At 67.6% G+C, this 82,600-nt stretch carries 65 protein-coding genes and 1 tRNA gene (1 of these 66 running past the window's edge); 35 read left to right on the forward strand and 31 right to left on the reverse strand.

The window, feature by feature from the left end; translation table 11 throughout:
* Positions 1 to 349, forward strand: partial view of a DUF6445 family protein gene (locus tag GGQ80_RS07280; RefSeq protein ID WP_183983231.1) — the 3' portion only. 329 nt of this gene lie to the left of the window's left edge; only the last 349 of its 678 coding nucleotides appear in the window; its start codon lies off the left edge, out of view; the stop codon is at positions 347 to 349.
* Positions 350 to 351: 2 nt separating this feature from the next.
* Positions 352 to 2,160 carry a family 43 glycosylhydrolase gene (locus GGQ80_RS07285; protein WP_221364234.1) on the forward strand — a complete coding sequence of 603 codons (1,809 nt, stop codon included), beginning with the start codon at positions 352 to 354 and terminating at the stop codon, positions 2,158 to 2,160.
* A 2-nt stretch (positions 2,161 to 2,162) separates the two neighbouring features.
* Here the strand turns inward: GGQ80_RS07285 and GGQ80_RS07290 are convergent, their stop codons facing one another.
* Entirely contained in the window at positions 2,163 to 3,017 is an 855-nt protein-coding gene (locus tag GGQ80_RS07290; RefSeq protein ID WP_183983233.1) for a MipA/OmpV family protein, read from the reverse strand.
* Positions 3,018 to 3,114: 97 nt separating this feature from the next.
* Between GGQ80_RS07290 and GGQ80_RS07295 the strand changes: the two genes are divergently transcribed.
* Positions 3,115 to 3,897 (forward strand): hypothetical protein, encoded by a 783-nt coding sequence (locus tag GGQ80_RS07295; protein ID WP_183983234.1) that lies wholly within the window; start codon positions 3,115 to 3,117, stop codon positions 3,895 to 3,897.
* Positions 3,898 to 3,900: 3 nt separating this feature from the next.
* Here GGQ80_RS07295 and GGQ80_RS07300 read toward each other — a convergent pair whose 3' ends face one another.
* A complete protein-coding gene (locus tag GGQ80_RS07300) occupies positions 3,901 to 4,917 on the reverse strand; it encodes an LLM class flavin-dependent oxidoreductase (protein WP_183983399.1) in 1,017 nt (338 codons plus the stop codon).
* A gap of 173 nt (positions 4,918 to 5,090) precedes the next feature.
* On the opposite strand from GGQ80_RS07300, the gene GGQ80_RS07305 reads away from it, so the two are divergent.
* The 8 genes from GGQ80_RS07305 (at position 5,091) to GGQ80_RS07340 (ending at position 11,541) form a co-directional block, all read left to right on the forward strand.
* Positions 5,091 to 6,038, forward strand: coding sequence for a UDP-2,3-diacylglucosamine diphosphatase (locus tag GGQ80_RS07305; protein ID WP_425506024.1), 948 nt, complete (start codon positions 5,091 to 5,093; stop codon positions 6,036 to 6,038).
* Positions 6,035 to 7,057 (forward strand): glycosyltransferase, encoded by a 1,023-nt coding sequence (locus GGQ80_RS07310; protein ID WP_183983235.1) that lies wholly within the window; start codon positions 6,035 to 6,037, stop codon positions 7,055 to 7,057. The genes GGQ80_RS07305 and GGQ80_RS07310 overlap by 4 nt, the downstream gene beginning before the upstream one ends.
* Before the next feature lie 43 nt (positions 7,058 to 7,100).
* Complete coding sequence (locus tag GGQ80_RS07315; protein ID WP_183983236.1) at positions 7,101 to 8,465, forward strand: aldehyde dehydrogenase family protein; 1,365 nt, start codon at positions 7,101 to 7,103, stop codon at positions 8,463 to 8,465.
* Between the two features lie 41 nt (positions 8,466 to 8,506).
* Complete coding sequence (locus tag GGQ80_RS07320) at positions 8,507 to 9,241, forward strand: TlyA family RNA methyltransferase (protein ID WP_183983237.1); 735 nt, start codon at positions 8,507 to 8,509, stop codon at positions 9,239 to 9,241.
* Between the two features lie 94 nt (positions 9,242 to 9,335).
* Positions 9,336 to 9,887 (forward strand): TspO/MBR family protein, encoded by a 552-nt coding sequence (locus GGQ80_RS07325; RefSeq protein ID WP_246346930.1) that lies wholly within the window; start codon positions 9,336 to 9,338, stop codon positions 9,885 to 9,887.
* Between the two features lies 1 nt (position 9,888).
* Entirely contained in the window at positions 9,889 to 10,131 is a 243-nt protein-coding gene (locus GGQ80_RS07330; protein WP_183983238.1) for an accessory factor UbiK family protein, read from the forward strand.
* Positions 10,132 to 10,225: 94 nt separating this feature from the next.
* The gene (locus GGQ80_RS07335) at positions 10,226 to 10,732 is read left to right on the forward strand and encodes a type III secretion system chaperone family protein (protein WP_246346931.1); all 507 of its coding nucleotides are present in this window, start codon (positions 10,226 to 10,228) and stop codon (positions 10,730 to 10,732) included.
* The gene (locus GGQ80_RS07340) at positions 10,729 to 11,541 is read left to right on the forward strand and encodes a pyrroline-5-carboxylate reductase dimerization domain-containing protein (protein ID WP_183983240.1); all 813 of its coding nucleotides are present in this window, start codon (positions 10,729 to 10,731) and stop codon (positions 11,539 to 11,541) included. The genes GGQ80_RS07335 and GGQ80_RS07340 overlap by 4 nt, the downstream gene beginning before the upstream one ends.
* Positions 11,542 to 11,587: 46 nt before the next feature.
* On the opposite strand, the gene GGQ80_RS07345 is transcribed toward GGQ80_RS07340, so the two are convergent.
* Positions 11,588 to 12,025, reverse strand: coding sequence for a PEGA domain-containing protein (locus tag GGQ80_RS07345; protein ID WP_183983242.1), 438 nt, complete (start codon positions 12,023 to 12,025; stop codon positions 11,588 to 11,590).
* Positions 12,026 to 12,200: 175 nt separating this feature from the next.
* Entirely contained in the window at positions 12,201 to 12,689 is a 489-nt protein-coding gene (locus GGQ80_RS07350; protein ID WP_183983407.1) for a MarR family transcriptional regulator, read from the reverse strand.
* Positions 12,690 to 12,747: 58 nt separating this feature from the next.
* Here GGQ80_RS07350 and GGQ80_RS07355 point away from each other — a divergent pair, with 58 nt between their 5' ends.
* The 3 genes from GGQ80_RS07355 to GGQ80_RS07365 all read left to right on the forward strand — a co-directional run bounded on the left by GGQ80_RS07355 (position 12,748) and on the right by GGQ80_RS07365 (position 16,057).
* On the forward strand, positions 12,748 to 13,866 hold the full coding sequence (locus tag GGQ80_RS07355) for a branched-chain amino acid aminotransferase (RefSeq protein ID WP_183983244.1): 1,119 nt from the start codon (positions 12,748 to 12,750) through the stop codon (positions 13,864 to 13,866).
* 52 nt (positions 13,867 to 13,918) lie between these two features.
* A tRNA-Gln gene (locus tag GGQ80_RS07360) sits at positions 13,919 to 13,993 on the forward strand.
* Between the two features lie 264 nt (positions 13,994 to 14,257).
* Complete coding sequence (locus GGQ80_RS07365) at positions 14,258 to 16,057, forward strand: tyrosine-type recombinase/integrase (RefSeq protein ID WP_183983245.1); 1,800 nt, start codon at positions 14,258 to 14,260, stop codon at positions 16,055 to 16,057.
* A gap of 90 nt (positions 16,058 to 16,147) precedes the next feature.
* Here GGQ80_RS07365 and GGQ80_RS07370 read toward each other — a convergent pair whose 3' ends face one another.
* A complete protein-coding gene (locus tag GGQ80_RS07370; protein ID WP_183983247.1) occupies positions 16,148 to 22,243 on the reverse strand; it encodes an HTH domain-containing protein in 6,096 nt (2,031 codons plus the stop codon).
* A gap of 515 nt (positions 22,244 to 22,758) precedes the next feature.
* Between GGQ80_RS07370 and GGQ80_RS07375 the strand changes: the two genes are divergently transcribed.
* Both GGQ80_RS07375 and GGQ80_RS07380 read left to right on the forward strand, forming a co-directional pair.
* Positions 22,759 to 23,451, forward strand: a complete 693-nt coding sequence (locus GGQ80_RS07375) for a hypothetical protein (RefSeq protein WP_221364235.1) — start codon at positions 22,759 to 22,761, stop codon at positions 23,449 to 23,451.
* A gap of 34 nt (positions 23,452 to 23,485) precedes the next feature.
* Entirely contained in the window at positions 23,486 to 24,685 is a 1,200-nt protein-coding gene (locus tag GGQ80_RS07380) for a helix-turn-helix domain-containing protein (protein ID WP_183983251.1), read from the forward strand.
* Positions 24,686 to 24,801: 116 nt separating this feature from the next.
* Here the strand turns inward: GGQ80_RS07380 and GGQ80_RS07385 are convergent, their stop codons facing one another.
* The 6 genes from GGQ80_RS07385 to GGQ80_RS07410 form a co-directional block, all read right to left on the reverse strand.
* Entirely contained in the window at positions 24,802 to 25,236 is a 435-nt protein-coding gene (locus GGQ80_RS07385) for a hypothetical protein (protein ID WP_246346932.1), read from the reverse strand.
* Entirely contained in the window at positions 25,233 to 26,822 is a 1,590-nt protein-coding gene (locus GGQ80_RS07390; RefSeq protein WP_183983253.1) for an NERD domain-containing protein, read from the reverse strand. Before GGQ80_RS07390 ends, GGQ80_RS07385 begins: the two co-directional genes overlap by 4 nt.
* Positions 26,823 to 27,166: 344 nt before the next feature.
* Positions 27,167 to 27,418 carry a hypothetical protein gene (locus GGQ80_RS07395; protein ID WP_183983255.1) on the reverse strand — a complete coding sequence of 84 codons (252 nt, stop codon included), beginning with the start codon at positions 27,416 to 27,418 and terminating at the stop codon, positions 27,167 to 27,169.
* Positions 27,419 to 27,436: 18 nt separating this feature from the next.
* Positions 27,437 to 30,700, reverse strand: coding sequence for an error-prone DNA polymerase (locus GGQ80_RS07400; RefSeq protein WP_183983257.1), 3,264 nt, complete (start codon positions 30,698 to 30,700; stop codon positions 27,437 to 27,439).
* Positions 30,700 to 32,487, reverse strand: coding sequence for a Y-family DNA polymerase (locus GGQ80_RS07405; protein WP_183983258.1), 1,788 nt, complete (start codon positions 32,485 to 32,487; stop codon positions 30,700 to 30,702). Before GGQ80_RS07405 ends, GGQ80_RS07400 begins: the two co-directional genes overlap by 1 nt.
* Positions 32,405 to 33,100: an ImuA family protein gene (locus GGQ80_RS07410; protein WP_343050928.1), complete on the reverse strand. Its 696-nt coding sequence runs from the start codon at positions 33,098 to 33,100 to the stop codon at positions 32,405 to 32,407. Before GGQ80_RS07410 ends, GGQ80_RS07405 begins: the two co-directional genes overlap by 83 nt.
* 142 nt (positions 33,101 to 33,242) lie before the next feature.
* On the opposite strand from GGQ80_RS07410, the gene GGQ80_RS07415 reads away from it, so the two are divergent.
* Both GGQ80_RS07415 and GGQ80_RS07420 read left to right on the forward strand, forming a co-directional pair.
* A complete protein-coding gene (locus tag GGQ80_RS07415) occupies positions 33,243 to 33,623 on the forward strand; it encodes a hypothetical protein (RefSeq protein WP_183983260.1) in 381 nt (126 codons plus the stop codon).
* A gap of 12 nt (positions 33,624 to 33,635) precedes the next feature.
* On the forward strand, positions 33,636 to 34,262 hold the full coding sequence (locus GGQ80_RS07420; RefSeq protein WP_183983262.1) for an SOS response-associated peptidase: 627 nt from the start codon (positions 33,636 to 33,638) through the stop codon (positions 34,260 to 34,262).
* Here the strand turns inward: GGQ80_RS07420 and GGQ80_RS07425 are convergent.
* Positions 34,255 to 34,536 carry a DUF427 domain-containing protein gene (locus tag GGQ80_RS07425; RefSeq protein ID WP_183983264.1) on the reverse strand — a complete coding sequence of 94 codons (282 nt, stop codon included), beginning with the start codon at positions 34,534 to 34,536 and terminating at the stop codon, positions 34,255 to 34,257. The genes GGQ80_RS07420 and GGQ80_RS07425 overlap by 8 nt on opposite strands.
* A gap of 134 nt (positions 34,537 to 34,670) precedes the next feature.
* On the opposite strand from GGQ80_RS07425, the gene dinB reads away from it, so the two are divergent.
* The 3 genes from dinB to GGQ80_RS07440 are packed head-to-tail and all read left to right on the forward strand — an operon-like array spanning position 34,671 to position 37,200.
* Positions 34,671 to 35,753 carry a DNA polymerase IV gene (dinB, locus tag GGQ80_RS07430; protein WP_183983266.1) on the forward strand — a complete coding sequence of 361 codons (1,083 nt, stop codon included), beginning with the start codon at positions 34,671 to 34,673 and terminating at the stop codon, positions 35,751 to 35,753.
* On the forward strand, positions 35,750 to 36,313 hold the full coding sequence (locus GGQ80_RS07435) for an alpha-ketoglutarate-dependent dioxygenase AlkB (protein ID WP_183983268.1): 564 nt from the start codon (positions 35,750 to 35,752) through the stop codon (positions 36,311 to 36,313). Before dinB ends, GGQ80_RS07435 begins: the two co-directional genes overlap by 4 nt.
* Before the next feature lie 20 nt (positions 36,314 to 36,333).
* Entirely contained in the window at positions 36,334 to 37,200 is an 867-nt protein-coding gene (locus tag GGQ80_RS07440) for a 3'-5' exonuclease (protein ID WP_343050929.1), read from the forward strand.
* Between the two features lies 1 nt (position 37,201).
* Here the strand turns inward: GGQ80_RS07440 and GGQ80_RS07445 are convergent, their stop codons facing one another.
* The 4 genes from GGQ80_RS07445 to GGQ80_RS07460 form a co-directional block, all read right to left on the reverse strand.
* A complete protein-coding gene (locus GGQ80_RS07445) occupies positions 37,202 to 37,741 on the reverse strand; it encodes a hypothetical protein (RefSeq protein WP_183983272.1) in 540 nt (179 codons plus the stop codon).
* A 69-nt stretch (positions 37,742 to 37,810) separates the two neighbouring features.
* Complete coding sequence (locus GGQ80_RS07450) at positions 37,811 to 38,674, reverse strand: 3'-5' exonuclease family protein (protein WP_183983274.1); 864 nt, start codon at positions 38,672 to 38,674, stop codon at positions 37,811 to 37,813.
* Positions 38,675 to 38,725: 51 nt separating this feature from the next.
* Positions 38,726 to 39,379: a hypothetical protein gene (locus GGQ80_RS07455; protein WP_183983276.1), complete on the reverse strand. Its 654-nt coding sequence runs from the start codon at positions 39,377 to 39,379 to the stop codon at positions 38,726 to 38,728.
* A 40-nt stretch (positions 39,380 to 39,419) separates the two neighbouring features.
* Positions 39,420 to 40,073, reverse strand: coding sequence for a hypothetical protein (locus GGQ80_RS07460; RefSeq protein ID WP_183983278.1), 654 nt, complete (start codon positions 40,071 to 40,073; stop codon positions 39,420 to 39,422).
* A 503-nt stretch (positions 40,074 to 40,576) separates the two neighbouring features.
* Here GGQ80_RS07460 and GGQ80_RS07465 point away from each other — a divergent pair.
* The 5 genes from GGQ80_RS07465 (at position 40,577) to GGQ80_RS07485 (ending at position 47,967) form a co-directional block, all read left to right on the forward strand.
* Entirely contained in the window at positions 40,577 to 41,248 is a 672-nt protein-coding gene (locus GGQ80_RS07465; protein WP_183983280.1) for a hypothetical protein, read from the forward strand.
* Positions 41,249 to 41,673: 425 nt separating this feature from the next.
* A complete protein-coding gene (locus GGQ80_RS07470; RefSeq protein WP_183983282.1) occupies positions 41,674 to 42,858 on the forward strand; it encodes a hypothetical protein in 1,185 nt (394 codons plus the stop codon).
* 486 nt (positions 42,859 to 43,344) lie between these two features.
* Entirely contained in the window at positions 43,345 to 44,628 is a 1,284-nt protein-coding gene (locus GGQ80_RS07475; RefSeq protein WP_246346933.1) for an MFS transporter, read from the forward strand.
* Between the two features lie 35 nt (positions 44,629 to 44,663).
* Positions 44,664 to 45,782 carry a glycoside hydrolase family 68 protein gene (locus GGQ80_RS07480; RefSeq protein ID WP_183983286.1) on the forward strand — a complete coding sequence of 373 codons (1,119 nt, stop codon included), beginning with the start codon at positions 44,664 to 44,666 and terminating at the stop codon, positions 45,780 to 45,782.
* A 4-nt stretch (positions 45,783 to 45,786) separates the two neighbouring features.
* On the forward strand, positions 45,787 to 47,967 hold the full coding sequence (locus GGQ80_RS07485) for an alpha-galactosidase (RefSeq protein ID WP_343050930.1): 2,181 nt from the start codon (positions 45,787 to 45,789) through the stop codon (positions 47,965 to 47,967).
* Between the two features lie 15 nt (positions 47,968 to 47,982).
* Here the strand turns inward: GGQ80_RS07485 and GGQ80_RS07490 are convergent, their stop codons facing one another.
* From GGQ80_RS07490 to GGQ80_RS07500, 3 genes are all read right to left on the reverse strand, one after another.
* Positions 47,983 to 48,996: a LacI family DNA-binding transcriptional regulator gene (locus tag GGQ80_RS07490; protein ID WP_183983288.1), complete on the reverse strand. Its 1,014-nt coding sequence runs from the start codon at positions 48,994 to 48,996 to the stop codon at positions 47,983 to 47,985.
* A gap of 83 nt (positions 48,997 to 49,079) precedes the next feature.
* Positions 49,080 to 51,617: a TonB-dependent receptor domain-containing protein gene (locus GGQ80_RS07495; protein WP_183983290.1), complete on the reverse strand. Its 2,538-nt coding sequence runs from the start codon at positions 51,615 to 51,617 to the stop codon at positions 49,080 to 49,082.
* A 115-nt stretch (positions 51,618 to 51,732) separates the two neighbouring features.
* Complete coding sequence (locus GGQ80_RS07500) at positions 51,733 to 53,238, reverse strand: tryptophan halogenase family protein (protein ID WP_183983292.1); 1,506 nt, start codon at positions 53,236 to 53,238, stop codon at positions 51,733 to 51,735.
* 167 nt (positions 53,239 to 53,405) lie between these two features.
* Here GGQ80_RS07500 and GGQ80_RS07505 point away from each other — a divergent pair, with 167 nt between their 5' ends.
* From GGQ80_RS07505 to GGQ80_RS07515, 3 genes are all read left to right on the forward strand, one after another.
* On the forward strand, positions 53,406 to 55,049 hold the full coding sequence (locus GGQ80_RS07505) for a DUF885 family protein (RefSeq protein WP_183983294.1): 1,644 nt from the start codon (positions 53,406 to 53,408) through the stop codon (positions 55,047 to 55,049).
* Positions 55,046 to 56,632 (forward strand): DUF5597 domain-containing protein, encoded by a 1,587-nt coding sequence (locus GGQ80_RS07510; RefSeq protein WP_183983296.1) that lies wholly within the window; start codon positions 55,046 to 55,048, stop codon positions 56,630 to 56,632. The genes GGQ80_RS07505 and GGQ80_RS07510 overlap by 4 nt, the downstream gene beginning before the upstream one ends.
* Before the next feature lie 94 nt (positions 56,633 to 56,726).
* Positions 56,727 to 59,609 carry a TonB-dependent receptor domain-containing protein gene (locus tag GGQ80_RS07515; RefSeq protein ID WP_246346934.1) on the forward strand — a complete coding sequence of 961 codons (2,883 nt, stop codon included), beginning with the start codon at positions 56,727 to 56,729 and terminating at the stop codon, positions 59,607 to 59,609.
* A gap of 62 nt (positions 59,610 to 59,671) precedes the next feature.
* On the opposite strand, the gene GGQ80_RS07520 is transcribed toward GGQ80_RS07515, so the two are convergent.
* The 3 genes from GGQ80_RS07520 to GGQ80_RS07530 are packed head-to-tail and all read right to left on the reverse strand — an operon-like array spanning position 59,672 to position 66,306.
* Positions 59,672 to 61,135: an amidohydrolase gene (locus tag GGQ80_RS07520; RefSeq protein WP_183983298.1), complete on the reverse strand. Its 1,464-nt coding sequence runs from the start codon at positions 61,133 to 61,135 to the stop codon at positions 59,672 to 59,674.
* Between the two features lie 36 nt (positions 61,136 to 61,171).
* Complete coding sequence (gene ggt, locus GGQ80_RS07525) at positions 61,172 to 62,908, reverse strand: gamma-glutamyltransferase (protein WP_183983300.1); 1,737 nt, start codon at positions 62,906 to 62,908, stop codon at positions 61,172 to 61,174.
* Complete coding sequence (locus tag GGQ80_RS07530) at positions 62,908 to 66,306, reverse strand: TonB-dependent receptor (protein ID WP_183983302.1); 3,399 nt, start codon at positions 66,304 to 66,306, stop codon at positions 62,908 to 62,910. Before GGQ80_RS07530 ends, ggt begins: the two co-directional genes overlap by 1 nt.
* A 168-nt stretch (positions 66,307 to 66,474) precedes the next feature.
* Between GGQ80_RS07530 and GGQ80_RS07535 the strand changes: the two genes are divergently transcribed.
* From GGQ80_RS07535 to GGQ80_RS07550, 4 genes are all read left to right on the forward strand, one after another.
* Positions 66,475 to 67,008: an RNA polymerase sigma factor gene (locus GGQ80_RS07535; protein WP_343050933.1), complete on the forward strand. Its 534-nt coding sequence runs from the start codon at positions 66,475 to 66,477 to the stop codon at positions 67,006 to 67,008.
* Positions 67,005 to 67,958: a FecR family protein gene (locus tag GGQ80_RS07540; RefSeq protein ID WP_183983304.1), complete on the forward strand. Its 954-nt coding sequence runs from the start codon at positions 67,005 to 67,007 to the stop codon at positions 67,956 to 67,958. Before GGQ80_RS07535 ends, GGQ80_RS07540 begins: the two co-directional genes overlap by 4 nt.
* Positions 67,959 to 68,045: 87 nt before the next feature.
* On the forward strand, positions 68,046 to 68,513 hold the full coding sequence (locus GGQ80_RS07545) for a sterol desaturase family protein (protein ID WP_183983306.1): 468 nt from the start codon (positions 68,046 to 68,048) through the stop codon (positions 68,511 to 68,513).
* Complete coding sequence (locus tag GGQ80_RS07550) at positions 68,510 to 69,241, forward strand: fatty acid desaturase (protein WP_343050934.1); 732 nt, start codon at positions 68,510 to 68,512, stop codon at positions 69,239 to 69,241. Before GGQ80_RS07545 ends, GGQ80_RS07550 begins: the two co-directional genes overlap by 4 nt.
* A gap of 51 nt (positions 69,242 to 69,292) precedes the next feature.
* Here the strand turns inward: GGQ80_RS07550 and GGQ80_RS07555 are convergent, their stop codons facing one another.
* The 8 genes from GGQ80_RS07555 to GGQ80_RS07590 all read right to left on the reverse strand — a co-directional run bounded on the left by GGQ80_RS07555 (position 69,293) and on the right by GGQ80_RS07590 (position 78,921).
* On the reverse strand, positions 69,293 to 69,970 hold the full coding sequence (locus tag GGQ80_RS07555) for a response regulator transcription factor (RefSeq protein WP_183983308.1): 678 nt from the start codon (positions 69,968 to 69,970) through the stop codon (positions 69,293 to 69,295).
* Positions 69,970 to 72,621, reverse strand: a complete 2,652-nt coding sequence (locus tag GGQ80_RS07560) for a sensor histidine kinase (protein ID WP_183983310.1) — start codon at positions 72,619 to 72,621, stop codon at positions 69,970 to 69,972. The genes GGQ80_RS07555 and GGQ80_RS07560 overlap by 1 nt, the downstream gene beginning before the upstream one ends.
* Positions 72,618 to 73,184, reverse strand: coding sequence for a potassium-transporting ATPase subunit KdpC (kdpC, locus tag GGQ80_RS07565; protein WP_183983312.1), 567 nt, complete (start codon positions 73,182 to 73,184; stop codon positions 72,618 to 72,620). Before kdpC ends, GGQ80_RS07560 begins: the two co-directional genes overlap by 4 nt.
* Positions 73,185 to 73,218: 34 nt before the next feature.
* Positions 73,219 to 75,252, reverse strand: coding sequence for a potassium-transporting ATPase subunit KdpB (gene kdpB, locus GGQ80_RS07570; RefSeq protein WP_183983314.1), 2,034 nt, complete (start codon positions 75,250 to 75,252; stop codon positions 73,219 to 73,221).
* 19 nt (positions 75,253 to 75,271) lie between these two features.
* Positions 75,272 to 76,975 (reverse strand): potassium-transporting ATPase subunit KdpA, encoded by a 1,704-nt coding sequence (kdpA, locus tag GGQ80_RS07575; protein ID WP_183983315.1) that lies wholly within the window; start codon positions 76,973 to 76,975, stop codon positions 75,272 to 75,274.
* A 13-nt stretch (positions 76,976 to 76,988) separates the two neighbouring features.
* Positions 76,989 to 77,078 (reverse strand): K(+)-transporting ATPase subunit F, encoded by a 90-nt coding sequence (gene kdpF, locus GGQ80_RS07580; RefSeq protein WP_037531783.1) that lies wholly within the window; start codon positions 77,076 to 77,078, stop codon positions 76,989 to 76,991.
* A gap of 111 nt (positions 77,079 to 77,189) precedes the next feature.
* On the reverse strand, positions 77,190 to 78,038 hold the full coding sequence (locus GGQ80_RS07585) for a TorF family putative porin (RefSeq protein ID WP_183983318.1): 849 nt from the start codon (positions 78,036 to 78,038) through the stop codon (positions 77,190 to 77,192).
* A 151-nt stretch (positions 78,039 to 78,189) separates the two neighbouring features.
* Positions 78,190 to 78,921, reverse strand: coding sequence for a dihydrofolate reductase family protein (locus GGQ80_RS07590; protein WP_183983320.1), 732 nt, complete (start codon positions 78,919 to 78,921; stop codon positions 78,190 to 78,192).
* Positions 78,922 to 79,023: 102 nt separating this feature from the next.
* Here GGQ80_RS07590 and GGQ80_RS07595 point away from each other — a divergent pair, with 102 nt between their 5' ends.
* On the forward strand, positions 79,024 to 80,640 hold the full coding sequence (locus GGQ80_RS07595; protein ID WP_183983321.1) for an FAD-dependent oxidoreductase: 1,617 nt from the start codon (positions 79,024 to 79,026) through the stop codon (positions 80,638 to 80,640).
* A gap of 7 nt (positions 80,641 to 80,647) precedes the next feature.
* Here GGQ80_RS07595 and GGQ80_RS07600 read toward each other — a convergent pair whose 3' ends face one another.
* Positions 80,648 to 80,986: a hypothetical protein gene (locus tag GGQ80_RS07600; protein WP_183983323.1), complete on the reverse strand. Its 339-nt coding sequence runs from the start codon at positions 80,984 to 80,986 to the stop codon at positions 80,648 to 80,650.
* Positions 80,987 to 81,058: 72 nt separating this feature from the next.
* Between GGQ80_RS07600 and GGQ80_RS07605 the strand changes: the two genes are divergently transcribed.
* Positions 81,059 to 82,405, forward strand: a complete 1,347-nt coding sequence (locus GGQ80_RS07605) for an ABC1 kinase family protein (RefSeq protein WP_183983326.1) — start codon at positions 81,059 to 81,061, stop codon at positions 82,403 to 82,405.
* The last annotated feature ends 195 nt before the right edge of the window (positions 82,406 to 82,600 follow it).

Raw genomic sequence — 82,600 nt, forward strand, 5'->3', positions numbered from 1 at the left:
CGATGCGGTCGATCCGGGCTATATCGCCGTCCTCCACTATCTGGCCGACACGCCCGGCAGCGGCACCGCCTTCTATCGCCAGCGCGCGACCGGGATCGAACGGGTCGATGCCGGCAATCGCGAAGCGCTCGTGGCGGCGGCGCGGCGCGATAGCGAACGTTTGATTGGCTACACCAACGCCAGCAACGCGGCGTTCGACCAGATTGGCGTGGTCGAGGCGAAACGCGATCGCGTCGTGATCTATCAAGGGTGCCTGCTGCACTCGGGGATCATCCCGGCCGACATGCCGCTCAGCGCCGATCCGCGGGTCGGCCGGCTGACGACCAACCTCTTTATTCAGGCACGATGATGATGATCCGCTACCTGCCGCTCTTCGCCCTCATGCTGTCGGTGCCGGCCAATGCCGCGACTTACGCCAATCCGGTGGACGTCGACTACCGCTACAACTTCGAGCAGGTGAACGAGGGCGTCTCGTACCGCACCGGCGCCGACCCGGTGATCGTGCCGTTCAAGGGCGCCTATTACCTGTTCCTGACGCTGGCCGATGGCTATTGGCGATCGACGGACCTGGTGACGTGGCGCTTCGTGACAGCGAGCCGCTGGCCCGCCGAAGGGATCGTCGCGCCGGCGGTGACGTCGGACGGCGAGCGCCTGCTTATCATGCCGTCGATGACGGGGCAGGGCGCGATCTATACGACCAGCGACCCGGCGAGCGGCAAGCTTGATTATTACGTCCGCCGCCTGCCGAACCTGCCGGGGGCGGTAAGGTCGGGGTTCGAGGATGCGATCAAGCCGGGTCAGGTGCCGCCGGGGCCTTGGGACCCCGACCTGTTCCGCGACGATGACGGGCGTTGGTATCTCTATTGGAATTCGTCGAACGTTTTCCCGATCTATGGCGCGCCGATCAGCATGGCGGACGGCAAGCTTACCTATGGCACGCCACGTGAATCACTGGTCTTGCTCGATCCGGCGCGGCACGGGTGGGAGCGGTTCGGCCAGGACCATAGCGGCACGCTACCCGACGGGACGCCGATCAAGCCCTTCATGGAAGGGGCGTGGATGACGAAGGTCGGTGGGCGCTATTATCTGCAATATGGCGCGCCCGGCACCGAGCACAATGCCTATGCGACCGGCGTGTACGTCGGCACGTCGCCGCTGGGTCCGTTCACCTATGCGGCGTATAATCCGGTCGGGTACAAACCCGGCGGGTTCGTCCAAGGCGCAGGGCACGGCAACACGTTCCAAGACGTCCATGGCAATTGGTGGAACACGGGGACGCCGTGGATAGGCTATAACTGGACGTTCGAGCGGCGCGTCGGCCTCTGGCCGGCAGCGTTCGAGGCGGACGGACAGATGCGGGTGTCGACGCGGTTCGGCGACTTTCCGCAGCGGATGCCGACGGCGCGCGTCAGCGATCCCGACGCGCTGTTCACCGGCTGGATGCTGCTGTCCTATCGCAAGCCGATGACGGCGAGCGCGAGCGTCGCCGGTCATCCGCCGACCGATGCGGCGGACGAGAATCCGCGCAGCTTCTGGCTGTCGCCCAGCAAGGCGCCGGGCGCGACGCTGACGGTCGACCTGGGCGCGGCGAAGACGGTGCGGGCCGTGCAGGTCAACTTCGCCGACTATCAGGCGGGGCGGTTCGGCGATGCCGCCGACATCTACACCGACTTCCGGCTCGAGCACTCGCTCGACGGGCGGCGATGGTCGCCGCTGGCGCGAACCGAGCCGCCGCGACGCGACCGGCCCAACGCCTATTTCGAACTGCCGCGGGCGGTGCGCACCCGCTACGTCCGCTACGTGCATGGCCATATCGGTGGCGCGAACCTGGCGGTCAGCGACCTGCGCGTGTTCGGCAACGCCGATGGCGCGCCTCCCGCCGCGCCGATGCTGGCGGAGGCGTCGCGGGGTAGGGACCAGCGGGACGCGACGATCCGCTGGCGGCGCGTACCGGGCGCGGTCGGCTATAACGTTCGCTGGGGGATCAAGCCCGATCGGTTGGCGCTGACGTACCAGCTGTTCGCCGATCGCGTCGCCGCGGGCGAGGCGGCAACGCTGCCCTTGCGTGCCCCGACGGTGGGGCAACGCTATTACGTCGCGGTCGAGGCGTTCGACGAGGCGGGCGTCTCGAAGCTGAGCGGGGTGGCCGAGATCCGCTAGCGCTATAGCCCGAAGCGGAAACCATAGCCGAGGCCGAGCGACGCCTGGAGCCGCTCGCCGCGTTCGCGGACGAGTGGCGATCGGCCGGCCGGATCACCGAGATAGTCGATGCCGGTGAACAGCGTCACCGCGCTGCGCCGACCGATCGGCCTAACCAGCGTGCCGCCCAGACCTGCGGACAGCAGGCCGCCGCGCGGACGATAGCGGGCGAGTCCGGTGGCGCCCGACTGGCGCGCGTCGATGCCGAAATAGGGGCGCATGAAGGCCGCGCTCGCCAGCGTGACGCGCGGGCCGACGCTGTAGCTGAAGCCATTGCCGCGACCCTGGCGGGCGAACCCCAGGTCAGCGAGGATGCCTTCGTGCCCGCCACCCAGCCCCTTGCGCACTTCGGCGCGCGCGCGCCAGCCACGGCGGGGGCCGAACTGCTTCTCTAGGAAGCCGCCCGCTTCCGCCGTCGCCAGAATATTGCCGAGCCCACGCAGCGCGTCGCTGCCGCCGGCGACCAGGAACGGCGAGCCGCCGTCGCGGTCGTCGCGGCCGAAGCGCAGCTTGACGAGCGGCCCGGCCCGCCACCCATCGCGGCGCAGCGCGTTCCACCCGAGCCCGTCGGGAACCGAGGCGAACAGGACGTCGCGATAGGCGACGCGAAGGTCGGGGAAGATCGACAGCGAATAGTCCTTGGACCCCAGCCACGCCGGGCCGACGACGGGCGCCGCCCCGATCGTGACGGACCAGCCCTGCGGTACCGTGCCGGCCGGTGGACCGGCAACCGGGGGGCGGGCGGCCTGCTGGGTGGTCTGTGCGGCGGCAAGACTGGGAAACGCTGCCAGGCACAGCGTGATGAAAGCGATACGCATGTCGATCCTCTCCCGAAGGACTGATCGCTCCTGTCGCAGCTTTGGTCACGCTGGGCCAGAGCACGAAACCGACGTCGGACAGACGGGTTGAGCACTCATGACCACGTTCGCCCGCCCCGCCGCCGCACGGCATGCCGATGACACGGCACGGATCGCCGTCATCGCCTTCGCAATTCTCCAGATACTGACGCCGGTGTTGCCGACTTTGGGCATCGGCATGCCGATCGGATCGCAGTCGAATAGCGTGCGGACGTTGATCACGCCGGCAGGGTGGGCGTTTTCGATCTGGGGCGCGCTCTATACGGGCTCGCTGCTGTTCGCGGTGTACCAGGCCTTGCCGGGTCAGCGCGACAACCGGCTGGTGGCGCGGCTTCGTTGGCCGGCGGCGGGGGCGTTCCTGGGCAACGCCGTGTGGGCGGCCTATACGCAGCTGCTCGGGCTGAACATCGTGTCGGTGGCGATCATCGGCTGGACGCTCGGCTGCCTGATCGTGGCGTATCTGCGGATCACCGCGGCGGGTCCTCGCTACACGACCGGTGAGCGCTGGCTGGCGGTGCTGCCGCTCAGCGCGCTGACGGCGTGGCTGACCGCGGCGACGATCGTCAACGTCGCGGCGTCGCTTCGCTTCCATGGCGTCGAGGCGGGTGAGGGCGCGCCGGCGATCTCGGCGCTGATGGTTGCGATCGGGGGCGTGATCGCGGGGCTGACCGTCTATCGCGGCCGCGGCAACCTGGCCTATGCGATCGTCTTTTTGTGGGCGCTGGCCGGGATCTATGCCGCGGGGGGACAGCGGGCGGGCATCGTCGCCGCATCCGCCGCCATCGCGGCAATGCTGGTCGTGGCGGGCACCGCGCTAGGCGCCCGCCGAGCCCGGAGCTGATCCTCAGCGCCAGTCGAGCGCCGGCGCGACATGGGTCAGGATGCTCTCGATGACGTGGGTGTTGTACTCGACGCCAAGCTGGTTGGGGACGGTCAGCAGCAGCGTATCAGCTTCCGCGATCGCCTCATCGGCGCGGAGCTGGTCGATCAAGGCATCGGGCTCGGCGGCGTAGGAACGGCCGAAGACGGCGCGCATGTTGTCGATGACGCCGATCTGGTCGGAACTGTCGCCGCGACCGAAATAGGCGCGGTCCCGGTCGTTGGTCAGCGCGAAAATCGAACGCGATACCGATACGCGCGGTGCGCGCTGATGGCCCGCCTCGGCCCAGGCGGCGCGATAGGCGCGGATCTGACGCGCCTGCTGGACGTGGAAGGGCTCGCCGCTCTCATCGGCCTTCAGCGTCGAGCTTTGCAGGTTCATCCCCATCTTCGCCGCCCAGGCCGCGGTCGCGTCGGACGCCGAACCCCACCAGATGCGGTTCCGAAGTCCGGCCGAGTGCGGCTCGATGCGCAAGGGGCCGGGCGGGTTGGGGAACATCGGGCGCGGGTTGGGCTGGGCAAAGCCTTCGCCCTTCAGGATTTCCATGAATACCTCGGCATGGCGGCGGCCCATGTCGGCGTCGCTTTCGCCGGGTGCGGGGGCATAGCCGAAGTGGCGCCAACCCTCGATCACCTGCTCCGGCGAGCCGCGACTGATGCCGAGCTGTAGCCGGCCACCGGCGATCAGGTCGGCCGATCCCGCGTCCTCCGCCATATAGAAGGGGTTCTCGTAGCGCATGTCGATGACGCCGGTGCCGATCTCGATCCGGCGGGTACGGGCGCCGACCGCGGCGAGCAGCGGGAAGGGTGAGGCGAGCTGCTGCGCAAAATGATGCACGCGGAAATAGGCGCCGTCGGCACCCAGCTCTTCGGCGGCGACGGCGAGGTCGATCGACTGGAGCAGCACGTCGCTCGCCGAACGGGTGGCGGAATGGGGCGTGTCGGACCAGTGGCCGAACGACAGGAAACCGATCTTCTTCATGTTCCAGAAGATCGGATGATCGCCGTCGTGGTGCAATGGCAGGACCAGCCGCATTACGGCAACGCTACGTCTTCAACTTGTCACCGATCCTGCACGGCAGTGTCTTGAAGTACGGATAGAGAACCAAGGCAGTCGAGGAACCCTGTTCCTTCATTCTCCCAAGGAGAAGAGCCATGGCTTCGCTGCCGCTACTGCCCGAAACTGCCCGCGAGGGTCGTCGATCCAGCCGCCCGGTGCCTCCCTTCGCCAAACTGCCGGCGTGGATGAGCGAGCAGGAGGACGATCGCGGCGACGGTGGGCTGGAGCGGGCGCGGACGCGCTATCGGACGATCTTCATCTCCGACCTCCATCTCGGCACCGCAGGATCGAATGCGACGATGCTGCTCGATTTCCTGAAGCGGAACGAGTGCGAGACGCTGTACCTGGTCGGCGACATCGTCGACGGCTGGCAGCTGCGCAAGGGCTGGTACTGGCCGCAGGCGCATAACGACGTGGTCCGCGCGATCCTGAAGATGGCGAAGCACGGGACGCGCGTGATCTATGTCCCCGGCAACCACGACGAGCATTTCCGCGATTACGTCGGTCTGGAATTCGGCGGGATCGAGCTGCTCGACGACGACATCCACACCACCGCCGACGGACGCCGGCTGCTGGTGATCCACGGCGACCAGTTCGACAATGTCGTCCTCTATCACAAGTGGCTCGCGTTCCTGGGTGACGGTGCCTACACGCTGCTGCTCAAGAGCAACCGCTGGGTGAACCGGGTGCGGCGGATGTTCGGCCTGCCCTATTGGTCGCTCGCCGCGCATATGAAGAAGCGGGTGAAGAACGCGGTATCGTTCATCTCGCGCTTCGAGGAAGTCGTCGCGCATGCGGCGGCCGAGCGCGGCGTCGAGGGCGTGGTGTGCGGGCACATCCATTCCGCCGAAATCCGCGCGTTCGGCGACGTGACCTACTATAACGACGGCGATTGGGTGGAGAGCTGCACCGCGCTGGTCGAGGCGGCGGACGGCAGCCTCAGCATCATCGACTGGGCCGAGCAGACCCGCGCCGAGGCGATGGCGGAGCGGGTGCGCGAGCGCAGCCGGCCGCAACTGGTGCCGGTCGAGGCGGTGGCGTGAGGATCGCGCTGGTCAGCGACGCCTGGAGCCCGCAGGTCAACGGCGTGGTCCGCACGCTGACGACGACGGTCGAGCTACTTCGCCAGGGCGGGCATGTCGTGGAGACGGTGACGCCCGACGGCTTCCCGACCTTGCCATGCCCGAGCTATCCCGAGATCAGGCTCGCGCTCGGATCGGGGCGCGGTGTGCGGCGGCGGCTGGAGGCATTCGCGCCCGAGGCGGTGCATATCGCCACCGAAGGACCGCTCGGATGGGCGGCGCGGCGCTGGTGCGTGGCGACCGGACGGCCGTTCACGACGTCGTTCCACACCCGCTTTCCCGATTATCTGGCGGTGCGGACACGGCTGCCGGCCGATCTGTTCTGGGCCTCGTTCCGCCGTTTCCATGCGCAGGCGGAGCGGGTGTTCGTCGCGACGCCGACGCTCGAGGCGGAACTGCGCGCGCGCGGTCTGACGCGGCTGCATCGCTGGGGGCGCGGCGTCGACCTGGCGTTGTTCGGGCCGGATGGCGAGCGGCTGGCCGAGATGGCGGGGCTGCCGGGGCCGATCATGCTCCACGTCGGTCGCGTGGCGCCGGAGAAGAATATCGAGGCGTTCCTCGCTCTCGACCTGCCGGGCAGCAAGGTGGTGGTCGGCGATGGTCCGGCGCTGGCGACGCTGCGGCGGCGTTATCCCGAGGTTTTGTTCCTCGGCGCGCTACGTGGCGAGCGGCTGGCGGCGGCGTATCGCAGCGCCGACGTTTTCGTCTTTCCCAGCCTGACCGATACCTTCGGGCTGGTGATGGCGGAGGCGCTGGCGAGCGGCGTACCGGTGGCGGCTTATCCGATCGCTGGGCCGCTCGACGTCGTGACGCCGGGCGCCGGCGTGCTGGACGCCGACCTGGCGACCGCGGTTCGGGGTGCCCTGATACTCGACCGTAGCGACGTCGCCGCGGCGGGGCGGCAATTCGACTGGTCCCGTTGCACGCGCCAGTTCCTCGATGGGCTGACGACGGCGACGCCGTACGCGCAGGCGGCCTAGCGACCGGTGGAATTGGCGCCATGGCGTCACCAGATGACAGCGCATGACCTTCTCGATTAACCCTGCCACCGGCGAGACGCTCGCCACGCATTTCTTCGACGACGATAGCGCGATCGACGGCGCGCTTGACCGGGCGGCGGCGGCGCAGCGACGCTGGGCCGAGATCCCGATCGGCGAACGCGCGGCGGCGATCGGAAAGGTCGCCGCCGGGCTGCGCAGCGAGGTGGAGACGCTGGCGCAGACGATCACCGCCGAGATGGGCAAGCCGATCGAACAGGCGCGGGCCGAAGTCGAGAAATGCGCGGTCCTATGCGACTGGTACCGGGCGAACGGCGCCGCGCTGCTCGCCGACGAGGCGATCGATGTCGGCGGCGATGGCGAGGCGCTGGTCGCGTGGCAGCCGGTCGGCGTCGTCTATGGCGTGATGCCATGGAATTTCCCGCTGTGGCAGGTGCTTCGCGCGGCGGTGCCGATCCTGCTCGGCGGCAACGGCTTCGTCCTGAAGCATTCGGACAATGTCCAGCTCTGCGCACGCCGGCTGATCGAAGTGATGGAGGGGGCGGGTCTGCCCGCGGGTCTGATCGTCAACCTTCACGTTCCGACCGAGCAGGTGACGGCGATCGTCGACGACCCGCGGATCGCGGCGGTGACGGTGACGTCCGGTCTCGGCGCCGGATCGGCGATCGCGGCGGCGGCGGGAGCGGCGCTCAAGAAATCGGTGCTGGAACTCGGTGGATCGGACCCGTTCGTGGTCCTCGCCGATGCCGATATCGACAAAGCGGCAGAGGCGGCGGTGAAGTCGCGCTATCTCAACACCGGCCAGGTGTGCATCGCGGCGAAGCGGATCATCGTCGAGCGCGCGATCCTCGACGATTTCACCCGCCGCTTCATCGAACGCACCGAGGCGCTGGTGATGGGCGATCCACGCGACGAGGCGACGTTCCTGGGGCCGTTGGCGCGTGAGCGCGGTCGCGACGCGCTGCAGGCACAGGTCGAGAAGAGCATCGCCGAGGGCGCGGTGCTGGCGCTCGGCGGCAAGCCTGCGGCGGGCGTCGGCAGCTTCTATCCGGCGACGGTGCTGACCGGGGTGACGAGCGCGATGACGGCGGCGCGCGAGGAGCTGTTTGGGCCGGTGGCGGCGATCATGGCGGCGGCGGATGCGGAAGAAGCGATCGCGATCGCGAATGCGAGCGACTACGGCCTGTCCGGCGCGCTCTGGTGCGGCGATCCCGAGCGTGCGCGACGGCTGGCGCGCCGGATCGAGGTGGGGGCGACCTTCGTCAACGGCATCTCGGCGTCGGACCCGCGGGTGCCGATCGGCGGAATGAAGCGGTCGGGCTATGGCCGCGAGCTGGCGTGGTTCGGACCGCGTGAGTTCGCCAATCCGCATCTGATCTGGGCGCGGTAACGGGGCTGGGCGTTCGCCGCCGACGCCCGTAAGAAGCGGCCATGGCCAAGCAGCGCGCCGATCAGATGCTCGTCGACCGCGGGCTTGTCGAAAGCCGGACGCGGGCGCAGGCGCTGATCATGGCGGGGCTGGTGTTCGCCGGTGACCGAAAGGTCGACAAGCCGGGTCAGGCGCTTGCCGACGATGTCGCGCTGGAGGTGAAGGGGCGCGATCATCCCTGGGTGTCGCGCGGCGGGATCAAGCTGGCGCATGGCCTCGACCATTTCGGCTGGGACGTCGCCGGTGCGGTGGCGATCGACGTCGGCTCGTCGACCGGCGGCTTTACCGATGTGCTGCTGTCGAAGGGCGCCGCGCGGGTCTATGCGGTCGATAGCGGCACCAATCAGCTGGCGTGGAAGCTGCGCCAGGACGAACGCGTCGTCGTTCACGAACAGACCAGCGCGCGCATCCTGACCGCGGCGCACATCCCCGAGCCGGTCGACCTGATCGTGTGCGACGCCAGCTTCATCGGGCTGGCCAAGGTGCTCGAACGACCGCTCAGCTTCGCCAGGCCGGGAGCGCGGCTGATGGCGCTGATCAAGCCGCAGTTCGAGGCGGGGCGCGAGGAAGTGGGGAAGGGCGGCGTCGTGCGCGATCCCGTGGTCCATGCGCGCGTCTGCCGCGAGGTGGAGGACTGGGTGGCGTCGAGCGGCTGGCGGGTCGATGGAGTTGTCGAGAGCCCGATCACCGGCCCCGAGGGCAACGTCGAATTCCTGATCGCCGCCGTCCGGATATGAACCATCGCGGCTGGCGCGCGGCGACTTTACGCGGCGCGCCGAGCCGTGCCATGTCTGTGAAGGCAATCACGATGGTTGTTAGGGGATTGGCGGGTTGAGCGAGATCGCGTCCAAGGGGCAGTTGCGCATGTCGTTCGTGCGCTGGGCGCTGGTCTGCGTGCCGCTGATCCTGTTGCTCGGCTTCGCCAGCGGGCGCTCGGTGCCGGCCGGCAACGAGAATGCCTGGTACATGATGCTGGCCAAGCCATCGGTGACGCCGCCGGGCTGGGTATTCCCGATCGCCTGGACGACGCTGTACGTGCTGATGGGGCTGGCGCTGGCGATCGTCATCAACGCGCGCGGCAATCGCTTTCGGCGGTTGGGGATAGGGCTGTTCGCCGTGCAGCTGGCGCTCAACCTCGCGTGGACGCCGTTGTTCTTCGGTGCGCATCAGGTGTGGGCGGCGCTGGCCGTGATCGTGCTGATGCTGGTCGCCGGAATCGCGACCACGGTGGTGTTCGGCCGCATCCGCAAGGCCGCGGCGTGGCTGATGGTGCCGTATCTGGTGTGGATCAGCTTCGCCGGCATGCTCAATTGGCGCATCGCCCAGCTCAATCCCGATGCGCAGAGTCTTGCGCCGGCGGCGCGAACGTCCCAGATGCTGTGACATGCAGACCGATAACCGCCTCTTCGACGATTTCGTGAAACTCGTGAACGGCGCCGCCGGCACGCTGGCCGGGGTCGGTCGCGAAGCCGAGGCGGGCGCCCGTGCCCGCGCCCGCGAATGGATGGGCGGCATGGACTTCGTCAGCCGCGACGAATTCGAGGCGGTGAAGGCGATGGCCGTCGCCGCGCGCGACGAGGCTGATGCGCTGAAGGCGCGGCTCGACGCGCTGGAGGCGAAGGGCTGACCATCCTGCGCTTTTCCACAGTTTTTTCGACAGGGTTGTCGACACGTCTTGTCGCCTCGGCCGCTTCGCGTCACGCATCGGCCATGAGGGACGCATGATGCTGGATCAGCACGACCAGGAACAGGACGACGCCGCACCGATCGACATGCTCGAAGCCTATTATGGCGCGCATGGCTGGGAATATGAGCGGCACGATGATGAGATCGTCGCTACGGTGAAGGGCAGCTGGGCAAGCTACGAGCTGCGCTCGCTGTGGCGCGAGGACGATAGCGTCCTGCAATTCCTCGCCTTTCCGGACATCAAGGTTACCGAGGATCGCCGTGCGGCGGTCTATGAGACGCTGGGGCTGGTGAACGAGCAGCTGTGGATCGGCCACTTCGAACTATGGTCGGCGTCGGGCATCCTGCTCTATCGCCATGCCGCGATGATCGACGGCGGTGACGACGGCACGATGTCGCTCGGTGCCGCGGAATTGCTGGTCGAATCGGCGATTGAGGAGTGCGAGCGCTTCTATCCGGTGTTCCAGTTCGTGCTGTGGGGCGGCAAGTCGCCCAAGGACGCGATCGCCGCGGCCCTGATCGAGACCCAGGGCGAGGCGTGAGCGACCCGTTTCCGAACGGCGGCGCGGTGTGGCTGATCGGCTGCGGCGCGATGGGCGGCGCGATGCTGTCGCGCTGGCTGGAGGCCGGGCTCGATCCGGCGCGGGTGACGATCGTGACCCGCAGCCCACGCGAGGTTCCCGAAGGGACGAGGCATCTGACGTCGCTGCCGAGCGGCGAGCAGCCGGCCGCGGTCGTGCTGGCGATGAAGCCGCAGCAACTGGGCGAGGTCGCACCCACGCTGGCGGGCGTCGAGATCGGGCTTCTCGTATCGATCTTGGCAGGCGTCGATACCGAGACGCTGGCGCGACGTATTCCGGCCCGCGCAGTGCTGCGCGCCATGCCCAACCTGCCGGTGGCGATCGGGCGCGGGGTAACGGGGCTTTATACCGACAGCGACGATCCCGCCGTACGGGCGACCGGCGATGCGCTCGCGGCGCCGCTTGGGGTGGGCGAATGGATCGACGACGAGGCGCGGTTCGATGCGGTCACCGCGCTGGCGGGGTCGGGACCGGGTTTTCTTTTCCGCATCATTGACGCCTTCGCCGCGGCGGGCGAGCGGCTTGGCCTGCCGGCCGATCAGTCGCTGCGGCTGGCGATCGCCACCGTCGACGGGGCGGGACGGATGGCGGCTGCGGCCGGTGCATCGCCCGCGATGCTGGCCGATCGTGTCGCCAGCAAGGGCGGCTCGACGCGCAAGGGCCTCGACGTGCTCGATCGCGACGGCGCGCTGGTCGCGCTGCTGACCGATACGCTCGCCGCTGCCGAACGCCGCAACGCCGAGATGGCGGCGGAGGCGCGGCAGGGCTGAGCGCCAGGAGGGGCGCGGCGCCGACCCGACGCCGCATCCGTCGCGGTCAGTTGCTGCCGGACGTCGGCGTGGTGGTGGCCGCAGCCTCGCTGCCGGCAGGTGCCGGATCGAGCTTCACATCGAGCGCCTTGGGATAGAAGCTGTTCAGCGATCCGTTCGTCCCATCGACGATACCGCCGATGATGCCGCCCGCCAGGATGTTGCCCGCCGCAGCCGCCCCGCCGCCGCCACTGACCTTGCTTTCCACGGTTTCGGTCTTGGTGACATAGCCCGGCTTGCTGATCGTCGCGGTGAAGCCGTTCTTGCGCTTGATCTTCAACTTGCACGGCGTGACGCAGGTCTGGCCCGTCGACAGTGCGACATCGGCCGCCGGCGGCATCGACGTGATGGTGTACTTGCCCTTCGTTCCGCGAACCACCGTGGCACAGCCCGGCAGAAGCGACACGACTACCAGCGCGGCAAGCGCGCGCGACCCAATTATCATGATAAACCCCCGGAAAACAACGGCACCTTACAATACCGTCGCCGAGAATTGCTGCAGCTTATCTTAAAGACAAGTTTTCGCTCGCTACCAAACACTGGACGCGTAGTCGGCTGATCTGGCAAGCAATTGGCACTACGGCCAAATATTTATTTTATTGCAAAACTGTGACCGCAGTTCAGCCGCCAAGTCCTTCGACCATGTAGCGCTCTTCCTCGGGGATCATCCCTTCGAGAACCGCCCAATAACCCGATACCGCCTGTTGCCCGGCGCGGGCATAGGCAGCCGACATCTTGATGCGTACCGCCTCGAACAGGTCGCTTTCCAGCTTGGCGCCGGCGTCGGTGAGGCGGAGGAGCCGCTGTCGGCGGTCGCGCTCGCCGGGGCGGGCGACGACGAGGTTGCGGTCGGTCAACTCATTGAGGACACGTCCGAGCGACTGCTTGGTGATCGCCAGCAGCGACAGCAATTCGCTGACCGTCAGGTCCGGTTTGCGGGCGATGAAATACAGCGCCCGGTGATGGGCACGGCCCAGCCCCTGCGCCGCCAGGCCCTCGTCGACCGAACGGGTCAGGTGACCGTGACCGAAGTACAGCAGCTCCATGCCGCGGCGGAGCTCGGGTTCGCGAAGGAACTGGGCGGAGGCGGAAGGTGCTGCGGCAGCCATGTTGACCGGTGTAGCCATCGGCCCTACGCGTCCGCAACCCCCGTCGCCAGAGAGTGTGATGCAAAGTGCCAGTCTCGCGGGCGAAAGCCTGCCTTCGCCGTCGTTCCGCTTCGAGCCCAGCGCCGCCCCGGTAACTGCGAGCGAGCGCGCCGCGCAGCTGGTCGATCCGGGCTTCGGCAAGGTCTTCACCGACCATATGGCCCTGATTAGGTGGAGCGAATCCGACGGCTGGCATGATGCCGCGATCACCGCGCGGCGGCCGCTGACGATCGATCCGTCGATGGCGGTGTTGCACTATGCGCAGGAAATCTTCGAAGGGCTGAAGGCGTATCGCACCGCCAATGGCGGCACCGTGATGTTCCGACCCGAGGCGAACGCCAAGCGGTTTCGCGATTCGGCGCGGCGGCTGGCGATGCCCGAGCTGCCCGACGAGCTGTTCCTCGAATCCTGTCGCCTGCTGGTGAAGACCGAGGCCGACTGGATTCCCACCGTGGAGGGCGGCGCCCTGTACCTGCGCCCGTTCATGATCGCGAGCGAGGCGTTCCTGGGCGTCAAGCCCTCCGCCGAGTATCTCTACATGGTGATCGCTTCGTCGGTCGGCGCCTATTGGAAGGGCGGCGCGCGGGCGATCTCGGTGTGGGTCAGCGAAACCTATGCGCGGGCTGCCGCCGGTGGCACGGGCGCTGCCAAGTGCGGTGGCAACTACGCCGCCAGCCTGGTCGCGCAGGCCGAGGGTATCCGCGAAGGCTGCGATCAGGTCGTCTTCCTCGATGCCGCCGAGCGGCGCTGGGTCGAGGAACTTGGCGGCATGAACATCTTCTTCGTGTTCGACGACGGCACGCTGCTGACGCCGCCGCTGACCGGTACGATCCTGCCGGGCATCACGCGCGATTCGATCATCCAGCTGGCGCGCGATCAGGGGCTGGCGGTGCGCGAGGAGCTGTATTCCTTCGAGCAGTGGCGCGCCGATGCCGGCAGCGGCCGCCTGACCGAGGCGTTCGCCTGCGGCACTGCGGCGGTCGTTACCCCGATCGGCCAGGTCGCCTCGGCGCACGGCCGTTTCACGATCGGCAGCGGCGGGACCGGGCAGCTGACGCAGCGAATGCTCGACAGCCTGACCGCGATCCAGCGTGGCCAGGCGCCTGACCCGCACGGCTGGCTTTCGCCGGTCGCCTGAGGCGGGAAGGGCTTTTCGTTTGAGCGCGCGGCTCTATAAGGCCGCGCTCTGCTGGGGCGTCGCCAAGCGGTAAGGCACCGGTTTTTGGTACCGGCATTCGCAGGTTCGAATCCTGCCGCCCCAGCCAATCTTCTGTTTTCAGTCTTTAGAACGGCGGAAATCCGCGATTTCAGCCGGCGGAATGCTTGGCTGGGCCGGCACTGTCTCAAGTCGCTGTATCAAGTGGCTGTCACAGGTGCCTATGTCGCTGCCGTCCAACGTCTACCGCCGTGGCGCCGTCTACTGGTGGCGCCGAACGCTGCAATTGTGCGATCCGGCCTCAAAACCTATAACCCTTGGACTTAGCCTCCTGACGCGGGAGCTGAGGATCGCACGCGGGCGGGCTGCGGCGATGACCGCGCGCAGTGAGACGATCCGGATGAGCCTGTATACGCGTATCGCCGAGGACGGCCTTTCAGCTGACCAGCAGCATCGTCTCTTCATCGGCGAGATGACGCTTTATCGTAATGCGCTCGCCCACGAGGTCGCTCGATGGGAGGCCGAGCCTCAGCTGCGCGATCTTTCCGATAGTGATCGCGACCTCCAGGCGTTCGAGGCCCTATGGGGTGCATTTGCTCGAACCGGGATCGTCGATGCGCCCTCGGCGGAGTATGCCGCCGAGCACTTTCATGATTTGGATGAGGAGGAGCAAGGCCGACTCCGTCGGCTGATCCGGGAGACGCCCGGCTTCCGCACCAACTTCGCAGCCGAGACCTCCGCGGCTATGGCTCGGGTAGGGGTATCGCCCACCGCAGCCAACCTGCCTTTGGGAAGCAAGCTGGTCATGCTCGCTCGAATGACGGGGGCTTGGGCGTGCCGAAACGGCGTTGAGGTTACATCGGCGCTCGAAAGCCGCATGCCAGCCTCGGTCACAGCTCCGGCCACCCTCCCACGGGAAAGCAGCCTTGCGACGATCCCGGATGCGGAAATTACACCGGAATGGCGATACCTCACGCCGACGCAGGTCGCGGAAAAGATGATCGCCGAGACGCCAAAGATGTTTGAGCATCGTAATGGCGGAAAGCGTGCGAGCGAGCAGACCGGCGAGCAGACTTTGAGACAGATCCGCTGGGCTGCATCGCTGCTGGAGCGTTCGACGCCAGCCGGTCAGCCTTTGTGGAAGCTCTCGATGGCGGATCTGAAGGAGTTGGATAGCTGGTTCGACCGCCTTCCTATCAGCTTTGGCAAGTCACCAACGGATCGTCGAGACGACATGACGTTGGCCATGGCTCACGAACGTGCGCTTGTCAGATTGGAAGAGGGTGAAATAAGCGCAGAAGAAATCGGCCTTGTGATCCCAACCTGCAACAAGCACTATCGAAAGATCGCGCAAGTCCACGCTTTCTTGGTTAACGCCCTTCCCCAAATTGCTACGCTCGACTTCGGCAAGTTCATTCAACCCGACCGAAAAGACGAGCGCGCCGCCCGTCTGCGCTATACCGTCGCCCAAGGTCGAGCTATTTTCTCGCTGCCGCCGTGGACGGGATGCGCCGGAGAACATGATCGGCTCACGGCGGGCAGGGCCGTGATCCAAGACAGTCTGTTCTATGTTCTGCTTCTTGTATGGTACACTGGTGCCCGGCGGGAAGAAATTTGTAAGCTCCGGCTCGTCGATATTGACGTCGTCGACGGCATCCATTTTTTGCGGATCGCAAGTACTGAGACTGGTCGGGTTAAAAATATGACCTCCGAGCGGTGCATCCCCTTGGCCAAGGAAATTATGCGCCTCGGTTTCGTTCACTATGTCGATGCACTAAAGGTTGCTGGTGAAACCCTGCTGTTCCCGGAACTGGAACCGGCAGATGGAACGAAACGCAAGCGTGGCGATGTATTCTACAAACTTTGGTGGATATATCTCAAGCCGCTGGTACCAGATCTTACTCGCGGGCAGGCCATGCATTCCGCCCGTCACATGGTGAGTGACGAATTGAAGCAGCAGGCGATCTTCCTAGAGTTCCGTAACGACCTTCTCGGCCACAAGACTGCTGGTGGCGAGGGAGCCAGCCGCTATCCTTCAGCCGCAGCTCTGAAGACGGTGTTGGGTCTCGTGAACCGCATCCCCGTCGTCACCGATCATCTTTCGGAGGTGACTGCCGAGTCCATAACATTGTTGAAGCCTGACCTGCGTAGGCAACGACCCTCCCGCAATTAACGCTCATCTAACTGCGACTAGCGCATCGCTGCGGGATAACGAACTTTCGGCTTGGAGCGCGGACTTGAGATAAGCTGACGTTCGTTTAGGCTACTCGCCGAGCAACGCTCCCGACCTGATCGCCTCGAGCCCACCAGCCAGTGCTGGCCGAGCATTCTCTAGCAGCCCGATCACACCGGCGAGTTGGGCGAACTCGCTCTGGTTCAGCCCGGAGTTGGCCAGCTGCCGCAGGTAGCGGCCGAGCGTGTCGGTCCGCTCGCCATCCGCGAGCGCCGCGCTGGCCGTGACGAGGAGCTGGACGGCGACGGGAACGGTGAGCTTGAGGTCGGCGCGGCGCCCGATGACCCGGTCGGCCACGCCGTCGGCCAGTGTGGTCAGCCGCCAGCGCGCCGCGACCTGGATCGCGATCATTGCCGTCGTCGCGCGGCCCTCGCCGGCGGCTTGGTCGACGTGAGCCAGCGCCCGCTCCTCCAGCGCCGTGGTGTCTGCCGGCGGGACGCAGCCCCAGATGAAGCCGAACAGCAGCGAGTCCGCCTCTTCCCCGCTCGCGCCGTCTAACGCCTCGACTGCCTCGCCACCATCCTCGGCCGCGACCGGCCGCACGTTGCCGAACTCGTCCAGCGGACCGGGTAGCCGGAGTCCCAGGCCCATACCGCGCGTCGCGAGGATCCCCGACCGGGCCGAGACGATCTCTGCCCAGCGGTCGGGACGCTCCTCGACCGGGACCGACTCTATGACCATCGCCGCGCGACGCGTCACGTTCGCAGCAATGGCGCTCGGGACCAGCCATTCGCGCGCCCAGACTGGCGCGTCCCACCGGTCGAGCGCGCCGCCGAGCGCCCACGTGTTAGCCGACCAGCGCCGTGCTGCGGCGAGCAGCCCCGCCCGGTCGACGTTGAAGCGATCGAGTGCGCGGCATGTGTGGCCGGCGTGTGCGAACGCGAGGGTCCGGCGGAACGCGGCGGGCGAACCGGCGAGCGCCCCCTGGTCGAGCGCCGTCAGGGCGACGGTCGCGGTGATCGCGAGCAGCTCGGCCGACGCGTCGATCGTTCCCTCCTCGCCGAGCAGACGGTCGAGCGCGACCGTCGCCGCCTCACGGCACGTCGCGTCGCGAGCGCGGCCGGCGAGTACGGCGAAGCCCGCTAGCTTGCTGAACGGGTCCGCCTCGCCTGACAACGCGACACCCAGCGCCGCGACGTCGGCGTCGCCCATGCCCTCGGTCATTGTGGCCAGCGGCAGGTCGGGTGAGACCGCCAGCGTCGCTGACGCGCCGATCGCCGACGCGGCGTGCCGCGTCCCGGCGGTCGCCTCCGCCAGCGCGGTCAGCGCGCCCGGCAGCGACCCGTCGCCCAGTTCCGGGTCGAGCAGGTTGCCTAGGTAGGTGGGTGACGTCGCCACGAGGTCGCCAAAGGCGAGTTCGTTCTGAGCGCCGACGCGTTCCACGAACGCCTGAGCCGTGGCGTTCAGTTCGGTGAACAGGGAGGTGAACGTCTCCACGGTCGGCTTCTCCGACCCGAGCAGCGCGCGCCAGCGCGCAGCCCTGACCGGTGACAGCGTGCGGTTGGCCGTCAGCCGTTCGAACGTGCGAAGGCGCATGTCGGTGTCGTTGGCGAAGAGCCCCGCCTCTCCGAACCCCACCGACCGTCCTTCGATAGTGGCGGTGATCCCGCCGTCCTCCCGGCGGGCGGGGTTGGTCGCGAGCGGCCGGCCCTCCGAATCGACCAGCGTGGCTGAGCTGTCCGCGAAGGCGTCGTCGAGAAACGTCACGAGGGCCTCGACCGCTACGTCGCGGTCGGCGATGACCACCTCATCCTTCTCGAAGCCGAGCGCTCGGCGGGCGTCGGCGCGCTCGGTAACCCTGTCGAGCAGCGCGGGCGGCAGGTGGCCCGCGATCATGCGGCGGACCTCGACGGCGGCCATGTTCACCTTCGTGCCGGCGACCTCCTCCACCAGATCCTCCTGCATAATCAGGAAAAGTTTCACGCGGTCCACCACTGTTTCGAGTGCCGCGAGGTCGCGCCCCTCCAGTCGCGGCGCGACCACCTCCGCCCACCATTCGTGGTAGGCCTCCAGCCGATCCGCCGGCACGTTCATCGGCGTCGCGAGTAGGGCGTGCATGGTGGCGGTCGTGGCGACGCCCCAAACTCGGGCGTCGTCCGAACTCTCCTTGGCGGCGAGGCCGGCCGCGACGGGGATCATGGCGAACAGCCGATCGGCGGCGGTCTTCGCCACGACGACGTCGGGCAGCCGCGCCCAGCAGGCCCTGATCGCCTGCGCGATCGCGACGACCGCGTTCTCAAGCCAGAGCCGGTCCGCCGGCAGGCTTACCGCGCCACGCACGATGGGCAGGTGAATGGAATTGCGGATCGCCCGGAGAGGACGCGGGGCACCCTTGCTCCAGTCGCCGGCCGCCGCGGCCTCGAACACCTCCTCCGCCTCGACCGGAATCAGCGCCACGCCGGCCTCCCGCAGCTTGCGGCGAGCCGACGCGCGCCTCGCCGCGTCGATCGCGCCGGTGCGCTGGAGGTGGTCGATGACGTCGAGCGGCGATGCGACCGGCCGGCTCGTCCCTGCGGCGTCGGTGAAGTGGCCATGGCCGTTCACCATGCGGTCGCCCGAGACGAGGACGTCCACGGGCGAGCCGTCCTGGAGCAGCGAAACCAGGGGCGTCATTTCGAGATCCCGCCCCGACGCCTCGTTCTCCCCGCGCCTGTTCCGCCGGAAGGGGCCAAGCAAAGCCTTGCCCGAGGCGAGCGCCGACGAGATCGTGCGCCGAACAGCCTCGATCGCGCGCTCCAGCTCAGTGGAGCGGCGCTGACCGGCGATCTCGGCTTCCGCGATGCGGACGGCGTGGGCGTCGACGTGGAGCTCCACGCCGGCGGCGACCAGCGCGTCGAGCAGGCCGCAGTCTTCGAGCGCGTTGACGGCGACACCGTCGAGCACGAGCGGCCGGTCAAGGTCGATGTCCGGCTCGCCGGGCCCCTGGCCGCCCAGCAGGGAGACGCGGCCAAGCGCGTCGGCAGCCTCCTGCGCCGGGATCTCGCCGCGCCTCGCCAGCGCGTTCACTACCGCGTCGGGACTCGAAAGCCTGTCGACGAACGGCGCCGGATCGCGCTCGCGCTCGCCTAGAGAGCCCGGCTCGTGCAGGGGGAAGGTGTGCACCAGGCGTGCGTCGAGCGTCTCGGCGGACCGGTGAAGGTGGGCGACGTCGTCATTTCCGGCCGCTTCGTCGAGCACGCGGAGCGCGCCCGAGTCGACGAGCGACTTGACTCTGATCGCCTGCTCCACGCGCGCGGGCTGCGCGCGGTGCGCCTGCTCGAGATCGTGCAGGAGCAGAGGTAGGGTTCCCGCCGGGATAACGATTCCGGGGGCGTGGTCGAGCGTCTCCTGAAGCAGGCCGCAGAGCTGAAGCGCGAGGATGGCCGCCGGATCGAGGCCGATGCGGGCGGCGCCTCCGAGGTCGAGCGGCGCGCGGTTGCCGGCAACAAGCGGCAGGCAGAGCCGTACGCGGGGCGGCAGGGCGACGTTCTCGGCGAGGCGTGCGAGGATCAGCTCCGAGATGGTGGTGCCGAGCGGTCGGGCGGCCAGCGTGATCGGCAGCGTGCCTGACAGGATCATGCGGTCGAGCTCGGCGGCCCTCGCCTGGCCCTCGTCCCGCATCCTGATCACCTCGCGCAGGCTGCCCTTCTGGAGCGGACCGTCGTCGCCCGAGGCGGCGATGGCGCGCCTTAGCCAGTCGCCGGCCTCGGCTCCCCAGTCGGTCCCTCGACGGACGGCGAGGGTGTAGGCCTGCACGAGGATGGATGGGTCGTCGGGCTCGCGCTCCACGGCGGCGCGTGCCAAGTCGTCGGCTATGGGGTTGCCCGCGGCGTGGGCGATGTCCGCGGCCTGCAGGAGCTGCTGCGCGTCGCGGTGCTCGCGGCGCTCGAGATCCTGCGCGACCAGGGGCGCGAGCCGGTGCCAATCGCCGCCCTCGATTTCGATGTTGATCGCCAGCTGCCTGAGGCTCGGCCGGTCCGGGGCGTCCGCGCGAAGCGCGTCGGTTGCGGTGCGCGCCTCGTCCAGGCGGCCGCCCCGGTAGAGCCGCCAGGCAGCGTGCTCGCGGAGCGCCGGCCTAGTCTCGACGACGTCGCCGAGCTCGTCGAGGAACGCGTCCAATTCGGCGTCGCTACCGGCGTTGAACAGCGCGCGGCAGGCCAGCGCGGCATCGTCCGTCCTGCGCCGCTCGCGCCAGAGCCTGATGGCGTAGTCGGCAGTGCGGTCGTCGTCCGCCTCCGCGAGCGCCTGAACCAGGAAGTGGAGCTCGGTCTCGGATCCACTCGCTTCGTAGGCGGTAAGCCGGACCGCCACCTGATTCGCGCCCTCCTGCTCGGCAATGACGAGCTCTAGTCGGGAAGCGGGCTCGGGTCCGAGCGCCTCGGCGGCGGCGGCGAGCCTCTCGCGCGCTTCCCCGGTCCGCCCCTTGCGGGCGAGCACCTCGACCTCCAGGCCGTGCGCTATCTCAGGCGGTAGCAGCCTGGCGGCCCGCTCGCGGTGCCCGTCGATGAGTTGGAGGATCGCGTCGCCATCGTCGCCGCGCATGGCGAGCTGGAGCGCGGTCATGAAGTGGGCGTCCGTCCAGCCGCCCAGCGCAGCCGCCCGGTCTAGCTCGGCCCGCAGGTGTCGCTCGTCGAACCTGAGGCCGTGCTCTATCGCGATCCACGCGACGTCGAGCGCGGTCGCCGGATCTGCGAGTCTTCCGAGGAGCTCGACGCGGGTTGTCTCGCGGATGCTGGCGTCCGCCGAGCCGAGCGCGAGGTAGGCCCGGGTGGCCTCCACCGTCTCCATGAACTCGGGCGCGCGCAGTCGGGGCGCCATCGCCTTCAGGGCTTCGAGGTCGGCGAGGGCGGCGGTGCGCAGCCGTTCCCCCTCCGGGTCGTCGCGCAGGTGGTTCGTCCGCGGAAACTGGCCGGCGTTCTCGAGCATGCCCTCCCGACGACCCTCGGGCACCATCAGCGTGATCCGCAGGCGGGCGCGATGGAACAGCAGGACCGGGTTCTCGGCCACGTGTTCCCCGTCGGCGGCGTCGAGAATGGCCTCCGCGTCCTCCCATCGTCCCGCCTCGGCGAGCCAGGTCGAGACCATCGGGAGCATGAAGCCGCCGAGCGAGGTGGCCGGGGCATGGCCCGGCTGCACCTCCAGCGCGCGCTCCCGACCGTCGCGCCCGGCGATGGCCTCCAGGATCATCCCAACCGATGTCCGGTCGCTCCGCCGGTCGAGGAGCGCGATGGCGGTCGTCCAGTCCTTTCGCACCAGCGCCACCCGCGCCCGGTCGGTCGCGAGGTCGGAGGCGCCGATCGCCTCGGCCGCCGCGATGAGCTCGTCGGCCTCATCGGGCCGCTCGGCGCGGGCGAGCAGCTGCGCCGCTAGCCGCACGGCGGCGATACGGGCTTCCCGCGGTGCGGAGGCGAGATCGCCGTTGCGCGCCCTCTTCGCCAGCGCCGTCACGCGCCCGAGCCTCGCCGGGTCGTCTATCGACCTCGCGGCGGTCTCGAGTTCCACCTCTCGCTGGAGGTGGTCGCCGATGACGTCGACCGGCACGCGCGCCAGCGCGGCGCCTTCCGTCCTGATCAGGTTGCGCAGGATCTCGGGCTGGCCGTCCAGCCTGGCGCCCACGTCGCGCACCTGCTCCTCGATGCGGTCCGCCCTGGCGTTGGTCACCTGGATGCCGAGCCGAGCGTGGGTCGGCAGCTTGGCGTCGACGGTGAACGCGAGGAACGCCACCGCTTGATCGAACATCGCCTCGCCGTACCATTCGCCGTCGCCGGTCGCCGCGGCGTATGCAGCGGTTGCCTCCCGGCGGTCACCGCCGTCTTCGCCGGCGCCGACAACCAGTGCGAAGGCTGCCCGCTTGAGGCGCGCGCGGACGGCGGGATGCCTCAACCACTCGCGCACCGGTTCGTCGCCCAGCGCGACCGGCGGGTCGGACAGGGCGCTCTTAGCGAGCTGGACGACCCGGCTGGCGAGAGTCGCGGCGTCGCCCGTCAGCACGTCGAGCGCGGACTCCAGCTCCCGATCGACGGTCGCCGGATCTGGCGCGTCGCCGGCCGCAGCCCCGCGAACGTGCCATTGCTCGCGTGCCGCCTTGAAGGCCGGCAAAGCGAAACCTTTCAGGCTCTTAACCGTGTTCCACGGTCCGATCGACACGCGTCCTGATCCTCGCTGCTACTACTACCTATCTAGGTGCGACGCGGTCCCGGTTCACCCCCGCGCAAGCGCAATGTAGCTCATCTCTTCTCTCCTCGTCAGATATCACACGGGTCGAATTGCCGTGTGTGGCGCGCACCCTGAAGTAAGCTGCCCCGGCGTCGGCACATTGCCCGACTTCTATGCGCGCGTGGGTTTGGCGGATGCGCTGGTGAAGCACCTCGCGGTGCGGTCCAGCTTATGGTGAACTACAGCGGAGTGGGGCTCACCTCTTCGCTGAACGGACGATCGCTTCCGCAAAGCCAAAATTTTTGTCGAGAATCTGAGTGTGGGTCAGCCAGGGACGGAGAGGGCGGCGGTTCACGACCAATACGAGCCGTTCCAAAGCAGTGGCAGCAATGTCCGCTCGCTCTCGAACTTGCCATTACCGACGAATGCAACGCCAACAGAAGAGGGGTTGCAACCGCCGAACGAAAGTTTATACGTCGTTTGTCATAGATACGAAAGTGCGTCAGATGCCGCATCGACCCCTTGTTCCGCTTGATCTGCTGACCCGCTCAGACGACGTAGAACAGCTGTTGCGGTTCTTTCAGGCGCTCGAAGAGGAGATTGTCGCGGCAACCGCTGATGCGGTCCGAACGATTCCCCAGGCGAACGTGCCGTCCGCAAAGCAGGCGCGAGGCACGTTGCGGCGTCATTTCATGGAGCGGGCGGTCCGCGCCGCCGGAGCTCGGACGGCTCTTGAAGTCGGCACCAGCTGGACCACGCCTGCAACCTGGAGCTACCCGACGGTTCGGATCGGTGCTTTCACCCTCGTCCTTGGTTTGGTTTTCAGCCGCTACAACGGCGCGCCGCGCCAACTCCGAACGCGGTCCTCTTATGTGAAGACGTTGTGCGCCCGTAACGCACCGCTCGATCCCCAAGGCGCGCTTTTCGAACCAGCGGCGGGTGCTGTGTCCACGCTTATCCCTGACGGCGCTTTCGGCGGCCTCATCGTTTCAGAACACAACGCAGCGACGCCGGAAATTCCTTCGTTTGTAGGTTTGTGGGTGCCATCGACTGACCTGAAGCAGCGCTATCACAGCTACTCGTTCGAGCAGATCATGGGGTATTTGCGCGAGAAGATCGCGGGTATGAAGAAGCCCGTTCGCAAAGCCGTACAGCGCAAGCTGCCGAAACTCAGGAAAAAGCCCGCACCCAAGAAGTGACGGTTGGGAAGGGTTCGTATGAACGGGATGCATCATGCCCGGCGTTGAGGGATTCGTGCCAGCGCGGCTTCGCATGGCGCGCGGCGCGCGCGCACTTCGACAGAAGGAACTGGCCGAGCTGGTCGAGCGGGCCGACACGACGATCTCGAAGTGGGAGAGCGACGATCACGACCAGAAGCCCGACCCTGCCGTTCTGCCACGTCTCGCGGAGGTGCTCGGAGTCGAGGTGAGCTGGTTCTTCAAGCCGGTCGACCGAGCGAAAGGCGCTGCCTTCTTCCGCTCGATGAAGTCGGAACTGGGGCGCATGCGGGACAAGGCCGAGGCGAAGCTCGGTTTTGTCGAGGCGATCGACAATGCGTTGAGCGAGCACGTCGAACTGCCGACTGTCGATGTTCCGGACCTGATCGGCGATCGCGATTTCCGGACGCTGCGGATCGCGGACATCGAGCATTATGCGCGCGCACTGCGCGAACATTGGTCGCTTGGCGAGGAGCCGATAGAGGACCTTCTGCTGGTGATCGAGAACGCCGGCATCGTCGTTGCCCAGGACGAGATCGGTTCGACTAAGCTCGACGGGGTTTCGCGTTGGGCCGAGAATGGCCGACCCTACATTCTTCTAGCGCGGGATAAGAACGTCGGTGTGCGCCGCCGTTTCGATGCTGGTCACGAACTCGGGCACGTCGTCCTGCATCGCCGAGTCAGTCCTCAGAAACTGGCTGAACATTTCACGCTCATCGAAGAACAGGCCATGGCCTTCGCCGGCGCCTTCCTGCTGCCCGAATCCTCGTTCGGCGACGACGTCTACTCGTTGTCGCTGGAGGCGCTGCTCAGCATCAAGCCCAAATGGAAAGTTGCCGTCGCCGCAATGATCAAGCGCCTGGCCGCAATGGAACGCATCACGCCCGAATACGAGCGGCGACTCTGGCAGTACTATAGCTATCGGCGCTGGCGCGGGTTTGAGCCCCTGGACGGCGAGCTGCCGGTTGAGCAGCCCCATAATCTTGCTGCGTCGATTGAAATGATCCTCGATGAGGGCATCGTCAGTCGCGCCGACCTCGTTCGAGAGATCGGACTCAGCGCTGCGGACATCGCGAATCTGAGCGGACTTTCGGAGGAATATCTGTCTCCAGTGCCGCCGAACTTGGTGCGACTGAAACCGTCGATGCGTGTCGTTGGCGCGCGTACGGATGGGGATGCTGAAATTGTGTCATTGAGCGATCGGCGCAAACCTTGATTAGCTTCGCTGCAGTCGTTTGCGCCCCACACCTGGTGAAGATGCCGCGTGCGCCATGCCGGTTGGCAACCGGCCCAAGTCTCGACCCCCGGAAACGGCGCCATCGATGCCACAAGTCAGTTCTTGATGAGATGCGACCAAGCGACCGCCTCGTCCAGCACCGCATGCGCCTCGGCGACCAGCACCCTGTCGCGATCATATTGCCCCTCGGGCCCGCCAACGAACTTCTCGCCGTGATGATAGCTGTTGCGCACGCGGCAGACCCCCTCGATGATCAGACTGTGGACATTGGTCAGCGGCGTCGGGATTTCGGGCGACCATCGCAGGTCGGCTAGAAGGCGGCGGGGCGGTTCGCCAATCAGAGTCTTGGCGATTTCTTTGTCGATCATCGCCTTGAAGAATGCCGGCCCGAGGTCGCGGGCGAAGGCATCCCAGTCGGCCTCGGCGACGTCCCGCTTGGGGCGCAGATAGCCTGAGCGCTTCAGGCAATATTCGACGTGCGCGAAGGTTCTCGTGAAAGCGCGGGCAAGGTCGTGCGGATCAGACATCATGCCGCCCCCCAATTGTCTTCCTCATACTCCGGCGGCTCAGGCGCTCTTTTGGGAGGTGCCGCCTTCGAGAGTGGCGGAAGACTGCCGTCGCCCGGGGTGAAGTGATGGCTATAGGCATCGATCAACTTCTTCTCGCCGGTGTCGATACAGGTTTTCCATACGTCCTGGGGACCGCGCAGATCGATCGTGTAGCGGCTCGGCTTCAGCGCGGCCTTGGTCTTTTGGAACAGTGCGAGCATCTCATCGCTGATCGGGGCGCTGGTCCAGAACTCGAAGTGGCACGGCAGGTTCTGCCATTCGGAATGCTGGCGGATATAGGCATAGGCGACCGGGACATTGTGCTGGAGCCAGCGCTTGAAAAGGTCGTCGGGAATGATCGAGCGCGGCGTGTAGCCTTTGCATTCGATCGCGATCAGCCGCTGGTTCTGCCGCACGACCAGCACATCAATCTCGGCTTTCCCCTTGTCGGCGACCTTGAATACGCGGTTCATAGTGACCTCGCCGAGGAAGGTCCGTTTGGCGATGTCTGCGGTTATGTATTCGAACAGCGCGCCGCGGAGCTGATTGGCCGCGCCGCCGATCTTACCGAGTGTCCGAAAGAGGTGGTCGAACTTCTCGGAATCGAAGGAGGCGTAAGCCGCCTCGGTCAGCGCACTGGTCAGCTCGCGCAGGGCTTCCGCCACTTCGGCACCAAATAGCGATTTAGGCGTGGCGGCGATGATGCCGGCCGCCCGCAAAGCGACAAAGGCATCCTTGTGGAAGCGGTCGGCGACGAGGATCTGAATGCAGGAGCCGACATTACGCAGCGCGCGAAGCGTGGCGCATTTGCGGATGAAGGGCGCGGCGCCGGCGAGTGTGATGTCCCCGGCTAGATTGACGTCGCAAACGACAAAGCCGGGCTTGGGCTCGCCCTCGCGGCTGAACCGGACGACCGCGCCGAGATAGGAGGGGGCGCTCAGGTCCCAGACGAAGGTGCCGACCTGAGGCAGCTTCTGGTCGGTGCGGGTGTTAACGAGATGGTAGCTGGCGATGCCGAGCTTCCGTAGCCAGTCGCGGACCGCCGTGAGGAGAATATCCTCGGTGATCGTGCGCGTGCGCATTTCAATGGCGCCGATCTTGTAGAATTCATCGTCTTGGACAAGTGCCACGCATTCACCGACGCCCGACACCGCGACGGTCTTGACCAGCCCGGCTTCGGTCAGTCGCTGGAGCACGGTGTCGGCGGAGAGATGCTTGAGTTGGCGGACGGGCGATCCGCAGATGATCGGAAACTGGTGCGCCGGCACCATGCCGCGATGCTGCCTGAGAGCCGAGATTGCGTAGCCGAGGGCCGAGTTGTTGGCGATGAGGGTGGCGGCCAGCTTGTACCAGTAGGTCGGGGATCCGAACTGCTGTTCGAGATACATGAAGCGGGCGTTGCGCGGGAAGGGAATGCCGGCGAGCTTGCGGACGTTTCCACGTGCGCGCGACAGGCGCTGGCGCGCGGCTGTCGGGGAGATGCCTGCACGCTCGGCCAGCCTGGTCGCTACTTCGCTTGACAGCAAAGGCCCATAAAACTCGAGAATGGCTTCGATCGGATCACCCATCAGCTACCCTGTGTCACACTGCGCATTTAATAACATGACTACATGTGCTCGTCTCGCTTTTTCACATCCGGGCAAAGTGTATTGAAAAGATTGGATTATTTTTGACTTCCGCCGAGGGCATGAGCGTGCTCTGTCACAGTGATCTGTCACAGTGATCTGTCACACGGGTCGTAATTCAGCCTCCGCGCGCGCCATCCTGGCGGCAGAAACGGAGGATAATGACCAAGCCTCCCGTTCGACCGCTTCGCCGAGTAGCCCGGAGCGGTCTTCTGCTCACATGAACGGATGGCAGGTTTCGGATGCTGCATTGGGGGTGCTGAACGGCTGGAAGTGGTTCATTCGGCCTATTTAAGCCTGAGCTGGCGCAGTATCCCATTCAACGCTGCGGTGCAGCCTTGCGCCCGGCCAATGTCGTGATCGGTAGCGGCGGAGTTCCAGAACATGTCGAGCGGCCAGCGCTCCGGGCAGTGGGCGATCAGGCAGCGCAGGGCGAGGCGGACCTCGATCGTGTCGACCTTGCCGCGCCCCGAGCGGGCGGCGGCGGCGCGCAGGATGTGGAGCGACAGGTCGATGATGATCCGCTGGTGGCGCGACATGGCCGATCGATCGGCCGATCAATGGAAGTCGCGGGACTTGATCCGCACGACCGCCTCCGGGTCCATGCCGTTGGCGTGCGGCGGCCAATAGCTGTCGCGCGGGCCGGGTCGCCAGCCGGCATCGCCGCGGTCGGGGCTGCCGGCATGGCGCGCGCCGTCGCCGCGGCCCGTGGCATGCGGGAAGTCCATCTGCCCGACCTGGGCGAGGAGCGCGCCATGGTCGATGATCCGGTCGCAGATGACGTGGATCACCTGCCCCTCCTTCTGCACGCGACCCTTCATCCCGATCATCGCGGCCGACATGACGGTGCGGCGCTGCGCCTCGAACCGGTCGGGCCAGAGGATGCCGTTGGCGATCCCCGTCTCGTCCTCGATGGTGATGAAGAGGACGCCCTTGGCGCTGCCCGGCTTCTGGCGGACGAGGATGATGCCGGCGACCTCGACATGGCGGCCGTCCTTGATGTGGGCGAGGTCGGCGCAGCGGATGATGCCGCGGCGGGTGAACTCCTGCCGCAGGAAGGCGAGGGGGTGCGCGCGGAGCGAGAGCTGGAGCGCGCGATAATCCTCCACGACCTCGCGGCCCTCGGTCAGCGGGCGTAGCGAGACGTCGGGCTCCAGCCCCTCCGGGCTGAACATCGCGGCCTGCGCGTCGGCGGCGGCGAAGAGCGGCAGCGGTGCCTCGCCCAGCCCCTTCACCTTCCACAGGCCCTGCCGGCGGTCCTCGCCGAGCGAATGGAAGACATCGGCCTCGGCGAGCCGCTCGATCGCCGCGCGCGGCACGCCTGCGCGCCGCCAGACCTCCTCGACAGACTGGAAGGGCGCGAATCCGCGTGCCGCGACGATCGCAGCGCCATGCGCGTTGGCGAGGCCGCGCACCTGGCGCAGGCCGAGCCGCACCGCGAGATAGCGGCCGCGTGTCGGCTCCAGCGTGCAGTCCCAGCGGCTGGTGTTGATGCAGGCCGGTCGCACCTCGACGCCATGCTCGCGCGCGTCGCGGACGACCTGCGCCGGCGCGTAGAAACCCATCGGCTGGGCATTGAGCAGCGCGGCGCAGAAGACGTCGGGATGATGGTGCTTCATCCAGCAGCTGGCATAGGCGATCTTGGCGAAGGAGGCGGCGTGGCTCTCGGGGAAACCGTAGGAGCCGAAGCCCTCGATCTGCTTGAACGTGCGCTCGGCGAAGTCGCGGGGATAGCCTCGGCTGACCATGCCCTCGACCAGCTTGTCGTAGAAGTGGCTGACCCCGCCGGTAAATTTGAACGTCGCCATAGCGCGGCGCAGCTGGTCGGCCTCCACCGCGGTGAAGCCCGCGCCGACGATCGCGACCTTCATCGCCTGTTCCTGGAACAGCGGCACCCCCAGCGTTTTCTCCAGCACCGCGCGTAGCTCGGGGCGCGGATAGTCGGGCTTCTCGCGCCCCTCGCGGCGGCGGAGATAGGGGTGGACCATGTCGCCCTGGATCGGGCCGGGGCGGACGATCGCAACCTCGATGACGAGATCGTAGAAGCGCGCGGGCTTCATCCGCGGCAACATGCTCATCTGCGCACGGGACTCGATCTGGAAGGTGCCGAGCGTGTCGGCCTTCTGGATCATGGCATAGACGTCCGGGTCGTCGTCCTGCAGGTCGGCCATGCCGACCCGGATGCCCTTCGCCTCCTCCAGCAGGTTGAAGGCGCGGTTCATGCAGCCGAGCATACCGAGGCCCAGCACATCGACCTTCATGAACTTGAGCGCGTCGATATCGTCCTTGTCCCATTCGATTACCTGCCGGTCGACCATGGCGGCGGGCTCGATGGGGACGAGGTCGTCGAGCCGGTCGTGCGTCAGCACGAAGCCGCCGGGATGCTGCGACAGATGGCGCGGCACGCCAATCAGCTGGCGGGCGAGTTCGAGCGCGAGGCGCAGCCGCCGGTCGCTCATATTGAGGTTAAGCTGCGCGACCTGCTTCTCGCCGACGCCCTCCTGGCTCCAGCCCCAGACGAGGCCAGCGAGCGCCTTGGTCAGGTCCTCGGGCAGGCCCAAGGCCTTGCCGACCTCGCGCACGGCGCCGCGCGCGCGATAGCGGGTGACGACCGCGGTGAGCGCCGCATGGTTGCGGCCGTAGGTGTCGTAGATCCACTGGATGATCTCCTCGCGCCGCTCATGCTCGAAATCGACGTCGATATCGGGCGGCTCACGGCGTTCGCCGGAGACGAAGCGCTCGAAGAGAAGCTCGTGCTTGATCGGATCGATGCTGGTGATGCCGAGCACGAAGCAGACGCAGCTGTTCGCCGCCGAGCCGCGCCCCTGGCAGAGGATGCCGCGGCGCCGGCTCTCGGCGACGATGCTGTTCACCGTCAGGAAGTAGGGCGCATAGCCGAGCTCGCCGATCAGCCGCAGCTCGTGCGCGATCTGGTCGCGATAGGCTTGTGGCAGGCCGCCAGGGAACATCCGCGCCGCCGCGGTCTCGGTCAGCTGTTCAAGCGCGCCTTGCGCGGTCAGCCCCTCGACAACGCGCTCGTGCGGATATTGATAGCTGAGTTCACCAAGGTCGAAGGTGCAGGCGCGCGCGATCGCGGCGGTGGCGGCGATCGCATCGGGGAAGGCGGCGAAGCGCCGCTCCATCTCGGCGGGAGACTTGAGATGGCGGTCGGCATGGCGCTCGCGCCGGTAGCCGAGCGTGTCGACCATGCATTTCTCGCGGATCGCGGTGACGACGTCCTGCAACAGCCGCGCCTCGGGGGCATGGTAGAGGATATCGCCGAGCGCCACTGTGCGGACGCCCGCCTTGCACGCGAGCGTGGCGAGATCGTACAGCCGCAGCGCATCGTCGGGCCGCCGGCGGAAGGCGAGGCCGCAATAGCCGCGCGCGCCGAAGGTCGTGCGCAGTTCGGCGAGCTGCGCCGCGGTCACCGCATCCGCCTCGCCCGGCAGCAGGATCGCGACCAGCCCTTCGCTCCACGCGACGACGTCGCTCCAGCCGAGCGTGCAGCCGCCCTTGCCCGCGCGTGCCTTGCCGAGGGTCAGCAACCGGGTCAGCCGCGACCAGGCGGGCTTGTCGGTCGGGTAGAGCAGCAGCGCGCGGCCGTCGTCGAGGTCGACCCGCGCGCCCGCCATCATCCGCACGCCCGTCGCCTTCTGCGCCTCCCACGCGCGCACCAGCCCGGCGACGCTGCCGCGATCGACGATGCCGAGCGCGCCATGACCCTGCAGCGCGGCGGCGGCGAACAGCTCGTCGGGCGACGAAGCACCACGCAGGAACGAGAAATGGCTCGTCACCTGAAGCTCGACATACGTCGTCATCAGCCGAACAGCCCGTGAAGATACCAGCTGAGATCGCCGGTCGCAGGCTCGACCCCGTCGCCGCGGCGGAACAGCCAGAAGCGCGCGCCGCTCTCGTCCTCGACGCGGAAATAGTCGCGCACCGCCCAGACCTCGCCGTCGCGCCGCCACCATTCGCCATAGATGCGCTCCGGCCCGTCGCCCGCGACCACCGCATGGACCTGCCCGCGCCAGGTGAAGCGGCGCGGCGGCGCGTCGGGGAGGAGGGCGAGCACGCCGCTCAGCGGCTCGGGCCGGCTGAGCAGCCGCACCGGCCGGCGCCATGCCGGCCAGCCGGTCGGCGCGGCGAGCGGAGGCGCACGGCGCACCGCGCGTTCGGGCACGTCGCTCTCGACCGGCGCGGCGGTGAACAGCGCCGCCTCGCCGACCCGGCCGGCGATCTGGTCGACGAGCGTCGCGACATCGGGCACCGCCGCCTCACCGGTCAGGTCGCCCGCCACCGCGGTCGCGCCGAGCTGATCGGTGCGCGTCGCGGCGAGGCGCATCGTCTCGATCCCGTCGCCCGGCTCGATCCGTTCTATACGCAGATGGAACAGGCGGGCGAGGTGCGCGGCGTCGCGGGTCGCGCGCGCGGTGCCGATCGCGAGGCGCTGTTCGCTGCCGTCGATCCGTTCGAGCAGCAGCACCAATGTGCGCACGCCGCGCCCGCGCGCCTGCAACACCAGCATCATGTCGGCGAGAAGGTCGGCGATCACCTGCTCGATCGCCTCGGCGGTGCCGATCGGTTCGAGCAGCCGGCGTTTCGCGACCGGCATCTCCTCGGGCACGACCGGCACGATCGGCTCCGCCACCCGGCCGAGCGCCGCGTCGAGCCGGTTCACGCTGGCGAGCCCCAGCCGCCGCGCGAGCGGTCCGCGCGGCAGCGGCAGGAGGTCGGCGATCCGGTCAAAGCCGAACCGCTGCGCCGCGGTGATCGCGTCGGGGCTCAGCCGCAAGGCGGCGGGGGGCAGCGCACTGATCGCCTGCGCCTCGCCGCCGGTGGGGACGATCGTCACCGCCTCGCGCCCGTTGCGTGCCAGCGCATGCGCCGCGCCCGGCGTTCCCGCCACTGCGACGCGCGCGGTATAGCCGAAGCGCCGGCAGAAGCGGACCAGCCGCGCGCAGAAGCGCGCCTCGCCGCCATGAAGATGCGCCGTGCCCGTCAGGTCGAGCCACAGTCCGTCCGCGCCGCTCGGCGCGGCGGTCGGGGTCCAGTGGCGCACGGCGTGGAGCGTCAGCCCGTCGAGCACCGCTCCATCCGCCACCGGATCGGCGGGGCGGATGTCGAGATCGGGCACCAGGGCGCGCGCCTGGGTGATCGCCATGCCGGGTACGAGGCCGAGCGCCAGCGCCGCGGGGCAGGCGGCGGCGATTACCTGCCGCTGGCCGATTGCCTCGGCAAGGATCAGCGGCACGGCGTGAGCAACCGGCGCAACCAGTCCCGGCTGGCGAGCCGCAACCGTCGCCTGTGCGCGCTTGAACGGATGCTCCGCGGCCTCCGACCGGCGACCGAGTTCGCGCATCCTTGGCTGCTGGTGAAGCGGCAGCGCCGCGGCTTCCTCGGCGATCGCGGCGCGCGCGCTCTCCGCCTGCGCCCAGCGCGCGCCCGGCCGCCAGCCGCCACCCCGCGGCACCGAACAGGCGCCGGGGTCGTCGTCGACCGGCAGCAGCGGCAGCGCGGGCGCGTCAGGCAGCGCGCGCGGTCGCTCCAGCCGCCGCAACCGCTCGATCGCGAGGTGCGGCAGGTAGAGCGAGGCGACCCGTGGCATCGCAAGCCTCCAGTTCGAGGGTGAAGCCCGGCCCGCCGCGCTGGCGGGCGAGTTCGACGGTCCAGCGCGGCCGGCCGACGCCCGGCGCGGGCAGGGGGGCGGACGGTGCGCAGGCAATCCGCCAGCGCGTCATGGCGGCAGAGAGTTCGGTCAGCGGGTCGATGGCCTGACGTCGCCAGCGCCGCGACAGCAGGGCGGGCGTCGCGCCGGTCATGGCGGCAAGCTGGAGCCGGCGACTGGCGACCATGTCCGCGCGCTTCACCTCGCCGACGACGGCGGCGAGCCCGCCATGGCGCAGGGCATCCTCCATCACGGCGAGCACGTCCTTGTCCTCGCGCACCTCGACGAACAGCAGCGTCGCCGGGTCGAGTCCTGCCTGTTCAAGCCCCGGTGCATAGAGGTCGAAGCGGGTCACCGCCCACAGCACGCGCCGGCTTCGATCGGCTGCGGCGCGCGCCGCGATGCCCACCGCAAACAGTGTCGCAGCCGCGTCGTCGCTCAGCGTCGACGTTGCCGGCGATACCTCGTGCAGCCCGTTCAGGGCGAGACCTCCTGCCGCCAGTCGCCCGTCCATCGCCTCGATCCCGAAGGGCAGGATGGCCGTGTCGTCCACGCGCGCAGCGTCGCTGCACTCTCGCAGGAGCGCCTCGGCTTCTTGGCGGCGAAGGGCAGCGGACATCATTGCAGCGACTCACGTGTTCGCTTTATGTTCCGTATTTCTTGATGAAGGGTCAAGGCGTTGCGGAGCCGAATCGATGAACCGAACAGCAGGGGACGGCCCAGGCACCAGCACGCGCCATGCCTCGTCCAGTAGCGACTATGACCATGTCGGCCGCCGCCTGCGGACGCTCGAACAGTGCGCGTTGCACAAGCGGACGCTGCGGCTCACCTGTCCCGAATGCGGCCACATCCGCGTCCTCGACGCCGTGTCGCTGTGGTGGCTGTTCCATCGGCGTGGCTGGGAGGACACGCTGCCGGCTGTCTGCGGAAGGCTGCACTGCGCGGCTTGTCGGACACGGGACGGGCTCAAGGCACGACCGCGGATCACCGTGGGCCGCGATCCGCCGACGGGCGAACCGCTACCCTATCCCGACGCTGCGACCTGGAAGAGGCTTGTGTCGCGCTATCGCTCGTGATCGAACGGTAGAATGTGCAATCTTTACAGCCTGAAGGTCGATCCGCGCGGTTATTTCGACGCGCTGGCCGCCGCCGAGGACCCGGCCAATACCCTGGCGGTCGAGAAGGATTACGCTGCCCCCGGCAAGCCCGGCTTCGTCGTGCGGCAGGAGGGCGGACAACGCGTGCTCAGCACGATGCGTTGGGGCTTTCCGACGCGCAAACCCCGCAAGCGGCCGGCGCGGGAGGGTGAACTGCCCTTCCTCTACGACTGGTGGACCAACGCGCGGAACATGCAGAGCAACATGTGGAAGCCGTGGCTGTTGAAAGCCGAGCACCGCTGCCTCGTGCCCTTCACCCGCTTCGCCGAGCCGAAGGCCGTTGCCGACCGGCAGGGGCCCGGCGACACCAATTGGTGGTTCACCGTCGCTGACCAGGAGACACCGTGTTTCGCCGGCCTGTGGAAGTTCGACCAGGACCACGACCGCGTCTACGCCTTCTGCACCACCGAGCCCAACCCGCTGGTCGCGCCCAAGCACCCGAAGGCGATGCCGGTCATCCTGCTGGCCGAGGATCAGCAACGCTGGCTGACTGCGCCCGTCGAGGAGGCGATGGGGCTGCTGACGGCATATCCATCGCAGCTGATGGGCGTCAGCTGACCGTCACGCCTTTCCAGAACGCGACCCGGTCGCGGATCGCCTCGGCCTTGGGCTTCGGGTCGGGATAGTACCAGACGGCGTCGGCATTCTCGGCGCCATCGACGTCCAGGTTGTAGTAATGCGCCGTGCCCTTCCACGGGCAGACCGACGTCGTGGCGCTGGGCCGGAGCACCGACTGGTCGACCGAATCCGCTGGGAAATAGTGGTTGCCTTCGACCACCACGGTATCGTCGCTCCTCGCGATCACCGCGCCGTTCCAACGTGCCTCGACCATCGTTGCGTCTCCTTTGCACGGGTACAGGTCGGGCGGGGCGGGCCCATGGTCAAGCCGATGCACCCCCGATGGCATATTCTCCAGCGCTCTCGACAGAATGTTCCCAATCCGTTCCGCCTGCGGTAGAAGGCGCCATGGCGGTGCGCAAGATCATCCACGTCGACATGGACGCCTTCTTCGCGTCGGTGGAGCAGCGCGACGATCCGTCGTTGCGCGGCAAGCCGGTCGCCGTCGGCCATGCCGCCGCCCGCGGCGTCGTCGCCGCCGCGAGCTACGAGGCGAGGGCGTTCGGCGTCCGCTCGGCGCTGCCGTCGGTCACCGCACTGCGTCGCTGCCCCGACCTCGTCTTCGTGCCGCCGCGCTTCGAGGTCTATCGCGACGTATCGCGCCAGATCCATGAGGTGTTCGCGCGCTACACCGACCTGATCCAGCCACTGTCGCTCGACGAGGCGTATCTCGACGTCACCGCGAACAAGCGCGGGCTGGACACAGCCTGGCTGACTGCCAAGGCGATCCGCGCCGACATTCTCGCCGAAACCGGGCTGACCGCGTCGGCGGGTGTTTCGTACAACAAGTTCCTCGCCAAGCTCGCCTCCGACCATCGCAAGCCCAACGGCCAGTTCGCGGTGACGCCAGACATGGGCGCCGCCTGGGTCGAAACGCTGCCGGTCAGCCGCTTCTACGGGGTCGGGCCGGTGACCGCGGAGAAGATGAAGCGGCTGGGAATTGAGACGGGCGCCGACCTCAAGGCGAAGTCGCTGGCGTTCCTGCAGCAGCATTTCGGCAGCGCCGCGGAATGGTATCATGCCATCGCGCGCGGGCAGGACGACCGCCCGGTCAATCCCAACCGGGTGCGCAAGTCTTCGGGATCGGAGACGACCTTCGACCGTGACCTGACGCAAGCGGCGGAGATCGAGGCGGGCGTGCTCAGGATGGCGGACGACGTGTGGTCGTGGTGTGAGAGCCGCCAGGCGTTCGGCCGGACGGTGACGGTAAAGGTAAAATATGCCGACTTCCACCAGATCACCCGGCGTCGCAGCCAGCCGTTGCCGGTCATAAACCGCCACGCACTGCACGCCGCCGCGCTCGCGCTGATCCGGTCGGTGCTGCCGACGCAGAAGGGCATCCGGCTGGTCGGGGTGACGGTGTCCAACTTCGCCGGGGTTACGACCGATGCCGCCGACGAACTGCCGATCTTCGTCGAGGCGGCGGCATGATGCTGGACCTGTTCGACACGCCGCTGCTGCCGGGGCTGGCGCAACGAGCGTCGCTGATCAGCGTGCAGGAGGAGCGCCTGCTGATCGACAACATCGATGCCACCGACCTGGCGCCGTTCCGGTTCCAGGGCTGGACGGGCAAGCGGCTGACGACCTCGTTCGGGTGGAGCTACGATTTCGAGGTGGGCCGCCCCAAGGACGCTCCGCCGATGCCGGACTGGCTGCTCCTGATCCGTGACAGGGCGGCCAGGTTCGCCGGGCTGGCGCCGGCAGCGCTGATCCAGGCGCTGCTGATCCGCTACGATCCGGGCGCGGGGATCGGCTGGCATCGCGACCGGCCGATCTACGGCCATGTCGTCGGCCTGTCGCTCGGCGCGCCCGCCACCATGCGCTTCCGGCGCCGACGCGGCGACGGGTTCGATCGCGTATCAATGCCGCTCAACCCGCGCGGCGGCTATCACATGACCGGTCCGGCGCGACACGAATGGGAGCATAGCATCGCGCCGATGGAACAACCGCGCTGGTCGATCACCTTCCGCAGCCTGGCAGACGCGCGATGACCGGCGTGACGGGCAGACCCGTGACGGAGCAGGCCGGCGGCATCGACGCACCCGATTTCGTCGTCGTCGACGTTGAGACGTCCTGCTCGCAGGTGAGCAGCATCTGCCAGATCGGGATCGTCGGCTTCAAGGACGGTCGCGAGACCTTCGCCTATGAGACGCTGCTCGATCCCTGCGACCGCTTCTCGTCGTTCAACACGCGCATCCACGGCATAACTGCCGATCATGTGATCGGCGCACCGACCTTCGCTGACGCCCATGCGATCATCGCGGGCCATCTGTCCGGCCGGATCACCGTCGCGCATTCGTTGTTCGACAAGGGCGCGCTGGCCGCCGCCTGTCTGCTCCATCGGCGCGATCCGATTGAGGCGACGTGGCTCGACGGCGTGCGCGTGGCGAAACGGGCATGGCCCGATCTACCGAGCCATCGGCTCAACGTGCTGACGCGCTTCCTCGACCTGCCGCACAAGCATCATGACGCGCTGAGCGACGCGCGGGCGGCCGGCATGGTGATCGTGCGCGCCATGGAGCATACCGGCATGAACCTGGCCGGCTGGCTTGCGCCGAGCAACCCGCCCCGCGCCAAGGCACCGCCACCCGCGCTGGACGGCCCGTTGAAGGGCGAGCGCATCTTCATCCTCGGCGAGGCCCGCAACGGCCCCCTCGCGCGCCGTCTGGCTGGCGAGGGGGCACGCATCATGGCCGGGGTTGGAGTCAGCACGACGCGGCTGGTGATCAGCGACAAGCAGCCTTTCGGACGCTTCGTCACCACGCACGCTCAGTATCGTCAAGCGGTTGCGCTGCAGGGCGAAGGCGTGCCTATTGCCATCTATAATGAGGTCGACATGAAGTGCGGACCGAGCACCCATGCCGCTGTTGTCACCTAGATCACGCTGCCGAACGAAGGCTTTCCATCGGCACGGCCTCGGCCAAGGTCGCGCCGGCTGGGATGAAGCGTGATCCCGATAGGTGGATCCCGTGTACCTGCCCGGCGATTTCTCGCCAGCGACGATGAGCCCGCTCGATTCCACGCTTGATCCTGCTGCGTGGTGGCAGCGGAGACACGGTCAGGACCGAGCGGGGTCCGACCGACCAGCGCTGCGTCGCGGTCAGCAGCTCGATGCGGCTGTCATCGCTGGCAAGCCAAGGTTGCACGTCATCGTGCCAGTCGACGTGGACGATTGCGCGGGTGAACAGCGAGATATCGAACGGCCCGTCGACTATGGGGAGGTCGAATGCCACCAGCACCATGTCTTGGCCACTTTGCTTGACGATCGCGGCGACTTCGAGCGCGCCGGCGAGATCCTTGCGCCCGCTTGAGGCGAAAGCCGTTGGATCCCCGATGGGAGCAACTTGTGGGTAGCCCATGCCGACACGCAATGCGTGAGTCCATGCCTGCATAGTGTCGATCGAATCGTTGATGCTCATGTCGATATACTCCTTAAGGCCTTGGCCCCGATTTCTTTTCCGCCTCGTCGTAGAGGCCATCACCGTCGCTCAGCTGCAGGGTGCGGGTGCGAGCGCTCCGAGCTTTTGGGTTTCGGCTGCGAGAGCGGCAGCGACGATGTCGTCGCCATATTGCCGCCAGTCGGCGGCATAGGGGCGGTGGCCGCAGTGCTCGGCGACGAAGCACGAGATTCTTCGCGCCGCCTCCAGCGTCGAGACGGTGCCGCCCAGCAGGTGCCGCCATCGCATCAGCAGCATGCACGTGGTCAGCACGTCGCCCTCCGCGACGGCCTTCACCGACGACCATTTGCCTTGATCCATTAGACCGCTGACCAGATTCGGGCGGCAGGTCAGCTTGGCGGGAATACCGATCTTGGCCGCGACCTCGGCGAGATGCGGCGGCTTCGCGCCAGCACACATCTCGGTCATGAGGTCACAGTGCCCGCTGGCCTCGCGTCGCCACGGTGAGTGCAGGCCGGCCAGAGATGTTGGCAGTCGCAATCCCGCGGCCGCCGCAGCGAGAAGAATTTGCGGCACGTCGGCGTAAAAACCGCCCCAGGTCGTCAGTTGTACGTTCTGCAGCGCTTCCATGTCGGCGAGGAAGGCTCCGACGATCCCGGCCTCGTCGAACTCTGGGCAGCCCCTGGTCTCCATGCGGACAGGACGGAGGCCGTCGTCGCCATCGGTAAGCACGAGCCAGCTCAGAGCCACTATTTGCTGACACGGCCAGCGTGGCGTCGCGCGGGGATCATGCCGGCGGTCACGTGGATGAAGATTGGCAAGGTCGGCGGGCGTGCAGCGCTCGGCAGCGAGGTAGCGATCGTGGACGGCATGGTCGTAACGGGTTTCGGCATCGAGGACGACGACATAGGTGGGCTTGTCGGTCTTCCAGATGCGGGCAGGATCGAGGTACATGGTTTGTCTCCTGTCGGACGTAATGTCCGTCTTGGTTGGGACGGCGTGAGATCAGCGGGCCGGGCGTTGATCGGCTCGCCACCGGTCGAGGGCACGAAGCGCTGCCTGGGCTGGGTGGTCGGCGTCGTCGAAGTCACCAAAAAGCCCGGCCCAGGCTCGCCAACCGGCGATCGCCTCTCCGACCAGCTCGATCGCAGTGGCATCAGGACATGGCAGCAGGACCGCGGGTCTTGCCGCCTCGCATTCATCGACAGGTGTGCCCAGCGGACATAGGCACGGCAGGTGACGCGCCCGCGCTTGGCGAACGCTCCAGGTGTGGCCCCGTGGTAGATCGCGCCATCGTCCTGCGATATCGGCCGCCGTCGCCCGGATACGCGGGTGCCGCTCCGGATCAGCTAGTGCGAGCAGGCGGCGAGGGACCGAGCCCCAATTGTCCCAGCTGATGACGGCGCCTGCTGCCGGGATCTGCGGCTCCAGCCAGTCGAGGAGATCGGCGACCTCAGCCTCTTCGCCAAGGCAGCGGGCGTCGGCGGAGAAGCGGTGGCCGCTATCTTCCGGTGTGACGGTAAGCGTGCCGACACCGACGAGGAGGCGGGCATCCGGGCGGTGTCCCGCGGCGGGACAGGCGCCGATGGTACGGACAGCGAGCGCGATCGAGGTGGGCGCAAAACCGCGCTGGTCGATCGTAAGATCGATGAAATACATGGGCGTTTCCTTGACTATGGCCGCAGTGCGGCCGGGGTGATCAGGCGCCGGAGAACAACAGATCAGCGACGTGAGCCCTCGCGGCAGGGTGATCGGCCTGTTCGAGCCACACACGGAGTTGGTCACTCATGGCGTCAGCGATGCTGCGCCCGACCTGATTGATCGAGGCGAGCCGCTGGAGGAGCAGCCGGAACGCTGCGATCGCGTCCAGTCGCGCTTGCCCTTCGATGCACGCGACGTCACCCCGCACCCAGTCCCGGAAGGCCTTGGCGGGCTCCGCGGGCGCGCAGATGATGCCCATTTGCTCGCATGCCTCTCGGAAGGACGCTGGCCTTCCGGCGCTGCTCGCCGACAGATCGAGCAAATATTGGCGATGGCAAGCCGTCATCGCGCGGAGCGCGGGCGCGTCGTCTCCACCCGGGAGACTGGATAACGACGTGATCGCGGCCTTGAGCCGGTAGCCGGTGATCGTCGCGCCTTCACGGATCACGTGTTGGCCAAGCCACGCGAGTAGTTTCTCCGCCATGTCCGTGGGTTTCAGGATGCAGCTGTCGAGGCTAAAAATGACAGCAGTTCCGCGCAGCTCGGCGGTCAGAATGGCGACGCCGACGGGTATGCGCTGGTCGATGCCGAGGTGACGGCCTACGTCTAGTTCGACGACGTGCAACGCCGTCAGGATGTGTGATGGAAGCATGGGCAGTGGGCTCCGGATGCGCGCGATCGACCCCAGCCGCACGAGACGGTGAGATTGACGACGCGGATGCAGGGGTGACCGGCATGGGCCGGCGGACGCTGAAGAGCCGAGGCTAAGGCACCGCTTTCTTGCTTTTCCTTCGCCTCAGCGCTTCACAACATTTTATTTGCGATCGCCCTTCCGACTGCGGTGACCAAATCCTACAAGGGATAAGGTGGAGCATCGGCCGACCATCGATACCTTATCGCGTCGCGGTCCCGTGTGGGGGGCGCGGCGATAGTGCTGGCGTTGATCTTTGCCATTATGCGGAGCCTATTGGCCGCGCTGCGGGCTGTCATGACGGCTGTCTTCGTTCGTGCGTTCAATGACGTATGGAAGCGGAGCCTGCGGCGGAGGAGGCTTCCGCCCCGCCGTACCGCGTTTGAGGCGTATCCCGCCGCTGTATGGGCGGCACCCTGACCGTTCCTCGTCTCAGCCCAGCGACGTAATTCGACGAGGTAACGATGATCGAGGATACAACCGGCTCTTGCGAGCCGAAGGGTGCAGTCGCGCCCGCGATGGACAATCAGGCACGATCGCATTCGCATGAAGGCGTCAGTCTGACGGCTGATGGCGCAGTCACCGTAGCGGCGATGGAGGACCTCAGCGACTGGGTGCTGTCGGTCGCCCAGCGCTGCAGGGACAAAGTCGCCGCGACGGCTCACAGGGTCGCATGTTTGCGAGCAGCTCGGGGTGGAACCTCAGGCTCATCCCAGACGGCGGGAACTTGCCTCGCCCATCCGCGAACGAAAGCGGTTTCGCTAGCAAACGAGCATCGCTCGATCCTCGCACATCTCGCCGATGCACAGGAGGAACTGGCGACGCTGATGGTCGTCACGATCGACAAGATATTGGAAGTCGACCTCTACAAGGCCGACTTAGTGCGGTGTGAAGCCGCGCAGGCGCGGAAACGCCGTGAAGATGAGGAACGGAAGCTCAGCGGGTTGTGGCCGGAGGCAAGAGCGACCGTCGCCACACTCGCGAGGCTGGGCGTCCGCGAGGGACATTGGTCGACGCTGACCCGAGCGACCGAAGAGAAAATCGCTGCGCTGATCTTGGCGGACAATATGGCAGCCAAGATGGGATCACCTGATGATCCCCGTATTGCTGGCCCACGAAGCCGGAGGGCCCGGTGATGCCCTCACAGGGACCGACTTCGTCGGTTCGAACGCCGCGGCGCAGCCGCTCTCCCGCGCTAGCGCTGGACCGCGTGAGCGGGACACCTCTCGACCGCCAGGTCGATCCAACGCCCGACAGGGCGCGCATACAAGTTTCGTGCTTGCACAAACTTGTAGGTATTGCGCCTTTCGTCCCTAACGTCGGCCGAAAAGCCGCAAGTAACAGGATTAGAGCCACGCGTCGGGTGAAAACCGGTCAAGCTGCTTTTCATTGCTGCCGGCAGCCTTTTGTCGGCCTGAAGGCGAACGCGCTACCCGTTTCGGATGGTCGGTGAGGCCGCTCGTTAGATCCTGACCAGGATCATGATCTGTGACTCACGCGACGAGGTTGGGCGCGTCGAGGGCAGCCCCTCCGTCGGGTGATAATCCAAAAGGAATGAGAAATGAGGAAGTTGGAAGAGAGCCTGGTCAAGCAGGCGCTGACCTCCAAAGAATACGCCGAATACAAACAGTTGTCTGCGCGTGTTGCGGAAAACAGCCGGAGCATCCCGACGCTGCTTGAGGCCGGCGTTCCGCTGGAGGACTGGTGGCCGCACTTGGCCAGCGCGGTCGCGCCGCGGCTTGCGGACGCTCATGCTGCGGCAGCAGCCGATCGTCGGGAAAAGAACGCTGCCGAGATGCCGTGGGTGCACCGGGCTTCGCCTGCTCAGATGCTGAAGGACATCGAACGCCTGAGCTGGTACAATGAGCGCATTCGCTCCTTCGCGCATCAGATGACGGTCAAGCATGCCGTCTTGGGCGAGGCGCTTGAGAGCCAGACCGTGGCCGCTCGTGCTCTCCTTGAGCGGCAACAACGTGCTCTCGGCGTCGTCTTCACGGCATTCGTGCGGCGCCTCAAGGACGCGGGTCTCAAGACCCAGTGCGTCAAGGACCTCTCGCATGACGCCATCATGGCGCTGGTGGAGGCGCTCAACGGTGAGCATGAGGTTGATTTGCTCTCGGTTCTTGGTGTGCGCAGCTCACACCGGCGGCTGAGCGATACCGAGATGGCCGAGTTGGATGCGGAGCAAGCACGGCTGGATGCCGAGCTTCTTGATCTGCAGGCCTATGCCGCCAACGCCGTGAGTTCCAACGCGCCAGAGGAACCGGTGAGCGCGCCTCCAGTCGAGCAGCAGATTGAGTCTTGGGATTATCAGAACGGGCCACTTCCCCGAGAATGGTGGTCGGCGGCGCAAGAGACGCCGGCATCGTACGAATGGAGATATCGTCGGATCCGGCCGGATGAGGAGGATGCCATACTCGGAATGGAACTGCCGGAGGCGCACGACTGGGCGGCTTTGCGGCGCTGGGACCGGCTGTTCGCGGAAATCTCGTTGGAGCCGATCAGGGTCGCGAGGGGAGCAGACAACAACATCCGCGATCTTTTGAGCGCCAAGCGAGGATGCCATCCTGACGAGATCGACGGCAATCTTGCTAGGGCGTGGGTGTTCCTGCTTGGCGCCAGGGTCATGGCACAGACCACCTTTATCCGGCTGTTCAAACCACGGCACTTCGAGGGCATTGTGGTGCCTTGCTATGCAAGCGGTCCCAACGTCGTGCGGGAGCTGCACTGGACTGGCGCTGAATGATTGGGTTGATGGGCCCTCGGCAGCTCACGATGTCCTTGCAGCTGTCATCTGTAAGTGTATCAGGTAGGTGGACTTGAACGGTGTCGAGCGCGGTTTCCCGTCGTTTCTGAGAGTGGAAAAGTTTGGCTGGGTGTCCTGCCGCCCCAGCCAACCGCAGAAATCCGAGCGAGTGGGCGGGCGGTGATCGAGCTGGTTGCCGACCAGCAGGGATGGTCTTCGGCACCTGTGAAATCGCGCGTCTGCTTATGTCAGGGGCGGCGGCTCGAATGATCGGCTGATGCTTCGTGAGAAGTGGGCAGGTGCGGCAACCAGTAGGGGGCCGGCGGCTGTCGATCACTGCCAACGATAGTCACATGCAATCGATTGTTGACCTTCTCCAAGAGCATCATTAAGCCAATCCACGGCACCTCGATAATGGGCCGGCGGGAGAGAGCGATGCGTTTTCCGGATTCGAAACCGCAGCTTTCGCTCCCGCGCATTCTGGAAATGAACCTGGGGTTCCTGGGCCTGCAGTTCAGTTTCGGGCTGCAGCAAGGCAATATGGCCCCGATCTACAGCTATCTCGGCGCATCGGAGGCGGCGTTGCCGCTGCTGCAACTGGCGGGGCCGATGACGGGGCTGCTCGTCCAGCCGCTGATCGGGGCGATGAGTGATCGCACCGACAGCCGCTTCGGTCGGCGGACGCCCTACTTCCTGATCGGCGCGCTGCTGTGTGCGTTCGGGCTGTTCTTCATGCCGCTCAGCCAGTCGCTGCTGATGGCGGCGTCGCTGTTGTGGATCCTCGACGCCGGCAACAACATCACGATGGAGCCGTATCGCGCCTATGTCTCGGATCGCCTGGACGAGAGCCAGCACCAGATCGGCTTCCTGACCCAATCGGCCTTTACCGGGCTGGCGCAGATGCTCGCGTTCCTGACGCCGTCGATCCTGGTGTGGGCGGGGATGAACCAGGACTGGGTCGATGCGCACAATATTCCCTACACCGCGCGGATCGCCTTCATGGTCGGCGCCGTCCTGTCGCTGACGACGATCATCTATTCGGTGACGCGGGTGCCCGAACTGCCGCTGACGCTGGCCGAGCGGGCGCGGATCGCCGCGGAGCCCAAGGGGCTTGGCGCGGTGCTGCGCGAGATCGGCTCGGCGATCGTCCAGATGCCGCCCGCCATGCGCAAGCTTGCCGTGATGAGCCTGTTCCAATGGTATGCGATGGCCGCCTATTGGAACTACATCATCTATTCGATCGGCCGTTCGGTCTACGCCACCGCCGATGCCACCTCGACCGGCTTTCATTCGGCGGTGCTGACCAATGGCGAGATGGCCGCCGGGTACAATGGCGTCGCCTTCGTCGCGGCCTTTGCCATGGTGCCGGTCGCACGGCGGATCGGCGCGGCGTCGCTCCACGCGGTCTGCCTGACCCTGGCAGGGCTCGGGATGCTCGCGCTGCCGCAGGTCGCCGACAAGTGGATGCTATTCGTCCCCGCGATCGGCATCGGCATCGGCTGGGCCAGCATCATGGGCAACCCCTATGTCATCCTGGCAGGCTCGATCCCGCCGGAGCGGACCGGCGTGTACATGGGCATCTTCAACATGATGATCGTCGTGCCCATGCTGCTGTTTTCGGTGACGCTGCCGCTGGTCTACCAGCCGTTGCTCGGCGGCGATCCACGGCATGTGCTGACATTGTGCGGTGTGCTGATGTTCGCCGCGGCCGTCGCCGTTTTCCGTGTCCGTGAGCGCAACGCCGACGGACTTCCCGTCGGTGCCACGTAACCCGCCTGACCGCATCGATCAGCCAGGATTTTCTCATGACCGCTTGGACCCGGCAGCAGGCCGCCGCCGCTGCGACCACCCCCGATGCGCGGCTGCCGGTGATCGGGGCCGACGACGTCGCCCCGATCGATCCCCAGCGCGACCTGTGGGACATGTGGCAGATCATGCGCGCCGACGGCAGCACCGCGATCGTCGACGGGCGCCAGTGGTGGTTCTTCCTCGCGGTCCCGCGCGCCGCTGACCCCGAGGCGCGCCATGACGTCGCCCGCATCCGCCTCTATAGCCGAGGCGGCGATGGGTGGCGCGACCACGGCGCCGCCTTCGCGGATGGCTTCTCGCCCGGATCGCGCGAATGGTCGGGCAGCGCGGTGCTGGCCGACGACGATGCGACGCTGACGATGCACTTCACCGCATCCGGCTGGCGGGATGGCGGGCCGCGGTTCGCGCAGCGGTTGTTCGAGACCATCGGGCGCTTCGACCATGGCCGGCTGTCGGAATGGAGCGAGCCCGTCGAGACGGCACGCGGCGACGGCATATTCTATCGCATCGCCGACGAGGATGCGCCCACCGACGACCGGATCAAGGGCTTTCGCGATCCCGGCTATTTCCGCGACCCGGCGACTGGACGCGAGCACATCCTGTTCACCGGATCGGCGCCGAATGTTGCCGATGTCCATGATGGGGTGATCGGGCTCGCCACGCGCGAGGGCGATGGCTGGGCGATGCGACCGCCGGTCGTTACCGCGATCGGCGTCAACAGCGAGCTGGAGCGACCGCATATCGTCGTGCGCAATGGCCTCTATTACCTGTTCTGGTCGACGCAGGCGAAGCGATTCGCGCCCGGTGTCGATGCGCCGACCGGGCTCTACGGCATGGTCGCGGCGGCGATCGAGGGACCGTGGCGCCCGATCAACGGCAGCGGTCTCGTCGCCGGTAATCCCGTCACCGAGCCGTTTCAGGCCTATTGCTGGTGGGTGACGGGCGAGGGCGAGGTGATCAGCTTCGTGGATTACTGGGGGCTGGCGGGCGGCTCTCCGGCGCAAGGCGTCGACTATCGCCGCGAGCAGTTCGGCGGCACCGCCGCACCGATATTTCGCCTGGCATTTGCCGGCGACGTAGTACGCCTGGTCGCCGGTGACGGACTGGAGGGCTGACGTGGTGGCTGAGGTGACGGCGCCAGCCGGCGCGACGGTGTTCCGGCTCGACGGCGCCGGGGTGACCTATGCGATGGGCGTCGACGACAAGGGCTATCTCCAGCCGCTCTATTGGGGGGCGTCGCTGGCCGCTGACGATCCCCTGGGCACGGCCGAGTTCGCGGCGGCGGGTGCGCCATCGCCGGTGAGGTCGTTCGGCGAATTGTCGGGCTTCGATCCGGCAGGCTCGGTGACGCCGCAGGAGTATCCGGGGCAGGGCGAGGGGATGGTCAGCGAGCCTGGCGTCAAGGCGGTGTTCGCGGATGGCAATCGCGACCTGGTGCTGAAATATCGGTCGCATCGCATCGATGGCGAGACGCTGATCGTCGATCTCGCCGACATCCGCCGTCCGCTGACGGTGGAGCTACGCTACACGATCGATGCCGACACCGGGATCATCGCCCGGTCGGCGAGCGTGCGCAACGGCGACGCGCGGCCGGTGCGCATCGACCAGATCGCCGCCGCCGTCTTCACGCTGCCGGTCGCCGACGACTATCGCCTCCATTACCTGACCGGTCGCCATGCCGCCGAATGGACGAAGAAGGACGTCGCGATCACGCCCGCGCTGACCGTCCTCGAAAGCCGGCGCGGGTCGACCGGCCACGGCAACAATCCCTGGTTCGCCATCGGTCGCGATGGGCTGACCAGCGAGGAAAGCGGACCAGTCTGGTACGGCGCGCTCGCCTGGTCGGGATCGTTTCGGATCAGCATCGGCCAGGACAATCTCGGCCGCGTGCGGATCGCCGGGGGCTACAACAGCTACGACTTCAGCTGGACGCTTCAGCCGGGGGAGACGCTGGAGACGCCGGTGTTCTACGCAGGCTACTCCGAAGCCGGCATGGGTGACGCCTCGCGCCGCTTCCATCATTTCCAGATGGCGCACATCATTCCCGACGGTGCCGAGGCCAAGCTGCGCCCGGTGCTCTACAACAGCTGGGAAGCAACCGCGTTCGACGTCACCGAACTTGGGCAGAAAGCGCTGGCGGAAAAGGCGGCGCGGATCGGCGTCGAGCGCTTCGTCGTCGACGACGGCTGGTTCGGCGCCCGTAACGGCGACGCGGCGGGCCTCGGCGACTGGACGGTCAACCCCGCCAAGTTTCCCAACGGCCTGAAGCCGTTGATCGAAAGGGTGAAGGCGCTCGGCATGGACTTCGGCCTTTGGGTAGAGCCGGAGGTGGTCAACGTCGACAGCGACCTGTACCGCGCGTACCCGGATTGGGTGCTGAACTACCCCGACCGGCCGCGAACCGAGGGGCGCAACCAGCTGGTGCTGAACCTCGCGCGCGACGACGTGCGCGACCATCTGCTTGACTGGCTCGACCGGCTGGTGAGCGAGAACGACATCGCGTTCCTGAAGTGGGACTATAACCGCAATTGGACCGAGGCGGGCTGGCCCGAGGTCCCTGTCCAAGACCAGCAGCGCGTCTACGTGCGCTATGTCCGCAATCTCTACCACATCCTCGCCGAGCTGCGGCGGCGCCATCCTGGGCTCGAGATCGAGGCCTGTTCGGGTGGCGGCGGGCGGATCGACCTCGGCATCCTCGCCTATTCCGACCAGGTCTGGACGTCGGACAATACCGACCCTGCCGAACGGCTGATGATCCAGGACGGCTTCACCCAAGCCTATGCACCGGCGGTGATGATGGCCTGGGTCACCGACAGTCCCAATTGGGCGAACGCCCGCGTCACCTCGCTCGACTATCGCTTCCTGTCGTCGATGCAGGGCGGGCTCGGTATCGGTGCCAACTTGGACCATTGGCAGGAGGAGGATTTCGCCACGGCCGCCAAGTGGGTAGCGGCGTACAAGACGATCCGCCAAACCGTGCAGCGCGGCCGGCTCTATCGCATCGAGCCGCCCCGTCGCGACAGCGCCACCTCCGCGACGATGTATGTCGCGCAGGATGGTCGCCAGGGCGTCATGTTCCAGATGCTGCACTCGTCGATGTGGCGCGACGATCCGGCGGCGAAGCATCCGCGTGGGCTCGATCCCGCGCGCGTCTATTGCTTGTCGATGCTGGGGGGCGGCGCGTTGCCAGAGGGGATACCCCAGCAAGCCAGCGGCGCCTTTTGGATGTGGAAGGGGCTGAACGCGCCGCTGAAGGGCGATTTCGCGGGCGCTGCGTTCTTGTTCGATGCGGTGGATTGACGCGGGGGCGGTCGCCTAGGCGCTGTCGCGGATGATGAGCTCGGGTGTCATCTCGACCGATGGCGCGTCGGCACCGGCGATCCGGTTGAACAGGGCGTCGAGCATCGCTGCGGCGCCCGCGGCCAGATCCTGGCGCACCGTCGTCAGTCGTACCCTGGTCTGCGCGGCGAGCGGCAGGTCGTCGAAACCGGTCACCGCGATGTCGTCCGGCACGCGCCGACCGCGCGCCTCCAGCGCCTCGATCGTCGCCAGCGCGATGACGTCGGACGCGGCAGCGATGCCGTCGATGTCGTCGACCCGGTCGAGGTTCGCCGCGATCTCCGCGGCCATGATGTCCGAGGCCAGATGCGTGTCGAGTTGGACGGGCGGGGGCAATCCGGCGGCATTGGCGGCGGCGCATAGCCCCCGGTGCCGCTCGATCAGCTCCAGCGTGCGTATCTCGCCCATGAACGCGAGCCGGCGGCAGCCACGCTCGATCAATCGCTCGCCTGCCAACCGGCCGCCAGCGAAATTGTCGACGCCGACCGCGCAATGGCGCTGGCCGGGCAGGGCGCTGCCCCACACGACGAGCGGGCGATAGCGGGCCGCCACCGTCTCGATCACCGCCAACTGGTCCGACTGGCCGATCAGCAACACTCCGTCGAGCGTGCCCGACATCGCCAGCTCGTCGAGCCAATCGTCGGCGTCGGGGACGACGCGCGACAGCATCACGTCGTAGCCGCGCTCGGTGATGCCGTCGGCGAGATGCCCGAGCAGCGCCATGAAAAAGGGGTCGGACAGATGCTGGCGCCGTTCATGCCCCAACGGCACCGCGACGCCGATGACGCCGGTGCGTTGGGTGCGCAGCTTGCGCGCCATCAGGTTCGGACGAAATCCGTGTTCGGCGGCGATATCGATGATGCGGCGGCGAGTCTGCTCGTTGACGAGCGGGCTGTTGGCGAGCGCGCGCGACACCGTCGCGGCGTTCACGCCGGCCAGCCGCGCGACGTCCTTCAGGGTTCGGATGGGGCGCTCGGCCTCGGTCGTCATCGCCATGGCATAGGACGATGGCGTCCCGCAAAAAAGAGCGGAACCACCGGGAGGGGTGGTTCCGCTTCAAGGGGGGGGGAGGATCAGAAGCGATAGCGGATCGAGCCGGTGACCGTCCGTCCGTAGAGCGCAGTGTTGTTGAACACCGCCTGCGTCGACGACAGGATCGGGAACAGTCCGCCGCCGCCGCGGAAGCCCAGCTTGTCGAACACATTGTTCGCGTTGACGCCGATCTCGACGTTGGGCACGGGCCGCACCGTCACGAAGGCGTTGACGAAGGTCGACCCCTTGATCTTGTACAGGTTGAAATCGTCCGAATAGGTGCTGGTCTGGCCGTTGACACTGAACCCCGCGGCGACGAAGCCGGCATCGTAGGACGGCGACACGACGAACAGGAACTTGGGCAGCCCGCCCGGTACCTTGTCGACCAGCGCAGCGGTCGCGCTACTGGTGATCTTCGAGTCCGAATAGGTCGCGTCGACCGCCAGGTTGAAGCCGCCCGTCGTGACCCGGCTGCTGAACTCGACGCCATAGGAGCGATAGCTGTTCGAGATGTTGGGATTGTTGTTGGGTGCAGGATTGTTGATGCGCGTGAAATCGTAGTTGTTCTCGGTCAGCGTCGAGTGGAAGCCAGTGACCTCGACGGAGTAGGATGCGCCGAAGATGCCGCCGCGCTGCTTCAGGCCGATTTCCTGCTGCTGCAGGAAGTTGACCGATCCCGCCTGCCCTTGGGCATTCAGGCTGCCATCGGCGTTGAAGTTGCCCGACAGGACGCGCCGATCGGCGTTGAAGCGACCGCCGCGGCTCGCGCGGGCGAAGATGCTGGTATTGCGGCCGAACGCGTAGAGCGCGCCGACCGACCAGCTGACGTAATTGTCGGTATAGTTGATCTTCTCCGGCGTGGTGCTGAGCACCAGCGACGGCAGCCGCGCCGTGCCGAGCGCATCGCCGGCCACGATCGTCGGACCGGCGCCACCGCCCTGCGCCGTGCCCTCGCCATGAACGCTGTCGTAGCGCACCGAGGCGTCGAGGTTCAGCCCGCCCACTTCATAGCCAACCTGAAGGAAGGGGGCGACATCCTTGTAGTTGAGGTCGACGCGGCGGGCGCAGCAGCTGCCCCAATTGTCGTTGAAGCCCGCCTGGCCCGCGGCGGTCAGCTGCGTACCGGTGGTCGAGAACAGGTCGAGCGGGGCGGCGTTCTCGCCGTTCAGCTCGCTATACTGGCGGTTGACATGCCAATCCTGGACGATGTTCTGGCTCATGTAGAACACGCCGCCCGTCACGGTGGCTTTGCCCGATCCGACGTCGAACTTGCCGGTCGCCGTGAAGTTGTTGGCGAAGTTGTTCATGTCCTTCATCAACGTGTTGATGTTCGGATTATTGTTGATGTAGGCGCCGGTGTAGAGCTGGCCGAGCAGCGGGCCGGCGGCATAGCGGACCGAGCCGACCGTCTGCCCGTTCACCGTCGATCCGATCAGTCCACCGGTCCCGGTGCGCGTCTGGACGTTGATGAACTGCGTGGTGAAATTGCCCTGGATCCACTGGTAGCGCAGCGAGTCGTCGAGCGTCAGCCAGTCGGACGCCTCATAGTGGAACTGGCCGCCGAGCCCGGTGACCCGCGGTCGAATGCCCTGCACCCGCGCGCGATCGAGCTGGCCGCCATAGTTGAGGTACTGAAAGCCGCGATTGTAGATCGAATAGCTCGATCCGGAGCGGCCATCGAACGTCGGCAGCGGCGCGAAGCCGGTCACCTCGTTGCCGCTCAGCGTCGCGAGCGACGGGGTCGTGGTGTTGGTCGGCGCCTGTTCGTCGAGCCGCTTGAAATAGAGGCGGATGAAGCCGCGGTCGAAGTCCTTGGTGACGTTGCCCTTGAGCTGATAGCCCTTGAGGATATCGAAATTCTCGTTGGTGTAGCCGCCGCCTCGGCGGGCGTAGCCGCCGACGTGGAACTTCCATCCGTTCCCCAGCGGCGCACCATAGTCGAAGTCGAGACGATGCTCGCGGAAGCCGAGGCCGTTCGAATAGGCGACCTGGCCGCCCGCGGTGTCGCCGGTCTTGCTGATGAAGTTGATGACCGCGCCCGGCGCCTGGCTGGCGAAGGTCGAGGCGCTGCCACCGCGAACCGCCTCGACGCGCTGGATGTTCTGGTCGAAGCGCAGCCAATAGTCGTTGTTGCCGAAGTTGATGTCGCCGAACAGGACATCGGGCAGTCCATCCTCCTGCAAGGCGACATATTCGGAGCCGCCGGTCGACACCGGAATGCCGCGCACGCCGATGTTGGCGTTGCCGCCCGGGCCCGCGGTATCGCTCGGCTGAAGACCGGGGATGTTGCGCAGGATTTCCGCGGTCGAGCGCGGCGTGAAGTTCTGGATCGATTCCTGGCTGAGCTGCGACACCGAGATCGACGAACGGAAGCGCGAACGCTCGCCGGTCGAGGCGGTGACGACGATGTCGTCCGACGAGGCGAGGGCATCGGGCGTCGCGCCCTGGGCGGGATCGGAGGCGGCGGCCGGTGCGGCCGGGTCAGGGGCGGGGGCGGTCTGTGCCTGGACCGGCATGGCGATCAGTGCCGCCGCCATGGCGGATGCTGAACTACATGACTTGAGAACGAACGCCCGCATCATTTCCTCTCCTGATCGCTCCCCGATTCGAGGATGCCTGGAGGCGGATTATGCTGCGCTACAAACGTTTGCAATTAAAAATTGCAATTGATTGCATGGGTACAGGCCACGCAGCCTACGCGGCGGCGCCGATCCGCTCGATCCAAGCGCGGTGAGACGGCATTGAATGGGCCATCTGCTTGATAGCGGTCGCAAGCTTGCCGACGAACGCCTGGCTTGCCGCCGGGTCGGCGACATGGGCGAGCAGGGGATCTACCGCGTCAGGCAGAGCCCCCTGGCCGACATGGACCGCTAGCCAGCTCGGCGGCCCGAAAAGGTCGTTCTCACGCTGAACCAACCGGCCGGCGCGACGGAAGTGATCGATCTTGGTGGCGAGCGAGTCGGGGATGTCCATCTCGCTGCAGGCGCGCCACAGCGGTTCGCTGCGGCCGGCGTTGAGCTTGTAATGGAGGATCAGAAAGTCGCGGATCCGCTCGAATTCCGCGATGCCGACGCGGTTGTATTCCTCGATCGCGATCGGATCGGGCTCGCGCGTCGGCAGATAGGCCAGCAACTTGGCGATGCCCGTCTGGATGAGGTGGATCGACGTCGATTCGAGCGGCTCCATGAACCCGCCCGCCAGCCCGATCGCGACGACGTTGTGGTTCCAGAAGCGCCGCCGCCGTCCGGTGACGAAGCGCAGGAACCGCGGGTCGCCGAGCGCCGGCCCGTCGAGATTGGCGACCAGCGTGGCCGCCGCCTGATCATCCGACACGTGGCTACTCGCATAGACATAGCCGTTGCCGGTGCGATGCTGGAGCGGGATCCGCCACTGCCAGCCGGCCGCACGCACGGTCGATCGGGTATAGGGCGTGAAGCCATCGCCGCCGGTTTCGCACGGCATGGCGACGGCGCGGTCGCATGGCAGCCAGTGGGTCCAGTCCTCATACCCCGTCGCCAGCGCGCCTTCGATGAGGAGCCCGCGAAAGCCCGAGCAGTCGACGAAGAAGTCCGCCGCAAGCTGCCGGCCATCGTCGAGGCGAACCGCCGTGACGTCGCCGCTCTCGCCGTCGCGATCGACACCCGCCACCTTGCCTTCGACGCGGACAACGCCGCGGTCCTCGGCATAGCGTCGGAGGAAACGGGCATAGAGGCCGGCGTCGAAGTGATAGGCGTAATCGAAGGTCGAGGCGACGCTGCGCGGATCGGCCATCGGCGCCGCGAACCTCCCTCGCTTCGCTGCGCCCCAGGCCATCGATAGGTCGTCGAGTGGGGTCTGCTCGCCAGCTGCGTGCGCTGCCAGCCAGTGCTGATGAACGGCGATGAGGTCGAACGGCTTTCCGAAGGTGCCGAAGGGATGGAAGTAACGGTGTCCTGCGCGGCCCCAACCGACGAACTCGATGCCCAGCTTGAAGCTGCCCTTTGTCGCCTTCAGGAAATCGGCCTCGGCGATACCCAGCGTCTCGTTAAACAGCGTGATCGGCGGAATGGTCGCCTCGCCGACGCCGACCGTGCCGATATCCTCGGATTCGACCAGCGTGATCGTGCAACCGCGCGGCATGGCGTGGGCGAGCGCCGCCGCGGTCATCCAACCGGCCGTACCGCCGCCGACGACGAGAAGGGAGCGGAGGGGTTCTGGCATGTGGGCACGTCTCTCGGAAGGTTGCGGCGAGCTTCGATCGCGCCGCAATCAATTGCAAGCGTTGGTCTTGTCCGCTGCCCCACGATCAGGCCCGCCCATCTCGCTGCAAAGCTTGACCTCCTTATCGTATACTATATCAGTGATGGCTCACCGTGGGGGCGACGGCGATGCGCAAGGCGCTGATGGTCGGGGTAGCATTGCTGATGGCAACGCCATCGAGCCTCGTCGCGCAGGTGCCACCGCCTCTCGCGGACGTCGCAAAGGCCTGGGGATCGGTCATCGCGTCGCCGCCGGATGCGGGCGCGGACGCCTATTTCCATGCTGCCATCGCGCGCTTGGCGGGTCGGTTGGCCACGACCCGGGCGATGCTGGCGGCAGTCGATCGCGCTGCCCTGACGCCAAAGGCGCGGACCAGCGCCGCCTTGCTGCAAGCGCAGATGGACGGGCTGGATTTCCAGCTGCGCGTGCTCAAGCCATGGGCGCGCGATCCCAATTTCTACGCGACGGTGATCGCGGAGCAGAGCGACGTTCCGGCGCACGAAGGGTCGTTCGCGTCGGTGATTGACCTGTGGCGCTATCGCTATCCGTTGTCGGTCGCCGACGCGCGCCGGCTAGACGCGCAGTTGAGCGACATTCCGGCGCTGCTCGACGCGGCCAGGACCAATCTGGCGGGCAGCACCGCGCATGATCTGTTCGCCTACGGCAGCCGCGCCTTCCACGATCAGGCGGAAACGCTCGCCCGCTTCGAAGCTGGAACGCTCGAGCTGCGTAGCCTGGAGGGGCGTCGCACGGCGGACCTGACGGGCGAGGGGCGGCGACTGCTGCCCGCGATCCGCGCGGCGCGGGCGGCGAGCGAGCGGTTCGCCGCCTGGGTCGAGGCGGAGGCGCCGAAGCGCATTGGGCCATCGGGCGTCGGCCGCGCGAATTACGACTGGGCGGCGCGGCACGTTTATCTCTCGCGCTATGACTGGGCGGCGCAAGAAGTGCTGCTCAAGCGCGAGCTGGCGCGCGCCTGGGCCGGGCTTGCTGCGGAGGAGGTGCGGAACCGCGGCCTCCCGCCGCTGGCGATGCCGACCGACCCCGCCGCCTTTGACCGGGCGTCGGCCGAGCGGGCGCAGCGCTTCACGCGCTTCCTGATCGACAAGGGGTTCCTCGCCGACACGCCCTATTATCGCGCAGCCGTGCCGGCGCAGCTGGTGCGCTGGACACCGCCGGCGCAGCGTAACTTCTTCGCGCATGTCGTCGCGGTCGATCCGTTGCCGCTCTACAGCCACTTCTTCCATTGGACCGAGTTGGCGCGGCTCGCGAACGAGCCCAACGCCGATCCGATCCGGGCCGGTGCGCTGCCGTTCAACATCTGGCTCGATCGGTCCGAAGGCGTCGCGACCGCGATGGAAGAGATCGTGATGCAGGCGGGGCTGTACGACGATCTGCCAAGGGCGCGCGAGCTGGTGTGGATCATGCTCGCCAATCGCGCCGCGCGTGGGCTGGCGTCGCTTTACGTCCAGGACAATCGAATGACGCTGGCCGAAGCGGGACGGTTCCACGCACGCTGGACGCCGCGCGGCTGGTCCAATCTGGCGAGCCCGCTGGTGGCGTTCGAGCAGCTGCTCTACCTGCGCCAGCCCGGCTATGGCGCAAGCTACATCGTCGGCAAGGTGCAGCTCGACGATCTGATCGCCAGCCAGTCGGAGCGGGCCGCGCGCGCAGGCAAGCCGTTCGACCTTGCCGCCACCATCCGCGACCTCGGCAAGCCGGGCGTCATCCCGCTGTCGCTGGTCGAAGCCGAGCCGGAGAGTAGTGGACCATGACCCGTGTCGCCCTTGCCCTGGCGGCTGCCATGCTGGCGTCGGTGGCGACGCCCCTGTCGGCCGAAGAGATGCCGCGGCTCGAACGGCGCGACGGACGCACGATGCTGCGCGTCGACGGCAAGCCGTTCTTCATCCTCGCCGCGCAGCTGCACAATTCGAGCGCCTGGCCCGACGAACTGCCCCGCGCCTGGCCGGCGGCCGAGGCGTTGGCCGCCAATACGATCGAGGCGCCGGTCTATTGGGAGCAGGTCGAAGCGACGCAAGGCCGCTACGACTTCGGCCATGTCGATGCGTTGGTCGCCAAGGCGCGGGCTACCAACAAGCGCCTGATCCTGCTGTGGTTCGGCACCTGGAAGAACGGCCAGGCCCACTATGTGCCAGCCTGGATGAAGGCCGATCCCGTCACGTATCCGCGGATGATCGCGAGCAACGGCCAGCCGGTCGAGGTGATGTCGCCGCATGCGGAGGCGAACCTCGACGCCGACCGCAGCGCCTTCGCCGCGCTGATGCGCCATTTGAAGGCGATCGACGGCACGCAGCACAGCGTGATCGCGGTGCAGGTCGAGAATGAGCCCGGCTCGATCGGCGCGGTGCGCGATCATGGACCCGTAGCACAGCGAGCCTTCGCCGCGCCGGTGCCCGCCGACATCGCGCAGCGGCTGGGCAAGCCGGTGGGACAGGATTGGCGCACGACCTTCGGTGCGGATGCCGACGAGGCGTTCGCCGCCTGGGCGACCGCACGCTACATCGATGCCGTCGCCGCAGCCGGCAAGGCAGCCTATCCGCTGCCGGTCTACGTCAACACGTGGCTGCGCTACAAAGACAAGAAATACCCCGGGATCGACTATCCCAGCGGCGGCGCAGTCTGGACGATGTTCGACCTGTGGCGCGCGGCCAGCCCGTCGGTCGATTTCATCGGCACCGATATCTACACCGAGGATGCGGGCGAGTATCGCAAGGTGCTCGACCAATATGCGCGCGCCGACAACCCGTCCTGGGTATCGGAGACCGGCTTCGACGCGGCGACCGCGCCGTTCCTCTTGTATGTCCTGGCGCGCGGCGGCATCGGCTTTTCGGTGTTCGGTATCGACCAGGACCCGGCAACGCCTGCGGGTGAGGCGGCGGTGGCGGCGCACCGCGCCAATTTCGCGCTGCTCGATCCGATCCGCGACATCGTCGCCCAGGCGGCGTTCGATCGCCGGCTCTATGCCGCGGTCGAGGAGCCGGGGCGTGCCAAGCAGTCGATCGACCTCGGCGGCGGCTGGCGCGCGGATATCGCCTTCGGCCCGCCGCCCTGGGGCGATACGCCCGCGATCCTCGCCAATTCGCCCAAGCAGAGTGGCAGGGTGATGATCGTCAAGCTACCCGACGGCAGCCTGCTCGTCAGCGGGATCGATGCCCGCGTCGAGCTGCGCCGCGACGAGAGCGACGGCCGCCACGGCCAGCTGCTGCGCGCCGAGGAGGGCGCGTATCAGGCCGGTGTCTGGAAAGCGCGCCGGTGGCTGAACGGCGACGAGACCGATTACGGCTTCAATTTCGGCGCCGCGCCGCGGCTCGTGAAGGTGACGACCGGAACATATTGAATCGCGATCGAAGGCGGCCCGCCAGAGGCATGCCGAGGCGACGACGCAGGGGAACCAGGGAGATCAACCGGACATAACGAAGGGGACCGATCACATGAGCCTTGCAATGCTGTCGCTGCGTCACCGCGCCCGCCTGGGCGTCGCGTTGGGCGCCATGCTCGCATCGATGCCGGCCTATGCGCAGACCACCGCCGCACCCGCCGATCAGACCGGCGCCGCGACCGCCGACGAGGGCGAAACCGTCGTCGTCACCGGGTCGCGCATCCGCCGCGATCCGCTGGCCCAGGCGGCGCCGCTGACGACGATCGACAATGCCGACATCGCGCGTACCGGCCTGTCGTCGATCGGCGACGTACTGCAACGGCTCCCGGGCTCGGCGGGCGGGCTCAACTCGCGCTTCAACCGCTCGGGCAACAACGGCAATCCGCCCGATGGCGGCGGCGTCGGCGCCGGCTCGGCGGAGATCGACCTGCGCTATCTCGGCAGCCGGCGAACGCTGGTGCTGCTCGATGGACAGCGCTTCATCAACGGCACCGCGGCGAGCGGCGTGCCCGGCGCGGTCGACCTCAATGCCATTCCCGATAGCATGGTCGAGCGGATCGAGGTGCTGCGCGACGGCGCGTCGACGACCTATGGCTCGGATGCGATCGCGGGCGTCGTCAACATCATTACCAGGAAGCGCCAGAACGGCTTCCTTGCCAGCGCCCAGGTGGGTGCCTATCCGCAAGGCGACGGCGTCACCCAGAATTATCAGCTGAGCTGGGGGCACCGCGACGAGGGGGCGGGCGTGTCGTTCGTCGCCGGCGTCAACTACATCAAGCAGGGATCTGTCTTCGCCGGCGATCGCCCTTATTATTCCTTCCCCAATCCCGGCGCGACCGCCTGTACCACCAGCTGCAGCTCGGGCACGCCCAATGGCCGCTTCCTGGTCAACAATCCGGTCACCGGCGTCGGCATGAACCTGACGCTGAAGTCGAACCCGCTGACCACGCCGCGCTTCGACCCGGCGAACCCGACGGGCGCGAACAGCGACTTCAAGCAATTCACCGTCGCCGACCGGTTCAACTTCCGCCCCTACAACTATCTGCTCACCCCGCAGGAGCGGTTCGGCGCGTTCATCAATTTCCAGGGCGATCTCGGCGACAGCGTCCGCTTCAGCACCAAGGTCATCTACAATCGGCGCACGTCGGACAATCAGGCGGCGCCGTTGCCGCTGTTCGTCGGCCCCGATGCGGGTAACGGCAACCTGCTCGACACCATCTCGATCGACCGGACCAACCCGTTCAATCCGTTCGGCGTGACGCTGGCGGCGGGCAATGCCGGCCTTGCTCGCAACTACGACTTCATCGGCCGCCGTTTCGTCGAGAACGGCCCGCGGCATTACAGCCAGGAAGTCAACACCATGTACATCGGCTCGACGCTGGACGGGCAGATCCCGATCGGCGCCGGCACCTGGTACTGGGACGCGAACGTCATCTATGCCGAGAATTCGGCGAAGCAGGTGGCGCACGGCAACGTCAACGCCGCCAATCTCGCCCGCGCGCTCGGACCCATATCGCAGTGCACCGGCAGTTGCGTGCCGTTCAACATTTTCGGCGGCGCCGGCTCGATCACCCCGGCGATGATCAACTATGTCACCTTCGAGCAGCGCGACCGCAGCGAGCAGGCAATGGTCGACGCGACGTTCAACGTCACCGGCACGCTGTTCAACCTGCCCGCAGGGCCGCTCGGCCTGGCGGCGGGCTATGAATATCGCAAGCAGATCGGATCCTTCACCCCCGACCCGATCGTCGCCGCTGGCCTGGGCTCCGACATTCCCGCGCAAGCCACCCGCGGCGGGTTCGACGTCAACGAAGTCTATGCCGAACTCAGCATCCCGGTGCTGAAGGACGTGCCGTTCTTCCGCCTGCTCGAAGGCTCGTTCGCGGCCCGCTATTCGGACTATTCGACCAGCGGCAGCCGGACGACGATGAAGGGTGGGCTTAGCTGGAAGCCGATCAACGACCTGCGCCTGCGCGGCACCTGGGCGCAAGGCTTCCGTGCGCCGAGCATCGGCGAGCTGTTCGGGACGCCCTCGCGCTTCGATGGCGGGGTGATCGATCCGTGTTCTGACTTCAACAATAACGGCGCCTCGGCCACGGTGAAGCAGAATTGCATCGCGCGCGGCGTGCCGGCCAACGGCAGCTACGTCCAGACCAACCAGCAGCTGCCGATCCTGACCGGTGGCAACCGCGCGCTGCGGCCCGAGACGTCGGAAAGCTGGGTGGTAGGCGGCGTCTACAGCCCGTCGTGGGCGAACGGCATCGGCCGGCTCACCCTCGAGGCGGATTACTATACGATCACCGTCGACAACGCGATCTCGTCGATCGGCGCCGACGTGCTGCTCGCCAACTGCACCCAGACTAACGATCCGGTCGCGTGCGGTGCGATCACCCGATCGACCTCTGGCGCGATCACCCAGATCCGCGGGCTGCTGCAGAATATCGCGTCGTTGAAGAGCGAGGGGCTCGACCTGATCCTGTCCTATCGCTCGCCGTCGGTGGGGGCGGGGACGTTCGGGCTGACCTGGTCGAGCAACGTCCTGTTCGAATATTCGACGACGCTGCCGACCGCCACCGGGAGCAGCAAGCTGGAGCGGCAGGGTACCGAGCGCGGTGACCAGGCCTATCCGCGCTTCAAGAGCAACGCGACGCTCGACTGGTCGAGTGCCGCCTTCACCGCGGCGCTGACCGGTCGCTACATCGGCCGAGTGACCGAGCCGGCGTACGACAACCGGGTCATGCATCCGATCCTGTATCTCGATGCGCAGGTCGGGTGGACGCCGGGCATCTGGGACCAGCGACTGTCGCTGACGCTGGGCGTCAACAACATCCTGGGCAAGCGGGCGCCCGATTGTCTCAGCTGCGGCGGGTTCGATCCGACGACCTACGACCTGCCCGACCAGTTCGGCTATGCCCGGATCGCGCTGAAGTTCTGAGGTAAGGCTGCTCTCGCGGGGCCGCGGCACTGCGGGAGCTAGTCGGTCGGCGTTCCTGCCGCTTACGATCCCTGGCGAGTCGGCGCGCTCGGCGCGCGATAGTCGAGCGGAGGCTTCCGGTCGCCGAGCATCGCCTTGTAGGTGAAGCCGGCACCGCGTCGGCGGAAGAGTTCGGCCTTGGCGGCGGCCAGCGTCTGCGGGCTTCGCATCAGCTCGGCGGCGGTCAGCGCGATCGTCTTGGCGGCGACGGTGCCGCCCTTCGCCCCGATCGAGAAGCCAGACGCGGCCACCGCCTGCCAGCTGTGGGCGGGCGTGCCGGGCACCCAGGTAGCCGCGCCGAGCCCGATCGTGGGGACGACCCACGAAACATCGGACACGTCGGTCGATCCCCCGCCGTCGGCGTCGCTGATCGCTTGCACCTTGGCGGCGCTGTCGAGCGGGCGCTTTGTCGCCAGCGTCGTCCGCAGGCCGCTCGCCCAGGCGGTCTCGTCAGCCGTCCAGCGCGGGCCACCGACGGCGTGGAGATTGGCGTCCATGACCTTGGCCAGCGTCTCGCTCGCCAGCATCGAATAAACCCCGCCGGTCGCCTCGAACTCCGACGTGGTGCCGGTGGCGATCGCCGCGCCCTCGGCGGCCTTCTGGACGCGCGCCATGACGTCGCGGACGACCTGCGGGTCGGTATGGCGGACGTAATAATAGCTTTCGGCGAAATCGGGGACGACGTTGGGCGCCTCGCCGCCGTTGGTGACGACATAGTGGATGCGCGTCGTCATCGGGATGTGCTCGCGAAGATAGTTCACCGCGACATTCATCACCTCGACGCCGTCGAGCGCGGAGCGACCCTTGTCGGGCGCTGCCGAGGCATGGGCGGACAGGCCGTGGAAGCGGAACTTGCCCGAGATGTTCGCCTGGCTGGCACCGGTGCTGACCCCGTTCGAATCGCTGGGATGCCAGTGGAGGACGGCGTCGACGTCGTCGAACAGGCCGGCGCGGACGAGATAGACCTTGCCGGAGCCGCCTTCTTCCGCGGGCGATCCGTAGAGGCGGACTTCGCCGTCGATCTTGTTGGCGACCATCCAGTCCTTCACCGCAATCGCGGCGGTGACTGACGCCGCGCCGAAGATGTTGTGGCCGCAGCCGTGCCCGGCGGCCTGGCCGGCGATCGCATCGCGCTTCGGCTCGGCGCGCTGGGCGAGGCCGGGGAGCGCGTCATATTCGGCGAGGATGCCGATCACCGGCCCCGTGCCACGCTTGAAGCTGGCGACGAAGGCGGTCGGCATGCCGGCGACGCCGGGGGTGACGGTGAACCCGGCGCGCTTCAGCTCGGTTTGGAGCAGCGCGCTGCTCTTCGTCTCCTGATAGCCGACCTCGGCCGCATTCCAGATCGCGAGCGCGGTCCTGGCAAGATCCGGCGAGCGCGTGTCGACGTCGGCGAGGATCGCGGCGCGTTCAGGCTGGGCGAGCTGCGCGGCGGCCGGGGTGGCGGCGAGCAGGGCGATGGCGATGGCGATGGTCGGGCGATGCATGGCGGTATCCTGTCTCAATTCGCTCGCGTGGGTACGTTACTTGACCCCGACGGCGGCGGCATCCGGGCGGCGGGTGTCGGCGGCGCCGAGGAAGCGGTCGCCTTCGACCATGATCGACTGGATCGAGCCCATCGTGTTCGAGCGGCGTACCTTGTGGCCTTTCTCTTCGAGCAGGGGCACAAGGTCGGGCGAGAAGCCTTCCTCCAGCTCCAGCGCGGCGTCGCCGCCGCCCTGGTTGATCCGCGGGCGCTCGGCCGCCTCGCTGACGTTGAGGCCGTGGTCGATGACGTTGGAGAGCAGCTGGACCATCGTCGCGATGATGTAGCCGCCGCCCGGCGTGCCGGTGACGAGCCAGGGCCGGTCCTGGTCGAAGACGATGATCGGCGTGATCGTCGAACCGACGCGCTTGCCGGGGACCGGCAGCGTCGCTCGGCGCTCGTTCGCCGTCCTGCGCTTGCCCCAGGCGAGATTGCCGAGCGAGTTGTTGAGGAGGATGCCGGTGCCGGGCGCGACGACATGCGCGCCGTAGGAGGCCGACAGGGTATAGGTGTTGCTGACCGCATTGCCGGCCGCATCGGCGACCGAGAAGTGCGTCGTGTCGCGGCTTTCGTGGGGGTAGGGGTTGCCGTCGGGCACATCGTCCTTGCCGAGCGACCGGTCGGGTCGGATCAGCTTGGCGCGTTCGGCGGCATAGGCCTTGCTCGCAAGGCCGAGTGCAGGCGTCCGCCAGTCGGGCCCGCCGCCGACCAGCCGGCGATCGGCGGACACGATCTTCATCGTTTCGGCCAGCAGGTGCAGGTTGGCGACGCTGCCCCATTTGGCTTGGGCAACGGGGAAGGTCTCGAGGATGTTCATCGCTTCGGCTACACTGACGCCGGAGGCGGTCGGCGGCATATAGGCGATACGCTTGCCGCGATAGCTCGACCAGATCGGCGCCGAGACGATCGCGCGATAGCCGGCGAGGTCGGCGGCATCGATCACGCCCCCGCCGGCGCGAATGCCCGCGGCAAGGCGGGTGGCGAGCGGGCCGGTGTAGAAACCATCGCGACCCCTGGCGGCGATCGTCTTCAGCGTGGCGGCGAGGTCGGGCTGGCGGAAGACCTCACCGGCGGCATAGGCACCGCCGTCCGGCTTGAAGAACATCGCCATCGCCGCAGGGTCGTCGGCCATCAGCTTGCGTTGAGCGCCCTGCGCCTGCGCCTCGTCGTCGGACAGCACGACGCCCTTCTCCGCCATGGCGATCGCTGGCGCGATCAGCGTGCCCCAGGGCAGCGAGCCGAAGCGGTGGTGCGCCTCCCACAGCCCCGCGACGGTACCGGGGATGGCGACGCCCTTCATCGACATGACCTTCTTCGCGTCGACCTTGCCGTCGGGGCCGAGCAGCAGGTCGTCGGTCGTGTGGCGCGACGCCTGGCCGTAATAGTCGATCGCGATATCCTGCGCCGGCGCGCCGCCCTTCGCTGCCATATGCACCAGCATATAGCCCCCGCCGCCGACGTTGCCCGCCCGCGGTAGTGTCACCGCCAGCGCGAAGCCGACCGCCACCGCCGCGTCGACGGCATTGCCACCGCGGCGCAGGATGTCGGCGCCGACGCTCGCCGCCAGCCGGTTCTGGCTGACGACCATGCCCCCGCGGCCGACCGCCGGCTTATGGATCTGGTCATAGGCGACGATGTCGCCGCCCGACGGCGAGCGGGCCTGCGGCTCCTCCTCCTGCGCCGCGACCAGCGCGGGGGCGAGGAGGAGCGACAGGGCGAGGCGGCGAAGGCGCATCAGAACGATGCCCGGATGTTGGCGTACCAATAGCGGCCATAGGGATTGTACAGCGTGCCGAGGAAGCCGTTCGACGACAGCGGCGGCTGCGCGTTGGTCAGGTTCCTGACGCCGATCCGCATGCGATACTCTCCCTCGCGCTTGTTGCCGACGGTAATCTGGCCATAGAGGTTGTAGGTCATCTGGTCATCGATCAGCCAGGGCACGCCGGCGGAATCGATCAGCCCGGTGTCCTGCACGTCGCTGGTATATTGGGTGAAGCCGCCGAGCTGAAACTGGTTGTAGCTCCACGTCGCGGTGCCGGTGACGCGCCAGCGCGGCTTGCCGTTCTGGCGGACGAGGTCGCCCGCATCGGCGATGGCGGTGCCGGCGTTGATCGTGCCGGCCGCGCGAGCGTCGATCAGCTCCTGGATCGGCGGCGACGGTTCGAGGAAGAAGCGATCGAGATAGGCGGCATTGGCCGACAGCGTCAGCCGGCCGGCGCCGAAGTCGGGCAGGCGCCAGTTCACGCCGAGGTCGACGCCCGATGCCTGTTGCGGCAGCAGGTTGACGTACTGGTCCGCCACGTAGAGCACGCGGCCCGCCGGCTGCAGCCCCGATCCGGCGAACAACGCGATGTCGTCCGCGGTCGGTGCCTGGCGGACCACATTGGCGTTGGTCGAGCCGCCGACCCGCGCCAGATAGTCCGCGATGAGCGCATTGCCTTCGCCGAAGATGCCGACGATGCCCTTCTGCTTGATGTTCCAATAGTCGGCGGTGAAGGTGATCCGCCCGATCGCGTCGTCGAGGAAGTGTGGTTCGAGGACGACGCCCGCGCTCCAGGTGTTCGACGTTTCGGGCTTCAGATCGGGGTTGCCGGCGCGCTGGGCGCTGATCGCGAAGGATTGCGCGCAGTTGGCGAACGAGGTGATCGCGCCGGTGCGCAGCTGCGCCTCGCAGCGGACATAATCGACGCGGGTGTTCGAGCGGGTGACGGTGCGCGCGTTGATCTGTTCGAGATTAGGCGCCTTGAATCCCTCGGCATAGCTACCGCGCAGGCGGATCCCGCGAACGACGTCCCAGGCGCCGGCGATCTTGGGCTTCGCCACCGAGCCGACGTCGCTGTAATGCTCGAACCGGCCCGCCAGCTGGAATTCCAGGTTGCGGATCAGCGGCACGTTCATCGACGGGCCGATCACCGGCACCGCCAGCTCGGCATAGGCTGCGGCGACAGTGCGGCGTCCGCTCGTGTCGGGGGAGGGGCTGGTGCCGACGAGATCGGAGCCATAGGTGATGCCGCTCACCGTATCAGTGAAGGTGATGGTGCCGTCGACGCGCGGATCGCGATCGTCATACTGGGTCTCGCGACGGACTTCGCCGCCCAGCGCGATGCCGAGATCGCCCGCGGGCAGCGTCAGCAGATGGGCGTTCGACAGCTTCAGGTCGGCCATGGCGAGCGTCGCCTTGCTGAACCGGGTCGTCTTGATGCGGATCGCCTGGAGCGCGGCGGCGCTGCTCTGCGTGCTGTCGCGGCCCGAGGGGTTGTTCAGGTCGCTGCCGTTGAACGGATTGTAGGCGTCAGGCGTCGACAGCGCGAGCTGACGCTGGAGCAGCGTCGAGCTGATCCCGTCCGACGTGTCGCGCACCCGCGCTTCCGAATAGAGCACCGCGCTTTCCCACTGGAACCCCAGCCAATTCCAGCGCAGCCCGGCAAGCGCCCGATACTGATCGTTCTCGACATGGACCAGGTTGGGGCCGGCATCGGCGATGTTGTAGCTCGACAGCGTGACGGCCAGGCCGCTCGCGGGCGCATTGATGCCGGGCAGTCGATTGGCGTTGGCGACGCCGTTCAGCGTCGTCGGGCCGAACGGATTGTAATAGTTGCTGGCGGGCACGATGATCGGCAGCGAGCTGAGCGTGCCCGACGACGACTGGATGCTGTCGGTCGTCGCCTTGTAATAGCCCGCCTCGCCGAACAGCTCGAGGCCATCGGTCAGCTCGTAATGGCCGTTGGCAAACAGGTTGAGCCGCTCGACCGATGGGATGACATAGGTGTCGTAGGCGCTGCGCGGGTCGAAGCGGAGGTTCCGGTCCGCGGCGGCGGTGTTGGTCCCGTCATCAATGCACAGCCCGTTCTTCAGGCCGGTGCTCGCGTTGGTCTGGCACCCGCTGTTGGTCAGCGGCTGGACGTGGAACTGGCCCGATGCGTTGGTCAGTACCGTCGTACCCTGGCGCACCTGGACGTTGCCGACGGTCTGGAACGAGCCCCAGGGCGTGATCGACGCGCGTCCGTCGAGCGCGGTGGCCCCGTCGAAGCGGGTGCCGGCGAACAGCGCGCGCTTGTCGTCGGAGGCGGTATAATCCTGTTCCGAACTGCGCAGCGCGGAACGGTCGGTATAACTGGCGAACAGCGTGACGTTGCCGCGCCCGCCGCCGAAGTTGGTGCCGGCGAGCAGCGTCAGGCTGTTCTCGGTCTGGGTGGTGCCTTCGGGATAGCCGGTCTGCCCCTCGATCTGCACGCCGCTGAAATCGGTACGCAGCACGGTGTTGACGACACCGGCGACCGCATCGGACCCATAGATGGCGGCGGCACCGTCGCGCAGTACCTCGAGCCGCTCCAGCCCGAACACGGGAATCGCGTTGGTGTTGTAGGTCAGCACGGGGACGAGATTGTCGTCAGCGCGGCTGGTGGGATGGTTGACCACACGGCGACCGTTCAGCAGCACCAGCGTGTTGCCGACGCCCAGGTTGCGCAGGTTGACCGAGCCGACGTCGCCGCGCGCCGCGTTCGAGCTGTTGGGCAGGTACGAGCTGTTGAACGTCACGTCGCCGAGCTGGGGGATCGAGCGGAACAGCTCGTCACCGCTGACCGCGGCGGTCGCGGCGATCTGCTGCTCGTCGACGACGGTGACGGGCAGTGCGGCGGTGTTGTTCGCGCCCTTGATCTGCGATCCGACGACGACGACGTCGGGCGCGGCCTGGGTGTCGGGATCGGCGTCGACCGCCGCTTCGACGGCGGCGTTGGAGGGGGCGGTCCGTTGCTCCGCAGGCTGGGCCGGTGATGACGGGGTGGTCTGCACGAAGCTGACCGGCGCCAGCGACGCGGTGTTGATCGGGATCACGCGGACGGTGTTGGGTCCGGTGTAGCGCCAGCCGAAGCCGCTGCGTGCGAGCAGCAGGTCGAGCGCTGCATCCGGCGTGTACCGGCCATTGACCCGTGGCGCGCGGCGATCGGCGACGGCGGGATCGGTGAAGACGAGCTGCAAGCCAGCCTGCCGTGCGACCCGGAGCAGCGCTTCGTCGAGGCGCCCCGCGGGCACGTCGATCGCAACCGTACGCTGTTCCTTCGCAGCGGCGGCGGTCGGCAGCAGCATCGCCGTGGCGCACGCGGACAGCAACAGGTGATAGGCTCGTGTCATCTGGTTCCCCCCGGATGGTAAAATAGCAGCTTTGCGCTGCTTCCCTGACCTATCGACGCAACGAAGCGTGCGACGCGAACCTCGCGGCGACATTTTTTTGCAAACTCGTGACTCGGGGTTCGCGGCCGACGGCAAGCTGCGTCATAGAGGGCGGGGGGACAGACCAGGGTGCAGGACGCAAACAGCAGGACGCAGCAGGAGGACGCCGACCCGTTCGGTGTCGGGCCGCTTGGCACCTATCGCGCGGCGCTTCGCGCTTTCGTCGCCCGGCGCGTCACCGACCCGCATGAGGCGGAGGACCTGGTGCAGGAAGCCTGTGCGCGGCTTATCGCGACGGCGCGTCAGCGCTCGCTTGACGAGCCGCAGGCCTATCTCTTCCGCATCGCGGCCAATCTGATCGCCGACCGGCATCGGCGCCGGCTGGTCGTCGTGCCGCTGACCGACGAGATGCATCCGGCGATCGCCCCGCGGCAGGAGGAGCGCCGCCGCGTCGTCGATCTCCAGCAGGCGCTCGATGCGGCGCTGGCGGAGCTCAGTCCGCGCGCGCGGACGATCTTCGTGATGCGGCGTTTCGACGAGATGACCACGGTCGACATCGCCCGCGCCCTAGGGATCAGTCCGCGGATGGTGCAGAAGCACCTGACCCATGCCGTCAGCCACCTTTACGACCGGCTGGGCCATCTGCGCGAGGTGGCGCCATGAACGAGCGTCACGATCTGGGCGGGCGCCGCGAGGCGGTGTTCGAGGCGCTGTTCAGCGAGCGCGCCGGCGATCTTCATCCCCACGACCGGGCGGAGGCGGATGCCTTCTGGACGTGGCTGGGCGAGCAGCCCCGTCCCACCGTCGCGGCACAACCGCCACGCCCGCTGGCGAACGCCCGCTGGGCGGTGGCCGCCGCCCTCGTCCTGGCGGTCGGCTCCAGCACGCAGCTCTGGCCGATCGGCGGCGAGACGGAAACCGTGGCCCGTTACGCCGCGGGCCGGGCGGAGCGCCGGGTCATCCGCCTTGCCGACGGATCGACGGTGACGCTGGGCGCGCGCACGACGCTGAAGGTCAGCTTCACCCGCGATCGACGACGGCTGGCGCTGGAAGGGGGTGAGGCGATGTTCCAGGTCGCTCACGACCGCAGTCGCCCCTTCGTCGTGCAGACCCCGTTCGGGGCAGTGACGGCGGTCGGCACGGCGTTCGACGTCGCGATCGGGCGTCGCTCCGCCGATGTCGCGGTGACCGAGGGCACCGTCCGCGTCACCGTGGCGGTCGACGATCATGACGAAGGCACGCCGGTCGCCAAGCTGGCGCGCAAGGGTGAACGCGTGGCGTTCGGCACGCTCGCGCAGAATGGCGCACGGATGGGCTTCATCAGCCAAGCCGAGTCCGTCGGGGTCGACGACGCCGCAGCCTGGACGCGCGGGCAGCTGGTCTTCCACGGCGAGCCGCTCGACGAGGTGATCGACGTCGTCAATCGCTATGCGGTCGATCCCGCCGACGAGCTGCTGCTGACGGATCGCAGCGCTGCAAAGACCCCCGTCTATGGCATCGTCGACCAGGGCAATCCGGCAGCGATCCGCGAGCTCATCGACAATCCGCGCGCGCTGAGCGCGACCGTGCAAGGGGCAGGGGGTGCCGGCCGGCCGGGAACTTCCCTCCGCTAAGAGGAGGGACACAGGCGTGGCATCAAGCGTTGGGACACTCGTCGACTAAGACTGGTGCGATCATGGGCACCGGGGCTAAAGGGGCGCATGGCCTGGTATGAAAAGCTGACGATCGTCGTCGTGACGGTCCTGCTCATGGAGTGTTTCGCCTGGGCGGCGCATAAATATGTCATGCACGGCTGGGGCTGGGGCTGGCATCGCTCGCACCATGAGCCGCATGACGGCGCGTTCGAGAAGAACGACCTCTACGCGCTGACCTTCGCGACGATCGTCATCGCGCTGTTCGTCGTCGGCGTTCGCTGGGAGCCGTTGTGGTGGTTCGCGCTGGGGATCACGGTATACGGCGGCATCTATGCGATCGTTCACGACATGCTGGTCCATCAGCGGTTCGGGATGCGGTGGGTGCCGCGACGCGGCTATTTCAAACGACTCCATCAGGCGCACCGGCTTCATCATGCGGTCAAGGGCAAGGACGGCGGGGTGAGCTTCGGCTTCCTGTTCGCGCCCGATCCGGCGCGGCTGAAGCGGCGATTGTCGGAGCGGGTGGACCGGTGAGCGATCGAAGCGGCGCCCGCCGCAGCCTGGCACTCGCCGGCGCGCTGGGCGCGGCGTGGCTGACGATCCATGTCGTCGGCATCTTCCTGTGGCAGTGGTCCGCGGTCGGCATCGCGCTGGCGGCAGTCGTCGTGCTCGTTCAGGCGTGGCTGAGCACGGGGCTGTTTATCGTCGCCCATGATTGCATGCATGGCTCATTCGCGCCGGGGCGGCCGCGGCTCAACATGGCGGTGGGGACGATGTGTCTCGCGGCCTATGCCGGCCTGTCCTATCGCGCGCTGCTCCCCAAGCATCATGCGCATCACGCCGCGCCCGGAACGCCGGAAGACCCGGACTTCCATGTCGCTGCGCCGCGCCGAGCGTTGCCCTGGTTCGCCAGCTTCTTCCGCAGCTACTACACCCACGGCCAGATCCTGCGGATCACGCTGGCTGCGATCGCCTACATGATGCTGGGGGCCTCGCTCATCAACATCGTCGTCTTCTGGGCGATCCCCGCGCTGATGGCGCTTGCGCAGCTCTTCTTGTTCGGGACGTTCCTGCCGCATCGCCATGCCGACGAGCCGTTCGCCGACGCGCACAATGCGCGCAGCAATCAGCTTGGCCCTGGCCTGTCGCTGCTGACGTGCTTCCACTTCGGCGCCTATCATCACGAGCATCACCTGAGCCCAGGCACCCCGTGGTGGCGCCTGCCGAGTCTGCGTCGCGCGGCGGCGGCCGCGTCGCGCTGACGCCGGACGCTTGCCCGGCGACGGCCGTCCGCATTCCGACGTCGCCCCTCGTCACCCGCGCAGGCGATAGCCGACACCCAATTCGTTGGCGATCAGGCTGCCGACCGGTTCCGGCGCCTCGAGCTTCTGGCGCAGGTTGCGGATGACGATGCGCAGATATTCGATGCGGGGGTCTTCGCTCGCGTTCCACGCGGCCTTGATGATGGCATCGTGGGTCATGACGCGGCCGGGGTGACGGGCGAGCAGTGCCAGGACGTCATATTCCTTGCGGGTCAGATGCACCTCGGCACCGCCGCGACGGACGAGGCGGCGGTCTAGGTCGATGACGACGTCGGCAATGTCGACCACCGCAGTTTGTCGCTCGCCCGCGTCGCGGTGGCGGCGGGCGACGCGGAGGCGGGCGAGCAGCTCCTCGCTGTCGAACGGCTTGGTGACATAGTCGTCGGCGCCCAGGTCGAGCGCGGCGACCTTCTCCGCCGTCGCCTCGCGCGCGGAGACGACGAGGATCGCGCGGCGGTCGGCGCGCAGCAGCGGGATGAGGCCGAGGCCGTCGCGGTCGGGTAGGCCGAGGTCGAGCAGGATGGCGTCTGGATGCTCGGCAGCGGCGACGGCGAGCGCGTCGCTGCCGGTGCCGGCTTCCGATACGAGGTAGCCGTCGCGCTCCAGCGTGTTGCGCAGGAGGCGGCGGATCGCGACTTCGTCGTCGACGACCAGGATGCGCGCGGCCATCAGCCGACCTCGCGGACGATGAGGGCGGCGGGAAAGACGAGGGTAAAGGCAGCGCCGGTCGCGTCATCGCGGTTGCGTGCCTCGACCGCGATGCCCATCGCCTCGGCAAACGCCTTGACGATCGCGAGGCCCAGCCCGGTGCCGCCAACGGCGCGATCCGACCCTTCGAGTCGGCGGAAGGTTTCGAACACCAGTGCCTCCTTGCCGGGCGGCAGGCCGGGACCGTGATCGAGGACCGCCAGACGCAGCTCGCCATAGCGGTGCTGGCCCTCGATCACCACGGGGCTGCCGGGATCACCGTAGCGGCCGGCATTGTCGAGCAGGTTGAGCAGGCAATGGTGGAGAAGCTGCGGGTCGGCCCTGACCAGCGGCAGATCGGGCGGGACGGCGAGGCGCAGGTCGTGCCCGCCGAGCGCGGTGCGCGCGTCGTGCGCGGCGCTGGTCACGGCATCGCTGAGGTCGATCGGCTCGATGGCGAGGCGGAGCGCACCCGCTTCTACCCGCGCCATGTCGAGGAGATTGCTGACGAACCGATGGAGGCGCGCGGCTTCGGCCTTGAGCGTCGCGATCAGCGCCGGCGTGGCGCCGTGGTCGAGCTGGTCGGCGGCGGCGATGACGGCGGTGAGGGGGGTGCGCAGGTCATGGCCGACCGACGACAGGAGCGCGCCGCGCAACCTGTCGCGCGTCCGCATCGCATCGAGGCCGCGCATATCGGCCTCCAGACGGAAGCGTTCGAGAACGAGCGCGGCCTGGTCGATCAGGTTCGCCAGCAACGGCAGCTGGTCGGCCCGCACCGCATCGCCCGCGCGGCGGTCGGCGATGCCGAGGACGCCGAGGACCCTGTCCCCGCCGACGAGCGGCTGGAACAACCATTCCGAAGCGGTGAGCGTGCCAGAGCCGCGGCCGGCGGCACTGGCGGTGTCGGCGGCCCATTGCGCCGCGGCGAGATCGAGCGCCCCCAATTCATGCGCCGCGTCGCTCGCGGCCTGGACGGTCATGCCCTGGCCCTCGGAGGCGAGAAGCACGGTGGCGCGATCGAACAGGCGGGCGATTTCGGCGACGAGGGTGCGGCGAACCTCGTCCTCGGTCTTGAGCGCGGTAAGTTCGCGCAGGAAACCGGCGAGCACCGCGTTGGTCCGCGCGCTGGCGGCGGCGAGATCGGCCTGGGCGCGCACCCGCGCGGTGAGCTGGCTGGTGACGGTGGCGACGCCGAGCAGGACCACGACCGACACGACGTTCTCGGGATTGCTGATGGTCAGCGTGCCGACCGGCGGCAGGAAGAAGAAGTTGTACGCGAGGCTGGAGGCGATGCCAGCGAACAGGCCGGTGCGCAGGCCGAACAGGCTGGCGGCGGCCATGACCGGCAGCAGATAGAGCATGCCGACGTTGCCGAGGTCGAGGATATGGTCGAGCTGGGTCGCGGCGGCGGTGACGGCGGCGATCATCAGCGTCGTCCAGCCATAGCCGCTGGGCGCACCCCAGCTGCCGGTGCGGCGGACCGGGCGGGCGGGGGCTCGGCGTTCGAGCGGCAGGACGTGGACGCCGACGCCCGGTGTCGTTCGCACCAGCCGGTCGACGACCGAGCCGTGGCGCAATTCGAACCAGCGCGAGCGCTGCGACTTGCCGACGATAAGCTGGGTGGCGCGTGCCTCGGCGAGATAGGCGCCGAGGCCGCTGACGACGTCGGTGGCGGGGACAGTGGCGATCTGGCCGCCGAGCTGGGTGGCGAGCGTGATGGCGGCGGCGAGCCGCTGGTGCTCGGCCGCGGCGAAGCCCTGAGTCCGTGGCGTTTCGACGAACACTGCCGTCCAGGGCGCGCGCAGCGCGTCGGCGAGCCGCTTGGCGGCGCGGACCAGCGAGTCGGCGCCCGGCAGTTCGTTGATCGCCACGACGATCCGCTCGCCCCCGGCCCAGGTGCCGCCGACGCCGAGCGCACGGACATGATCGAGCATCTGCGCGTCAGCCGCCTGCGCGGCGCGGCGCAACACGAGTTCGCGAAGCGCCGACAGGTTCGATTTGGAGAAGAAGTGGCCGAGCGCGCGGCTGGCTTCCTCGGGGACATAGACCTTGCCGGCCTGGAGCCGCTCGATCAGCTCGTCGGGCGGGATGTCGACGACCTCGATCTCGGCCAATTCGAGGATGCGGTCGGGCACCGTTTCGCGCACGCGGATGCGGGTGAAGCCGGCGACGACGTCGTTGAGGCTTTCGACGTGCTGGATGTTGACCGTCGAATAGACGTCGATCCCGGCGGCAAGCAGTTCCTCGACGTCCTGATAACGCTTGGGATGCCGGCTGCCGGGGGCGTTGCTGTGGGCGAGCTCGTCGACCAGCGCGAGGCGGGGCGCACGGGCGAGGACCGCGTCGAGGTCCATCTCGCCCAACGTCCGCCCTTCGTAGGCGACGAGGCGGTGGGGAATGATCTCGCAGCCGCGGGTAAGCGCCTCGGTCTCGGCGCGACCATGGGTTTCGACGATGGCGACGACGACGTCGACACCCTCGCGGCGGCGGGCGGCGGCTTCCTGCAGCATCTCGAAGGTCTTGCCGACGCCGGGGGCGGCGCCGAGGAAGATCTTGAGACGGCCGCGGCCCTCCTGCGCGGCGGCGCGCAGGAGGGCCTGAGGATCGGGACGGGAATCGCCGCCGGGCGTCATCGCACCGCGTCGAGCGCGCGATTGAGCGCGAGGACGTTGACGTGGGGATCGCCGACCATCGAGTCCTCGACCTGCGCCGCGACGAGGCTGCGGACGCGGGTGACGTCAAGGCGGCGGACGCGGGCGACGCGATCCAGCTGGGCGTAGGCGGCGGCGGGCGACAGATCCGGGTCGAGGCCCGAGCCGCTGGCGGTGACGAGATCGGCCGGCAAAGCGCCGGCGACGCCCGCGGCGCGCTGGGCGGCGATGTCGGTCTTGATCCGGTCGACCAGCGCCTTGCTGGTCGGGCCGAGATTGGAGCCGGAGGACGCGAGCCCGTCATAGCCCTTGCCGGCGGCGGAGGGGCGGGTGTGAAAATAGCGGTCCGAGGTGAAGGCCTGGCCGAGGACGGTCGAACCGATCACCCGGTTGCCGTCACGCACGAGGCTGCCGTTCGCTTGGCCGGGGAAGATGGCTTGGCCGATACCGGTCATGGCTAGGGGATAGACCAGCCCGAGCAGGATCGCGAACAGGATCGTCATGACGATCGCCGGACGCAGGGCGGTGGTAAGGTCTTGGTTCATGGTCGGTTCCTTGAGAGGGGGGCCGCGCCGGCGGTCAGGCAAGCCCGATCCCCGTGACCGCGAGGTCGATCAGCTTGATGCCGACGAACGGCGCCAGCAGCCCGCCGAGGCCATAGACGGCGAGGTTGCGGGCCAACAGCGGGCCCGCGCCCATCGGCTTGTAGGCGACGCCCTTCAGCGCCAGCGGCACCAGCATCGGGATGATCAGCGCGTTGAAGATGATCGCGCTGAGGATCGCGCTCTCCGGGGTCGCCAGACCCATGACGTTGAGGACGCCGAGGCCGGGATAGAGCGCGACGAACATCGCCGGGATGATCGCGAAATATTTGGCGACGTCATTGGCAACCGAGAAGGTCGTCAGGCTGCCGCGGGTCATCAGCAGCTGCTTGCCGAGGCCGACGACCTCGATCAGCTTGGTCGGGTCGCTGTCGAGGTCGACCATGTTGCCCGCCTCGCGCGCCGCCTGGGTGCCGGTGTTCATCGCCACGCCGACGTCGGCCTGGGCGAGGGCGGGGGCGTCGTTGGTGCCGTCGCCGCACATCGCGACGAGCTTGCCGCCCTGCTGTTCCTGGCGAATCAGCGCCAGCTTGTCCTCCGGCGTCGCCTGGGCGAGGAAGTCGTCGACCCCGGCCTCGGCGGCGATCGCGGCGGCGGTCAGCGGATTGTCGCCGGTGATCATCACCGTGCGGATGCCCATCTGGCGCAGCTCCGCGAAGCGTTCGCGAATGCCCGCCTTGACGACGTCCTTGAGGAAGATCGCGCCGAGCAGTCGGCCGTCCTTGGCGACCGCGAGCGGGGTGCCGCCGGCGCGGGCGATCTCGTCGGTGATGCGGCGAAGCTCGGTGGCGGCGGCGGTCTCGCCGGCACCGGCATTGGCGCGCAGGATCGAATCGACCGCGCCCTTCTGGATTAGCGTGTCGGCGAAGCGGACGCCGGACACGCGGGTCTGGGCGGTGAAGGGGATCACCTCGGCACCAGCGGGCATCGGCCGTTGCAGGTCGAAGCGGTCGCGGGCGAGGACGACGATCGAGCGACCCTCGGGCGTCTCGTCGGCCAGGCTGGCGAGCAGCGCCGCCTCGGCCAGTTCCGCCTCGCTGGCGCCGCCGACGGCACGGAACTCCGACGCCTGGCGGTCGCCGATGGTGATCGTGCCGGTCTTGTCGAGGAGCAGGACGTCGACGTCACCCGCCGCCTCCACCGCGCGGCCCGATTTGGCGAGCACGTTGAAGCGGACGAGACGGTCCATGCCCGCAATGCCGATCGCCGACAGCAGCGCCGCGATGGTGGTGGGGATCAGCGTGATAAGCAGCGCGGCGAGGATCGCGACGGGGATGCTGCCGCCGGCATAGCTGGCGAAGCCCGGTACGGTACCGACCGCGATGAGGAAGATGATGGTGAGGCCGGTGAGCAGGATCGTCAGCGCGATCTCGTTGGGGGTCTTCTGGCGCTCCGCGCCCTCGACCAGCGCGATCATGCGGTCGAGGAAGCCCTGGCCGGGTTCCACGGTCACCTTCACGCGAATCTCGTCGGAGATGACGCGGGTGCCGGCGGTCACGGCGGATCGATCGCCGCCTGCCTCGCGGATGACGGGGGCGCTTTCACCGGTGATCGCGGCCTCGTTGACCGAGGCGACGCCGACGACGACCTCTCCGTCGGAGGGGATGAGGTCGCCGGTCTCGACGAGGACGACGTCGCCGATCGTCAGGCGCGAGGCGGGGACGAGCTCCCAGGTGTCGCCGACGCCGGTTAGCAGCTTGGCGCGCAGCTCGGCTTTGGCATCGCGCAGCGACGCGGCCTGCGCCTTGCCGCGGCCCTCCGCCAGCGCCTCGGCGAAGGTGCCGAAGAGGACGGTGAGCCACAGCCAGATGACGAGCTGAAGCTTGAAGCCCGTCGCCAGACCGTCGTGGCCGGCGACAAGCAGCACCGTCAGCAGCATCGCGACGACGGCGGTGGTGAACATCACCGGGTTGCGGACGAGTGCCCGCGGATCGAGCTTGACGAAGGCGTCGCGGATCGCGGGAACGATCAGCTCGGCGGTGAAGAGCGAGGCGGTGTTAGCGCGTGCCATGATACGGCCTTTTCGAGCGTCAGAAGAGTTGGCCGCGGATCATCGCGAGATGATCGGCGATGGGACCGAGCGCGAGGCTGGGCAGGAAGGTGAGGCCGCCCAGGATCAGGATGATCCCGACGAGTAGGCCGACCCACAGGCCGCCGGTCGTCGGGAAGGATCCCGCACCCGCCGGGGTATGCTTCTTGGCGGCGAGGCTGCCGGCGATGGCCAGCATCGGCACGATCACGAAGAAGCGGCCGAACCACATCGCGAGGCCGAGCAGCGCGTTGTAATAGGGGGTGTTGGCGGTGAGACCGCCGAACGCCGAGCCGTTGTTCCCCACTGCGCTGGTAAAGGCGTAGAGGATCTCGCTGAAGCCGTGCGGCCCCTTGTTGAGCGGGCCGGCAAGGCCAGCCTGGACCACCGACGACAGGGCGGTGAAGCCGAGGATGACGAGCGGCAGCACGGCGATGGCGAGTACCGCCAGCTTGACCTCGCGGGCCTCGATCTTCTTGCCGACATACTCGGGCGTGCGGCCGACCATCAGCCCGGCGACGAACACCGCGAGGATGGCGAACAGCAGAAAGCCGTAGATGCCCGCGCCGACGCCGCCGATCACGACCTCGCCGAGCTGGATGTTGAACAGCGGGATCATGCCGCCAAGCGGCGTGAAGCTGTCGAGCATGCCGTTGACCGCGCCGCACGAGGCGGCGGTGGTGACGACTGCGAACAGCGCCGAGGCGGGAACGCCGAAGCGGACCTCCTTGCCCTCCATGTTGCCGCCGGCGACGCCGAGCTGGTGAAGAACCGGATTGCCCGCCGCCTCCTGCCAATAGGTGACGGTGACACCGGCAAGGAACAGGATGACCATCGCCGACAGGATCGCCCAGCCCTGGCGGGTGTTGCCGACCGCCTTGCCGAAGGTCCAGGTCAGGCCGAAGCCGATCAGGAAGATCGACAGCATCTGGACGAGGTTGGTCAGCGCGGTGGGGTTCTCGAACGGATGGGCGGAATTGGCGTTGAAGAAGCCGCCGCCGTTGGTGCCAAGCATCTTGATCGCTTCCTGGCTGGCGACGGGGCCGAGCAGGATCGACTGGCGTGCGCCCTCCAGCGTCTGGACGTCGACGACGCCGGCCAGCGTCTGCGGCACGCCGCTCGCGATCAGGAAGACGGTGTAGACGACGCAGATCGGCAGCAGCAGGTAGAGCGTCACCCGCGTCATATCGGCCCAGAAATTGCCGATCGCCTTCGCTTCCCGCCGAGCGAAGCCGCGGAACAGCGCGAAGGCGAGCGCGATGCCGGTCGCCGCCGACAGGAAGTTGTGGATCGTCAGCCCCAGCATCTGGCTGAGGTTCGACATGGTGGCCTCGCCGCCATAGCTCTGCCAGTTGGTATTGGTGGTGAAGCTGATCGCGGTGTTGAAGGCGAGATCGGGCGACAGGTTGCCAAGGTGCTGCGGGTTGCCTGGCAGAACGCCTTGCAGCCGAAGCACCGCATAGGCCAGCGCGAGCAGCGCGACGTTGAACAGCAGCATATGGACGGCGTAGCGACGCCAGCCCTGCTCGGCGGTCGGGTCGATCCCCGACAGCCTGTAGAAGCCGCGCTCGACCGGGCCGAGGACGGCATGGAGCGGCGTGCGCCGCCCTTCGTAGAGCGCGTAAAGCCACAGGCCCATCGGCTTGGTGAGCGCCAGCAGGATGCCGACGAAGAGGAGGATCAGGAACCAGCCCTGAAGTGTCATCGTACCGCTCCCTTCAGAAGCGCTCGGGGCGGATGAGCACCGCCACCAGATAGACGAGGAGGCCCAGCGCGGTCAGCGCGGCGAGCCAGAGGTCGAGGGTCATCGCGAATGTCTCCTCAGGCGCGGTCGCACAGCCGGGCATAGGCGAGCGTCAGCGCGACGAGCCCGGCGAGGACGGCGAGCCAGATCAGATCCTGCATGGTGGTTGCTCCGGTCAGAAGGCGGCGGCGAGCGAGATGAGCAAGGTCGATCCGGCAATGTTGCCGGTGCCGTCCTGGCCCTTGCTGAAGCTCGGCCGCAGATAGGCGGCCTCGCGGTTCGAGATGTCGGTATCGACCCAGGCGAGCCCAAGCGTCAGGTTGCGCCATGTCGTGTCGGCGCCGAGCGACCAGTCCCAATAGCTGCCCGTCGGCGAGACGGCGGTGGCGTTGGGGCCAAGGCCGTTCTGGCCCCAGCTGTGGCCGACATGCGCCTTGGCGGTGAAGGGCGTGCCGCTGATGGCATAGGCGCCGTCGCCCCAGAGATAGAGGTTGTCGTCGCTGGCGCCGGGGCGGGTGTAGATCCCCGCGGCGGCGTCTGCGCCGGTGCGGTACCAGCGGCCGAGCGCCTGCTGCTTCGGGGCATAGGCGACGCCCGCCGTCAGCGTGGCGGGGCCGCTCGTGCCGCTGAGCTTCGCATAGGGTTCGGCGAAGTCGGTTTTGTCGGCGCCGCCGGGATAGGTGTACCAGGTCAGCCCGACATCGAGCGTGCCGCCCGCCAGGGGAGCGCGATAGCCACCGATCAGGTCGAGCTCCATGTTCGCGCCGCCGAACGTGCCCCAGCCGGCGAGGTTCGAGGCCCAGATGCCGGCATAGACGCCGCTCTTGTGGCTGACGGTGATGCCGCCCTGGATCGCCGGATGCTCGTCGGACTGGGAAACGCCGCGGAACCTGTAGTCGGAGGTGACGCCGACCGAGCCGCTGACGCTCAGCGCCGGCGGCCGGTTATCGGGCGTCGTGGTCTGGGCGATCGCGGCGGTCGGCAGCGCGAGCAGTGCGAGAACGGGAAAACGAAACGGCGTCATGGTCGGCCCCTGCGACAGCGACGCCGGGGATTGGGCGCGCTGCGAGGGGCTCGATTAGGCGTTGGGCGCGTAGAGGTTCGAGATCGATTCCGGGGTTACGCGTATAGCTGGCGTATAGTTTTGCCGATTTCGGGGATAGACAAGCGCGATCTTAGTCTTCCGCCATGTGTGGGGAGGACGAAGAGGCTAGCACCTCGTAGCTCAGAAGAACCGCGCCGTGATCGAGCGGCTTGCAGGCGGCGAAGGACAGGCGGACCTTGCCGGCAAGGCCGTCCGAACGATGGACGACGAAGCCTTCCATATCCTCCCGCGCGTCGAGGGCGGGGGCGACGATGACGTGGAGTTCGTCGACGAGGCCGGCGGCGAGGAAGCTGCCGACGATCTGGGCGCCGCCTTCGAGCATCAGCCGTTCGATGCCGAGCTCGCGACGCAGGGTGACGAGCGCGTCGGCGAGGTCGAGGTGCTTGGCGTCGGCGACGATGTACGAGACGCCGTCTCCCGCCAGCTCGGCGAGATGTTCGTCGCGGACGCCATTGCCGAGCAGGACGACGGCATGATCGCCGCCGACATTGTCACCGCCAAAGTGAAGCTCGCCGCGGGTGTCGACGGCGATCGCGTAGGGCTTGGCGTCGCGGTTCGCGAAGTGGTGCGGGCGCTCGACCGTCACCGGCGTTGCCGGGGGATGGGCCGTGCCCTTCGCCATCTCGGCCATCGTCGTTCGCCCGACCAGCCAGGCATCGCCGTTTAGCTCGTCATGCAGCGCTTCGTAGAGACTGCTCCATTCCTTCGGCCCGCCATCGGGGCTGGCGGTGAACTTGCTGGGATGGAGGCCCCCGTCGAGCGACGATTGCATGAGGCAGATGACGGTGGGGCGGTCGGTCACGGTTCGGCTCCTGGCATGGGCCAGAGCAAACTCGCCAGCTTGCCCATCGTTGCCATGGCATTGGGGCTGGGGCAGAAAAGTCCGACGCACGGGGGAACGAGCATGGAGACGATCGGCCACGATCTACGCGAGATGCAGCGCGTGCCGCTGGCCTCCAGCCATGTCGCGCAGATCAAGGAGCGGGGCCAGGAGGCCTTCTATCCCGCCGGTACGCTGCTGGTGCGGCCCGGCGATCCGGTCGAACGCTTCGTCTATGTCGAGGATGGCGAGATCGAGGTCGTCAATGCCTTCACCGGCGAGCGGCTGGTGCCTTCGACGCTGGGACCGACGCAGTTCATGGCGGAAATCTCGTTCCTGAGTGGTGGGAGCTGGTCGATGGCGATGCGCGCCGCGCGCGATACGCGCACGATCGAGGTGCCGCGCGACGCGATGCTCGAGCTGATGGCGCATGTCCCCGAGATGTCGGATATCATCATCACCGTGCTGGCGGCGCGGCGGCGGCGGCAGCTGGAGGGGCACGACGCCTCGCTGGTGCTGATCGGCGAGGAGGCGGATCGCGGCGTCCGCCGGGTGGCCTCCTTCGCCAGCCGCAACCGCTTGCCCTATGTCTCGTATGCGATCGGCAGCGAGGAGGCGCTGGCGGTTGCGACCAACTGCGCCGTGCCCAACGATCGGCCGGTCGTGATCTTCGGCCGCGACATCGTCGTCACCGATCCGACCCCGCCGAAGGTCGCCAAGCTGATGGGGCTCAACCGCGAGTTCGTCGACGACGAGGCGGTCGACGTGCTGATCGTCGGCGCCGGTCCGGCGGGCGTCGCCGCTGCCGTCTATGCCGGGGCGGAGGGGCTGAGTGCGCTCGTGGTCGACGACACCGCGATCGGCGGCCAGGCGGGGACGTCGAGCCGTATCGAGAATTACATGGGCTTTCCGACCGGCATTTCGGGCGCCGACCTGGTATGGCGTGGCGAAGTGCAGGCGATGAAATTCGGCACCCGCTTCGCCATGCCGCTGCGCGTCGAGCGACTCGACCGGCTGGACGACGACAGCTTCTGCGCGACCTTCGATACCGGCCAGCGCGTCCGATCCAAGGCGGTCGTGGTCGCGACCGGGGTGCAATATCGCCGCTTGCCGATCGATCGGCTCGAGCATTTCGAAGGCGCCGGCGTCTATTATGCCGCGACCGAGAACGAGGCGCGCTTTTGCCGCGACAATCATGTGATCGTCATCGGCGGCGGCAATTCGGCGGGGCAGGCAGCGATGTACCTCAGCCGCGTCGCCGATCACGTCCGCGTGCTGGTGCGCGGCGTTTCGTTGGCGCAGTCGATGTCCAGCTACCTGTCGTCCCGGCTCGAGGCCGATCCCGCGATCAGCATCGACTATGGCGCCGAAGTGGTCGCCCTCCACGGCGACGCGGCGCTGGAGGCGGTGACGATCCGCACGCCCGCTGGCGAACACCGCGTCGCCGCCTGCGCCTTGTTCGTGATGGTGGGGGCGGCGCCGAATACCGGCTGGCTCGCCGACCTGGTGGCGCTCGACGGTAAGGGCTTCGTCGTGACCGGTCGCGAGGCGGGCGGGGATTCGCCCTACGCCACCTCGTGCCGCGGGATCTTCGCGGTAGGCGACGTGCGTGCGGGATCGGTCAAGCGGGTCGCCTCGTCGGTCGGCGAGGGCTCGGTCGTCATCTCCAAGGTATGGAGCCATGTGAACGGCGACGGCTGATCGTGCGTCAGCCGGCCTCGCCCAGCGCGGCGTACCATTCGGCATAGCGAGTATTGCGGGCGAGATGGCGGTTGAGATCCTCGTCGCCGTCCCACCACACCGGCCCGCGCTCGCCGAGGCTCGTCTTGGCGGCGTCGACCTCCTGACGAGCCGCATGCAATCCGCCCGCGTCGCCGCTGCGCAACGCCGCCGCGACGGCGCGGCGCGCGGCCATCAGCTCGCCGACGAGGCGCTGGCGTTCGGCCTCCGGCAGATGCGGATCGGCACGCCGCCACAGCCGGCCCCGCACGACGATGTAGCGGCCGTCGGGTGTCACGGGAGGCGGCGGGTCGGTGCGCTTCGTCATCGGATGAAGGGACGTTGGACGAAGCGCCGTGTTCCCACGGAACCCGAAGCGCCGTTGCCGCGCTCTTCACGCATGCATCACGACGACGATACGAGTGGCGCTCGCCACCGCGCCGTTCCCAGCGGCCGGATCGCCAGGCTCGGCACCTTCGGCCGGCTGGCGGGCGGGGTGGCGGGCGGCATGCTGGCCGAGGGCGCGCGCCGGCTAGCGCAGGGCGAGCGGCCGAGCATGAGCGAGCTGATGCTGACCCCCGGCAATGCGGCGCGCGTCGCCGACCGATTGTCGCACCTGCGCGGCGCGGCGATGAAGCTGGGGCAGATGATCTCGATGGATGCGGGCGACATGCTTCCCGCCGAGCTGTCGACGATCCTCGCGCGGCTGCGCAACCAGGCGTATCGCATGCCGCCGCAGCAACTCGACCAGGTGCTGCGCCGCGAGTGGGGCAGCGACTGGCGACGCCGCTTCCGCCATTTCGAGGCGGCGCCGATGGCGGCGGCGTCGATCGGCCAGGTCCACCGCGCGACGCTGCCCGACGGCCGGGTGTTGGCGATCAAGGTGCAGTATCCGGGTGTTGCCGCCAGCATCGATGCCGATGTCGACAATGTCGCGACGCTGCTCCGCGTATCGGGGCTGCTGCCTGCGACGCTCGACCTGACGCCGTTGCTCGAGGAAGCGAAGCGCCAGCTCGCCGACGAGGCCGATTATGTCCGCGAGGGCGAGCAGATGCGCCGCTATGCCGAGCGGCTCGCTGGCGACGCACGCTATGTCGTGCCGCAGCTGGAGGAGGCGCTGACGACGCGGCAGGTGCTGGCGATGACCTTCGTCGAAGGGCGGCCGATCGAGGCGCTGGCGGAAACGCCGCAGGAGACTCGCGATGCGGCGATGACCGCGCTGGTGTCGCTGGTGCTGCGCGAACTGTTCGAGTTCGGAGTGATGCAGACCGATCCCAACTTCGCCAATTACCGCTGGCAGCCCGACAGCGGCGCGTTGGTGCTGCTCGATTTCGGTGCGGCGCGGGATGTACCGGCTGCGACCGCCGATGCCTATCGCCGGCTGATCGAGGCGCGACTGGCGCGCGATCTCGACCTGATCCGCGAGATCGCGGTGGAAACGGGCTTCCTGGGGGCGGCGGCTGCTGCGGCGCATCAGCCGGCGGTGGACCGAATCATCGCGGCGATCGACGAGGCGCTGAATCGACCAGGAGCGTTCGACTTCGGCGATCGGGCTTTCGTGCCGGTCGTGAGCGAGGAGGCCAAGGCGATGATCGCGGATCGCGCGACCTGGCACGTGCCGCATGCCGAAACGTTGTTCGTGCAGCGCAAGGTGAGCGGTACCGCGCTGCTCGCGGCGCGATTAAAGGCGAAAGTCGATGTCCGCGGCCTCGCTGCGGCGGCGATTGGGGCAGGGAAGGGCGTTTAGGGAGCGATTCCCCGTCTGTTCGACTCACGTTTGGGGGTTAGGTTCCCGCGCGGGCTTGGGGTGAGCGCCGTCGAAACCGGCGGAAAACCGGGAAAAACACACGGCCTCGTCAAAAAACTGCAAAAAGCTGTTGACCGGTGGGTGAGGGTCACCTAGATGGCTGTCACCGCAGCGGTGGCCCGGACGGGTTGCTGG

Source organism: Sphingomonas jinjuensis, from assembly GCF_014197105.1.
Taxonomy (GTDB): Bacteria; Pseudomonadota; Alphaproteobacteria; order Sphingomonadales; family Sphingomonadaceae; genus Sphingomonas; species Sphingomonas jinjuensis.

Coding starts and splice junctions, on each gene's coding strand:
- GGQ80_RS07395 (WP_183983255.1), bottom strand. CDS start 27,418: ATGTCGCGCCACCAGCGGATCATCATCGACCTGTCGCTCCACATCCTG.
- GGQ80_RS07475 (WP_246346933.1), top strand. CDS start 43,345: ATGAACCTGGGGTTCCTGGGCCTGCAGTTCAGTTTCGGGCTGCAGCAA.
- GGQ80_RS07330 (WP_183983238.1), top strand. CDS start 9,889: ATGCAGACCGATAACCGCCTCTTCGACGATTTCGTGAAACTCGTGAAC.
- GGQ80_RS07290 (WP_183983233.1), bottom strand. CDS start 3,017: ATGCGTATCGCTTTCATCACGCTGTGCCTGGCAGCGTTTCCCAGTCTT.
- GGQ80_RS07385 (WP_246346932.1), bottom strand. CDS start 25,236: ATGATGTCTGATCCGCACGACCTTGCCCGCGCTTTCACGAGAACCTTC.
- GGQ80_RS07345 (WP_183983242.1), bottom strand. CDS start 12,025: ATGATAATTGGGTCGCGCGCGCTTGCCGCGCTGGTAGTCGTGTCGCTT.
- GGQ80_RS07560 (WP_183983310.1), bottom strand. CDS start 72,621: ATGACGCCCGGCGGCGATTCCCGTCCCGATCCTCAGGCCCTCCTGCGC.
- GGQ80_RS07605 (WP_183983326.1), top strand. CDS start 81,059: ATGCATCACGACGACGATACGAGTGGCGCTCGCCACCGCGCCGTTCCC.
- GGQ80_RS07480 (WP_183983286.1), top strand. CDS start 44,664: ATGACCGCTTGGACCCGGCAGCAGGCCGCCGCCGCTGCGACCACCCCC.
- GGQ80_RS07420 (WP_183983262.1), top strand. CDS start 33,636: ATGTGCAATCTTTACAGCCTGAAGGTCGATCCGCGCGGTTATTTCGAC.
- GGQ80_RS07500 (WP_183983292.1), bottom strand. CDS start 53,238: ATGCCAGAACCCCTCCGCTCCCTTCTCGTCGTCGGCGGCGGTACGGCC.
- GGQ80_RS07380 (WP_183983251.1), top strand. CDS start 23,486: ATGCCCGGCGTTGAGGGATTCGTGCCAGCGCGGCTTCGCATGGCGCGC.
- GGQ80_RS07450 (WP_183983274.1), bottom strand. CDS start 38,674: ATGTACCTCGATCCTGCCCGCATCTGGAAGACCGACAAGCCCACCTAT.
- GGQ80_RS07445 (WP_183983272.1), bottom strand. CDS start 37,741: ATGAGCATCAACGATTCGATCGACACTATGCAGGCATGGACTCACGCA.
- GGQ80_RS07505 (WP_183983294.1), top strand. CDS start 53,406: ATGCGCAAGGCGCTGATGGTCGGGGTAGCATTGCTGATGGCAACGCCA.
- GGQ80_RS07595 (WP_183983321.1), top strand. CDS start 79,024: ATGGAGACGATCGGCCACGATCTACGCGAGATGCAGCGCGTGCCGCTG.
- GGQ80_RS07530 (WP_183983302.1), bottom strand. CDS start 66,306: ATGACACGAGCCTATCACCTGTTGCTGTCCGCGTGCGCCACGGCGATG.
- GGQ80_RS07390 (WP_183983253.1), bottom strand. CDS start 26,822: ATGGGTGATCCGATCGAAGCCATTCTCGAGTTTTATGGGCCTTTGCTG.
- GGQ80_RS07315 (WP_183983236.1), top strand. CDS start 7,101: ATGACCTTCTCGATTAACCCTGCCACCGGCGAGACGCTCGCCACGCAT.
- kdpF (WP_037531783.1), bottom strand. CDS start 77,078: ATGACCCTCGACCTCTGGCTCGCCGCGCTGACCGCGCTGGGCCTCCTC.
- GGQ80_RS07415 (WP_183983260.1), top strand. CDS start 33,243: ATGAACCGAACAGCAGGGGACGGCCCAGGCACCAGCACGCGCCATGCC.
- GGQ80_RS07490 (WP_183983288.1), bottom strand. CDS start 48,996: ATGACGACCGAGGCCGAGCGCCCCATCCGAACCCTGAAGGACGTCGCG.
- GGQ80_RS07405 (WP_183983258.1), bottom strand. CDS start 32,487: ATGCCACGGGTCGCCTCGCTCTACCTGCCGCACCTCGCGATCGAGCGG.
- GGQ80_RS07435 (WP_183983268.1), top strand. CDS start 35,750: ATGATGCTGGACCTGTTCGACACGCCGCTGCTGCCGGGGCTGGCGCAA.
- GGQ80_RS07285 (WP_221364234.1), top strand. CDS start 352: ATGATCCGCTACCTGCCGCTCTTCGCCCTCATGCTGTCGGTGCCGGCC.
- GGQ80_RS07425 (WP_183983264.1), bottom strand. CDS start 34,536: ATGGTCGAGGCACGTTGGAACGGCGCGGTGATCGCGAGGAGCGACGAT.
- kdpC (WP_183983312.1), bottom strand. CDS start 73,184: ATGAACCAAGACCTTACCACCGCCCTGCGTCCGGCGATCGTCATGACG.
- GGQ80_RS07540 (WP_183983304.1), top strand. CDS start 67,005: ATGAACGAGCGTCACGATCTGGGCGGGCGCCGCGAGGCGGTGTTCGAG.
- GGQ80_RS07305 (WP_425506024.1), top strand. CDS start 5,091: ATGGCTTCGCTGCCGCTACTGCCCGAAACTGCCCGCGAGGGTCGTCGA.
- kdpB (WP_183983314.1), bottom strand. CDS start 75,252: ATGGCACGCGCTAACACCGCCTCGCTCTTCACCGCCGAGCTGATCGTT.
- GGQ80_RS07515 (WP_246346934.1), top strand. CDS start 56,727: ATGAGCCTTGCAATGCTGTCGCTGCGTCACCGCGCCCGCCTGGGCGTC.
- GGQ80_RS07350 (WP_183983407.1), bottom strand. CDS start 12,689: ATGGCTGCCGCAGCACCTTCCGCCTCCGCCCAGTTCCTTCGCGAACCC.
- GGQ80_RS07400 (WP_183983257.1), bottom strand. CDS start 30,700: ATGACGACGTATGTCGAGCTTCAGGTGACGAGCCATTTCTCGTTCCTG.
- GGQ80_RS07585 (WP_183983318.1), bottom strand. CDS start 78,038: ATGACGCCGTTTCGTTTTCCCGTTCTCGCACTGCTCGCGCTGCCGACC.
- GGQ80_RS07600 (WP_183983323.1), bottom strand. CDS start 80,986: ATGACGAAGCGCACCGACCCGCCGCCTCCCGTGACACCCGACGGCCGC.
- ggt (WP_183983300.1), bottom strand. CDS start 62,908: ATGCGCCTTCGCCGCCTCGCCCTGTCGCTCCTCCTCGCCCCCGCGCTG.
- GGQ80_RS07460 (WP_183983278.1), bottom strand. CDS start 40,073: ATGCTTCCATCACACATCCTGACGGCGTTGCACGTCGTCGAACTAGAC.
- GGQ80_RS07335 (WP_246346931.1), top strand. CDS start 10,226: ATGATGCTGGATCAGCACGACCAGGAACAGGACGACGCCGCACCGATC.
- GGQ80_RS07455 (WP_183983276.1), bottom strand. CDS start 39,379: ATGTATTTCATCGATCTTACGATCGACCAGCGCGGTTTTGCGCCCACC.
- GGQ80_RS07520 (WP_183983298.1), bottom strand. CDS start 61,135: ATGCATCGCCCGACCATCGCCATCGCCATCGCCCTGCTCGCCGCCACC.
- GGQ80_RS07510 (WP_183983296.1), top strand. CDS start 55,046: ATGACCCGTGTCGCCCTTGCCCTGGCGGCTGCCATGCTGGCGTCGGTG.
- GGQ80_RS07495 (WP_183983290.1), bottom strand. CDS start 51,617: ATGCGGGCGTTCGTTCTCAAGTCATGTAGTTCAGCATCCGCCATGGCG.
- GGQ80_RS07555 (WP_183983308.1), bottom strand. CDS start 69,970: ATGGCCGCGCGCATCCTGGTCGTCGACGACGAAGTCGCGATCCGCCGC.
- GGQ80_RS07365 (WP_183983245.1), top strand. CDS start 14,258: ATGACCGCGCGCAGTGAGACGATCCGGATGAGCCTGTATACGCGTATC.
- GGQ80_RS07375 (WP_221364235.1), top strand. CDS start 22,759: ATGCCGCATCGACCCCTTGTTCCGCTTGATCTGCTGACCCGCTCAGAC.
- kdpA (WP_183983315.1), bottom strand. CDS start 76,975: ATGACACTTCAGGGCTGGTTCCTGATCCTCCTCTTCGTCGGCATCCTG.
- GGQ80_RS07320 (WP_183983237.1), top strand. CDS start 8,507: ATGGCCAAGCAGCGCGCCGATCAGATGCTCGTCGACCGCGGGCTTGTC.
- GGQ80_RS07465 (WP_183983280.1), top strand. CDS start 40,577: ATGATCGAGGATACAACCGGCTCTTGCGAGCCGAAGGGTGCAGTCGCG.
- GGQ80_RS07355 (WP_183983244.1), top strand. CDS start 12,748: ATGCAAAGTGCCAGTCTCGCGGGCGAAAGCCTGCCTTCGCCGTCGTTC.
- GGQ80_RS07300 (WP_183983399.1), bottom strand. CDS start 4,917: ATGAAGAAGATCGGTTTCCTGTCGTTCGGCCACTGGTCCGACACGCCC.
- GGQ80_RS07470 (WP_183983282.1), top strand. CDS start 41,674: ATGAGGAAGTTGGAAGAGAGCCTGGTCAAGCAGGCGCTGACCTCCAAA.
- dinB (WP_183983266.1), top strand. CDS start 34,671: ATGGCGGTGCGCAAGATCATCCACGTCGACATGGACGCCTTCTTCGCG.
- GGQ80_RS07295 (WP_183983234.1), top strand. CDS start 3,115: ATGACCACGTTCGCCCGCCCCGCCGCCGCACGGCATGCCGATGACACG.
- GGQ80_RS07545 (WP_183983306.1), top strand. CDS start 68,046: ATGGCCTGGTATGAAAAGCTGACGATCGTCGTCGTGACGGTCCTGCTC.